The following is a 115,343-nucleotide window of genomic DNA, read 5'->3' as shown; positions in this document are numbered from 1 at the left end:
AACACACCATGCGCATTGGAATCGTTGGAGCCGGCTTCATCGGGCGCGCTGTCGCGCAAATCGCCCTCGCCGCCGGGCACGAAGTGCTGCTCAGTAACTCACGCGGCCCGCAGACCATGAGCAGCGTGCTCGCCGGCATCACCGGCTGCCAGATCGGCACGGCCGAACAGGCCACACAGTTTGCCAACGTGGTGTTGGTGGCCATTCCCTACGAACACATCCCGAGCCTGCCGCCGGCGTGGTTCGAAGGCAAAACCGTGCTCGACGCCAACAACTATTACCCGGATCGCGACGGCCACATCGCTGCGCTCGACACGTTCCAGAGCACCACCAGCCGCTTGCTCGCCGAGCATTTGCGCGGTGCCACGGTGGTCAAGGTGTTCAATGCGATCCTCGCCGCAGACTTGCTTACGGATGGCCGCCCGCATGATTCCACCGAGCGGCGCGCCCTGCCCATCGCAGCGGATGACGCGCAGGCCAAGGCGTTGGTCGCGGGTTTGCTGGATGACCTCGGTTTTGATGCGGTCGACGCCGGAGGCCTTGATGAGAGCTGGCGATTCGAACGGGCGAAACCGGCTTATTGCGCGCCGCTGGACAAGTCCGGGCTGGAAAGAGCCTTGGCTGCCGCCGAGCGCGAGGTCGAATTACCCTTGGGCAGTTGGCGCCGCTGATAACGCTCGCTCGTTCCGGCGCTCTGGCGTTGCGGCAGGTGGACAGAGATCAGCTAGCCTTGAATCCGATCGCACGTCATTCAAGGAGCCGTCATGTTCAAGTTCATCAAGACCACCGTGATCGGCGGGCTGCTGTTCATCCTGCCGTTGGTGCTGATTGTCGTGCTGATCGAAAAAGCCATCCACCTGCTGCGCGGGCCGGTGGAGAAGTTGTTGCCGATGTTCAAGGGCTATGACGTCGCGGGCGTGACACTGGTGAGTGTGGCGACGTTGTTGGGGTTGATCGTTTTGTGTTTCCTCGCCGGGTTGCTCGCGCGTACATCAGCGGCGGCACGGGCGATGGAAGCCACCGAGAACAAGCTGCTGAGCAACCTGCCGGGTTATCAGTTATTCAAGGACACCACGGCGCGGTTCGCCGGACTGGAAAACGAGGACGGTTCCAAGGTGGGGATCATTGCCGAGGGCGAAGGTTATCGGCTGTGCCTGATCGTTGAGAGCGTGGATGACTGGCTGACGATTTTCATGCCCGACGGAGGACCGGCCGGCGGCACCGCCGGTGAAGTGCGGCTGGTGCCCGCCGCCCATGTCATCGTTACCGATCTGTCGTGGCTGACCCTGGCCACCGGGTTGCGCCGTGGCGGCCGTGGCATGCTCGCGCAGATGCAACCCTGGGTGCCGAAAAGCTGATCAAGGCGCGTTGACCACCACATACGTGACATCACTGCCCTGATACTGCGGCTGATACCAGGTCGAGCCGCATTGCATGTAGGCGACGTTGTAGCGAATCACCTGCACGCAACTGCTGGGCATTTGCGCCGGGGTGAAGATCGCGCCTACCACCGCCGCTGTCACGGCGACCGTGGCCGTCACTGCCGCAGCGGTCGCCACCGGATGATAGTGATCGTCGTAGCCATAACGGCCATGGCCGTCGACATCAATGTCGACATCGCGACTGTTGTCGATGTTGACGTTGCGGTTGCCGTTGTTGACGTACTTGCGATTGCCGACGTTGTTGCCGGCATTCACCCGATTGCCCGAATTGACCCGATTACCGGCATTCACGTGATTGGTGCGCTGCGGCGCATTGATCCGCTGCGCCCGTTGCGCATTCGGTGCTGGCGCGCGGTTGACGTTGGCGCGGGCATGTCCCTGAGCGCGTTGTCCCCGGGCATCGGCTTCTGCGACATAACCGGCGGTCAGCAGCGTGGTGGCGGCCAGCGACAACAACAGAGTCCACGTCATCGACTTGTTCATGTCACTGCCCTCCCTGATCGCTTGCTTGTTTAAACGCAATCGCCACATCGCCCTTGCCCGGTTTGAAGGTGAATTGCGTGTCCGGGATGGTCGGCTTGAGGTTCCACTGATATACCGCACTGTACTCGGGGAAGCTCTTATCGTCGGTGGTGGTGATCACCAGTTTGCACGGCAAGGGTTTGTCGGAGCGGGTCAGCCACAATTGCCAGTCGATACCCTCCTGGCGAAATGCCAAATGGTCGCAGAGCTGGCCCTTGATGACCGACGGGCCGACGTACAGTGCGGCTTTCAAGGCGTCGATCTGCGCTTGGTCACTGCCGAACAGAAACAGATCCTCCATCGGTACCTGCACACCGTAGAAGTTCTCGACCTTGTGCAGGGTTTCCGCGACGGTGGCCGGGGCATCGACGGTGGTGTAGTACTTCAGGTACGGCGAATACTGGGTGAGCTTTTTGCCGTTATAGAAGAACTCGCGGGTGCGCACATCGCCTTCGCTTTTCGCATACAAACGATCATGGCCTACCACTTTCAGGGTGTTGGCGGACTCGGTCTTGATCTTCTGCCCGGACTCCAGAACCGTGTCGCGCGAGACTTGGGCATCGACCTGAAATTTCGGAAGGCTGCGCAGGTAGTTGCCCATGTCGATCAGCTTGTCGACCACTTGCGGGTTGATCAACGGCGCATCGTCCGTGGCCTCGGCAGCGGGCGCAGCCGGCGGGTCTTCAGCGCGGGCTCCCGGCGCGAGCACCAACGTGAACATCAGGCAGACAATACTGGCTGGGGCTTTCATCGGTTGCGCTCCTGTCCCTGCGTTGGGCGTTACGCCCCAAGGGCGACTGACTGACCAGCCTAGACCCCACTATTGCTGTGCGCCAATGCGCACAGCCACACCGCGCATTGATGGCCATAGGCTGTTATCGCGGCTCGTTGCAAGTCCCTGAAGTTCGCTGGAAAAGTGTAAGAAACGGCCTACGCTGAATTTGTCCGTCGCTTGGCGTCGGCGCTCAATGGAAGGATTCAGCAGGCAGTATGAGGGCCGGTCATGCAAGGTTCACGGGGTGGATTTTCCGGCGCGCACTTGCGCCCGCAACGTCAGGCATTGGCGCTGGAGCCAAGAATCCTGTTCGACGGCGCCGCCGCTTCGGCAGCTGCCGATCAACATCACAGCGATCCCGCTGCCCCGCCGGCCGCTGTGGATGCCCAAGTCCCGCACGCCACGCCAACCGAAGGCCGCGCCGCCACCGAGCAAGCACCGTCGGCTGCGCGCAGCCTGCTGGTCATCGACAGTCGCATCGAAAACCGCGATCAGCTCGTCGCGCAGTTGCCGGGCAATGTCACCGCGATTGTGGTGAATGTCGGCGAAGATGGCCTTGCGGCAATCTCGGCAGCGTTGGCGCAACTGGGCAAGGTCGATTCGATTCAGATCATGTCCCATGGTGCCGCCGGGCAGTTCACTCTGGGCAACCGCACGGTCACCTCAGACAACATCGACTCGTTGGGCAAGACCCTCGAACAATGGCGCAACAATCTGACCCAAGGCGCCGATATTCAGCTGTACGGCTGCGATGTCGGCGCCGGCGCGGCCGGGCAAACCCTGGTCAGCGAACTGGCACGCTGGACCGGTGCCGATGTCGGCGCCTCCAGCAATGACACCGGCAGCAGCAAGGCTGGCGGCGACTGGACGCTGGAAACCCGCGTCGGCGACATCGATAAAAGCATCGCCATCAGCGGCCTCGCCATGGCGCATTTCGACGGCTTGCTCGCCGATGCCGCACCGACCGCGACGGTGGCCACCGGCGGCAGCGATGTGTTGCTCGGCGACCGCTTCACCTTTACCGTGAATTTCAGCAATACCTCGACCCAAGTGGGTTATGCGCCGTTCATCAACCTGGCAATGCCGGCGACCGGCAAGGATGGCGACGACGGCGTCAATTTCATCTCGGCCACGTATCTGGGGCAGAACCTGATCAGCCATGTCGTCACGTTCGACGCCAACGGCAACGCCACTCACCCGCTGGCCAAAGACGCCAACGGCAACTTTCTGATCATCAACGCCGCCACTTATGGCATGCGCGCCGGCGACAAACTGGTGGTCATCGAGTTGCCCTTCGCCAGCGTCACCAACCAGCAACCGGTGATTGGCGTGCAGATCACCGCCAGCCTGAGCAATCTCGCCGACACGGCGTTTTCCAACGGCACACCCGACCTGACCATTCGCGCCAGTGGCGGTTTCGAATTCGGCAACGATGCACTGGACAACCCGACCAATGATCCGAGCCTGATTCAGGCTGGCACCGCAGCATTCGTCGTGCACCCGACGGTGATTACCGTCAGCGAAACCATCAATACTCCGGAAGGCGAAACCGCCACCGGCCCCAACTACGTGCGCACGCTGACGCTGTCGGCGACGCCGGCACCGGGGCAAACGCTGACTAACGTCGTCGTTACCCAACCGCTGCCAGACAATATTCAAGTCAATTCAATCACCCCCGGCGCCGGCGGGCGGCTGACCTCGATCACCCTGCACGACGGCACCGTGGTGACCAATCCTGCGCAAATCGCCGTGCTGATTGCGGCCAATGACGTTTACATCAATTCGTTCACCGTCGCCTACGACAGCCTCACCGGCAAGACCGATACCGTGGTGGCCTTCTATGTGCCGGAAGTCGATGCCAACGGCCAACCGGTGATTAACCCGGTGACCGGCGATGCGGTCACCGTGACCCTTGGCCCGCCGACCGCTTCGGGGCAATGGGTGCCGCTGGATCCGCGCGACCTCACCGCGCCGAACACCACCATCGATTTCAGTGGCACCGGCCAGGGCACGCAATTCATCGCCAAGTCGATCACGCTGCTGAAAACCGCGACGATGCAGAACGACATCGGCCACACCGGCATCAGCCCCGGTGACACCCTGCAGTACACCCTCAATCTGGCGATTTCCGACTACTTTGCCTTCGGCAAGGATTTTTTCAACGAAGGCCAACTGGTCATTCGCGATCAGCTCAGCGACGGTCAGACCCTCAGCGGCACGCCGACCCTGACGGTGACCATCAACGGCGTCGCGCAGACCATCACGCTGGTCACCAGCGTGGTGAACAACGCCGATGGCACGACGTCGATGGTGTTCGACATCGCGCAGTCGTTGCGCGATGCGTTTAACAACGTTCGCGGCTGGCTCAACGGTGACCTGGCGTTCGACGATACCTTGCAGGGCGCCGTGGTTGCGGTACTGAGCTATTCGGCCATTGTCGGCCAGACCTACAAACCGCCTTCAGGCAACCCGCACCCGGACATCAACGAAGGTGACGAACTGGGCAACACCGCCACGGTGGACGGCACGCTGTTGGTCGATCGCTTCAACCTGACGGGCGAGAGCGAAACCGACGGTTCGACCACCACCAGCGTCATCCCGACCAGCAATGTCGATATCAATCTGGTCGAGGTCAATAACGGCGCACCGCCGGGCAACGGTGAACTGCGCCCCGGCGATGAAGTGACCTTCGAGCTGAGCTACGACCTGGTCACCGGTGATTACGAGCAATTCAAACTCACTGCCTACCTGCCGTTGCCGTTGTTCAACGTCAGCGGGATTACCTGGGGCTCGGGTAATGATGTCGGCCAGTGGGCGCTGGGTGCGGGCAATACCAATGCCGGCGGCGTGGTCAGCGTCACCAGCGCCGATGGCAACTCGGTGGTGTTCGATTTCGGCAGTTTTGCCACCAACACCACCACCGGCAGCCGTATCGTCATTCGCTTCACGGTCCGGGTCGGCGATCAGCCGTTTGCCGACCAGCGCTCGCTGGACGTCCTCGCACAATCGAGCCAGCAGACCACCCTCACCGACCGAACGCTGATTTCTTCTGACGTGGTGGCGATCGTTTCCGTCGCCGAACCGGTACTCAACATCAAACATGGCGTGGTCTCCGGCTCGAACGGCACGGTCACCGGCACCAGCGGTAGCTGGAACCCACCGGGCAGCACCGGTGTGCCGTTCAATGGCAGTGTCACCGATCTTTCGGCGGTCGACGGCAACATCAGCAATATCGACGGCGCCGACCGTTTGCGCCTGGTCACGGCCATTGAAAACAGCGGTGGTGGCGGCGCGTTTGACGTCAGCACCAGCATCACCCTGCCCTCCGGCTTGAGTTTTGTCGGCGGAAGTCTGGCGGCGGCCAATCTGCAGATTTATCGCGGCGACGGCACCTTGCTGGTGTTGGGCACCGACTACAGCGTCAGCGGCAACCAGATCAACTTCCTTGATGCGGGCGGTCAGGCCAGTCTGTTGGCCGGACGCAGCGGCACGGCCGCCGATAACAGCGGCGCCAACGTCGTGGTGATCAGCTATGACGTCGTGGTCAGTGCGACCATCGAGGCCAGCCGCAGCCTGCAGTCCACCGCGACCCTGAGCAATTACGCCAGCGTCAATGGCGGTACCGATTTCACCCCGACCGACCTCACCGATCTGGCCAGCCAGCAGATTGCCGCGCCGGTCATCAGCAAAGTCTTTGCCGACGGCACACTGGACAATGGCGACTCCAGCGCCAGCCACACCAATGGCAGCGATCTGGTGGTCGGCGAAAGCATGCGCTACGACATCGTCATCACACTGCCCGAAGGCACCACGCAAAACCTGCGCATCGAAGACCTGATTCCACCGGGCATGCGCCTGGACACCAGTTTCAACGGTGGCCTCGGCTATCAGATCATTACCACCCGCGTTGGCAGTGGCGCGCTCGGCGCCGATTTTGCCGGCAGCGTGCTGGTCAGCGGTTTTGCCGGGATCGGCGGCGCGTTGGGCGGCGACGGTGTCGATGGGCGTTGGACCTTCAGCGTCTCCAGCGTGTCGGCGGACAACCAGACCGGCAACAACACCTTCGTGATTCGTCTGCAACTGGTGGCCAACAACGTGATAGCCAACCAGGCCAACGTCTCACTGCAAAACAATGCGCAGTTGGTTTACAGCGACCCCGATGGCGACACGCCGAACGGCGCGGTGGCGCTGGATCGCAACGTGGCCCTGAGCGGTGGCCAGCCGACGGTGAGCGTGCGCGAGCCGACCCTGCAAATCAATCAGGTGATCACCTCCACCTCCGGCCTTGGCGGTTATGACCAGGGCGACACCGTGACTTTCAATATCACCCTCACTAACGGCAATGGCAGCACCGATTTCAGTGCATTCGACATCAGTTTCCTCGACACCCTGCCGACCCAGCTCAGCAACGTCACGCTGGTGGGTGTGCTGTATCAGAACGGTGCGACCAATAACGGTGGCGTGGCGTTTGAAATCGTCGGCGGCCAGTTGCGCACCGCCAGTGGCGCCAATATCGACATTGCCAAGGGCGGCAGCATCGTTTTGCAGCTCAGCGGTATCGTCAACGCCAGCGCTGCAGCGTTATCTAACATCGCCAACGTCGCCAGCGTGCAATGGACCAGCCTCGACGGTGGCAATGCCGGCGAACGCACCGGTATCGACGGCGTGCTCAATGGCGGCACGCTCAATGATTACCGCAACCTGTCGACGTTGCTGATTCCTGTGGCTCAGGCCATCGAAATCTCCCGTGTCGGTGGCCTACCGGACACGGCGGCGCCCAACCCGACCACCGCCGCCGTCGAACAAGTCACCGTCGGCGAAGTGATTCGCTACCGCGTGGTGGTGCTGGTGCCCGAGGGTAACAACCCCAACTATCAGGTGCAGATCACCCTGGCCAACGGCTTGCAGTTCATTTCCCCGGATGCGCTGGTCAATGCCCTGCGCATCGCCTTCATTTCCAATGGCGGGCTGAGCAGTGATGCCAACCTGATCGTTGGCGGCACGCTGAATATCAACGGCAACGAAAACAGCCCTGAAGCCCTGCCGATCACCTCGGACCTTTCGGGTCTGGCGCCGCAAGGCATCTTCGACCCGAGCCGGCTGACCGTCATCACCAACCCCGATGGCAGCCAAGTGGTGACGTTCAACCTCGGTAACGTGGTCAACGGCAATGGCGATGACGACGATCTGGAAGGCATCTCGATCGAGTTCAACGTTCGCGTGACCAACATCGCCGCCAATATTGCCGGCGCACAACTGGCGGTGACCGCGCAGGAAATCGTCAACGGTGCCGGGCGTGCGGTCAGCGATACCGTGTTTGAACGCGTGGTCGAGCCGAGCTTCAGTGGCCTCGACAAGCAGATCGTCACCTTCAACCCGAACCCGAGCGGCAGCACCGGCAACGCCACGGTGCAACTGAGCTTCACCCAGAACGGCGGTTTGCCGGCGTTCGATGCGCGCGTCAGCGACGGCTTTGCCGGCGGCAGTAATTACACGTTGCTCAGTGTCAGCATCAACGGCGTGAGTTACGGCCCGGGCAATCTGCCGGCGGGCATCAGCTTCAGCACCAGCGGCGGTTTGAGCGTCAATTTCGATCAACTGGATGTCGGCGCGCAGATTCAGGTGCGCTACTCGGTCGACCTGCCGAACTCGAGCATTGTCGCCAGCAGCAACGCGACACTGACCTGGAGCAGCCTGCCGGAAGACTTCACCAATTGGGGCGGCAACAGCGTCGGCGTCGATGGCAGCACAACCGGCGAGCGCGATGGCAGCGCCGTCGGCCCGAACCAGTACATCTTGCGCGACACCGCCGGGCTCGGCGTGATCACCGGCACCTTGTGGAACGACACCGCCACCCCGACTGCCAGCGCTACGCCGGATGGCGCCGGTCTGGCCGGGCAAACCGTGACCCTGACCTGGGCCGGTGCCGACGGACGCCTCGATACCACGGCCGACAACCTGCAATTCAGCACAACGACCGATGCCAACGGCCAGTACCGCTTCGGCGTCTTGCCACTGGGCGTGTTCCGTATCGATGTGCCGGCGGGATTGGTCAGCTATCCGCAACCGGTGGGCGATTTGCGCGTGCGCGTCGACAGCGACGCCGGCACCCTCGGCCAGATCACCATTACCCTGGGCGATGCCGACACGCAAAGCGCCAACGCCGGTTACGTCGAACAGAATGACGCCCCGGTCAACACCCTCCCCGGCGCACAAAACGGCCTGGAAGACGTGGTGCTGAATATCGGCGGAATCAGCGTCGCCGATGTCGATGCCGACCGCGATCCGAACGTCAACAACCGGGCGATCAGCGTCATTCTTACGGTCACTCACGGCACGCTGTTCCTCGGCACAACCGTGCCCGGCGTCACCGTCAGCGGGGCCAATACCGCGAGCCTGACCCTGACCGGCAACCTCGCCGATATCAACACCGCGCTGGCCAGCCTGCAATATCTGGGCAATGCCAACTTCAATGGCACCGACACCCTGACCGTGCTCAGCAATGACCGAGGCAACTACGGCGATGCCGACGGCGATGGCATTCCCGGCACGGCCGCCGATGCGCTGACCGACACCGACACCCTGCAAATCATTCTCGCTGCCGTGAATGACAACCCGGTCGGCGTCAACGACAGTGCCACGGCACTGGAGGCTGGCGGCAGCAACAACGCTTCCGCTGGTATCGACCCGCGCGGCAATGTGCTGAGCAACGACACCGACGTCGACATCGCCACCAACGCCGATCAGTTGCACGTGGTCTCCGTCGGCCCCGGCGCCGGCATTCAAACGCCAGTGCTCGGCGTCACCGTGATCAATGGCCTGTACGGTCAGTTGGTGATTGGCAGCAACGGTTCCTATCAATACGTCGTCGATAACAACAACGCCGCCGTGCAGGCGCTGCGCGTGTCGGGCCAGACCTTGCAGGACAACTTCAATTACGTCCTCGCGGACCTTGCCGGTGAAACCTCGACGGCCACATTGAGCGTGACCATTCAGGGCGCCAACGACACGCCGCAAGGCGTCGATGACGACGGTGTGGCCATCGAGGCCGGCGGCGTCAACAACGGCACACCGGGCAGTGACGCCACGGGCAACGTGTTGAGCAATGATCTGGACGTCGACAGCGTCGCCAATGGGGAAACCCGCACCGTAACCGGTATTCGCCCGGTAGCCGAGGCCGGCGCCGGCAACTTCACCGCCGTCAGCGGCGCTACGGCGATTGCCGGGCTCTACGGCACCTTGACCATCAATCCCGACGGCACTTACAGCTACGTGGTCAACAACACTAACGCCACGGTTCAGCGCCTGAGTGCCGGGCAACAGCTGGTGGAGTTCTTCAGCTATCGGCTGACCGATACCGGCGGACTGGATGATGTCGCGCAACTGCGCATCGTCATCCAAGGTGCCAACGACAACCCGGTGGCCAGCGATGACGCCGCCTCGGCACAAGCCGCGTCCACCAACGGCACCGCCTCGGAAAGCAATCCGAGCGGCAACGTGATTCAGTTTCCCAGCCGTCCCGGGCCGATCACCCAACCGGGTGGCAATGGCGTCGATCAGGACGTCGATGCCAATGACCAGCCGAGCAGCCAGTTGCTGGTCAATGGCGTGATCAACAAAAGCGAGGCCACCTACAACCCGGCCGTCGACGTGCTCAGTGGCGTGGCCACCGGCACCACTTCCGCCAACGGCACCGTGGTAGCCGGTCTTTACGGCACCTTGCGCATCGGCGCCGATGGCTCGTTTTTCTATGACGTCGACAGCACCAATGCGCTGGTACAGGCGCTGGCGCCGGGTCATACCCTGACCGAGTTCTTCACCTACCGCGTCACCGACACCACTGGCCTGACTGACACCGCGCAACTGGTCATCACCGTGCATGGCGTCAACGATCCACCGGTTGCGCAAAACGTCATTGCCGTCGCCACCGAAGCCGGCGGGATCAACAACCTGACGCCGGGCAACAACCCTTCGGGCGACGTCACGGTCAACGACACCGATCCCGATGGCGACCCACTGACGGTCACGCTGATCAAGTCCGGCGCGAGCGGCGATCCGGGCACGCCTATCGCGGTCAATCTCGGCGGCACGGTGATTGCCGGACTGTACGGCACGCTGACGATTTTCCCCGACGGCAGCTACGTCTATGAAGTCGACAACAGCAACCCTGACGTGCAGGCCCTGCGCCGTAGCGCCGATCTGCTCTCGGAACGTTTCACCTACACCGTCAGCGATGGCGTCGGTGCGACCCCGCAAACCGACACGGCGGAAATCATCGTGTTGATTCGCGGGCAGAACGACAACCCGATTGCCAATGATGATGCCGGCGTGGCCATCGAGGCCGGCGGCTTGAACAACAGCCAGCCCGGTCAGGATCCCACCGGCAACGTGCTGGATAACGACAGCGATGTCGACGGCGGCGAAGTCCCCGGCGACCTGCCCAACTACAACTACGGCGAAACCCGCGCAGTGTCCTCGGTGCGCACCGGCAGCGAAGCCGCAACCGGCACGGCCGGCGCCCTTGGCACCGAGTTGCGCGGCACCTATGGCTGGCTGACCCTAAACGCCGACGGCAGTTATAGCTATCGTCTGGACAACAGCATGGCGGCGGTTCAAGCCTTGCGCGCTGGCAACAGCCTGCTCGATGCCTTCAGTTACGAAGTGATCGATGCGGCCGGCGCCACTGATCGCGCCACGTTGAATATCAGCATTCAAGGACGCAACGACACACCGGTCGCACAGAACGACAGCAACACCGCTGTCGAGGCCGGTGGAGCGAACAACGCCACGCCGGGCATCAATCCGAGCGGTAACGTATTGGCCAACGACACTGACGTTGATGGCAACGGCGAAGTGCTCAGCGTGATCGGCGTCAATCAGGGCTCGTCTGTCGGCCTGATCGGCAGCGCTTTCAATGGCACCTATGGCCGGTTGACCCTGAACGCCGACGGTAGCTACAGCTATCTGCTCGATAACCTCAACCCGCAGGTCCAGGCACTGCGCAGCAATGCCGACACGCTGACGGAAACCTTCACCTACCAGATCCGCGACCTTGCCGGCGCCACCAGCAGCGCGACCCTGACCATCACCATTCGCGGCGCCAACGACAACCCGGTCGCCAGCGACGACAGTACCGTGGCGGTCGAGGCCGGCGGCACGTTCAACGGCACGCCGGGGGTCAATCCGAGCGGCAATGTGCTGACCAATGACAACGACGTCGATGCCAACGACGCGAAACTGGTGACCGGGATTCGCACGGGCAACGAAGCGGCCGGCGGCACTTTCACCAACGTTGTCGGCGCGCAGACCTTCAACGGTTTGTACGGCACGCTGACCCTCAACACCGACGGCACTTACAGCTACGTGATCAATAACAGCCTCGCCGCCGTGCAGGCGCTGAAAGTCGGCGATTCGCTGGTGGAAACCTTTACCTACCGCCTGCGCGATATCGCCGGGGCCACCGACACCGCACAATTGAGCATCCGCATTGACGGCGCCTGGGATGCGCCGGTCGCCGCCAATGACACCGCGCTCGCCGTGGCCGATAACGGCAACGGTAACGGCGTCAACCCGAGCGGCAACGTGCTGCCCAATGACACTGACGTCGACCAGGGTGACAGCAAAACCGTCACTGGCATCCGTTTCGGCACCGAAGACGCCGGCGGCAGTCTGGCCGGGGTCACCGCAGGCACCGACAACAGCAATGGCACGCTGATCAACGGCCTCTACGGGCAATTGATCATCGGCGCCGATGGCAGCTTCACCTACAACCTCGACTCGAACAATCCGGCGGTTCTGGCCTTGGGGCCGCTGCAATTTCTCAATGAGCGCTTTACTTATCAGGTCAGCGACCGTGGCGGGCAGAACGATCTGGCGGAAATCCACATCATCATTCGCGGGCGCAACATTGCGCCGGTGGCCAACACCGACACAGCGACGGCGATCGAGGCCGGTGGCAGCAATAACGATCAACCCGGTCTCAACCCCGGCGGCAATGTGCTGGACAACGACACCGACGCCGAAAGCGATCCGCTGTCGGTGATCGGCATTCACACCGGCACCGTCGACGCGATCGGTACGGTCGGCAGCGTCGGCACTTCACTGCGCGGGTTGTACGGTGACCTGCTGATCAACGCCGATGGCAGCTACAGCTACACCGTCGATAATAATCTCGCTGCCGTCCAGGCCTTGCGCCAGAGCGGTCAGACGCTCAACGAAGTGTTCACCTACACCATCGTCGATCGCTGGGGCGACACCAGCACTGCCGAGTTGCGTATCACCGTCGATGGCCGCAACGACACCCCGGTCGCCGTCGATGACAGCGCCACGGCGGTCGAGGCTGGCGGCGTTAACAACGGCACGCCGGGCAGCAATCCCACCGGCAACGTGCTGGACAACGACACGGACGTCGACAGCGTCGCCAATGGCGAAAGCAAACAGGTGCAGAGCGTCAGCAATCAGGCCGGTCAGTCCACCGGCGCCGGGCAAGTGTTGATCGGTCTCTACGGGCAACTGACGTTGAACGCCGATGGCAGCTACACCTACGTCATCGACAACAATAATCCCGTGGTCCAGGCCCTGCGCACGGCGGGTGAAACCCTCAGCGAAACCTTCACCTATCGCATGGTCGACACGGCGGGCGCGACCTCGGATGCGCGCCTGACCGTGGTGATTCAGGGCGCCAACGACGCACCGCTCGCCCAGAACGATAGCGGCTTTGCCAGCGACCAGTCCCCTGCCCCGCAAACCACCGGCAACGTGCTGCCCAACGATGGCGACGTCGATAACAACGACGGCCTCGTCGTGGTCGGCGTGCGCACCGGGGCCGAAGCGGATGGCAGCACGTCCGGCGTCATCGGCCAGCCGATCATCGGTCTGTACGGCACGCTGGTGTTGAACGCCGACGGCAGTTACACCTACACCATCGACCAGAACAACCCCGCCGTCCTCGCTGCCGCCGGTCTCGGGCAGATTCTGCGCGACGTGTTCACCTACACCATCAACGACCGTGCCGGCGCCAGTGATCAGGCCGAACTGGTGATCACCCTCGACATCGCTACTCCATTCATACCGGCGCCGGGCGGCAACAACTTTGAGCGTGATCCCAACACCCTCAACCGCAACTTCCTGATTCCTGACCCGCAACCGGCGATCTTCGTCACGCCAGTGGTCGAGCGCGCCGCTGAGATCTCCGAGCTGTCGGCCTGGGGCGTCGATGGCAGCAACCTGCGCCTCGCGGCGGTCGGTGAATTCAGCAGTGATTCGCTGGGCAATGGTCTGGGCTTGGTGCCGGGGCAATTCGTTCAGCAAGCAGTGCGCACCAGTCGTCTCGAAAGCGAACTCGACCTGCTGTGGGTTCAGGGGCGTCAGGGCCGTACCGGGCTGAGCGCCGATGGTTTGTTGAGCGATCCGTCGCTGTTCACCTTGAACCCGGCCGACCTGACACACAGTCCGGCTCACGCAGAGAAACAACAGGAAAAACCCCGGGCCAAGGGCTTCAGCGCGCAATTGCGCGATGCAGCGCAACGCCGCGCACCACGATAAAGCGGTCGACCTGAAGAAAAATTCGAAGAATGCAAAGGAATGAACATGCGCCTACACGCGACCCGGCTTCTCAGTACCGCCATCGCTTCTGCACTGTTGCTCAGTGCTTGCTCATCAACGGAGCCGAAACCCTCCACCGATGAAGAAAACCGCCAACGGATCATTGCCGACCAGTCACGCATGTATTCCGGTCAGGAGCCGGTCAGCGCGCCGATTACCTTTTATGAGGCCGCCGCACGGGCGCTGAAATACAACCTCGACTACCGCCTCAAACTGATGGAAAGCGCGCTGGCCTCCGACCTGCGCGACGTCTCCAGCCATGAAATGCTGCCACGTCTGGTCGCCTCGGCCGGTTATGCCGGGCGTAACAATGATTCCGGTGGCACCTCGATCGGCATCGAAGACCGTCAGGTCAGCTTGCGCCCCTCGACCTCGGAAGAACGCTATCGCGAAGTCTACGGCCTCGGTTTGAGCTGGAGCCTGCTGGATTTCGGCGTCGCCTATTACCGCACGCAACAGAAATCCGACCAGATTCTCATGGCCGAAGAACGCCGGCGCAAAGTCGCGCAGAACGTCCTGCAAGACGTGCGCAACGCTTACTGGCGCGCACTCGGTGCCCAGCGACTGATGCCGGAAGTCGACAAACTGCTGATGCGCACCCACACCGCGCTGACCTCGGCCCGCGAAGCCGAAACCCGTGGCTTGCTGCCGCGTCAGGAAATCCTCGCTTATCAGCGTGCGCTGCTCGACTCGATCTACCTGCTGACCGTACGCCGTCAGGATCTGGAATTCGCCCAGGCCGAACTGTCGGCACTGATGTCGCTGCCGCCGGGCTCGAAAATGATCCTCGCCGACATGCCCGATCCGCCGCTGCCGGAAGTCCGTCAGAGCATGGCGCGGCTGGAACAGTTGTCGCTGGAGAACCGCCCGGAAATCATGGAAGAGTGGTACCGCAAACGCGTCAACCAAAAGGACCTGGAGATCGCCAAGGCGCAGTTGTGGCCGAACGTCAGCGTTGATTTCGGCTACAAGTACGACTCCAACAAATACCTCTACAACAACGACTGGATGAGCACCGGCCTGCAAGTGTCGATGAACCTGATCCGTCTGCTGCAATTGCCGTCGCTGAACGCCGCAGAGAAATCCCAGGGCGAAACCGACGACACCCGCCGCGTGGCGCTGTCGATGGCGATTCTCACGCAAGTGCGGGTCGGCACCCTGCGCTATCAACTGGCGCGGCAGGAAGTGGAGTTCGCCGAAGACAGCCTGCGCGTCGACCGCAGCCTGCTCGATTACGCGCAAGCGGCGAAAACCGGCGCGCTGGGCTCGGAGCTGGAAGTGATCCGCTCCGAAGGCCGTTATCTGCTGTCGCGTTATCAGCGTGAAGCGGCGTTCTCCAGCGCTCAGGCTGCGTGGGGGCGGATGTACAACTCGGTGGGTCTCGACGTATTGCCGAAAGAAATCTCGCAACACGACATCAAGACCCTGGCCCGGGAAATCCAGCGCACCTTGAACGAACAAGAACAACAACGCCTGCTCGCTGCCACTTCGCAAGGAACGCCGAATGCGCAAAATCGCCCTTGAGTCCCGTATCGGGGCCCTGTTGTTGGCCAGTCTGATCCTGCCCGTCCACGCCGAAGACAGTGCTTCGGCCCCCGCTCTGGAAAGTGCCAGTGCGATTCGTGTGTTGCTCGCCGCCGAACTGGAAACCACCCTCTCCAGCCAGATGGCCGGCACCCTCGGTGAACTGAAAGCCGGCTTCGGCGAGCAGGTCGCCAAGTCCGAATTGCTCGCCCGTTTCAACTGCAATGAAGCCGAAGCGCGCTCGAAAGTCGCCGCAGCGGAACTGGCCATGGCCAAACAGAACCTGCAAGCGAAACAGCAATTGCGGCAGCTCAACGCGGTCGGCGATATCGAAGTGTCGATGGCCAACACCGAAGTGCAAAAGGCTGACGGCGCGCGGGCCATGGGCGCAGCGCAAAGCAGCTACTGCCAGGTGCTGGCACCGTTTTCCGGGCGGGTGGCCAAGGTTTACGTCAAGCCTTACCAAACCGTATCGGCCGGCACGCCACTGTTCGACCTGGTCAGCGACGGTGCGTTGAAAGTGCGCCTGAACGTGCCCTCCAATCTGCTCAAAGACCTCAAACCCGGCTTGCCGCTGCAAGTCAGCATCCACGAAACCGGCAAGACCTACCCGGCCCATGTCAGCGCCATCAACTCGCGGGTCGATGCGGTGGCACAGACCGTTGAACTGGAAGCCCAACTCAACAACAAATACCCCGACCTGATGGCTGGCATGAGCGGCACGGCGCAGTTCGAACAAGTCGCTCGCCCATGACCATGAACGAATCGCTGCCCCACCCTCACCTGCTGCTCGAACTCGATGCATTGCGGGATAAAGCCATGGCCGCCGACTCGCTGAACAGTCTGGCGTTCAGCATGGCCAACGACTTGTACCCGTTGCTGCCATTTCATCAGGCGCTGGTGTTTGCCCAGCGTGAATCGACGCTGGAACTGCTCAACGTTTCGGGCCTGTCGCGGCCCAGCGAGGATTCGCCGTATCTGGTCTGGCTGCGCCGTGCCAGTCGCTGGGTCGCAGCGCAAGTGCCCGACGCAGAGCCGGTGTGGATCGCTATGGAAAGCGCCGCGCCGCCAGCGGACATTGCCGAAGGCTGGAACGAATGGTGGCCGTCGGGGCTGTGGTGCATACCGCTGCAGGATCGCGACAATCAGCGCTTGGGCCTGTTGATCCTGTTGCTGGAGCAGAAACCACCGGCTGTGTTGTGGCAACACCTCAAAGGTTTGGTCGCGACCTGGGCGTATTGCTGGTCGGCGCTGACTCGACGCAAGCGTTTCAGTCGCTGGCGACCCAATCGCAAGCAGTTGTTGCTCGTGGCGATTGTGCTTGGCGCCCTGCTGTTATTGCCGGTACGTCAAAGCGCTCTGGCGCCGACAGAAATCGTCTCGCGCCAGGCGCAGATCATCAGTTCGCCGATCGATGGCGTGATCGAGAAGATTCAGGTTCGGCCCAATCAACCGGTCGAGGCCGGCACAGCGCTGTTTTCGCTGGATGAAACCACCCTGCGCAGCCGCGCCGAAGTGCTCGGCAAGGAAGTTGCGGTCGCCGATGCCGAATTGCAGGCGGCCAGCCAGCGCGCCTTCGACAATCCGCAAAGCAAAAGCGAACTGACCCTGCTCGCCGGCCGCGCACAGCAACGCCGGGCCGAACTGGCAGCGGTGCAGGCGCAACTCAAACGCACACAAGTGCTGTCACCACGGGGCGGCGTCGCGGTGTTCAGCGATCCCAACGACTGGCTGGGCAAACCGGTGGTAACGGGCGAGCGCATCATGCAGGTGGCCGACCCGACGCAACCGGCGATGCTCATTCAACTCGCCGTGGCCGATGCCATTGCGCTGGAACCGGGCGCTGAAGTGACGCTGTTCCTCACCGCGTATCCACTGACCCCGCTCAAGGGCCAGATTCTGGAAACCAGTTATCAGGCGCGACCCAGCGATGAAGGCGTGGTCGCCTACCGCTTGCTCGCCAGCATTGAGGGCGCCCCGGAGCACGCGCGCCTCGGCCTGCACGGCACGGCGAAGATTTACGGCGGGCGGGTGATGCTCGGTTATTACCTGCTGCGCCGCCCCTTGGCGACACTGCGTGCGTGGAGTGGCTGGTAATGCTCGACCCGGCCGACCTGCCCGTCCCGCCGTTGCGCGAAGACTTGCGCCTGAGCGAAGCGGCCCACGGCAGCAACGGCGAACCGGCGTGGGTGATTCAAGACACGGTGATCAACCGGTTCTACCGTATCGGCTGGCTGGAATTCGAGTGCCTGCTGCGCTGGGGTCAGTCGCCACGCGTTATCAGCGAGCAAATTGCCGACGACACCGCGCTGAAACCGGATGTCGAGCAAGTCCTCGATTTCCGCCAGTTTCTCGAACAGCATCAATTGCTGCGCGCCGGCCCCGCCGCGCTGGAACGCTTGAAGGATAAAAGCGAGCAAGGCAGTTGGCTGACCTGGCGCTGGTGGCTGCACCATTACCTGTTTTTCCGCATTCCGTTGCTGCGCCCGCAACAACCGTTGCAGGTGTTGGCGCGAGCGCTGGGCTGGGTGTTTCATCCACTCACCGGGATTGTCGTGCTGTGCCTGAGCCTGCTCGGGATCATTCTGGTGTTGCAGCAGTGGGACGTGTTCACCAGCGCCGTGGTCGAGTCGTTTTCCACCGAAGGCCTGTTCAGCTTCGCCCTGGCGCTGATCGTCGCGAAAACCCTGCATGAACTCGGGCACGCCTTGGTCGCCACGCGCCTGGGGTTGCGCGTCGGGCACATGGGCATCGCGTTTGTGGTGATGTGGCCGATGCTCTACACCGACACCGGCGAGAGCTGGAAACTCAGTCGTTCGCGACAACGACTGGCCATTGCCTCGGCAGGCATCGTCACCGAACTGTCGCTGGCCGGGCTGTCGACGCTGGGTTGGGCGTTGTGCGATCCGGGCGCGTTGCGCAATGCGTTGCTGTATCTGGCGACCACCAGTTGGTTGCTGTCACTGGCACTGAATGCCAGTCCGTTCATGCGTTTCGATGGCTACTTCATTCTTTCCGACCTGCTGGACTTTCCCAACCTGCACGAACGCGCCTCGGCGTTGGCGCGCGTCACCCTGCGGCGCAATCTGTTGGGCTTGCAGGAAGACTGGCCGGAAACCTTTCCGACCGGCCAACGGCGTTTGCTGGTGACCTTCGCGATCATCACTTGGATTTATCGGCTGGTGCTGTTTCTGGGGATCGCGCTCGCGGTCTATCTGTTTTTCTTCAAGGTTCTGGGGATCTTCCTGTTCATGGTCGAACTGTCGTGGTTTATCGCCTTGCCCGTGATGCGTGAACTGGGCCACTGGTGGAAAAGTCGGGCGGCGATTCCCGGTCGCCGCAAACTGGCGTTTTACGCGGTGTTACTAGCGGTTCTCGTCGGGCTGGCGATGCCTTGGCGCACGCAGATCGATGCAGTCGGCGTGGCTCGCGCCGAGCATCAATTGCGCGTGTACGCGCCCTACCCGGCGCGCCTGCAATCGATTCACCCGGGCGGCGCGGTCAAGGCCGGCGAGACCCTGATCACCCTCGATGAACCGGACATCGCCTCACGCCTGCAATCCAGCGAAGCCAATGCGCGCAGCTATGAGGCAAGATTATCGGGGCTGATCGCCGACCCCGGCGGCTTGGCTGAAGACGCCGTGACCCGCCAGCGCCTCAACGTGCAGTTCGAAGAAGCCCGCGCCGCGCGCTCGGAAATCGCCCGGCTGAACCTGCAAACACCGTTTGCCGGAGTGTGGCTGGACGTCAATCCCGACTGGAAACCGGGGCAATGGGTCGGTCGCCAGGAATCGCTGGGCATGCTGATTGATCCGCGCAGCTGGCAGGTCGACGCGTATGTTGCGCAGGATCAGGTGCATCGCATGGCCACCGGTGATCGCGTGCGCTTTTATCCGGATGGCCAGACCACGCCACTCAGCGGTCGCGTGGTGCAGGTCGGCAGCACCCGCGCCAGTCAGTTGTCGCACCGCATGCTGTCATCGCGCTTCGGTGGGCCTGTGCCGACCACGAATGCCGAACATTCATTGATTCCGAGCAGTGCGTTGTTTCAGGTGCTGATTCAGCTGGACGAGCCATTGCCGAGCCTGCGCGAAACCCGTGGGCATCTGAAAATCGACGGCGAGCGGCGCAGCCTGCTCGCCGACGGCGCGACCCATGTGCTCGCGGTATTGATGCGCGAGAGCGGCTTCTGACAAGCAAGCCTAGCCAGCGACGACAAACACAATGATCGGCCCGCACACCGCGAGCAAGACGTTGGAAATTGCATAGCACACCGTAAAACCGATCACCGGAGTGTTACTCCCCGACTGCTCGATGATCTTGTTCATCGACGCCGCTTCCGTCTGCGCACCGGCCAAGGCGCCAAACAGAATCATCGGGTGCAGGCGCAACACATAGCGGCCGAAGTACAACGCCACCAGTGGCGGCAGAATCGTCACCACCGCGCCGGACAGCAACAGCGCCAGGCCTTGCTCCTTCATCGCGGCAAACGCTGCTGGCCCGGCGAGCAAACCGACCACCGCGCCAAACGCAGTCAAGCCGAACTCGGAAAACGCCCATTGCGCCGCTGGCGGCAACGCGCCGATTTCCGGGTGGCGCGAGTTGTACCAGCCAATTACCAGCGCCGCGACCAGCACCCCGCCGCCGATCCCCAACTCCACCGGAATCATGCCAATGTGGGTCGACAACAACCCCAACAACGAACCGAGCACCATGCCCAAGGTGTGCATGGCGATATCGCTTTTGTAGTTGTTCTTGCGGATGCGCCCAAGGCGTTTGGCCATGGCTTCGACACTGGCAGTGCGCCCGGTCAGCGAGATCACATCGCCGCGCCGCAGTACGGTGTTGGGCAGCAACGGCAAGTCATAGCCCTGACGGCTGATGTTGTTGACGAAGCAGCCCAGGCGCCGGTCGCTGGCCAAACGCGATTTGGCTTGATGGATGGTTTTGCCGGCGAACTCAGCCGAGGTCAGGACGATGTCTACCTGACGGGTCGGAAACGACAGGGCTTCGGGATGATCGATCTCCGGGCCGACCCAGTGACTGAGGTTGCCCACTGCATCGCGCAAGGCGTAGACGCCAATGACGTCGCCGGCCATCAGCACGAACTCTTCATCGCGCTCGATGACTTTGCCGGCGCGCATCACCCGCTCGACGGTCAGCGATTCGTGGGGTTTTTCCAGATCGATGATGCGCAACCCGGCCGCCTGGCCGTTTTCCGCGACCTGATGCGCGCGCACCACCATGCGCGTATAGGGCACGGTGATCGCCTCCTCTTCCTTGGCGATACCCAGTTCCAGCTCCAGTTCCCGCGCCGACTCGCGCAGGTTCACGCCGAGCAGTTTCGGCGCGATGCTGCCGACAAACACGATCAAGCCGATGGTGCCGAACAAGTAGGTAATGGCGTAAGCAATCGCCATGTGGCTGTTAAGTTGCGCCTTGGCCGCGGCATCGATTGTCAGTTGATTGATCGCGCTGGTCGCGGTGCCCATGATCGCCGTGTCGGTCAGCGCGCCGGCACCGAGGCCAGCGGTGAACCCGGCATCGAAATCGAACACCGAGTACATCAGCAGAATCGCCCCCAACGCCGTGGCGCAGAGCACCACCGAGAGCACCACCAGTTTCAGCGTGCCGCGATTGAGGCTGCCGAAAAACTCCGGCCCGCTCTTGAAGCCGACGGCGTAGATGAACATCACGAAAAACACCGACTTCAGGCCCGCCGGTACTTCCAGACCGATCTGACCGATCAGCAAACCCATCAGCAGCGCGCCGGCCACCGAGCCGAGGTGAAAACTGCCGATGCGAATCCGGCCAATAAACACGCCGAGGGCAATCGCCAGAAACACGGCGATTTCCGGGTCGGTGCGCAAGGCGTGAAGGATAAATTCGAGCATGGGGCGAACTCCCTTTGAGCGGCGGTCACTGATCCTTCGGTTCTTGCGCAGGCGCGGTGTACCACTTGTCCCTTGGCACCCACTTGTCTTGTTGCGGATCGCCCAGATAGTGCGGCGACATGATCTGCACGCCGTACTCGTTGAACACGTCCTGAATATTGGCGTGGAGCATGCTCAGCAACACCGCGCGCGGGCGCGGCTGGCTCGGGATGGCCTGCGCGACCAGTCGGTATTCAGGATAGAAATCCGACAGTGCGGTCTGGAACACTTGCGCTGGTGGATCCTCCAGCACACCCGGCGTGCGCTTGGCAGCTTCCAGCAACATCGCCTCGACCTGACGCCATGGCGTGTCGTAGCCGATGGTCACCACCGTATCGACGACATAACCGGGGCCTTGCACGGTGCGCGAATAGTTCTTGGTGACGGTGCCGGTGATCATCGAATTGGGCAGCGTCAGCACTTCCCCCAGACCGGTGCGAATCCGTGTGGTGAACATGCCCAGTTCGGTGACGGTGCCTTCGTACTCGCCGATTTTCACAAACTCGCCGGGGCGCAAGGTGCGCGTGTAGGTGAGGATCAATCCGGCGGCAGCCTGCCCGACCACACTGGTCGCGCCGAGGGAAATCATCAGGCCGATCAACACCGACAAGCCCTTGAAAGCATCGGTGCCGGCACCCGGCAGATACGGATAGGCCATCGCCAGGGCAAACAGCCAGATCGCCAGCGCCGTCAGACGCTGGGTCGGTTGCAGGGTTTCGTGATTGAGCCAGCTGAATGTCCCCGGCGTGGCCATGCGCCGCAAGATGCGTCGGGTAAACGCGGTCACGCCACGGGCGATAAAGAAAATCGCCAGGGCCACGCCCAGTCCCGGAATCGCATCGACAATGCCTTGCAGCAAATACCCGGCCAGTTCGAACAGGTAGTTATTGAGGCTTTCGCCCCACGGCCGCGTATAGGGAAAGCGCGACAGGACAAAGCCCAGCCATTCATAGGTCAGCAGCAAAATCACCAGCCAGCGCAGCAACAACAGCAAACGGCTGACCAGCGGATAGAGGAAGTTGGAATCGATCAGCTGTACCCGCCCGACCTTCAGCGCCTGGGTGTGGCGATCCATCAGCGCGGGGAGTTTGGCCAGCAATTTTCGACGCAGATACGCCAGGCACCAGAGCAGCGCGACGTAAATCAGCGTGGCCACAGCGGCCAGTCCCAGTGAGCGCAGGATCATCTGCAGGTTGCGCGCCTCACGGGTTTCGGTGACCACCTGGCGCAGTTTTTCCGCTGCGCCTTCGGCGGCCTGTTGCACCGAAGAGTATTCGAGGCTGTCGATGTCCTTGGGCGCGACGATGAAAGCGCGCTTGTCGCCGATCAGCACCATGTAGCTGTTCTGGATCGAATCCGTGGTGATGTTCAGCGCCGCGTCTTCATCCAGCGCCTCGCTGATGACCATTTTCGCGCGCTTGACTCGCGAGGCCGGTGCTTCCCCCAGAATGGTCGCGCGAAACAGCATGATGCTGCGGTTGGCGACCTTCAGTTCTACCGCTTCATCCGCCGGTTTTACCGCGTCATCGGCCGCCCAGCCGAGCCCACTCCAGAGCGCCGCAAACACCACTATCCAAACCGCCAGCAGCCTGCTTCGCATGCGCCTGTTTCCTTACGCCCAAGTGTCAGTGAGGGATACGTAAGCCAGCGTAGTTGAGCGATGAACGGTTGTCAGATTCCCGCGAAGCGATAAGTGTCACGGCAAATTTTCTTGGCGCTGGCTCTCCAGAAGCTCGGTGACATCGGCCGGTTGATACACCCAACCGATGAACAATTCATAGCCAACCGCGAGGATCACCGGCCCGGTGAACAAACCGATGATGCCGCTGGTGACCATGCCGCCAAGTGCGCCAATCAGCACCACCGGCATTGGCACCGCGACACCGCGTCCCAGCAACATGGGTTTGAGCACGTTGTCGGAGAGCCCGGCGATAATGATCCACACGGTGAAAATGACGGTGCTGGCACTGACGCCATCGTTGGCAAAGACATAGATCACCACGGGTACGGTAATCAGCAGCACCGGCAATTGCATGATGCCCAGCAGCAACACCATCAAAGCCAGAATGCCCGCGGCCGGTATGCCCATGATCACCAGCGCGACCCCGATCAGCAGCATCTGGATAAAAGCGATCCCGACCACACCTTGTGCCACCGCACGGATGGTCGAAGTGCACAGTTCGGCAATCTGCGGGCCGCGCACCGGCCCGGAGATGCGTGTGGTAATCGCCACGGCGGTACGGTGACCGCGTTCACCGTTTTTCATGATCAGCCCGGCGACAATCAAAGCAACAACGAACACCACGATCCCGGCACCGACTCCGGCGGCTTGGTGCAGCAGCACTTTGCCCCAACTGCTCAGGTGCGGCGCCAGTTCCTTGAACGCCCAGCTCAAATCCTGCGAAGCATGCTGCCAGATGCCAAACAGCGGCGCGCCAATCAATGGCCAGCTCTCGACACTGGCCGGTGGTGGCGGGATTTCAAATGAACCCGCCTCCAGCGTGTGCATCCCGACTTTCACCGAGTCAGCCACCGAAGCGCCGAGCAGGCTCAGCGGCACCATCAGAATCAACAGCCCGAGCAGCACCAGCACGATCGCGGCCCAGCCATAGCGATTGCCGAGTCTGGCCCCGAGCTTTTGGTTCAGCGGATACAAGGTGATGGCCAGAATCAGCGCCCACAGCATCACATTGAGAAACGGATGGAAGATGTCGAAACAGAACAACACCAGCACGGTAATCAGACCGGCACGTATGAGCACGTCCAGCAGTGCTCTGGAACTGTGAAACGTGATCAGCGGTTTGTCTTCCATGGCGGCGCTCCTGATTGGGCCATCGATGAACCGCTCTGAGCCTAGTTCACATCCGGTACATCGTCGCGACTGGTGCGCACGCCAATTCGCGACTAAACCTGAAGGCTGATCTTCGTTGATAAGGAATTCGGGATGAAAACCACGCACTCACTGATCATTCTCGCGCTCGCAGGCACTGGCGGTCAGGCACTGGCGGGCGGTATCGATCTGTATGAAGCGGGTCAGGAAGGCGCAGGACTGGCCAATGCCGGCTCGGCAGCGCTGGCCACTGACCCGAGCGTGTTGATGAGTAACCCGGCCGGCATTGCAGCCCTCAAAGGCACGCAAATCAGCCTGACCGGTCAGGCCATCTTCGGTGGGTTGGGCTTTGATCGCGACAGCGACAATGACTTTTCCGGTAACGAGGGCGGCAATCCTTTACCGATCCTGCCGGGCACCAGCCTGTTTATCAGTCATGAGCTCAATGATCGCGCCAGTGTCGGCTTCGGTATGTACGGCAACTTCGGCCTGAGCGTGAAATACGATGACGACTGGGCCGGTCGCTACTTCAGCCAGGAGTCGACGCTGATCGGCATTTCGATGCAGCCGACCTTTGCCTACAAGATCACCGATGATCTTTCGATGGGCATTGGCCCGCGTCTGGTCTATGGCTACTACTACACAAAAATGGCCATCGACAATAACGCCTTCCTGCCGGGCACGCCGTTTCAGGAAGATGGAAAGTTGCAGTACAAGGACACCGACATCGGCACCGGGATCAATCTCGGCCTGCGCTATCAGGTGAATGAGCGCACCACCGTCGGTCTGGCCTACACCAGCAAGGTCAAACTGGAGTTCAAGGATTCGCCATCAGTCCACGGTATTCGCAATCCACTGCTCAATCTGGCGCTGTCGCGGCTGGATGTCGACGAGCTGGAAATCGACATGAACATCCCGCAGACCGCGACCTTGAGCATTGCCCATCAGCTGAACGAACATTGGACGCTGCTGAGTTCGGTGAACTGGCAGGACTGGAGCGACTTTGCCGACATCGGCGTGTCGGTGGACAGCGCCGCCGGCGACGTGTCCCGCTCGGTCGACCGCAAGTATCAAGACACCTGGCACCTGTCGATCGGGGCACAAAATCAGCTCAGCCCGAAACTGCGCTGGAACATGGGCGTGGGCTACGACAGCTCCGCCGTCAAAGACAAGGACCGCACCGTCGACAACCCGATGAACGAGACGTGGCGACTGGCGACCGGGCTGAGCTACAAACTGGCCGAAGACACCGACCTCAACCTCAATTACACGCTGGTCTGGCTGGGTGACATGGACGTGCAGCAGACAAAGCGCAATGGGCAGACGCTGTCGGGAAGTTATCCCAATAGCGCGCTGCACATTGTTGGCGGTGGCGTGACCTGGCGGTTTTGATCGGGCCGATCAGCGCTCCAGCATGCCGTGACACAACAGGCTCAGAACCCCGCGCATGTGCAACGCATGCGCGGCTCGGTCCGGGACTTCCTGCGTCGCCAAGCGGATAAACGCCATGTTCGCGTACTGATTGAACAGCGTCGCCACGACATCGAGATCGATCGATTCGCGCACCTTGCCCGCCTGCTGGAAATGCAAAAGCAACGCCTTGGTTTCCTCAATCACCGCCGCATTCCACGGACTCATCGCTTCAGCGAGGTCGCCCGTCAGCAGAAACGGCGCCAATTCCCGCCACAACGAAGCCGGCATCGCTGCTAGCTGGTAATCGGTCATCAGCCCTTCAAATTCGCACAACGCCTCCAGCGGATCGCTGTCTGCGTCCAGATTCGCCCGCGCCTCGCGCATGGCCTGCTCGTCGGGTTGCTTGAGCAAGGCCAGCAGAATTTCCTGTTTGCCGCCGAAGTAATTGACCACCGTCGGCGCGGAAACGCCGGCCTGTACGGCGATCTGCTCCAGCGTGGTCGCCGCGAAACCATTGCTTTTGAACAGCTCAAGCGCCGCTGCGGCGATGACTTCCCTGCGCTGTTCCTTCTGCCGTTCTCTGAGTCCGCTCATGTTGCCTCTGATGATCCTTGCGTGTCGGGCTCAGCCTACGGCGATATTTTTTCACCGACAAATATTTTCTTTACAAAAATATTTTTAAGTGACAAAACTTTACTCGCACAACGCAGGAATGAACGCACTCACTTATCCCGTTTATCTGGAGATCAGCCATGTCCGCCGAATTCGACCGCACCACCCGTGATTACCAAGCCGCCGACGCTGCCCACCACATCCATGCGTTCGTTGATCAAAAGGCCCTCAACGAGGAAGGTCCACGGGTGATGGTCAGCGGTGATCGTCTGGCGTTGTGGGACAACGACGGCAATCGCTATCTGGACGGCATGTCGGGTCTGTGGTGCACCAACCTCGGTTACGGGCGCAAGGATCTCGCCGCCGCCGCGACCGCACAGCTGGAACAACTGCCCTACTACAACATGTTCTTCCACACCACTCACCCGGCAGTGATCGAGCTGTCCGAACTGCTCTTCAGTCTGCTGCCCAAGCACTACAGCCACGCGATCTACACCAACTCCGGCTCCGAAGCCAACGAAGTGCTGATCCGCACCGTGCGCAAGTTCTGGCAGGTGATGGGCAAACCCGAGAAGAAAATCATGATCGGCCGCTGGAACGGCTACCACGGCTCGACCCTGGCCGCGACGGCGCTGGGCGGGATGAAGTTCATGCACGAGATGGGCGGCACCATTCCCGATGTGGCGCACATTGATGAGCCGTACTGGTTCGCCCACGAAGGCAACCTCAGCCCGGAAGAATTCGGCCTGCGTGCGGCGCGACAACTGGAAGACAAGATTCTCGAACTGGGCGCCGACAAGGTTGCTGCGTTCGTCGCCGAACCGTTCCAGGGCGCGGGTGGCATGATTATTCCACCGGCCACTTACTGGCCCGAGATTCAGCGTATCTGCCGTCAATATGACGTGCTGCTGTGTGCGGACGAAGTGATCGGCGGGTTCGGTCGCACCGGCGAATGGTTCGCGCATCAGGCCTTTGGTTTTGAGCCTGACACGCTGTCGATCGCCAAGGGCCTGACCTCCGGTTACATCCCCATGGGCGGTTTGATTCTGTCGCGGCGCATGGCCGAGGCGCTGGTGGAAAAAGGCGGCGTGTTTGCCCACGGCCTGACCTATTCCGGCCACCCGGTGGCCGCCGCTGTGGCGATTGCCAACCTCAAGGCCTTGCGCGATGAGGGCGTAGTCACTCAGGTGAAAACCGACACCGGCCCGTACCTGCAAAACTGCCTGCGCGAGGTGTTCGGCAATCACCCGTTGGTGGGTGAGATTCAGGGGGTTGGGCTGGTGGCGGCGTTGCAGTTTGCTGAGGACAAGGCTAGCCGCAAGCGCTTTGCCAATGAAAACGACATTGCCTGGCGTTGCCGCACGATTGGCTTTGAGGAAGGGTTGATCATTCGTTCGACATTGGGGCGGATGATCATGGCGCCGGCGCTGGTGGCCACGCGTGCGGAGCTGGATGAGCTGATCGACAAGACGCGGATTGCGGTGGATCGGACGGCGCGGGAGTACGGGGTGCTGTGATCTACTGAAGTGATGGGTTGGCAGAAGCTCCGCTTTCGCGAGCAGGCTCGCTCCCACATTTGGAATGCATTCCACTTTGGCAGCCTGGATGCCTGTTTGGAATGCGATCCCTGTGGGAGCGAGCCTGCTCGCGAAGGGGCCAGCCGGAGAGAAAATCGGTGAGAGACCAATGCCGTCGATTACTCCGCACGCCGCTTGGTGTTAAATAGGCGCCAGTCTTAACCTTGTCGCGTAAAGCCGTGCAACGAGAACCGCTATGAACACCCATTCCAAGAAAAACACCCAAATTCAAACGGCGGTGACCGCATGATCGAAGTCACCGAAGTTTCCATTGCCCAACTGCGCGCCGCACTCGAATCCGGCCAGACCACCTCGGTCGAATTGGTGCAGGCCTATCTGGCGCGTATCGATGCCTATGACGGTGCCGACACACCGACGGCGCTGAACGCCGTAGTCGTGCGCAACCCTGAAGCATTGAACGAAGCACAGGCGTCCGATGCGCGCCGTGCCAAAGGCGAAACCCTCAGCCCGCTCGACGGCATTCCTTACACCGCCAAGGACAGCTATCTGGTCAAGGGCCTGACCGCCGCGTCCGGCAGCCCGGCCTTCGCCGATCTGGTCGCCCATCGTGATGCCTTCACCATCGAACGCCTGCGCGCCGCCGGGGCGATTTGCCTGGGCAAGACCAACATGCCGCCGATGGCCAATGGCGGCATGCAGCGCGGCGTCTACGGTCGCGCCGAAAGCCCTTACAATGCCGCTTATCTCACCGCACCGTTTGCCTCCGGATCGTCGAACGGTGCCGGCACCGCCACTGCTGCGAGTTTTGCCGCGTTCGGTCTGGCTGAAGAAACCTGGTCGAGCGGACGTGGCCCGGCGTCGAACAATGGTTTGTGCGCCTACACGCCGTCGCGCGGGGTGATCTCGGTGCGCGGCAACTGGCCGTTGACGCCGACCATGGACGTGGTCGTGCCTTACGCACGGACCATGGCTGACCTGCTCGAAGTCCTCGACATCGTCGTCGCCGAAGACCCGGACACCCGTGGCGACCTCTGGCGCCTGCAACCGTGGGTGCCGATCCCGAGCGTCAACGAGGTGCGCCCCGCCGCTTACGCCAATCTGGCCGCCGACGCCAAAGCGCTGGCCGGCAAGCGTTTCGCCGTGCCGCGCATGTTCATCAATGCCGACCCTGAAGCCGGCACCAGCGAAGCCCCGGGCATCGGTGGCCCGACCGGCCAGCGCATCAACACCCGTGAGTCGGTGATCGATCTGTGGCAGCAGGCACGGCAGGCGCTCGAAGCCGCCGGTGCCGAAGTCATCGAAACCGATTTCCCGCTGGTGTCCAACTGCGAAGGCGATCGTCCCGGCGCGCCGACTGTGTTCACCCGTGGTCTGGTCTCGAAAGAGTTCCTCCACCACGAGCTGTGGGACCTGACTGCCTGGGCGTTCGACGACTTCCTGCAAGCCAACGGCGACCCGAAACTCAATCGTCTGGTCGACGTCGACGGCGCGAAGATCTTCCCGCACGAACCGGGCACCCTGCCCAACCGTGAAGGTGATCTGGTCGCGGGCATGGATGAATACGTGCGCATGGCCGAGCGCGGCATTACGCCGTGGAATGAAATCAGCACCGTGCCCGATGGCCTGCGTGGTCTGGAGCAGACCCGACGTATCGATCTTGAGGACTGGATGGACAAGCTGGGCCTCGACGCCGTGCTGTTCCCGACGGTCGCTGACGTCGGCCCGGCGGATGCGGACGTCAATCCGGAGTCGGCCGACATCGCCTGGAGCAACGGCATCTGGGTGGCCAACGGCAACCTCGCGATCCGCCACCTCGGCGTACCGACCGTCACCGTGCCGATGGGTGTGATGGCCGACATCGGCATGCCGGTCGGCCTGACCTTCGCCGGCCGCGCCTACGACGACTCGAACCTGCTGCGCCTGGCGGCCGCGTTTGAATCGACCGGCAGCAAACGGCAGATCCCTCCGCGTACGCCGCCATTGTCGTAACGCGATCAAACCTGTGGGAATGTGCTGTGTCAGCTAGCAGAAATGTTGCTTGACACACCGCCATCGCTGGCAAGCCAGCTCCCACAGGTTTCAGCTCCAGTCACAAAATCCTCATTCAACCCAAATCCCTGTAGGAGCGAGCCTGCTCGCGAAAGCGGTGTGTCAGCTGATAGACATGTTGCCTGATGTACCGCATTCGCGAGCAGGCTCGCTTCCACAGTTTTTTGTGTGATGCCAAGATCGGTGGGTACACCATAGATCCCTGTGGGAGCTGGCTTGCCAGCGATGGCGTCAGCACTATCACAACCTCTTGACCTGCCAGCCACAGCAATTCAGCACATCCGCTCAATCCCCTGCACTGCATTCCCGCGATCATCCAGGCCACCTTAATTGCCGCTGGCCACCGACCATGATCGACCGCGCCCCTTCGCGTCTCACCCTGCTCGCACTGCTCTGCGGTCTGAACCCAACCGCCCACGCCAGCGGTTTTTTCGACGACGCCAAAAGCGAAATCCTCAGCCGTAACTTCTTCCTCAGCAACGACTACCGCTCGCCCTCACCCTCCGGAAAAAACTATAAACAGGAATGGGCTCAGGGCTTTATCGGCACCTTCTCATCCGGTTTCACCACCGGAACCGTTGGTTTCGGCATCGATGCCCACGCGTTCGCCGGGCTGAAACTCGACGGTGGCCGGGGCCACTCCGGCACCGGTTTGCTGCCAGTGGACAGCGCCGGTCGCAGCGAAAACGATTACTCCAGCGCCGGCGGCGCGCTGAAGTTGAAAGCCTCGCGCACCACCCTCGCCTTCGGTGAAATGACCGTCGAAACACCGGTATTCGACACCTCCGACAAACGCCTGCAACCGGAATACGCCACAGGCTTTCTGCTCAACAGCGCCGAGTTCGACCACATCAATCTGGTCGCCGGGCATTTCACCGCGTTCAAGAATCAGGACAGCTCATCCGGCAAAGGCGACTTTTACGGTTACGGCGCCAATACCGAGGCCGGCGGCATCAGTTTTCTCGGCGCCGACCTGTTCGCTGACACCCCGATTGGCGGCGCGTTGTACGCGTCTGAACTCAGTGACACCTGGCATCAGTACTACGGCAATCTGCACTTCAAACAGTCCGGCGTGCTGCTCGACGCCAACCTCTACCACACCCGCGACACCGGCCGAGCGCTGGCCGGCGCCATCGACAACACCGCGTTCAGCCTATCCGGCAAATACGCCTTCGGCCCCCACGCGGTGATGCTCGGCTGGCAAAAAATCAATGGTGACACGCCGTTCGATTTCGTCGGCGGCGATTCGATCTACCTCGCCAACTCGATCAAATACGCCGATTTCAACGGCGCCAACGAGCGTTCCTGGCAAGCACGCTACGACCTAGACCTCGGCGCCTTGGGCATCCCCGGCCTGAGCTTCATGACCCGCTACGTCTCCGGTAGCCACATCGACGGCACCCACGCGCCCAAGGGCGGCGCCTACAACCCGTTCGATCCTGACAGCGGCAGTTACCAGCCGCAGCAAGGCGATGGCGGCAAGCATTGGGAGCGGGATATCGATCTGAAGTACGTCGTGCAATCGGGCGCGGCGAAGGATTTGTCGGTGCAGGTGTCGCACGTATCGCACCGCGCCAATGAGGCGCAGGCCGGGGATGACATTGACCGGATTTATGTGGTGATCCAGTACCCGTTGGGTTTCTGACGCAACAGGGTCAACTTTAGGCCTTTGCCTGCCGACGATAGCGCCACGTTAGTCATTTCAAATTTTTATTAGCCTATCAGCGACCAGTTATTAATAGCTTTAGTCTAAAATGAAACATACTCAATAGAAATTGCAAACAACCAACTGGTTGTATCGCCAGTATTGTTGTTTTAGCATCCCCCAAAATTTAATTCTTTTGGCGGTCTACATCTACAGTCTTGGCAATCCCCACTTCCAATTTTTGAAGAACAACCCTATGCAATGTATTGGATTCACAAAAAACAAGAAACGCTGCAAAAATTCAACCCACACTGTTTTTTGCAAAAAACACATGTGGCAGCCCCTTACCTCATTAGTTTCATTGGTGATGGCAATGGGTTTCATGGCAGGTTTTTTTCAGGATCTGATTAAGCCATTAGCTGAAGACTACGTAAAAAGCAACGCAATAAAGAAGCCTATTGCAGTTGAACTTAAGAGTAACCGACTCACAGTAGGTGCATGGGAAAACAATACTGATCCTACTAATGGAAGGTCGGATGTAGTCACAATTCTTTCGGATCGGCAGCCTGTCAAGTCCATTGAGATTTATCACACCGCTAAAGATCAACGATTCAAAAATTATCCGCCGACTTCTCCTTTAGCTGACTCTTTCATCCCCACCACTGCGGAATATCAAATAACAGATCTGGATGGAGACGGGGTCAATGAAATCGTGGTGACGCTAAAAAACCAACTGTATAGCCTGCATTATGACAAACAAGTGAATATTCTAATTTACGGCCCCACAGGGGAACTACTCACCAAAACCCCTTACCCTCAAACCATACAGAACCTGGAAATCCGGACGCTTAATCCGTATAGCGCCTACAAAACTACCGCTGCGATGAAGGATAAAATTTCTGAAAAAATAGAAAGCTCCACTTTTGCGAACGATTTCACTTTGATTACAACCGGCGACCGAAAGACACTTAGATTCTCTTGGGTCATTGATAGCGCTAGTTACACAGCTCCTCACTTACACCAAGTAGAGGAGTTCGAGTATTCCGAAGGAAAATTAATTTCAGTCGGAGCTCCCAAACTTTTTGTAAGCCCCTTCTGGGACGACGCCACATCCGGCGAGTTAGTTCGATCTACTCAACAAGCAGCTGAATTTCTTCGAGAGAACAATCTCCCGGATTTTGTTGATATGTATAAACAAATGAAAGAAGACAGTCAGGAGCAAGCTCCGGAACTACCTAAAGAAGGATAATTGGCGGAAGGCAGCCGGAGTGAAATCCGCCCGGGAATAAATGCCGTCCCCAACCGGGTTTAAAACCGCACCGCGCCACCGGGAGCGATTGCCTTCCTTTAAACCATTGCCCGTCGGCGTTGGCCAGTTCGTTGTCGGGTCGATCTGGCGGGATTCGCCAAGGCGTCGGAGCAGGCCCACGCGGTCGAAATAATTCAGATACTGATTACAGCATTTGCGTCCCATGCCAACGGTCGCGGCACGTTGGCTGGTGGACCATCAATTGGTGACGCCTCATGATTTTGTCGCCGTGGGCTCTGCGATATTCAGCCTCATTGGGAGCTCATCAATCGCCACCGCGAGTAGTCTTTCTCCTACAAGAAAGCCCGGCAAACTCCGGAAGAATACGGCGGTTGACTGACCTGTCCTCACTCCCTATCCTCGCGCCTGTCACGACTCATTCGTGATCGGGTTTGACGGCTCGGCGGTTTTAAGGTGTGCATTGTTCTCCAATTTTGCTAGCGCGCTCGCGTGCTCGAAACAAAGCTAAATGGTGACTGTGTGCGGGGCACTTTCGAGTGCGCCGGGTACCTTAGACCGGTCCGTCAACCTGCGCACAGTTGCCACCCATTCGTTTGACGGCGATCTGGTGGCAGCTCTTGATGACTAAGGAGTTTCACCGATGACCGATCCAACCACAAAGTCCGTCCCCCGCGACCAGGTCGCTCACCACCCTTTCAACGTCCGCCCCGACATCTCGCTCCTCGACGCCCTCGAACACGCGGCCGTCTACCTCAACTGCGCCGAAACCCTCGCCCACCAAGCCCCTAGCGTCGCTCGCCCGGAACACAGCAGCTCGATGCGCTGGGCCAGCCAGCAAATGCTTGCCAATGCCCGCGCGCTGATGCTGGTCGCCATCGCTCGTGTGCACGCCGCGCAAGCGCGGGGTGACGTATGAACTCGCACATTTCGATGACGCACAACGAGGACAGCATTCCGGTCCTACTCGTTTCCACTCAAGCGCCGCTAGACGTATTGCACAGCAGCGCCGCCAGCCGCTTTCTCGCGGTGACGCAAATGATGGAAAGCCTCGCCAGCCTGGATATTTCCTCGGCCAAAGGCGCCGACGTGCAGCAACTGGCGCACGCGGCGGCGATGTTGCTGCGTGATGGTTGTGATGTTGGGGCGGCAGATTCGTTTGCGCGTCTGATAGCAGCAAGATCAAAAGATCGCAGCCTTCGGCAGCTCCTACACCGATCTCTGTAAGAGCTGCCGAAGGCTGCGATCTTTTGCTTTTAACGTATCGGGGACTATCGTTTGTGCAACGAGCTCAATGCTCGTTAGCGCACCAATAGTGTGATAATTTGCGCACACTCGACCATCCGCTGGAGGCCACTCATGGCAACCGTACGAAAAACCATCACCGTGACTGACCAGCAAGACCACTGGATCAAAGCCCAGATCGAAGCCGGTCATTACACCAACGACAGCGAATACATCCGTGATCTGATCCGTCGTGAGCAGGAACGAAACGCCGAGCTGGAAACCATCCGCGCGGCACTTCGGGAAGGTGAGTCCAGTGGAAAACCTCGCCCCTTCGATCCCGAGGCATTCAAATTGAGAATGTCGAGCGCGCATGGCTGAATATCGTCTTACCCCCGCCGCCGAGGGTGACCTTGAGGCGATCTGGAGTTATACGGCTCAACAATGGGGCTTGGATCAGGCCAATCGCTACATCGACATCATTACCGCAGCCTTCGAGCAATTAGCCGAGCGCCCAAAAACCGCAGCGGCCTGTGACGCAATCCGCCCCGGTTATCGCCGCTGCAGTGTGGAACGCCACATGATTTATTTTCGGATCACCGCGTATGGCATCGCAATCGTCAGAGTGCTGCATGATCGGATGGAAGCGCAGCGTAATCTCTGAGAACGTCTCGGATGTCGGTCTGCGACCCGCGTATAGCTACCACCCACATTCGTCTCGCAGCAAACGCTGGCAGCTCCATTGCGCAATTGATCATGCTCGGCGAGCTGGGTGAATCGCGCACTGGATAATCTGGAATTGCCGTAGTAGCAGGGATCTGTGACAAGCCTTGAGTGAGGTGGTGTGGCTGCCGACGCCTTCGCGAGCAGGCTCGCTCCCACAGGGGATTTCTGTCGCTGACGCGGGTGCGGTTCCACCGCCGAATTTGTGGGAGCGAGCCTGCTCGCGAAGGCGGTGGGTCAGTCAGTGAGATGTCGACTGGAAAACGGCATTCGCGAGCAGGCTCGCTCCCACACTGGATCGGGGAGGTCCAGAGGAAAAACTGGCGGAAGGCAGCCGGAGTCGAACCTGCCCGGGAACGGATGCCGTCCCCAACCGGGTTTGAAGCCCGGCCGCGCCACCGGGCGCGATTGCCTTCCTTGAACTCATTGGGCGTCGGCGTGGGCCAGCGCATTGTCGGGGCGGATCTGCCGGGATTCGCCGATGCGCCGGGTCAGGCCGACGCGGTCGAAATATTCCAGATACTGAATGCAGCGTTTGCGTCCCAAGCCTAGCGCATCGCGGAAGGTTGTCACCTGGATCTGCGGATTTACTTTGGCGAGTTCGAGCAGCACGTCGGCCATTCGACGCAGTTGTGCATCACTCAAAAACAGGTCACGCACCACTTGATGCATCGAGCCCAGCCGCGCCAGTTTGCGCAGCAGCAGACGGACCACGGCGTCGTCCTGGCTGAGCATTTTGGCGGCATCGCGCACCCATGGCGGGTCGAATCCGGCGTTTTCGAACAACGGTTGCAATGCCTGCCAGAGGCTTTCGTCCTCGGCATTCAGGCGCACCTGATGCTCAGGCAGGTGCAGCCACGGGCCGCTCGCCTGGATCGATCCGGCCGTGAGCAATTCATCCAGCAAGCTGACAAACGTCGAACGCTCCAGCGCCAGACCACTGAAGCGGCGCAGGCGATCACGGTCGGGGCCCATCTGGTCGGGCTCCTGTTCATGAAACTGTGCGAGTTGCTCCAACAGGGTGAATTTCAACTGCGCCCAGCGTTGCACGTTGAACAGCACCGGGCCTTGGCGGGTGTCGATCAAGCGGACGTTTTCCGCTAACGACCAGGACGCGCGCGGGCGATTGAACTGGCGCTCCAGCCGTTGCGGATCGAGGCCGCCGGCGCTGTAGTTGAGCAGCACGGGCAAGACGTGTTCGAGTTCATCGCCGGAAGCCAAGATTCGCAGTTGCTCCAGACGCTCAGGGCTGCGCCGTTGTCGCGCCGGGGCGAACGGGTCGAGGACCTGGCCGCCGCCCAAGGTGCGTTGCGCGCTCTGGTCGCGCAAGATCAGACGATCACCCTTCACCGCGTGCACCGGTGCATTGATCAGCAGTTGCGCGAACATGCGCTCGCCGGAACTCAGGCGCGGGCCTTCGAGCAAGGCGACCCGTGCGAGGACATCCTGCGTGCCGAGATGCACGTGCACCGGGTGAAAGTGTTCGAAGGTGCGTTCGCCGGGCAGCAGTTGAAATTCAATATCGATACGTTGTGTCGGCGCATGCAGCCAATCGCTGAGCAGCCACTGGCCGCGATGTATCTGCGCCAGTTCGAGACGTTCGCCGGTCAGGTTCAACGCCACCCGCTGGCCGGCGAAGGCCTGTTCGGCGGGTTGATTCTGCGCATGCAGACCGCGCACTCGTACCGATTTGCCGGAGGGCCCGAGGGTGAGTTTGTCGCCGATGGCCACCGAGCCCGACAACGCCGTTCCGGTCACCACAATGCCGGCGCCGGCGACGCTGAACGCGCGGTCGATGGCCAAGCGAAAACCACCGTCACGACTGCGCTCGTGCACTTCACTTTGCGTCTGCAGCAACACCTCGCGTAACCCATCAATGCCCTGCCCGCTCAGGCTCGATACGGTCAGGATCGGCGCCTCGGCAAACGGCCCCTGGGCGAGCAAATCGAGCACTTGGCGCTGCACCTCTTCCACCCTGCCGGCTTCAACGCGGTCGCATTTGGTGATCGCCACCAAGGCGCGCGGAATACCGAGCAATTCGACAATCGCCAGATGCTCGCGGGTCTGCGGCATCACGCCGTCGTCCGCCGCAACCACCAGCAACACCAGATCAATGCCCTGCGCGCCAGCGAGCATGTTGTGGGTGAATTTCTCGTGGCCGGGCACGTCGATAAACCCGGTCAACCCGGCGCCCGGTTCAAGTTCGGCGTAGAGATAACCCAGGTCGATGGTCATGCCGCGTTCGCGTTCTTGCGGGCGGCGGTCGCCGGTTTGTCCGGTCAGGGCTTGCAGCAGCGACGTCTTGCCGTGGTCGATGTGCCCCGCCGTGCCGACAATCATGAATCGACCTGCAATTGCGGCAATTGCGCGAGCCACGCTGGCTCATCGTCGAGCTGGCGCAGATCCAGCCACAGCGCATCGTCGTCAATACGACCAAGCACGGGGATTGGCAAGGCCCGCAACGCGGCTTCCAGATTCAACAGGCAGCGCCCGCGCAAACGCCTGGAGACTTGTGGGCGCATGCACAACGCCGCGCTCGGCAAACGCGCCACCGGTTGGCTACCGCTGCCGATCATGCCCAAGGCCTCGACTGCACTGACCTGCCAGCTTTCGCCCAACAGGTCAGCCATCAAGGGCTGCAAACGTAAGGCCTGGACGAAGATGTCAGCTTGCGGGCGAGTCAACAGGCGCAGACTCGGCAGACGTTCAGCGAGGCGATCCGGATCGCGGTACAGACCGAGCACCGCCTCCAGCGCCGCCAAGGTCAATTTATCGACCCGCAATGCGCGTTTCAGCGGGTTTTTCTTGATCTTCGCGATCAGCTCTTTGCGCCCAACGATCAACCCGGCCTGCGGGCCGCCGAGCAATTTATCGCCGCTGAACGTGACGATATCCGCGCCATCCTGTAGCGCCTGCCGCACCGTCGGTTCCGCCGGCAAACCCCAGCGCGTCAGATCGAGCAGACTGCCGCTGCCCAGATCCTCGAGCAACGGCAAACCATGCCGATGCGCCAACTCGGCCAGCTCAGCGGTCGGCACCCGCGCGGTAAAACCCTCGATGCTGTAGTTGCTCGCGTGCACGCGCATGATCAAACCGCTGCGCGGGCTGATCGCCGCTTCGTAGTCGCGAGCATGGGTACGATTGGTCGTGCCGACTTCGTGCAGACGCACGCCGGCGCGGGCCATGATGTCGGGGATGCGGAAGGCGCCGCCGATTTCGATCAGCTCGCCACGGGAAATGATCCCTTCCTTGCGCGCGCCAAGACTGTTGAGCGTCAGCAGTACGGCAGCGGCATTGTTGTTGACCACGGTGACGGCTTCGGCGCCGGTCAGTTCGCGGATCAGGCCTTCAATGAGGTCGTCACGGTCACCGCGTTTGCCGCTGGCCAGATCGAATTCCAGATTGAGCGGATAACGCGCGGCCATTTGCACGGCGTCGATGGCTTCGTCCGGCAACAAGGCGCGGCCGAGGTTGGTGTGCAGCACGGTGCCGGTGAGGTTGAACACCCGGCGCACATGGCTGCGTTGTTGCTGGGCCAGGCGTTCACCGACGCGGCCGGCGAGCACTTCGGGGCTAATTTCAACGGCTGACAATTGCCCGCTCAAGACGCTGGAACGCAGCTCATCGAGCAACTGACGCAAACTCGCCAGCAACGACTCACGGCCGTGACGCTCAAGTAACGGCGCACACGCCGGGTGCCGCAACAAACCATCAATGGAAGGTAACCGCAGGGACATCAGCCACTCCTGGAAACAGATCACTGCGCCAGAGTGTAGACCCTTCGTTCACTCGTCTCCGGGTGCTAGTAACAAGTTCGGCGCCAAGCGCTGATAACCGTCCTGCGCCAGTCGCATATCCAGCAGCAGGCTGCTCAAGTCAGCCGACAACGCCTCGGCATCGGCATCGTTTTCCAGATACACCAGTTTCAGATAGCTGCTACAACCCGGACAGACTTCCGCTCGCAACGGCGCTTGATTAGCGGCATGTCGATCATCCTCAAGGCTCAGATAATCCAGCCCCTTGCTCGACTCGCAATACACGCATTTGACCCGTACCACATGCCATTCGCAGGCACACAGCGAACACACCAGATAACGCAAGCCGTTGTGTTTGCCGCGATGGCGGATCACCCCGGCCATCGCCGGTGAACCGCACGCCGGGCATTGGCTGAGGCTGTCGCCGGGTTTGAGTTTCAGATCCGGGGCGCTGAGCAACCAATGACTCCACGTCACTTGCAGCGCCGCACCGAGAAACGGCACCAGTTGCGCCGGCACCATTGAATATTGACCACTGACCAACGCCACGGCCCACGAACGTAATTGGCCGGTACTGGCGACCCGCAACGTCGTCACTGCATCAATAACAGCGGGATTCTCAGAAGGATCATAACGCTGTAGCAAAGCCTCAAGATAAGCCTGCCAGCCCTCTTCACGCACCAACGTGTCGGCAGCAAATGGCGGCAAACCATGCTGCTGGCAAGCCTCGATCCGTTGCTGATCGAACGGTGCCGTCAACGGCGGATCGTCGAATACCTGTTGCTGAACCCGGCACAACCCGGCGATCAAGCGCAAGTACTCGGCCAACGGGTGCCCTTGCGCCAAAAACTCTAGACGATCAGCCCGCAGCGCAAACAGGTTCGAAGGTGGCAGATGCAGAAACGGCGGCGAACTCGCCGCCGCTTCGATTTCCCCAGGTTCCAGAATGGTTGGCAAAGGTCAGCCCTTTTTGGTGATCGGTCGCTCCGGCACGTCGGGATGACGCTCATCGCGGGTGACGTCGCGATACCAGAGTTCATGGTGTTTCTTCGCCCAGGCGCGGCTTACCCAGCCGTGCATCATCGCGTCGACCGATCCCTTGATCCACAGCCCGGCGTAGATGTGAATGATGATGCTCAGCACCAGAATGAACCCGGCCAGCGCATGCAGGAGCATCGCCCAGCGAATCACGGTGATGCCGAAGTACGCACTGAACCAGGCGCGCCAGATCACCAGCCCGGTAAACAGCAAACCGAGCATGCACAGCAGTAAAGTCCAGAACAGCAGCTTTTGCCCGGCGTTGTATTTGCCCACTGGCGGTACGCTTTCTTCGTCGTTGACCAACACCCGGTCGATGCGGCGCATCCACTTGCCGTCGTTGCTGATGAAGAAGTTGGCGCGCCAGAAACTCAGCACCAGACCGATGAAAAACACGAACATGGCGATGCCCATGTACGGATGCAGAATCCGCGTCCACGGCCCGCCGCCGAACAGGTTGCTCAGCCAGAACAGCGACGGGTGAAACAACGCCAGCCCGGACAGCCCGGCCATGAAAAACAGGATCGCCACCAGCCAGTGATTGGTGCGCTGGTTGGCGGTGTAACGAAGGATCGTTTTGTTGCTCATGGCCGGTCCTCCCCGCGTGGATCGAAGGTGTGCACCGCCGGATCGACGACATGCACCGAGGTGTCAGGTGGCGTTGGATGCTCATCTTCTTCGACCCGGTTCGGGCCGATGCGCACGTAATGGAAGAACCCGGCCAGCACCGCCGCGCCCATGGCCAACAGGCCCAGCGGTTTGCTGATGCCTTTCCACAGGCCCACCAACGGACTGATCGCCGGATCCTGCGGCAGGTTGGCGTAGATGGTTGGCGTGTCAGCGTGGTGCAATACATACATCACATGCGTGCCGCCAACACCGGCCGGGTCATACAGACCGGCATTCTCGAAGCCACGGCTTTTCAGGTCGACGATGCGTTCGGCAGCGTGTTCTTTCATGTCTTCCTTGGTGCCGAAAACAATGGCGCCGGTCGGGCAGGTTTTCACGCAGGCCGGTTCCAGCCCTACCGCCACGCGATCCGAACACAAGGTGCATTTGTAGGCCTTGTGATCCTTTTGCGAGATGCGCGGAATGTTGAACGGGCAACCGGTGATGCAGTAGCCGCAACCGATGCAGTGATCTTGATCGAAATCGACGATGCCATTGGCATGCTTGATGATCGCGCCGGGGCTCGGGCACGCCGCCAGACAACCGGGCTCGGCGCAGTGCATGCAGCCATCCTTGCGGATCAGCCATTCGAGGTTGCCGGCGTCGGTTTCGTGTTCGGTGAAGCGCATCAACGTCCAGGTTTCCGCGCTCAAGTCTTGTGGGTTGTCGTAGGTGCCGTGGTTGTGGCCGACCTCGTCGCGCAGCTCGTTCCATTCCGAGCAGGCGACCTGACAGGCTTTGCAGCCGATGCATTTGGTGGTGTCGATCAGCTTGGCCACCGCCTCCTGATTTCTCACCGATGGCGGCAGGGTCGTGGTGGCCGAGCGGGCAATGATGTCTTGGCTGGCCATTTACAGTTTCTCCACGTTGACCAGGAATGACTTGGATTCCGGGGTCTGGGTGTTGCCATCGCCGAGGAACGGCACCAGGGTGTTGGTCAGGTAACCGTGACGCGTCAGGCCGGTGAACCCCCAGTGCAACGGGATGCCGATCTGATGCACGACCTGGCCATTGACCTGCAGCGGCCGGATCCTTTTTGTCACCACCGCCACCGCTTCGATAAAGCCGCGCTTGCAACTGACCCGCACTCGATCACCGGCAGCGATGCCCTTCTCTTTCGCCAGCACTTCGCCGATTTCCACGAACTGCTCAGGCTGGGCAATCGCGTTCAACTTGCAGTGCTTGCTCCAGAAGTGGAAATGCTCGGTGAGCCGGTAACTGGTGCCGGCGTACGGGAAGTCCTTGGCCTCGCCGAGGGTTTCCCAGACCGAATCGAAGATCCGCGCCGCCGGGTTGCTGGTGGCTTTCTTGTTCTGCGGGTGCAACGGGTTGATGCCGATCGGCGTTTCGAACGGCTCGTAGTGCTCGGGGAATGGGCCCTCGTTCATCTTGTCGACGGCGAAGAACCGCGCGACGCCTTCGGGGTTCATGATGAACGGGTTCATCCCGGCTTCCGGCGGCACATCGGCCTTGTAGTCCGGCACATCGGTGCCGCCCCAGGCTTTGCCGTTCCACCAGACCAGACGTTTTTTCGGATCCCACGGTTTGCCGGACACGTCTGCCGAAGCGCGGTTATAGAGAATCCGCCGATTGGCCGGCCAGGCCCACGCCCAGCCGAGATGCTGATGCATGCCGAACGGGTCGCTGTTGTCGCGCCGCGCCATCTGGTTACCGGCCTCGGTCCAGCTGCCGGCGAAGATCCAGCAACCGGACGCGGTGCTGCCGTCATCCTTGAGCAAGCCGAACCCGGCCAGTTGCGAACCCGCTTTCACTGCAACCCCGGTGGCGTCAGTGAAATCAGCCATAGCGCTGCCGTTAATTTCCTTGGCCAACTCTTCCGGCGAAGGCTCGTCCGCGATCTTGTACGGCCACGTCAGTTTCAACAGCGGATCGGGGAATTTGCCGCCCTCGGCCTGATAGCGCTTGCGCAGGCGCAGGAACAATTCGCTCATGATGCGGATGTCGGTCTGCGCCTCGCCCGGGCCATCGGCACCTTTCCAGTGCCATTGCAGCCAGCGGCTGCTGTTGACCAGTGAGCCGTCCTCTTCGGCAAAACAAGTGGTCGGCAGGCGAATGACTTCGGTCTGGATTTCGTCGGTTTTCACATCGTTGTAAGGCCCGACGTTGTGCCAGAACTCCGAGGTTTCGGTGGCCAGCGGGTCCATCACCACCAGCCATTTCAGCTTGGCCAGTGCGCCCATCACGCGGTTCTTGTCCGGCAGCGCGGCGATCGGGTTGAAGCCTTGGCAGAAGTACCCGTTGACCTTGCCCTGGCTCATTAGGTCGAACATTTTCAGAACGTCGTAGTTGGGAATGTCGAGTTTCGGCAAATGGTCGTAGCACCAATTGTTCTCGACGGTAGCGTTGGCGCCGTACCACGACTTCATCAGGCTGACGTGGAATTTGCTGTAGTTCTGCCAGTAGGACAGTTGCCCCGGACGCAACGGGACTTGCGTGCGTTTGTGGATGAAGGCGTTGTAATCCTGCTCGCTGTCCTGGCCCAGGGTCAGATAGCCCGGCAGTGCATTGGAGAGCAAGCCAAGGTCGGTCAGGCCCTGAATATTCGAGTGACCGCGCAAGGCGTTGACGCCGCCACCGGGCATGCCGACGTTGCCCAGCAGCAGTTGCACCATCGCCGCACTGCGAATGATCTGCGCGCCGATCGAGTGCTGGGTCCAGCCGAGGGCGTAGAGAATCGTCATGGTCTTGCCCGGGATCGAGCAGGTAGCGATCTCTTCCCAGATTTTCTGCATGGCATCGACTGGCATGCCGCAGATCTGGCTGGCGAGGTCAATGTTGTAGCGGCTGTAATGCACCTTCATCAACTGATAGACGCAGCGCGGGTGTTGCAACGTCGGGTCGACTTTGGCAAAGCCATCGTCGCCCATCTCGTAGCCCCAACCGGACTTGTCGGTGTAGCTGCGTTTAGCGACGTCGTAGCCGCTGAAAATCCCGTCTTCGAAGCCGTAGCCTTCTTTGACGATGAACGAGACATCGGTGTAATTGCGCACGTATTCGTGCTGGATCTTGTCCTCGGTCAGCAGGTAATTGATCAGCCCGCCCATGAAGGCGATGTCGGTGCCGGTGCGGATCGGCGCGTAGTAGTCGGCCACCGAAGCGGTCCGGGTAAAACGCGGATCAACCACGATCAGCCGCGCAGCGTTGTGCGCTTTGGCCTCGGTCACCCATTTGAAGCCGCACGGATGCGCTTCTGCTGCGTTGCCGCCCATCACCAGGATCAGATTCGCGTTGGCGATATCGGTCCAGGTATTGGTCATGGCACCACGGCCGTACGTCGGGGCAAGACTTGCCACCGTCGGGCCGTGTCAGACACGCGCCTGGTTATCGAACCCCAGCATGCCGAGACTGCGAATCACCTTCTGGGTGATGTAACCGGCTTCGTTGGACGCTGCCGACGCGGCGAGGAACCCGGTGCTCAGCCAGCGATTCACCGTTTGCCCGTTGGCATTTTTCTCGATGAAGTTGGCGTCGCGGTCGGTTTTCATCAGGTCGGCGATGCGGTCGAGCGCTTCGTCCCAACTGATCCGCGTCCATTCGCTGCTGCCCGGCTTGCGCGTTTGTGGATAGAGCAAACGCCCGGGGCTGTGAATGAAGTCGAGCAGGCCTGCGCCTTTCGGGCAAAGGGTGCCGCGATTGACCGGATGGTCGGCGTCGCCCTCGATGTGAATGATGCTTTGCGCGACGTTCTTCGCGGTATCGCCCTGGCTGTACATGATCAAACCGCAGCCGACCGAGCAATACGGACAGGTGTTGCGGGTTTCATGGGTGTGGGCAAGCTTGAAGTGGCGCACCTGCTCGGCGAAGGCTTGCGTCGGGGCCATGCCCAACGCGCCCAGGCTCGAGCCTGCAAGGCCGATACCGGCGACCTTGAAGAACTGACGACGGCTGAGATCCATCGTGCACTCCTGATCAGGTGGAACCCGGTACTTGAGCCGGGTTTTATCTGGACAATCACGGTTGCGGCAAACGTCTGCCGACCTTTTCACTGTAGACAAAGACCTTACGTTCTGTGTGAAAACCGACCGTCGGCCGTTTGTCAGGCAATACACAAATCTGTGTAGGAGCTGCCGAAGGCTGCGATCTTTTGATGTTGCTCTTTAAAAACAAAATCAAAAGATCGCAGCCTTCGGCAGCTCCTACAGGGGTTGTAGGTTTATCATGCCCGCAGGACCAATCCCGCCTTCACGAGACCGCGCATGACTTTCGATTTTGATCAGCTATTCGACCGCCACAACACCGGCAGCACCAAGTGGAGCCGCTATTCGGCCGACGTCTTGCCGATGTGGGTCGCTGACATGGATTTCGCCGCGCCGCCGGTAATCATCGAGGCTTTGCAACAGCGCCTGCTGCATCCGCTGGTGGGCTACAGCGTGGCACAGGACAACCTGCGTGAAGCCATCGTCGCCGACCTCTGGGCCAAGTTTGCCTGGAAGGTCAAACCGCAAGAGCTGATCTTTCTGCCGGGCGTCGAGTCAGGTTTCAACATGGCTTTGAAAGCGCTGGTACAGCCGCAGCAGAATGTCGTGGTGCAAGTGCCAAACTACCCGCCACTGCGCCACGCGCCGGGGCATTGGGGGTTGAACAAGGTTGAGCTGGAGTTCGTTGCGCAGGCTGATGGCACTTACCTGACGCCGCTGGACGTGCTGCGTGAATCGCTGAACGGTGGCGGCGCGCTGTTGCTGAGCAACCCGCACAATCCGCTGGGCAAAGTGTTTGGCCGTGAAGAGCTGCAAGCCGTGGCCGACATTTGCGTGGCGCAGGACGCCTGGATCATCTCCGACGAAATCCACGCCGAGCTGTGCTTCGACGGTCGCGTGCACATTCCGACCGCCTCGTTGAGCGCGCAAATCGCCCAACGCACCATCACCCTGATGTCGGCGAGCAAGGCTTACAACATCGCCGGTCTGAAGACCTCGTTCATGATCATTCAGGACGCCGCCCTGCGCGAGCGCGTCAACCACGCCCGCTGCGGCATGGTCGACAGCGTCAATCCGTTGGGCATGGAAGCCACCCGCGTTGCCTACAGCGAAGGTGCGCCGTGGCTCGCCGAGTTGAAAACCTATCTGCAGGCCAACCGCGACTGGCTGGTTGACGCCGTACGCAGCCGCTTGCCGGGCGTGACCATCAATGTGCCGCAGGGCACATATCTGGCCTGGCTGGATTGTTCGGCGCTGGATCTGGACAACCCGCAGCAGTTCTTCCTCGAGCAGGGCAAGGTGGGCCTCAGCGCCGGTCTGGACTTCGGCGATCAGCACCAACAGTTCGTACGCCTGAACTTCGGTTGCCCACGCGCACTGCTCGAAGAAGGCATCGCCCGCATGGAGCGTGCCCTGACACAACGCAACACCTGAAAACACCACATCCCCTGTAGGAGTGAGCCTGCTCGCGATAGCGTCCTGACATTCAACATCAATGTTGACTGAAATATCGCTATCGCGAGCAGGCTCACTCCTACAGGGGATGTGTGTTCACGCAAAATCTTCGGCGTAAATCCGATCGAACTCACGGCAAACACACCGGGTCAACCGCCCATACCTGCCCTGAGACCTCGGAGACCCGCGATGACCGACTATCCAAAACCACCCTTCCCCAAACAGGCCCAAGCCGTTCCCGGTTCGCAACGCAAGATGGAGCCCTATCCCGATTGCGGTGAGCAAAGCTATGTCGGCTCCGGGCGACTGGCCGGCAAAATTGCCCTGATCACCGGCGCCGACAGCGGCATCGGCCGCGCCGTGGCGATTGCATTCGCCCGTGAAGGCGCAGACGTCGCTGTGGCCTATTTGAATGAACACGAAGACGCCAAGGAAACCGCGCGCTGGGTCGAACAGGCCGGACGTCAGTGCCTGTTGCTGCCCGGCGATATCGCGCAGAAATCCCACTGCCAGGCTTTGGTCGACAAAACTGTCGAACGCTTCGGACGCATCGATGTGCTGGTCAACAACGCCGCGTTCCAGATGACCCACGAAACCTTTGAAGAAATCCCCGACGACGAATGGGTGATGACCTTCGACGTCAACATCACCGCGATCTTCCGGCTGTGTCAGGCGGCGATCAAACACATGCGCGCCGGGTCGTCGATCATCAATACCAGCTCGATCAACTCGGATTTGCCCAAACCGACCCTGCTCGCCTACGCCACCACCAAAGGTGCGATTGCCAACTTCACCGGCGGTCTGGCGCAAATGCTCGGGCCAAAAGAGATCCGCGTGAACTGCGTGGCTCCGGGGCCGATCTGGACGCCGCTGATCGTCTCGACCATGCCCGACGAAGAAGTACAGAACTTCGGCGGCAACACCCCGCTCGGCCGCCCCGGCCAACCGGTGGAAGTGGCGCCGATCTACGTGCTGCTGGCCTCGGACGAAGCGAGTTACATCACCGGCCAGCGCTATGGCGTGACCGGCGGCAAGCCGATGCTTTGAGTCGGCGCACGGTAGGAGCTGCCGCAGGCTGCGATCTTTTGATTTCGATGTTAAAAACAAGGTCAAAGGATCGCAGCCTGCGGCAGCTCCTACAGTGGCGGCGTCAGCAGCGAATGGGTCTCGGCAGGCGGCCGTCATTAATCACTGAAGGCGGCAAATCATGAGTTTTACTGTGTGGGTTGCCGTTCTCGGTGCCGTGCTGCTGACGTTGGCACTGACTTCTTCGTATCTGCGCTGGATGCCGGTAACCACGTCAGCCGTCTGTTTGCTGCTGGGGATCGGCATCGGCCCCAGCGGCCTCGATCTGCTGAAACTGTCGTTGGAAAACGCCTCGCTGTGGATGGAGCACCTGACGGAAGTCGCGGTGCTGTTTTCCCTGTTTGTCTGCGGTTTGAAATTGCGTTTGCCCCTGCGCGACAAGCGTTGGCGGATCGCCTTTGGCCTGGCCGGGCCGGTGATGGTGCTGACCATCATCGGAGTTTGTCTGCTGCTGCACTTTGGCTTGCGCTTGCCGTGGGGGCCGTCACTGTTGATTGGCGCGATTCTGGCGCCGACCGACCCGGTGCTGGCAGCGCTGGTGCAGGTCAACGACGCCCGGGATGTCGACAGCGTGCGTTTCGGGCTCTCGGGCGAAGCGGGATTGAATGACGGCATCGCCTTCCCCTTCGTGATTCTCGGCCTGTTGTTACTACACGGTGATGGCAGCGCCGGCGAATGGCAGGGCTGGGTCTTGCGCAGTGTGTTGTGGGCGGTGCCGGCCGGGTTACTCACCGGTTACTGGATGGGCCGTGGCATTGGGCGCGTGACGCTTTCGCTACGTATCCACAATGACGACAGCACGCTCAGCCCTAATGATTATCTGGCGTTGTCGCTGATTGCCCTGGCGTATGTCGTTGCCGAGGCGATTGGCGGCTATGGCTTTCTGTCGGTGTTCGCTGCCGGGTTGGGATTGCGTCAGGTCGAAGTCAAATCCACCGGCGCCGGCCAGCCACCCGCCGAGCATCTGGTGCAACCGGTGGTCGGCCATCAGAACGTCGAACCGCAACACGCGGTGCACGGCGACACCGAACGGCTGGAAAGCAGCCAGGTTGCCGCCGGGATCATGATGGGCGACATGTTGTCGTTCGGCAGCCTTGTCGAGCGCGCCATGGAGGTGTTTCTGGTGACCCTGCTCGGCGTGGTGCTGGTGGCGCATTGGGATTGGCGGGCGTTGCTGGTGGGCGGCGTGTTGTTCTGCCTGATCCGCCCGGCCTGCGTCGCGCTGATGCCATGGGGCACGCTGCTGGAGGGACGGCAACGGCTGTTGATCGGCTGGTTTGGCATTCGCGGGATCGGTAGCCTGTTTTATCTGTTTTATGCCTTTAATCACGGGCTGACCGACACGGTGGCCACGCAATGCACCGACCTGACCTTGTCGGTGGTGGCGCTGAGCATCCTGATTCACGGGATCAGCACCCAACCGATCCTCGCTCGCTATGAACAGCACAAGAAACAAAAAACCTGATTTTTAATCCCGGTTTTTATCAACGAATTGATCGAATTTTTTTCTGTAAAAAAATGGATCTCTGCTTAATCGCCGACAGTCACAAGCATAACCCCTCGCCAGATGTGTCCGGCGGGGCCCGGCAGGTTCGGTTCCCCTGCGGCGATACGCCTATGAAACGGAATCCTTGAGGAATAAGGTCACGGTCATGAAAGAATGCTCGACTCCTGCGCAAATCAAGGCTTGCAGAGCACTGGCTCTGGAGCGCAATCGTCAATTGTTCGATAACGCCCACACCCTCAATCGAGCGGCCAATGCGCTGCTTGACGTTAAGGATCTGGACATCGAACAGTTCGAGCGTTACCGCGCACTGCGCAAGAAAGCCGATTCGATGTTTGAAGATGCGATCGACCATTTGTGCGTATTGAACGAGGATTTCCCGCCAATCCCGATGTCGTCGCAGAACTCGGTGGCGTTGCGTCGACAGCTTGAGACCGTGGAGTGAGCCAGAACAGCCCCTCACCCTAGCCCTCTCCCAGAGGGAGAGGGAACTGACCGAGGTGAATGGTTGAGGTACGCCGACTTGAAATACCGAGTCGATCGCAGATGTTGACCACGACAGCGATCGGCTCCCTTCCCCCTCTCCCCCATTGGGGGAGAGGGCTGGGGTGAGGGGGATCGATCTGAATGGCAACACAAAATCCAAGCGAATGAAAAAGCCCGGCTACCTGCGCCGGGCTTTTGCGTGAAGACCAATCATCCCCCCGGATTGGTCACCTGAATAAACACCGCATAACTCCCCAGCAACACCCAAAACGTCGCAAAGATCCAAGGCGTACGCACCGAAAACAGCAGCGACTTGCGATAGCCCTTGTGGCTTGACTCCATCTCGCTGAACAGCGGCGATTCGTCATACGCCAAGCCCATCAGCGGCTCGCTGTGCAGCAAATGGCTCTGCTTGAAATGCCAGTGATCAATGATGTCATACGCCGCACGAATGCCCGGCCAGGCATTCAGCGAGCTGAGCAACCCAAGCAGCGCCAGAAACGGCGGCACCACCAGCGTGAACAACTTGCCCCACTCCGGATTGAGGTTGGCCATGCACGAAGCAAAGGCAATCACCAGAAACGACTGCGCCGCCAGATAGGCGTCGGTGCGGTTGGCGAGGATGCTGGTTTCGTACTGGATCTCCCGCCGATAGAAATCCAGCCGTTCCTTCGGTGAGCCGAACATCTTGGCGTCGTGTTCGGTCAGGGTTTCTTCAGCAGTTGGCTCAGTCAGTATGCGAGACAAAAGACGCACGCTCCGGGGTGGGGAAAACATTTAGAAGTCCCCGTTGGCGCGCAAGTTCAGCCGGATTGACCACCGCCTCACTTCATCGATTGCGCAATGATCGCCACCAGATTCATTTGTGTGAACGGCTTGGGCAAACGTGGCAGTTGCGCGGCAAAACCTTCCAGACGCTCGGCGTAACCGGTGGCGAGGATGATCGGCAGATCCGGTTTGAGCAGACGCACCGCGTGGGCCAGTTGCGCCCCGCTCATCTGCGGCATGGCCATGTCGGTGATCATCAGGTCGATGACTTCACCCTGATCGAACAACGACAGTGCCTGCGCCCCGGACGTCGCGCTGACCACCCGATGGCCGAGGTCTTCGAGTAACAGACTGGTACTGGTCAACACCAGCGAGTCGTCATCCACCACCAGTACGCTGAGTCTTGGTACCACCACCGGTTCGGCGTGTGACAGCAGCGGCTTGCTGGTCATGCCCTCGACGGCCACCGGAATCCACAGTTCAGCCGTGGTGCCTCGAGCCTTTTCGCTCTTGAGAATGAAACGGCCTCCGAGCTGTTCAATGAAGCCATGGACCATCGACAACCCCAGTCCGGTGCCCTTGCCCAAGCCTTTGGTGGTGAAAAACGGATCTCTGGCCGACGCCAGCGTGTGCTCATCCATGCCCTCGCCGCTGTCGATCACGCTGAGGCAAACGTAACGACCTGCCGGCAGATCCGAATGACTGAGTTCAAGCACCACCTGCGGTTCAGCACTGATGCTTACCGAACCGCCGTCGGGCATGGCGTCGCGGGCGTTGGTCGCCAGGTTGAGCAAGGCCAGTTCCAACTGATTGGAGTCCGCCAGCACCGGCTCGAGATCGTCGGGAAACCGCGTGTCGATACGGATGCCCGGCCCAAGGGAGCTGCGTAGCAAGCCGGTGATGCCCTGAACCAATTGCGCGATATCCACCGATTCGGTCTTCAATTCCTGACGGCGAGCGAATGCCAGCATGCGCTGGGTCAGCGACACGCCGCGCAACGCGCCTTGGGTGGCGTTTTCCAGCAGGCGGCTGATTTTCGCATCGTCGCCGACACGTTTGTGCACGATCTCGAGGTTGCCGAGAATCACCGTCAGCAGATTATTGAAGTCATGGGCGATGCCGCCGCTGAGTTGCCCGATCGCCTGCATTTTCTGCGCCTGGAACAGCGCTTCCCGGGTTTTCTCCAGCGCCTGCTGAGCCTGATGGGCTTCGGTGATGTCGCGGGTGATCTTGGCGAAACCGAGCAACGTTCCGGTATCGCCACGAATCGCATCGACCACCACATGAGCCAGAAACCGCGTGCCGTCCTTGCGCATGCGCCAGCTCTTGTTTTCAAAGCGGCCCTCGCGGGTGGCGATTTCCAGCGCCCGTTGCGGCTCGCCGAGTTCGCGGTCTTCGGGGGTATAGAAGATCGAAAAGTGCTGACCGATGATTTCTTCCGGCAGATAGCCCTTGATCCGCTGGGCGCCCTGGTTCCAGTTGCTGACCCGGCCTTCGGGGCTGAGCATGTAGATCGCGTAATCGGTAACGCCCTGCACCAGCAAGCGGAACTGCTGTTCGCTTTGCTTGAGGGTTTCCTCGGCCATTTTGCGGTCGGTCAGGTCGCGGGTGATCTTGGCAAAGCCGAGCAATTTACCGTTTGGATCAATGATCGGATCGATCACCACGTGCGACCAGAAATTGGTGCCGTCCTTGCGCACCCGCCAGCCCTCGCCTTCGAAACGCCCTTCACGGATCGCCGTATCGAGCGCGCGTTGCGGCAGGCCGGCGGCGCGATCATCGGCGGTATAGAAGCGGGAGAAATGTTCGCCGAGGATTTCCGCTTCTTCGTAACCCTTGAAGCGTTTGGCGCCGGAGTTCCAGCTGGTGATGATGCCGTCGGGATCGATCATGTAGATCGCATAGTCGACCACCGCATCGATCAGCAGACGAAAACGCATCTCTTCGATCGCCGCGGTCTTGTTGTTTTCGCTCATCACACTCACCAGCCATTGTCATGATCGGAAGTATGCGGCAATCCGGCGAATTGGGAAGCAGCCGACTCATGATTGATTGCCCACCAACGCGGCAGCAGCTGTTTGATCCGGCTCTCGGCAAAGCGATCGTCAATCAGCATCACCACGCCACGATCCTCGCGGGTACGGATGACGCGCCCGGCGGCCTGCACCACTTTCTGCACGCCGGGGTACAGGTAGGTGTAGTCATAACCGGCGCCGAAGATGGCGGCCATGCGGTATTTGAGCTGTTCGTTGACCGGATTGAACTGCGCCAGCCCCAGTGTCGCGATGAACGCGCCAATCAGCCGCGCACCGGGCAAATCGATGCCTTCACCGAACGCACCGCCCAATACGGCAAAGCCGACGCCCTGGCTGTGTGCGGTGAACTGGTCGAGAAATGCCTGCCGCGCGCCTTCGAGCATCCCTCGCGATTGCTGCCAGAGGGTGATGTGCGGATAACGCTCAGCCAGTAACGACGCCACTTGTTGCAGATAATCGAAGCTGCTGAAAAACGCCAGGTAGTTGCCGGGGCGCTCACTGAACTGCCGCGCGATCAGTTCAACGATTGGCTCCAGCGAGGCCTGACGATGGTTGAAGCGCGTCGAGATGCGGCTGACGATCTGCACCTGCAACTGCTCGGCGCAAAACGGCGATTCGACGTCGATCCACACGGTGTCGGCGGGCGTGCCGAGCAAATCGGCGTAATAGTGGCGCGGGCTGAGCGTGGCAGAAAACAACACACTGCTGCGCGCCGCTTTCAGGCGTGGGCCAATGAACGCGGCCGGCACCACGTTGCGCAGGCACAATTGCGACAGCGGCTTTTTGCGGTCGAGGTCACGCTTGCTGATGTCGAACAGGTAATGCTCGTCGTAAAGCTCCGCGACCCGGGCGAATTGCAGCAGGTCGAAATAGAAGTTCTGCAAGGCGCTGTCGAGACCCTGCGGATGGTCATTGAGGTAATCGCCAATGGCGGCGCAACACAGCGAGATCGCTTGCAGGAGTTTTTCCGGCGCCTTGTCGTACGCCTGATACGCCGCCAATTGCGGCGCATGCAGCGCGTTCCATTCACGGTTGATCCGTTGCAGGGATTTTTTCAACGGCGCCGGTGCCGTTTTGCGCACACTGCCGAGGGTGAACTGATCAAGACTGGCGCTGTACATCTGCCGGCCACGCTCGACGAGGTTGTGCGCCTCGTCCGCCAGCACCGCGACTTTCCATTGGTTGAGCTGGGCCAGACCGAAGAGCATGGCGCTGAAGTCGAAGTAGTAGTTGTAGTCGGCGATCACCACGTCTACCCAACGGGCCATCTCCTGACTCAGGTAATACGGGCACACCGCGTGTTGCGCGGCGACCTCGCGCATGGCTGCTTGGTCGAGCAGGCGGATTCGGCTGGCCGCTTCCCGCGCGGCCGGAAGGCGATCATAAAAGCCTTGGGCCAACGGGCAGGATTCGCCGTGGCAGGCTTTGTCCGGGTGTTCGCAGGCCTTGTCGCGGGCGACCATTTCCAGCACCCGCAAGGGCAAGGCTGGCGACTGATCGAACAACACCTGACTGGCATCCAGCGCCAGTTTGCGCCCCGGTGTCTTGGCGGTGAGGAAGAACACCTTGTCCAGTTGCTGTGGCGCCAGGGCTTTGAGCATCGGGAACAGTGTGCCGAGGGTTTTGCCGATGCCGGTCGGCGCCTGGGCCATCAGACAGCGGCCGGTGCTGACGGCCTTGAACACCGACTCGGCCAGATGCCGCTGACCGGGGCGAAAATCCGCGTGGGGAAACGTCAGTTGTTGCGCGGCCAGATTGCGCGCCTCGCGATGGGCCATTTCCTGTTCGGCCCATTGCAGGAACAGCGTGCATTGCTGTTCGAAAAAAGCTTGCAACGCATCTGCACTGAACGCTTCGACCAGACAGGTCTCTTTTTCGCTGACGATATCGAAATACACCAGCGCCAGATTGATCTGCTCAAGGTCGAGTTTGCGACACATCAGCCAGCCATAGATCTTCGCCTGCGCCCAATGCAACTGGCGGTGATTGGCCGGTTGTTTGCTCAGGTCGCCCCGGTAGGTTTTGACCTCTTCCAGGCAGTTTTGCGCCGGGTCATAGCCATCCGCCCTGCCCTTGACCTTCAATTGCAGAAACTCGCCTTCCAGCGCCACTTCGCTTTGATATTTCTCGTTGCGCCGCGAGGCTACGGTGCGGTGGCCGGCGATACCCTCCAGCGCCGTGGGTGATGGGGTGAAGCGCAGGTCGAGGTCGCCAGTCTTGGCGGTGAACTCGCACAGTGCGCGCACGGCAATGCTGTAGCTCAAGCGATCTGCTCCGCCCATTGCACGTAACACACGGCCACTGGCATCTGGTGTTGATGGCAGAACTCCAGCCAGCGCAACTGGTTGTCCTGCAGGCGATCGCCGGGGCCTTTCACTTCAATCATTCGGTAGGTTTTGTGCTGCGGCCAGAACTGGATCAGGTCGGGCATGCCGGCTCGGTTGGCCTTGATGTCGAGCAGCAAGCGGTTGAACCAGTGTTTGAGGTGTTCGGCGGGGAGACAGGCCAGTGCCTGCTCCAGCAGCTCTTGATTCAATGCGCCCCAAAACACGAATGGCGACTGGATGCCCCACTTGTCGATGAAGCGCTGGCGAATGGTCGCGGCATAGCGTTCGTCATCGAGTTCACTCAGGCACGCCTGAAACAGCTCGGCGCGGCGGTGCTGGAAATCTTCGTTGAGCAGGTCCACCGGGCCACGCTGGAACGGGTGAAAGAACGCACCGGGCAACGGCGCGAAAATCGCCGGCCAGCACAACAGGCCGAACAGCGAGTTGATCAGGCTGTTTTCCACGTAATGCACCGGGCCATCGTCATCGTGCAGATGCGCCTGCACGTAAAACTCCACGGACAAGGCTGGGTCGGTGCGCGGCAATTGCAGATCCAGCCGCTCGACCGGTTTCGCCGATGTGCGCTTGAGCGGCGGGCCGCCGAGTTTGCGCCGCACCCTTGGCAGAATCCGTTGCAGACCTTGCTGCTCGGCGGCGCTTTCGGGTGCCTGTTCGGCGAGTGTGCCGAGTTCCAGTGCCAGTGCGTATTCACCGCTGCGCTCCAGCACGCGAATCATGCGCAAACGCGCGCCGGGATAGGCGCAGTCACGGTAAATGCTCAGGGCCAGGGCAAATTCGCTGATGCGCTCGCAGTACTGGCCGATCTGAAACAGCACTTTGCCGCGCCGACGTTGCAGCCACGGGTTGTCGAAGTGCAACGTACTGACCTGCTCGACGATGGTGTCCAGTGGTTCGCCGGCCTCGAAGCGCATTTGGCAGTGGTGCAGGAACAGACAGGCGTCGACGTCTTCACGGCTGCGCAGACCTCGCGAGTCCGCGCAGAATTCGACTTTTTCATAGGTAAAGATGCCCAGGTCGGCGAGGACGAATTCCGACCAGTCCTGATACAGGTTGCCGAAGAACATCAGCCGCAAGCGGTCGCACAGGTCCATGAGGGTCAGGCTGAACAACCGGTCTTGCAGCAGCGGTGCCCAATCGCGCAGGCTGCGCAACTCGTTGAACTGCTCGGCCAGCAGCGGCAGCCAGTCATCCTTGCGCCCCTTGGGCTGTTCGATGGCGGCGCCGAAGGCTTGCAGAAGCTCGGCCTTGAGCAGCACGTCGAACAACTCGGCGAGGGTCAGCGGCGCGTGTTCGTCGATCCAGCCACGTTCCAGCAAGGGCTGCGCGGCCTCGGCGATGTCGCCGATTTCAAGGTAGTTGAGTTTGCCGGCCCGAAAATGCACACCCTTGCGCATCACCATCCGCACCAGCAAACCCTGCGATGCACGGGGCAAGGCCTTGAAGTCATGGATAAAGGCGTGTTCCGTTTCGCTCATCACATCGGCATAGCGAAGCTCAAGCCAATCAAGCACTTGCCGGAAGTTGTTAAGGTAATAGAACGGATCGTCGAGGGGATTGGCAGTCACGGGAATTCAGGGCCATGGCGAACGAGTACTGGTTATGCGTACAGATACCAGCTGTGCCCTGCCCGGTGCAAACGGAAAATGATCAATGGCATTTTTTCGCCGGGCCATCGAACTTTTCTCACGGAGATAGCACCAACCGCGTTAGAAGGCCGACAATGCTCGGCATCACATCGAATGAGGATTTAGAGGTGGGTATGAAAATCAAATCACTGGGCATCCCTTTCGCCATCGCCGCCGCACTGGCGCTGGCCGGTTGCTCGACGCCGACAGTGGTCACCCTGCAGAACGGCACCCAGTATCTGACCAAGGACATGCCGAAGACCAAAACCAAGGACGGCTTCTATGAGTTCGAGGATATTTCCGGGGCCAAGGTGAAGGTCCGCGCTGATGAAGTGGCGACCGTTCGCGAAGAAGACTGACACCCCGCGATACGTGTAGGAGCTGCCGAAGGCTGCGATCTTTTGATCCGGATCTGAAAATCAAAAGCAGAAGATCGCAGCCTGCGGCAGCTCCTACAGGGATATTTGTATTATTCGAAAGTCGGCATGCCCGGGAGGCTGCCGTCGCACGGCATGTACGTGCCGCCCCGCTTGACCACTTCACCCTGCAAACGCCGGCAGCGTTCCAGATCCTGCTGCGTCATGCGATCGATGCTCAGATTGCCGGTGGTTTGCGGCTGTTTACCGTCACCCAGGCGCAAGGTCACGAACGGTTGTTCGGGCTGGATCTGAAAGCGGCTCTTCTCTTCTACCGGTTCGACCACCTCGGTTTTCGCCGGGCTCGGCAGTTGGTCGATGGTGATGCCATAACGGCTCAGAATCGAACTTTGAGGCAGATCGGCGCAGACATTGGCCGAACACAGCGCCAGTGCAACGAACCCGACATACCCCTTGAAACCTTTCACGTTTGAATCTCCTGTACTCAATGGCGGCTAGCTATAGAACGTGTGCGCACGTGCTGGCTTTAGGCCGCATTTCCTGTTTTGCAGGGGTTTGAGTCAGGTCGTGGCCATCGAGTCACTTTTGAAACCGAGTTATCGTTCTTCGCGAGCAAGCTCGCTCCCACACTGGATCTGTGTCGTTCACAAATCCCCTGTGGGAGCGAGCTTGCTCGCGAAAGGGCCCTTAAAGGCGCCGCATCAACATCAGGCGATCACCACACCATCAGCACTCAAGCTGTTCAGCGACACCCCGACCAACGTCACCGAATCGTTGCCAAACGTCAGCACCGTATCCTGCCCGACAGTCGCAGCATGGGCACGGAAATCCTCCGCCGGCAAAACACCCTGCACACCGAGAAACACCAGTTTGTCGTTGGCGGTAAAACCAACTACCCGATCCTGCCCAAACGCGCCGTTGAACAGAAACGTATCCGCCCCGCCCCCCGACTCCATCAGGTCGTTACCGGCACCGCCAACAAACACGTCATTGCCCGCGCCACCGATCAGGTGATCGTTGCCGTCCAGCCCGAACAACCAGTCGCCACCGGCATGCGCCTTCAGCGTGTCGGCGCCATTGGTGCCTTTGACGCTGGAGTCGTACGCCGTGACGTTGTTGCCGACCTTCAAACCGCTGGCCGTGACGCTGTGGGTCACATCATCCTTGAACAGGCCCCAGAGAAACCCCGGTTCCTTGGTGACGATACTGCCGATGTCGCGGGTGATGCTGATCCCGCCGTTGGCATCGCGCACGTACAAGTTGCCGGCGCCGTCATTGGCGAAGTCGAAGCTCTTCACTGCGCTTTGCAGATCGAGGGTGTTGCTGCCCTGCCCGCCAAGGATGACGTTGTAGCCGCCGCTATCGCGGAAGGTGTCGTTGCCGGCGCGCCCCTCCAGATAATCGTTGCCGCTGCCGCCCTGGATCAGATCGTTGGCGTCACTGCCGATGATGAACGTGCTGCCCTTGTGGGTTTCGGCGTTGCGGTTGAGGTCCTGCACCCAGGTGTTGGCCCGCGCCGGGTCCGAGAGGTTGGCGACGATGATCGTCGAGTCGCGACTGGTCAGGTCGTAGAATTTTGAGTCGATCACCCGGTTCATGCCGTCGCCATACGCGGTCGGCAAGTGCGAGATCCAGGTGGGAATGTTGAGGATCGAGTACGGCAGCAGATTCCACGCGGTCGAGGCGTAGTGATCGTTGAAGCTGACGATGTTGTCGGTGGCCGACTCTTTCGGCGCATCGTGCACACCGATGGAGGCGCCAGTGAAGGTCGAGCCGTCGAGGGCGCGGAACACCGGGTCGTTTTCATAGCCGACGTTGAGCACTTTGTCGGTGCTGCTCTGGGTCGGCGAGGCGTAGGCAATGTAATTGGAATCGGCAAAGAAACCGCCCCACTTGCCGCCACTCAAGTCCGCCATGCTGTTGACCGCCAGGCCGCCGAGGCTGTGCCCACTGACCAGTACGTCCTTGCCGCTGAGGCCGTTGGCCTGGGCAAACGCCACCACATCATTGAGCAGATTGCCGAAGGCTTCGCCGACGTAGTTCTTGGCGTAATCCTTGGGGCCGAAGGCCGCGAGCAGGTCATTGATCACGTCGCCAATGGAGTCGAGGATCAGGTTTTCCCGCGGGCCGCTGGTGCCGCGAAAGGCAATGCCGAGTTCCGTGAGATGGCCTTGGGCGTCGTACTTGCCAAGGATTTCCACTTGCGCGGTGGTGTAACCGGCCTTCTCGCCGAAGAAGGTTCCTCGCGCATCGGTCTTGCCGTCGTAGCCCAATTGCGAGGCGGTGATCGGCGTCCAACCGGCTTTTTTCACGGCGTCGAGGGCGAGTTTTTCCGAGTCGGGGTTCCACGGAATGCCGGGGATGACGCCTTGGGAGTCGGTGCCACCGAGCAGCGCCGTGACCAGCGTAGCGGGCAGGCCGAGGCCGAATCCGTTGTGCTGATAACCGGCGGCAAAGCCGTTATCGAGGTTGTGATAGGAATACAGCGTGATCGCCATGGCATCGCTGAACAACGCCTTGGAATCGGCTGTGCCGAAGTTCTTGTAGTCATACACACCCATTGCTATTGCCTCTCTCTTGTTGGAATTGTTAGAGATAGCTCACAGCCAGGGCGCCCCACGGGGACGCCCCGGAGCATTTCGATACAACACTTCTTTAACGCGACCTTTGTAGGAGCTGCCGAAGGCTGCGATCTTTTGACTTTGCTCTTAAAAGCAAGATCAAAAGATCGCAGCCTCGTTTCACTCGACAGCTCCTACAGGATTACTGTTTAGGCGAACACGAACGCCGAGTCCGACAGGTTAGCCACTCCCACCCCGATCAGGGTCACGGCATAGTCGCCAATCTTCAGCACGGTATCGTTGCCGGTCTGCGACGCGTGCTGCTTGTAGTCGTAGCCCTGCCCCGCGCCTTCGACGCCCATGAACACCAGTTTGTCGCTGCCCTGATAGCCGTTGATGGCATCGAAACCGAACGCGCCGCTGAACAGGAACGTGTTGTTGCCACCCACCGCCGTCATCACGTCGTTACCGGCGCCGCCGACGAAGGTCACATGGCCCTTGTCGCTGATCAGCTTGTCATCGCCACCGAGGCCGAATAGCCAGTCACCGTCAGCCGAGGCGTGCAGCGCATTGCCGTAGCCATCGCCGCTGAGCGAGTGGTTGTACTGGGTCAGCTCGCTGCCGTTGGTCAAACCCTTGGCGGTGACACCCCAAGTGATTTCCTTGCTGCCCCACCACGAACCCGATTCCTTGCTCACCAGCGCGCCGATGTCGCGGGTCATGCTGATGCCGCCGTAAGCGTCGCGCACGTACAGCGTGCCGTCACCGTCGTTGGCGAAGCTGAAGTTCTGCAGCGGTTTCTGCAGTTCGAAGGTGTTGTGGCCCTGGCCACCGAGCAGGATGTTGTAGCCGCCGTCATCACGGAAACGGTCATCGCCGCCCAGGCCTTCAAGGAAGTCATTGCCCGCGCCGCCCTTGAGCCAGTCGCTGCTCTGGGTGCCGATGATGAACGTGCTGCCGGTGTGCGGCTCGCCGCTGCGACCGAGATCCTCAACCCAGGTCTTGCCGCGAGACGCTTCTTCCAGATTGGAGACGATGATCGTCGAGTCTTTATGCGTCAGGTTGTAGAACCTGGAATCGATCACCCGATTCAAGCCATCGGCATACCCCAGCGAGCTGTGGGCCGACCAGTTCAGCGGATTGACGATGCTGAACGGCACCAGGTTCTGCGCGGTGGAAGCGTAGTTGTCGTTGAAGTTGACGATGTTGTCGGTGGTCGAATCGTGGGGCTTGTCGTGCTTGCCCATCGACGCGCTGCTGAACGTGGTGCCGTCGAGCACGCGGAACACCGGGTCGTTCTCGAAACCGATGTTCAGCACGTTATTGCCGGTGCTGCTCTGGGTTGGCGAGGCGAAGGTGATGTAGTTGGCGTCCTTGAAGAAGCCGCCCCAGTTGCTCGCGCTCAACTCGGCCACGCTGTTGACGCCGAGCCCGCCGAGGCTATGGCCGCTGAGCAGCACGTCCTTGGCACCGATGCCGTTGGCAATGGCGAACGCGGCGACAGCCTTGAGCAGATTGTCGAAAGCGTTTTTCGCGTAGTTGCTCGCGTAATCCGAAGGCCCGATGGCGGCCAGCAGGTTGTTTTTCAGGTCGCCGAAAGTATCGCTGTAACCCAGCCCGCCGGTGCCGCGAAAGGCCACGCCGATGCCAATCAACTTGCCGGCAGCGTCGTATTTGCCGAGCACTTCGGCTTCGGCGCTGGTGAAGCCGTCCTTCTCGCCAAAGAACGTGCCTTGTGGCCCGACCTTGCCCTGATAGCCCAACGCCGTCGCCGTGACCGGCGCCCAAGCGGTGGCCGGCAACGGTTTGCCGGTCGGCGTGTAGGCATACAGCGTCAGTGCGATGGCGTCGCTGTACAAGGATTTGCCATCGGCATTTTTATAATCGAACAGTCCCATGTTGTGCTCTCTCTTCCTTCAAAAACCGGCAGCTCTCCCAAGAGCTGCCGGTACACCTTAGAACTGCCAGTCGAGGGTCAGACCCACACCGTGGTCCTTCTCGTTCGAGCCGATCAGTCCGTTGTAATCCAGGTTCACCCGCACATCGCGGTTGAGCGCCAGACCCGCCCGCACGCCGACCACCGCAGCGTCGCGATCCATCGACACGCCCTGCACGGTGAACGCGCTGTTGCCGTTGGCGAAGGCCAGGTGGCTGTCGGCATCAACGTTGTTCAGGTTGTGCTGCCAGCCGAGGCTCGCGCCCAGCTCAAGCTGATGCTGATCCGACAGGGCGAACGAACGCTTGGCGCGCACACCGAGGGTCGACAGCACCACATCGCGATTGTCCTCACCGCCCTTCAGCGCTGCCGCATCACCTTTTTCGGTGAAGCTTTCAGTGTTGAGGTGCACGTAGGACAGATTGGCGAACGGCTCCAGATTCATCGGTTGCAGGCCCAGATCATAAGCGGCCTCGGTGAATACTTGAGTGGTTGCGGCATCATGCTTGGTCTTTTGTTTACCGCTGACGTCCCCAAACTGCAGGTCACGTTTGACGTCGACACGGTGCCAGCTGTACGCGCCACCGACGGTCAGACGCAGCGCATCGATCTGATGCCCCAGGTACGCACCCAAGTGGTAGCTGTCGACCGACGCCGACGAATGCGTGCCGCTGCCCATGCTCAACGAACTGTCGCTATAACCGGTAACGAAACCCAGACGGGTATCTTCAGCGATCAGGCCATCGACACCGGCCAGCAAGCCACCGATGGAGCTGTTGGAGTCGGCATTGTCATGCCCGCCATCGCTCTCGCCCCACGAACCCAACACCTTGACCCAGGCGTTGCTGCGGTCATCGGTTGGAGCGCCGGCATTGAACAGATCACGCTCGCGCAGACGCTCGCCCACCGCTTCACGCAGGTAACGGCTGTCGTTGATCAGCATTGTGCCAATGGCCGGGTGGATTTCGCCGGACAATTGCTGGAAGGCTTGCTGCGCCGACGCCGCATTCGGCGACAGCAACAGGGTTTCGAACAGCGCATTGCCAGCGCCCAGCCGTTCAGCCGCAGCGCCCACGGCGCGTTGATTCGGCGTCAGACCGACGCTGGCGAACGAGGCGTCGTTACGCCCGACCGCCAATTGGATGCCATTCGCCGAGTACGCCAGCGTGCCGCCGAGGAACGCGTAATCCGGCAACACCTGACCGAAACGCCCTTCAATGCCGCCCGCCGCTTGCAGGATGTTGTACTGAGTGCCGAGCAGGCTTTGCACTTCGTTGGTGGTCAGCAATGTCGGGCTGTTTTCCAGCGACATGCTCACAGTGGCGCCTTCAATCACGGCTTTGCCCGTGGCGATGATCTGATCGCTGCTGGGCGGCGACAGCTCTACCGCGTAGGTCGAACCCGGTGCAAACGTCACGTCACCGGCCACATTCAGGGTGCCGATGGAGTTACCTGGCGCGACCGTACCGCCGCTGTTCACCGACAGCGCGCCGATATGGCCATTGCCGCCGAGGATACCGCCGTCATTCACCGTCACCGCCGATTGCAGCGAGCCGTTGATGGCCAGCCGTCCCTGATTGACCAGGGTCGGGCCGCTGTAAGTGTTGTTGCCGGTCAGCACCAGGGTGCCGATACCTTGCTTGGTCAAACCGCCGTGACCGGAAATGTCGTTGCGCCAGGTATCGAGGCCGCAGGTGATGTCGGTGCACACGCGCTCGGTCGGTTTGCCCTGATCGATGATCGCGCCGATGCCCGGCAGATCCGCGACAAACTGGCCGGAACCGTAAGCGCCGTCGATGCGGAATTCCGCCGGAATGTCCTGCTCGGTGACGAACATCGACGGGCCGTCGATGCCCTTGCGCAGGTTGATCATGCCCCAGCCGTACAAGGCGTCGATGCCCGGTGCGCCGAGGTCGGTGGCCGTGGTGCGCAAGACCGTGGCGACTTGGTCGCCCGTCATGTACGGGAAGCGCTCCATCAGCACGGCCATGGAACCGGCGACGTGCGGCGCGGCCATCGAGGTGCCGTTGTAATTCTTGTAGCTGGTGGTGAGGTTGTCGGCGTTGGTGCCTTCAATGATCGCGCTGAAGATTTTCGTGCCCGGCGCCGAGACGCAGAAGCTCGCGGTGTAGCCGCAACGCGAAGAGAACGTACTCATGATGTACGGGTTGGCGCTGGCCAGGTCCGGGTTCTGCTGCAACGCGGCGACGGTGATCCAGTTCGGCGCGATGTCCGGAACGAAATAGCCGAGGCCGGCGATGGCGTCCGGGTTGTTGAGGTTGTAGTCGTTACCGGCGGCGAAGATCGTGACGATGCCGCTGCGCGCGGCGGCAATTGCGCCGTCATAGGCGCCGCCCGGTTTGGTGCCGAGCAGTGTGCGGATTTCGTTGAACTGCAACTGCGCGTCATTGACGGTGAAATGCGGGTACGCCGGATCGCGGCCGCCGAGGTCGAAGCGGTCAGTGATGCCGATGCCCCAACTGTTGTTGATGATCCGCGCGCCGCTGGCGATCAGTGCATCCCAACCGGCCTTGTACACCGCGCCGTCGTTGCCGCGAACAATGCCGTCCTCCGGGCCCGGGTCGCCGTTGTCGGCGCTGATGATCTGCGCACCGAACGCCACGCCGTGCATCGGCCCGCCGTCGCGACTGCCGGCGGCGATACCGCCGACGTGGGTGCCGTGGGCGCCGAGTTTGCCGTCGGAGCCGACCGAGGGCGAACCGTCATAGCGGAACGCATCGCCGGCTTTGACCGGGATGTACGGGTCGGTGTATTCGCGGATCCCGCTGGTGACCAGGGTGACGACTTTATTGCTGCCGGAAAACTCCGGGTGAGCGGCATACACCGGCTGATCAAAGATCCCCAGTTTCACGCCTTTGCCGGTGTAACCGGCGGCGTAAGCGTGATCGGCACCGATCGCGCCCAGACCCCAATCGGCCTGAAACTCGGTACTACGCCAACTCGATGGATCGCCCGTGCGACCGCTCTCCACATAGGGTGCCGCATGAGCTGTGCCGATGGCACAGAGCACGGCGAGCGTGAGGGTTTTCAGGGCAAAGCGGCCTCCCGTTTGCGCGGGGGTATTGTTGTTATTCATCCAGCGACCTTCCTTAGTGATGTTGCGAAAAATCCGTCTCTTCAGCTGTAAACACGCTGCACGCTGGTGTTCACATAACCTGTAGGAGCTGCCGCAGGCTGCGATCTTTGCCTTTGCTTTTTAAAGGCAAGATCAAAAGATCGCAGCCTGCGGCAGCTCCTACAGGGACCGGGTTATCTTGCTTAAAACTGCCAGTTCAGGCTCAAGCCAACGCCATGAAGCTTCTCGCGACTGGCCAGTTGTCCGTTGTAATCAAGGTTCACCCGTACGTCTTTGCTCAACGCCAGGCTGGCCTGCACGCCAACCAGCGCTGCATCGCGCACCAGCGCGGAACTCTCCACCGTGTACGGCGTGCCACCACTGGCAAAGCGCAGATGCTGCTCGGAATCGATGTCGCTCAGGCTGTGCTGCCAGCCGAGGTGGCCGCTGACGTCGAGTGATTGCGCAGGCGAAAGATTGAAGGTCTTGATCGCCCGCACGCCGAGGGTGCTCAGCACCGCGTCACGTTGATCGCCCGAGCTTTTCAGCGCGGCCGCGTCGCCCTTCTCGGTCAACCCTTCCGTGTCCAGATGCACGTAGGCCAGGTTGGCGAACGGCTCCAGCGCCAATGGTTGCAGGTGCAAGCGATAAGCCGCCTCGCCGAACGCTTGCGTGGTCGCCGCGTCGACCTTGGCTTTCTGCTTGGCGCTGACGTCACCGTATTGCAGATCGCGCTTCACGTCGGCGCGATGCCAGCTGTACGCCGCGCCCGTGCTCAAGCGCCACGCGCCGATTTCACGGCCGGCGTACGCGCCCAGGTGATAGCTGTCGACTTTGGCCGAGGAATGCGTCCCCGAACCCATGCTCAGCGAACTGTCGCTGTAACCGGTGACCAGACCGATGCGCGTCTGCTCATCCAGCGCGCCATCGACACCGGCCAGCAGACCGCCAATCGAAGTGCTGTAGCCTGCGGTGTCGTGGCTCGAATCGGTCGTGCCCCACGCGCCGAGGGCTTTGATCCAGCCATTGATTTGCGCAGCATTGGTATCGTGCAGACGCTCGCCCACTGCATCACGCAACTGGCGGCTGTCATTGATCAGCATCGAACTCAACGCCGGGTAGACTTCGCCGCTCAACTGCTGGAACGCTTGTTGCGCGGAAGCCGCGTCAGGTGAACGCAACAGGCTTTCGTACACCGAATTGCCCGCGCCCAGGCCTTCGACGGCGGCAGCCACCGAGCGTTGATTAGGCGTCTGGCCGACGCTGGCAAAAGTCGTCGCGTTGCGCTCGATATCCAGTTGAATGCCGTTGGCGGCGTAGTCGAGGCTGCCGCCGATAAACAGGTAATTCGGCAGCACAGCTGCGAACTGGCCCTGAATGCCGCCGACCGCTTGCAGGATGTCGTACTGGCGCCCGAGCAGGCTTTGCGCCTCGGTGGTGCTGAGCAGCGTCGGACTGTTTTCCAGCGACAGGCTGACGGTGGCGCCGCTGATGTTGGCGGTGCCGCCGGCAACGATGCGGTCGCTGCTGGTGGGTGACAGTTCAACGGCGTAGGTCGAGCCCGGCGCGAAGTTCACATCGCCAGCCACATTCAAGGTGCCGATGGAATTGCCCGGCGCCACGCGAGCGCCGCTGTTGGCGGTCAACGCGCCGATTCGCCCGGAACCGCCGAGGGTGCCGCCGTCGTTCACCGTGACAGCGGAAGTCAGCGAACCGTTGACCGTGAGCAAGCCGCCATTGACCGTCGTCGCACCGCGATAGGTGTTGTCGCCGGTGAGGATCAACTGGCCGCCGCCGGACTTGATCAGGCTGCCTTGGTAAAGCCGATTCGCCGCCGCTGCATCACGAGCAGTGCCGACCGCGTAATCGGTCTGATCCTGTTGGCTGGCGCCTGCGGCAACGCCGTTCTGCCAGCCCTTGTCTTGCAGGGTTTGCTGCCAGGCAGTGTGCTCGGCGAGGTCTTCGCTTTGGCGTTGAATCAGTGCCTTGTCGGAGATGTCATTGCTCCAGACATCGCGCTGCCCTGCCGCCAGAGTGGCATCAAACGCGCCGAGCAATTGCCCGGGCCCGCGCATCGCCCGGTCGAGATTGGCCACGCCCCAGCCGACACGTTCGGTCGGCGCATCGGTGACCGAGCCATCCAGTTGCGTGGCGGTGGTCAGCAGCACTTCGAGGGCCTGCTGATTGTTCATGTACGGGTAGCGTTCCATCACCAGTGCCAGTGCACCGGTCGCATGCGGTGCAGACATCGAGGTGCCGGACTTGATCGCGTAACCGCCACCGGGAATGGTGCTGTCGATCTTCGCCCCCGGCGTGGTGATGCACCAGTATTTGGCGAGGCCGCACTGGTTGTACTTTTGCTGATTGCTTTGATCGAGCCCCGAAACCGCCAGCCAGTTGCCTTCCAGATCCGGCTGAAAATAAGGCAGCGCCGAACGCACGCTGGCATTCGGATAACCGCTGTTGCCGGCGCTGAACACATTGATCACGCCGCGCCGGGAAACATCCGCTGCCGCGTCGAGCCACGTGCCTTTGTTCCAGTGCTGGGCGTAAGCGGCGTGCAGATCGGCCAGGGTGCGGTAGCTGACATCCGGCGGCTGGCTGCCCCAGCTGTTGTTGATCGCGCGTACGCCGGCATCGGCCAAGGCGTCATATACCGCTTTGAAATAGCGCGGGTCGGGGTTGGGGCCGAACAGAAAGCTGTCGTTCTTGTTGGTGTTGCCGACGTAGATCTGCGCGTTGTACGCCACGCCGTGCATGCCGCCGCCATCGCGCGAGGCGCCCATGGTGCCGACCACGTGAGTGCCGTGGGAGTCGTTGTTGGGATTGAGGGTGCCGTCGACGTTGAACGGCGAGCCGTCAATGTAGCTGCCGCTGGCCAGTACCGGGTGATAACGGTCGCTGGCAAATTCCGGGTGGGCGGCATCGAAACCGGAGTCGAGGGCGCCGATTTTCACGCCTTGGCCGGTGATGCCGGCGGCGTAGGCTTGCTCGGCCTGCATGCGGTTCAGGCCCCAGTCGCGGAGAAATTCAGCGCTGCGCCAACTGGCGGGATCGCCGGGTTGGCCGGCTTCGAGGTACTCGGCCTGAGCCTGGGTTGCAGAAATCACAAGCAGCAGGGTGCCGACCGAAATCGGCTTGATGCGTACGTCCATGTTCACCACTCACTTTTATTGTTTTATGCAGGTTCTTCTGCGGTGTTGCCTGTTCCCCTCACCCCAGCCCTCTCCCCGAGGAGAGGGAGCTGACCGCGGTGTCTTGCGTCATTCATCGACCTGAAAAAACGGGTCGATTATGGATTCGGTAAAGCATTGCCCCTCACCCCAGCCCTCTCCCTGAGGGAGAGGGGGCTGACCGAGGTGTTTTACGTCATACGTCGACCTGGAAAACCGGGTCGATCGTGGATTCGGTGCCGCTCGATCAGGTCGGCGTACTTCTCGAATATCCCCGGATCGGTCCCCTCTCCCCCTGGGAGAGGGTTAGGGTGAGGGCTGTTGAGCGACCACAAAAGCCTCATCCACCCGCGCCAGATCCTGCTCGTTCAACGTCCCGGCGTAGTAATGCAACTTGGTCCAGGCCATCAAATAGTCGTACCGCGCCTGCGCCAGATCGCGGCGGGTGGTGAACAGTTGCTGCTCGGCGTTCAACGCGTCGAGGTTGGTCCGCTCACCACCGAGAATGCTCTGCTTGGTCGACACCACCAGCGCTTCCGCCGAAGTCAGCGCTTTCTGATAAGCGCGTAATTTGCTCACGCCGGACAGGCAAGCACTGAACTGCCGGCGCAGTTCGATCAGCGTCTCGCGCGTCTTGCCATCAAGCTCGTATTCGGCCTGCTCCATGGTGCGGCTGGCCTGACGCGTCGACGCCGAAACACCACCACCGGCATACAACGGCACACTGACCTCAAAACCGATGGTGTTGGTTTCGTAACGCTGGTTGTAGGTGTTGCCGCTTTCCGACTCGTTCTGGCGCATCGAGGCATACGCGCTGACTTTCGGCAGGTGCCCGGCGCGATTGCGCTCAACTTCATACCGCGCGACTTCCACGGCCTGACGCTGCGAGGCCAGGTTCGGGTTATTGCTCACCGCCATCTCGTGCCAGGTATCGTAATTGGCCGGCATCAGGGCGAAGGTCTGGAAGTTTTGATCCAGCGGTGCCAGATCGCCGATATCCACCGCCGGCGTGCCCACCAGCGCACCCAGCTCGCGCAGCGCAGCATCCTGTTCGTTGCGCGCCTCGATCTCCTCGGCGGTCGCCAGTTCATAGCGCGACTCGGCCTCAAGAATATCGGTGCGGGTGCCCTCGCCCTGCTTGAACATGTGCTCGTTCTGCTGGAACTGCTGCTCGTAGGCCTTCTTCTTCGCCTGAGCGATGTCGATCTGATCCTGTGCGAACAGCGCTTTGGTGTAGTTATCCAGCACGCGAACCAGCAGTTCCTGACTCTTGCCGCGAAAATTTTCATCGGCAAACAACGACTGCGCGACACCTTTGCGATACGCGGCATAAGCCTCGTAGTCGAGCAGCGGTTGTTGCAGGGTCAGCGCCGAGCCGTAACTGCTGTAGTTGCGATCATCGGTACGGTTACGCGCGCGCTCATCGAGCGACGTGGCTTTCGACGAGTTGCGGCCCTTGTTGTAGGTGTAGCCGATGCGTGGCAGCAGGCCGGCGCGGCCAATGGCGCGGTTTTCCAGGCCCGCATCACGCTCCTTGATCGCCCCCAGGAACACCGGGTCATTGCGCAACGCCTGTTCGTAGATCTCGAACGGCCCCATGGCCGCCACTGCTGAGTGACTCGCGAGCAGCATCATTGCCGCCCCGAGCATGGAAAGCTTATTCATACAGCCGAACATCCTTATTCCTCGGTCAACGCGGAGCCGGCCCGGTCGAGCAGCGGTTTGAACAGATAGTTGAGGAGTGAACGTTCGCCGGTACGCACGAACATTTCTGCCGGCATGCCGGGTTTGATCACCAGACCGTTGAGTTTTTCCATGGCCTGATCGCTGACGCTGCTGCGCAGGACGTAGTACGGCACGCCGGTTTTCTCGTCGACCATCTGGTCGGCGGAAATCAGGCTGACTTCACCCGGTACACGCGGGGTTTTGCTCTGGTTGAACGCGGTAAACAGGATGTCCACTGGCAAATGCGCGCCGACCTTATCGATCAGGTTGATCGGCAAGTGCCCTTCCACCTCCAGCCGGGTGCCTTGCGGGACGATTTCCAGCAGGGTTTCACCCTGACGCACCACAGCGCCTTCGGTGTGCACGCCGAGGTTGACTGCCACACCGTCAGCGGTGGCAATGATTTCGCTGTGTTGCAGGTCGAAACCGGCGGAAGTCAGTTGCTCCGACAGGGTCACGCTTTTCAGCTGCGCGTCGGCCAGTTGCGTGCGGACTTCCTTCTGGTACTCCTCGCCGTGCTGTTGCAGTTTCAGGCGCGATTCAAGAATGCCCTGCTCGACCCGGCCGCTTTCGCCGGTGTTTTCCGCCAGTTGCTGTTGCACTTGCGACAGCTGCCGCTGGTACTCCATCAAACGGTTGCGCGGAATGTAGCCGTTGTCGGCCAGCGGTTGCAGGTTGCTCAGCTGTTGTTGCAGCGAATCGGCCTGGGCATTGAGGTCGGTACGGGCGCGGCGCATGCCGGCCAGTTGCGCGGTGGCGCCTTCGATGCTCGCGCGCAGCCCGGCCTGCTCACGGTAGTACGCCTCGCGGCGGCTGCTGAACAGTTGCCGCTGGCCTTCGAGTACCAATGCCAGACGCGGGTCCGGATCGTTGCTCAGCTCGGCCGGAAAGGTCACTTGCTTGAGATTGTCACGCTCAGCCTGCCAGCGGGCGAGGCTGGCCCAGGCCATGCGGTACTGCGCTTGCAGCGACTGCACATCGGCGGCGACTTGCGTCTGATCGAGACGGAACAGCGGCTGGCCCTGCTTCACGATTTCGCCTTCACGCACCAGAATCCGGCTGACTACACCGCTGCTCATCGACTGCACGGCTTTGCGTTTGCCCGAGACGACGACGGTGCCCTGCACCGGAATGCCTTGATCGAGCGGCGCCAGAGCGGCCCAAGTGAAGAAACTGCCGGCACCGACGATCGCCAGAATCCAGCCCATGCGCGCAAAGAATTTCGCATCACGTTCCGGGCGTTCGGTGATGTAAGCGTGTTCCATGCTCGCTTCGTTTTCAGTGTTCATGCTGGCGCTGCTCATACACCCGAATTCCTTGTCGAGGGCTGATACTGTCGGCTCATGCTGAGCCCGCCCGGTGCCTGTGCAGCTTTTTCCCGTTGTTGTTCCTGCTGGCCGGAAAGTGCCTTGAGCACGTCCTGACTTGGGCCAAACGCCTGCAAGCGACCGTCGTTGAGCACCAGCAATTTATCAGCCTGGGCCAGCACCGAAGAGCGATGCGTGACCAGTACCACCGTGGTGCCCTGGGCTTTCAGCGCGGCAATGGCGCTGGCCAGCGCTGCTTCGCCGACGGTGTCGAGGTTGGAATTCGGTTCGTCCAGCACCACCAGACTTGGCGTGCCGTACATGGAGCGCGCCAGGGCCACGCGCTGTTTCTGGCCACCGGACAAACCACTGCCGTCCTCGCCCAGCTGCGTGTCGTAGCCTTGCGGCAGGCGCAGGATCATTTCGTGCACGCCAGCCTGTTGCGCAGCGGCGACGACCTTCTGCGGGTCGGCCTCGCTGAAACGCGCGATGTTCTCGGCGATGCTGCCGCTGAACAGCTCGATGTCTTGCGGCAGGTAGCCGATGTACGGGCCGAGCTGGTCGCGGTTCCAGCGATGAATGTCCGCGCCATCGAGGCGCACAGTGCCGCCGAGGGTCGGCCAGACACCCACCAGCACACGGGCCAGCGTCGATTTGCCGGAACCGGATGCACCGAGCACACCGAGCACTTCGCCGGCATTCAGATTGAAATTGACCATTTGCAGGGTCGCCGCGCGTTGCCCCGGTGGGCCGGCGCTGACTTGTTCGAAGGTGATCTGGCCTTTCGGCGCTGGCAGCGCCATGGCGTCGTCACTCGGCGGGAAGGCTTGCAGCAGCGCATCGAGACGGCGGTAAGCCAGCTTCGCCCCGCTCCACTGTTTCCATACGGCAATCAACTGGTCGATCGGGCTGAGCACGCGGCCCATCAGGATCGAACCTGCGATCATCATCCCGGCGGTCATGTCACCCTTGATCACCAGCAATGCGCCCAGCCCCAACACCAGCGATTGCAGGCACAGGCGCAGGGTTTTGCTCAGGGAACTGATGACCGCACCGGTATCGCTGGCCTGGTTTTGCAGACCGAGGAAACGCGAGTGCACCTGAAACCAGCGCTTGCGCAGGGAACCGAGCATGCCCATCGCTTGAATGGTTTCGGCGTTGTGCAAATGGCTGGTGGCCAACTGGCTGGACTTCTGCGAATAACCGGCGGCTTCGCCCAGCGGCTTTTTGGTCATGTATTCGTTCAGGCAAGCCAGGGCGATCAGCAGCAGAGCGCCCGCAGTAGCGAGCACGCCGAGCCAGACGTTGAACAGATAGATCACAAACAGATAGACCGGGAACCACGGCGCATCGAAAAACGCGAACAGCGCCGGGCCGGTGACGAATTGGCGAATGTGCGTCAGATCGCCCAGCGACTGCCCGGCGTTGCCCTCGCCCTTGAACAGATTGCGTTCGAATGCCGCCTGGTAGACACGCAGGTTGAAGCGGCGCTCCAACTGGCTGCCGATGCGGATCACGATAAAGCTGCGCACCACTTCGAGCAGGCCGATAAAGGCGAAGAAACCGACGACCATCAGCGACAGCATCGCCAGGGTCGTTTCGTTCTGCGACGACAGCACTCGGTCATAGACCTGGAGCATATAGATGGAGGGCACCAGCATCAGCACGTTAATCAGCGCGGTAAAGCAGCCGACGCTGATCAGGATGCTTTTATAGTCACCCAAAGCCTTGAATAACGGAGCGGTGGCTGGGGCCTTCGCCATCTTCATTGATTCTTCCTGAAATGATCGGTCTCGCCACACTTGGACGAGGCTTCAATTAATGTTCCGCTTACCTGCGAAAGATGACTTGCAAGTACCCGCTTACACTTTCATAACAACTTGCGCAAATAACAGCGGTGCAGTTGTCGTTCGGCGTTTCTTATAACCAGCTTGTGGCGCTTTATATTAAAACTTTGTCGCAAACTGGATCATCATTACTATTGCGCTGCGCGCTCAAGTGTAATCACCAGGCCCGACTTCAAAGTAGTCAGGTAAAGCCCGTCACGTTGTCGGCTGAAGAACTGGATTCTTGAGCCTTCCTTGCCGGTGATGGACAGGCCGTCAGGGTCGGGAAACCAGCCGATCGGGGTTGCTTCTAGCCAGGCCCCGAGGCAGTCGGCGCCCTCTCCCAAGGTCTTGTTTACATTCAATTCCAGGGAGCAAGTGTTGGAAGGTTTGTCCTGCTGCTTTTGTGCTTCTCGATCATCATCCCGGGTAGACAACGTCGCTTGCCATTGCCCGGCAAATACGGAGGGTTCTTCGAGTCGAAGGCTGCTTGCCATACTGGTTTCTCCTGAAATCATAATGAGCGCCGCCGAGAGCCACGCTGCTACCGTGTAGGTAAAAGCTTTATAGATCATAGGAATATTCGCTCCGGCGTGTAGCCTTGCTTACCTGCCAATACGATGCAAGCAAAGAAAGCGGCGCATCACGCGCCGCTTCCACTTCTACATCACGCCACGATGTCGCTGGTCGCTGCCTGGCCAACGGTGCTGACCTGGAAATCAGCCACGCCGTGCCCGGAGAAGTCCACCGAGAGCAGGCTGTTGCCGCCAGACGACGTCAGGACTGCGTCACCGGCAGCACCGGTGAAGCTGCTGACGAAGTGCAGGCCTGCGCCGTTGGTGATGCCGGTCAGGTCGATTTTGTCGAGACCGCTGACGAAATCGAGGATCTGATCGATCGCACCCGGCTTGGAATCGGAACTGGCTGCGAACACAAAAGTGTCCGAACCCGCGCCGCCCCACAGTTTGTCAGCACCACCGCCACCCCAGAGGATGTCGTTGCCGGCACCGCCCTTGAGTTCGTTGGCGACGCTGTTGCCGATCAGCAGATCGTTGCCGGAACCGCCAATGGCGTTCTCGATAATCGCGCCCTTGGCGATGGACACATTACCTACCATGCCGCCAACGTCAGAGAACGAGGCGTCTTTGAGGTTGATCTTCTGGTTCTGGGTGAAACCCGAGAAGTCCAGAGTATCCTTGCCGCCGGCATCCCACACCGAGAACACCACTTTGTCACTCGACGACGAAGCGCTGAGGAAGTCGCGACCGGTGTTGGAGTTGAAACCGTAGGTGGTGTCACCGGTACGGGTGGTGGTGTTGGCACCGTAGAGTTTCTGGATGGCAGCGATATCGTCCATCAGCGGGCCGGACGAATACGCTTCGACACCGCCCTTGCTGAAATTCTGATTGGTATTGCTTTCGCTCCAGTAGCTCATGACGCTGTAGCCGCGGGTGTCTTGCCCGTAGGACGCGTCGTTGTAGGTCGGGTTGCCATTGCCGGCGTTGTAATCGCCAGGGTGAGCAAGGCCCAGGCTATGGCCGATCTCGTGAGTCAGGGTCTGACGACCGTAGTTGTTCAGATCCGGATTCTTGTTCTGCGTGTAGCCACTGTTGATCAGGTACCACGAAGTGCCGTCATAACCGGCGCCAGTGCCTGGCAGATAGGCGAACGCTGCAGCGCCATCCTGGCCGCCACTGTAGTTACCGAAGGTCATGTGGCCGTCACCGCCCGAGGCTTTCTCGGTGAAGGTCACGTTGGCCACGTCAGCCCAGGATTGCATGGCGAGCTTGGCCTGCGCTTGTTGTTGTGCACTGAACTGACTGAACCCGCTGATCCCGTGCTTGTTCATCGTGCTGGACGATGCCGAAGTCAGGAACGTGTAGGTGAGTTCGATCTTGCCGCTGCCATCCTTGTCCTGGTAGGCAGCGCCGTCGCGCAGCAACTGGGTTGCGGCCTGGTCGACGGAGAAGGAGGGTTTGCCATTGACCGTGAGGTTGCCGCCACGATCGTATTGATGGCTGAAGCTATTGATCTGGTTGTACGCCGAGCTGAAGGCAGACAGCTGAAAAGCCTGTTCGGCGGTATCAATAGCATTCGCTTTAACTTTCGACATAAACACACTTCCTTGTTTAGCAATGGAACAGTTTTTGTCCGACAGGACGATCTCTGGCGAGGTCGTCCTATCACTCGCCCAATGAAGGCGTAAGAAACCTGACACAATTTGAAATCTGTCGTAAAGGATTTTTTTGAGATCAAATCGGGCTGTTTCGCAAAACTGCCGTAAACAAAGCGTGCGGGGATGAAAGAATGTTTTAGTTGCGCGGCTTTTGCCTAATTGTCTGACGATTTTCTATTTAAATATTAAATATCGGTAAGTTGTTTTTTGTTAGGCGCGTCTCACTTTGCTGCACTTTATTAGTGCGCTGCCAGTGTATTGATATCACTCTCTAAAACACTGAAAACCTAATGTGGGAGCGAGCCTGCTCGCCCCCACAAGGGATTTGTGTATGCCTGAGTGATCAGCTACCAGTCCGGATCTTGTTCCACACCCGCGTGCGAATCCGGTCGATATTCAACGGCATCGCTTCCAGCGCAAACAGCTTGCCCATCATCTCCGGGCTCGGATACACCTTGGTGTCGTTCTTGATCGCCGGGTCGATCAGGCTGTCCGCCTGCTCATTGCCATTGGCGTAATGCACATAGTTACTGATGCCGGCCATCACGTCCGGGCGCAGCAGGTAGTTCATGAAGGCATAACCGGCCTTCTCGTCCGGGGCATCGGCCGGCATGGCGACCATGTCGAACCAGATGGCTGCGCCTTCCTTTGGAATCGCGTAGCCGATGTCGACACCGTTTTTGGCTTCCTTGGCGCGGTTCTCGGCTTGCAGGATGTCACCAGAGAAACCGACCGCCACGCAAATGTCACCATTGGCCAGGTCGCTGGTGTATTTCGAGGAGTGGAAGTAGCTGACGTACGGCCGCACTTTCATCAGTAGCGCTTCAGCTTTTTTATAGTCCTCGGGATTTTTGCTGTGGTGCGGCAGGCCCAGATAGTTGAGCGCCGCCGGCAGCAATTCCGGGCCGTTGTCGAGGATGGCCACGCCGCACTTCTGCAGTTTTTCCATGTACTCGGGTTTGAAGATCAAGTCCCAGGAATCCACCGGCGCGTTGTCGCCCAGCACGGCTTTGACCTTGGCGATGTTGTAGCCGATACCCGTGCTGCCCCACAGATACGGAAAGCCGTGTTCATTGTTCGGGTCGTTGGTCTGCAGCGCTTTGAGCAGCACCGGATTAAGGTTTTTCCAGTTCGGCAGCTGACTCTTGTCGAGCTTTTTCAGCGCCCCGCCCTGAATCTGCCGGGCCATGAAGTGGTTGGACGGGAACACCACGTCGTAACCGGATTTACCGGTCATCAACTTGCCGTCGAGGGTTTCGTTGCTGTCGTAGACGTCATAGGTGACGCCGACGCCGGTCTCTTTTTCGAAATTCTTGGTGGTGTCCGGCGCGATGTAGTCGGACCAGTTGTAAACCTTGACCGTTTCCGCTGCCTGAGCAAGGGAAACAGCGAGCATCAGCGGTGCCAGAGCGAGGGTCTTGCGGATCATGGATCGATTCCTGTGTGGGTTTTCTTTTTTGTTGGCAGGCAATCAAAGGATCAAACAATCAGAAAATCAGCACGTAGCTCTTGCGCACGGTTTCCTGGATATCCCAGATACCGAGCGTGTTGGCTGGCAACATCAGTGCGTCGCCGCCTTGTATGTGCAGGGTTTCGCCGCCACCGTCCGGGGTGAACGTGCAACGCCCGGAAATGAAATGGCAGAACTCCTGCGCGGTGATCTGCCGGCGCCAGCGCCCGGGCGTGCATTCCCAGACGCCGGTTTCGACGCCGTCGTCGCGCTCGACGCTGGTGGTCGAAGCAATGGCGACCGGTTCGCCGAGGGGCACGGCGACCGGGCTGGATTCGTCGAGTGGCAGGGTTGCGGTGTTTTTGAACTGGGTAATGCTCATGGTCTGACCTGTGTTGGGCTTTCTTCAAGTAAATCGGCGTTTAGTGCATGAAACCTTCCATGAAACCCGCAACCTGACTGGCGAGTTTGCGCCGCCATGGCGCGGTCGCCGGGTTGGCCAGGGTCTGGTCTTCGTGGACGAAGCTTTTGATGATCGCGTTGTAGCCGAGCCAGCGGCACGGTTCAGGCTCCCACGCGCGCAATGCATGAATGCCGCCGTCCGGCAGTACCCACGGCTGATGAACCAGCTCGGTGTCACGCTCAAGAATCAGATCGGCCAGCGTACGCCCGCCGAGATTGCTGGCGCCGACGCCCTCCCCGCCGTAACCGCCGGACAGCGCGATGCCGTTGGCGCGATCGCAGAGCATGTGCGGTTTGAAGTGCCGCGACATGCCGAGATTGCCGCCCCAGGCGTGGGTGATCTGCACGTTTTTCAGTTGCGGGAAAAGTTCGCCGAACAGGTAACGGCGCAGCTCGACTTCATCACGGGTCAGATCGAAGTCATGGCGCAGTTTGCCGGCGAACTGGTACCCGCCACGGGCGCCGAAGATCAAACGATTGTCGGCGCTGCGCTGACCGTAGGTGACTTGGCGGCTGAATTCGCTGAAGGCCTGACCGCGATTGAGGCCGATTTCATCCCACGTCGCGGCAGACAACGGTTCAGTGGCGACAATCAAGCTTTGCACCGGCAACTGATAGCGGCCGAGCGGTGGCAAGGTTACCGAATAGCCTTCGACGGCCGGCACGATCCAGCGACTGCGCACGCTGGCCTTGGCCGTGCGCAAACTGCCTGACTGCCAATGCGTGACCGGGCTGTTTTCGTAGATCTTCACACCCATGTTCTGCACGGTGCGCGCCAGACCGCGCACCAGTTTCGCCGGGTGGATGGTCGCCACGTGCGGCGCGTAAATCCCGCCATAAGGCTTGGCGACGCGGATCTGCTGGGCCAGCTGTTCGGGACTGAGCCAGCGGTAATCGTCGTCGGTCAGGCCTTGGGCGTGCAATTTGTTCAGGTATTCACGCAGAGAGGCTTCCTGCTCCGGATAGCGCGCCGCGCAATACAGCACGCCGCCCTTGCGGTAATCGCAGTTGAAACCTTCGCGTTCGAGGACGATCTCGACTTCATCAGGAATGCTGTGTAGCAGATCGAATGAAGCGCGGCGCTGCTGCGGCGACAGCCCGGCCAGCAGACGTTCCTCGCCAAGCAGATTGCCCATCAGCCAGCCGCCATTACGCCCAGAGGCGCCAAAACCAGCGGTTTGCGCCTCGACGATGGCAATGTCGAGTCCCGGCGCGAGTTTCTTCAGGTAATACGCGGTCCACAGCCCGGTGTAACCGGCGCCGATGATCGCCACGTCGACGTCCAGATCCCGCTCAAGCTCGGGCCGCGCAGTCAGCGGCTCGTCGAGTTGATCCATCCACAAACTGATAGTGCGCCACGCCGGCATGCAAGACTCCGCCACTGAAATGCTTCGATGGCGTCGATCCTAGTGCGCGGGCTCAGGAGAAGTCTTGCGCGCGTGTCCGCAAAGAAATTTGTTTAACGTAAGCCTTCGGTGACTGGCCGGTGTGCTGACGAAAACAGCTGTAGAACGCCGACAACGAGTTGAATCCGGCAGCGAAGGCCAGCTCATCGATGCGCACCGGCGGCGCGGCGTTATCCAGCGCGCGCAGCAAATGTTGCAGGCGCGCCTGATTGACGTAGCGATAGAAGCTTTGCCCGAGCACCTGATTAAGCAGGTAGGAAATCTGATTGCGGCTGTAACCGCACTCCTTCGCCACTCGCTGCAAGTCGAGTTCGGGATCGAGGTACGGCTGCTGCTTTTCGAAGTACTGTTGCAGATCTTCAGCCATGAAGCTCAATTGACGCGGCGACAGGCCCAGACGACTGACCGCCGGGCGCTGACCTGGCGAATTCGTGCCGTCGGTTTGTGTTCGCACCAGTGATGCGTACTCGTTGACGCGCCAGATCAACCCGTCCTTGACCGTGATCGCTTCGCTTGAGCGGAACGACACCAGACCGTCGCCGCCGCGCAACGTCACTTCGTATTGAATGAACGCCGTACTGCCGTCGACGCGAATGCGATCGCAATGCTCAAGCAGTTCGTCGGATTCACGCGGCATGCTGACACGCACGTACTCACGTAACTCGTCGAGACCGAGCACGCGGTTCTGAAAGAAATCGTTGTACTGAATGTCCCGGTGGTAAAGCGCCATGACGCTGTCGAGGTCACGGTGCTTCCAGCTCAGGTGATAACGCATGACCGTGGCCGCCGTGGCTTGGGTCTGTTCCGGGCCGTCGTCGTCGGCGTGCATAGGGAGCTCGGCGAAAAAGAATCGAGCTTGCCCAAGTTCACCACAGGCTTCAATGACTAATCCGTAGTGGCCTTTTGGCGACGATTGCGTAGGCCGTGACTTACATCAAAAAATGCGAAGCAATCGCAAAAAGAACTGAAAAATCTCACAGGAATTTCACACCGGGATGCTACTTTTAATGTCAGTCACCGGTTGAGCCAATGAAGGCTCTTCCCACCTAACATGAGCAAACGGAAGCGCTCGATGAAGAAGGCGGGCAACACATGAATAAAGGGTCAAGCAAAGTCACGTTTCCCAACGCATGCCAGTTGATGCGTTGGCATTTTCATCCGATGGGTTTCGAGGCAACGATGGACGCGCCGGGCAGCATGATCGCCCGATTGTTCGATCGTGCCAGTGGCGAAACCATGATTGCCATCGCTGGTATCCCGTGCGCGACGGTGATGAATGCAGCGGATGTCGAACGAATCATCGAGGCTGTGGAGGACGAGCTGGAAGCATTCGTGCCTCCGGAGTCTCTCAGGAGTTACGCATAACCTTATGATTTAAAACGAAAAAGCCCACAATGATGTGGGCTTTTTTGTGCTTATGCGGTTTGTTTGGCAATACGATGATCAACGAAGAACGGCTTGCCCTTGGCCACCCGGTCCGATGCCCGGGGCATGTTCACCGCTTGCGCGTCCTGCGGTTCGACGTACCAGTAGCAATGGCTGACCGCACGGGTGATGCCGACATAGGCCAGGCGCAGGATTTCGTCCTTTTGCGCCGTGTCATACGGCTCGCTGTCACCGGACTTGCCCAGTCCTGCCATGCGATAGACCTGATTCTTATACGGCGAACTGGTCAAATGCTGGCAGTCACCGAGCAGGAATACCGCGTCGGCCTGCAAGCCTTTGGCGCTGTGGTAGGTCAGTTGCTTCAGGCGTCGCGCTTCGTACGGCAAGCTCGAATCCACATTAACTACAGACTGAATATGCTCTTCAATCAATGACTTATCGCTACTTTTTCGATAAAGCATCAAGATTGAATGACCCTGACGATAATGTTCGGCGAGGCGCTGCCCCAATGCCTGATCATCGCGCTCCAGCACGTTGACCGGTTGCAATGGTTTGACTGCGCCGCTGGCTTTGGCCTTTTTGCCGGGGATCGCCGGGGCGGCGCGAACGATGTGCTCGGCCGCGTCGATAATGTGCTGATGGCTGCGGTAGTTGTCGCTGAGCATTACCCGTGTAGTGGCGGGTGACGGGAATTCCTTGTCGAACGCCATGAAATAGCTCGGCGAACTGCCACGCCAGCCATAAATCGACTGCCAGTCATCACCGACACACAACAGCGACGAGCGTTGTGCACCGCGCCCGACATGCATGGCCGGGCCTCGGCTGCGAATCTCCGTAAGGCTGGCACGAATCCACGAGACGATCTGCGGGGAAACGTCCTGAAATTCGTCAATCATCAGGTGCGCCAGCGGCCTGAGCAGCTCATCGCTCAACAGCTTGAGATTTTCCGGTGAGTGCTCGCTGAACAGCGCGAACATTCGGTTGTAGGTCATGACCGGCGGTTTCTGATCCAGCAGATGATCTTCAAAGGCGCGCCAGAACAGGCTAAGCGCCTCAAAGAAAAACCGGTCCGGGTCATCTTTGGCAAAGCTCATGCGGCCGACCGCGTCAGGAACATCCAGGCCAAGGTTCTCGATGAAACCTGCTGCCGCAACAAAACAGTCGAGCAATGGCGCTGATGCCAACTCGCCTTTGACCTTGTAATCGAAGCCCGGCCCGGCACTGGCATCGCCGGCCAGTGTCGCCAGAACGCGTCGTGACGAATCGTAACTATCCAGCCAAATCAAAGGCTTACGACAGAAAGCTTGAAACAGGGTGCGCTTCACCGCCCACTCTGCGCGCACGCTGAGTTTGGCGTTTGGCCGGCTGACCTGCGGATTTTCCCGTGGATCAAAACCAAGTACCACCCAGGCATCCAGGCTCGGAATGTAGCCATGGCAATGAAATTTCGCGCCGTTGATATCGAAACTCTGCCGGTTCGGCTCTATACCCTTGATCGGCCAGGCACCGGCGCGCAACCACAGGTCTTCAATGGCATCGCACAGTTCTTCATCGCGCTGGGCGGCCAACTGCGTCACCGCTACACGCTTTTGCACGTCCGGGTGATCACGTTCCAGCTCCTTGAGCTGTAGACCGGCGCGAGACAATGGCTGAATCAGCTGACGGAAACGCTCATCCTCGTTGAACAAGCGGTGATAGCAGGCGTTGAGTTGCTGGCGTTGCGCATCATTGATACGCAGGTCGAACGGATTGCTGTCAACCTCCTCGTCAGCACCTTGTGGCCGATTGCTGAGGTTCTCAAACGCCTGCAAGCGCTCGAAACCCGGCAGGCTGCGCACTATCGGCAGAATGCGCGAGTGGAAGGTACGCACCAGTTCGCGCGCCTGGCGCAGGTTCAGCGCCAAGCCCCAGAGTGCGAACAGCTCGATCAGTTTGTTGATGAAGTCCTTGCGCGACTCGCGGGTGAAGGTCACCACGGTCATCGAATCCAGCTCGAAACCCAGATAGTGGTTGAGCAACAGGATGCGCAGAACCAGCGTGGTGGACTTACCCGCGCCGGCGCCGGCAACCACTGAGGTGGACGGTGTTTCGCTGAAAATCATCTTCCATTGTGCGGTGCTCGGCTGCGCGTGCTCGGGCAACAAGCGGGCGACATCGGCTTTCATGCGTTTTTTCAGCTCGGCCGTCAGCGGCAGGCGCCAATCGTCGAACAGATGATTGTCGACGCCGGGCGGGCGATGCTCGGTGTTGCGGCTGTCACGAATCAGCAGCACCTGCCGGCCCTCTTCCAGCCCCTCAAGCTTGCCTTCCTTAAAGCCATATTCGACACCAGCGGTATGGCCACTGCGGAAGCCATCGGCCTGACCGTGCAACCACGATGCACGGTGCTGCGCGCGCAAGCGGGTCAATCCATGGCCGAAGAAGCGTGCTGCCAGGCGCTTGAACCAAGGCATCTCGGCCAAGGGGCGAAGTTCGGGAGGAAGATCGGGAGTGTGTTGCGCCACGCTGAGGGGCTCCAGTGTGTGAGGCTGTTGCGGCTATGGTGGCGGTATTTGCCGCTCAGTTCTAGCGAAATGCTTACAGGTCATTGGTTTAAGCGATGAACTGAAGGTGAGATGAGACGCTTTCGAGCCCTTTTCTTATCTGGAATTTCGATCATAACGCCGCACTTTTTACGCTTTTTATCGATTATTAACTGATAGATGATGGCCGTCATAAACCACCGGTCTCGCGTCGGGTGCAACCATCACGCCCCATGCCGAGCCTTTTGAGGAGACGATCATGCTTGAACTCAGACCTTTCAGCTCGCTGGGCGGCGCCCATCACGGCTGGCTGGATGCTCATCACCACTTTTCGTTCGCCGAATACTACGACCCGCAACGGATGAACTGGGGCAACCTGCGCGTCTGGAACGATGACGTGATCGCAGCAGGCACTGGTTTCCCTCAGCACCCGCATCGCGACATGGAAATCATCACCTATGTCCGTGAAGGTGCGATTACTCACCAGGACAACCTGGGCAACAAGGGCCGCACCGAGGCTGGCGACGTCCAGGTGATGAGTGCCGGCACCGGCATCGCGCACAGCGAATACAACCTGGAATCGAAAGACACCCGGATCTTCCAGATCTGGATTCTGCCGACGGAAACCGGCGCGCCACCCTCTTGGGGTGCCAAACCTTTCCCGAAAGGCCAGCGTGAAGGCTTTGTCACCCTGGCCAGCGGCAAGGATGGTGATGACCAGAGCCTGCGGATTCGCGCTGATGCACGATTGGTCGCGGCCAATCTCAAGGCAGGTGAAACGGCGGAATATCATCTGGATGAAGGCCGCCGTGCATATCTGGTACCAAGCACCGGTGTGATTGAAGTCAACGGCTTGCGCGCACAGGCTCGAGACGGTGTGGCCGTGGCGCAGGAGCGCGTGCTGACCGTCACGGCCATTGAGGACAGCGAGATTGTGCTGGTGGATCTGGCTTGACCACTTGAATGACGGGCAAAAAAAGGGGCAACCATAATGGTTGCCCCTTTTTTCATGCACTTGCGAACATCACTTGCTGGAGATGGCGCCATCCACCAGCGCCTGGGCTTCTACGACCAATTGTTTCAGGTGGTCGTCACCGATGAAGCTTTCGGCGTAAATCTTGTAGATGTCTTCGGTGCCCGACGGACGCGCAGCGAACCAGCCGTTTTCAGTCATTACTTTCAGACCGCCGATCGCCTGATCGTTGCCCGGCGCATGGCTGAGAATGCTCTGAATTTTCTCACCGGCCAGTTCGGTCGAGGTGACCTGCTCCGGTGACAATTTGCTCAGCAGTGCTTTCTGCTCGGGGTTGGCCTTGGCGTCGACGCGTACCGAGAATGGTTCGCCCAGCTCATCGGTCAATGCCTTGTAGGCCTGGCTCGGATCGCGACCGGTGCGTGCGGTCATTTCGGCGGCGAGCAATGCCGGGATCAGACCGTCCTTGTCGGTGCTCCACACGCCACCGTCCTTGCGCAGGAACGATGCGCCGGCGCTCTCTTCGCCGCCGAAACCCAGCGAGCCATCGAACAGGCCGTCAGCGAACCATTTGAAACCGACCGGGACTTCGTAAAGTCGACGCCCCAGACGCTTGGCAACACGATCGATCAGACCGCTGCTGACCACGGTTTTGCCCACGCCGGCATCCGCACGCCACTGCGGGCGGTTCTGGAACAGGTAATCGATCGACACCGCGAGGTAATTGTTCGGCGCCAGCAAGCCACCGGACGGCGTCACAATACCGTGGCGGTCGTGATCCGGGTCGCAGGCAAAAGCCACGTCGAATCGCTCTTTCAGGCCGATCAGGCCTTGCATCGCGTGGCTGGACGACGGGTCCATGCGAATCTGGCCATCCCAGTCGACGGTCATGAAACGGAACGTCGCGTCGACTGCCTTGTTGACCACTTGCAGATCGAGGCGGTAATGCTCGGCAATCGCCGACCAGTAGCGCACCCCTGCTCCTCCCAGCGGATCAACGCCCAGACGCAGTTTGGCGTCGCGAATGGCGTCGAAGTCGATGACGTTGATCAGGTCGGCTACGTAGGTGTTCAGGTAATCGTGGCGATGCGTCGTGCTGGCCTTGAGCGCCTGCTCGTAGCTGATGCGTTTCACACCGGCCAGTTTGGCGGCCAGCAGTTCATTGGCCTTGGCTTCGATCCACTTGGTGATGTGGGTGTCGGCCGGACCGCCATTGGTTGGGTTGTACTTGTAACCACCGCTTTGTGGCGGGTTGTGCGACGGCGTGATGACGATGCCGTCTGCCAGACCCGAAGTGCGACCACGGTTGTAGCAAAGAATGGCGTGGGAAATGGCTGGCGTTGGCGTGTATTCATCACCTTCGGCGATCATCACGGTGACACCGTTGGCCGCCAGCACTTCCAGCGCGCTGGCACCGGCCGGGGTCGACAGCGCGTGGGTGTCGATGCCGACAAACAGCGGCCCGGTAATCCCTTGTGCTTCGCGATACAGGCAGATCGCCTGGCTGATGGCCAGAACGTGCCATTCGTTGAAACTCAAGTCGAAAGAGCTGCCCCGGTGTCCGGACGTACCGAACGCCACACGCTGAGTGGAAATCGAGGCGTCGGGCTGTCCGGTGTAATAAGCCGTCACCAGTCGCGGGATATCGACCAACAATTCTGCCGGTGCCGGTTTGCCCGCAAAAGGACTGAGTGTCATGCAAAACCTCTGAAATAGAGTGGTTCAGGAATGGAGCGCAGTTTACTGGCAGTTTGACCGCAGTGCGATGGGATCTATCCGGGACTCTCCCGATGTTTTTTAACGTTAGTCAGTGGGTGCCAGCCGCAATGCGTCACCGATCAACCCGACCACACTGGCCAGGTCATGGTCGGCATGAGTCAGCGGGCTCAAACGCAGGTGGTGTGCATGCAGGCCTTGCAGGCTGAACAGCTCGCCCGGCGCAATAACGATCTGCTGCCTGAGCAGACGCTGAAAAACATACCCCATGTTCACCGGTCGCAGCGAACGCACCCAGACGGTTGCGCCGCCCTGGGGTTCGACAATCTGCAACGCATCACCGAGGCGCTCGCGCAACAGGTCGATCAGGTGCGTGCGCCGCTCCTTGAGCATCCGCCGCAATATGGCCAGATGCTGATCCAGCCGACCACCGCCAAGCAGCCTGGCGATAGCCTTCTGACGGATGGGCGACAAGCGAAACGCGCGCAACAGGAAATGCCTTTGCAATTCATTACGCCAATGACGCGACAGCAAAAAGCCGAAAGGCGCCTCGGCACCGATGAATCTCTCGAACGTGGAGAACACCAGCAAACGATCCGGGTCCAGGCAGTCGCGCAAGCGCTGGGCGTCACCGCCTTCATGAAGCTCGCTGTAACAATCGTTTTCCAGCACCCACGTGCCATGGTGGCGGAGCAAATGCGCGATTGCCTGCTGGTTGCCCAGTGGGCGCAAGGTGCCCCGGGGCATGCTCAACGCCGCTGACAAAAGAATCAGACGCACCGGCTCACTTTGCAGCAACGACTCCAGTCGCTGCGCATCGATCACGCCTCCGGCAAGCAACGGCAGCTCGATAACGCGCACTTCAGCGGCCTCCAGCAGACGCAAGATCACCCAGTCACAAGGCGATTCAACGATCACGGTGGCCCGACGCAACTCAAGCACCGAAATCAGTATTTCCAGGACACTGCGCAGGTCGGCGCCGATATAGACGTCATCCGCGCGCCAGTAATTGGCGGTAGACGAGGTGTAGCGCGCGGCCAAAACCATGCGCAGTTCCAGCTCTCCACAAGGTTGCACCAGCGCTTGCGGCTGACGAGGATACTGGCGCAGCAGTTCACGCTCCAGCATCAGCAATGGACTGTCCAGTGGTTGCAGCGAGGCGGGTTCATCACTGCTCAACACACACATGCCGGGTCGCCTGGCGTTGACGTAAACGGTTTCGAGCAAATCACTGCCGCTGTCGGGCGAATCCATCACGTGCAGCGGCTGCGCGTAGTAACCGGACTTGGCAATCGAATAGACCCGCCCTTCCTTCTCCAGCAGCGAATACGCGTACTGGACAGTCGAGATCGACACATTGAGCCGTTCAGCCAATTGTCGCAGTGACGGCAAGCGCACTGGCGGGCTACTCCCCGCCTCGTCTATCAACAACTTCAAATACCGATAAACCGCCTGGTAAACGAAGTCATTCTCTCTCGACGTTTTCACGAGCCCGCGTCCATGGGCATGGGCTCATCTGCGGACAAGCAGCACACGATCAACCTTCCGCCGTTCGATCGGCGGGAGGCTCAGCCAGCGTATCGTCCTCGTTGTCGTTCTGCGCTGCACCTTCGCTGGATTCAGGCATGCGCACAGGCGCCATTGCATACAAACGCACAATCATCCTGACTGGCAGCCCGCTGACATCCGTCATCCACTTCAGTACCTGCTCCGGAGCATGCAGCCCTTGCATTGCCCGATGCAGATCCGGCAACGCCACCAGCATCCCGGGATGACAATTGCGCAAGAAGCGCTCGAGCCCGGCGCCCCCATTGATAAAAGGCGCAAACAAAAGGCATGCCAGCTGGATTTCATTCAGCTCGAAACTGGCCTGCAAGGCGTTTGCCGCCTGCGAACGCAGATGCTCGGGCGCCTGCAAATCGCCGAAGCTTGCCAGCAATTGTTCGCACACAGGCTCGGGGACCTGCTTTTGCCGCATGGTTATCAGGAGACCGGTCAGGTAATCACTGACGCCGGCCTCATAGGTGCGCCCCTCTATGAATTGCGTCTGCAAACCTCGCAAGTGCGCGGCCACCACAGGCTCCACGTGTTCATCGTCTCCTTGATAGAGCGTCACGTCGTCAGCCTGAAAACCCAGAAAATCACTCAGCAAAGGCCAGCGTTCTTCGAGCTTGCCGACAATCATGTCGTTGATATTGATAAAACTGGTTCGCCGACAGGCCTCGAAATGACCTTCCGGGCGCCAGGTTACCCGCTCCTCTTCGGGGTAAAACTCGCGGTAATAATCGCCGCCCAGCCCGTCGAGCAGCGGGAACAGCATTTCAAAACCGACGGTGCTCATCTGCGGCGCGGCAATCGCGGCTTTGTGCGTGGCGCGTTCCAGTCCGTCGAGGAAGTGCCGCTGACGACGTGCGGACTCGCTGCCGATCATCGCGTCGACGCCATTGTTCCAGCGTGCAACCTGACCGTAGAACTCGGCGGTGGCCAGGTACGCGTCATCCCACAGTTCAAGCGGTTCATTCCAGGCTCGACGATGCCCGATCAACAGCAGGTTGACACGATTGCTCTCGCGACCGGCTTCGCCAATGGGTGTCTGATGATCAAACGGCAACACCTCGCGGTGATCGACCATCACCAGCTCTACCCGAGGATCGTCATACAGAAACAGTGCACTGTAGCTGCGGTGCAGGTTTTGCAGGGACGTTTCACTGTTGCCGTTCCAGCGCAAGGTCGCCACCCGTAGCTGAAAGGTCGCAGGCGCACGGCCGGCAATGCTCAATTGCGCGGCCCGCAGCAAGGCCAGGGTGTAACAACTGTCGCGCGACCCGGACTGGTTCACCAGCACCTTGAAATGACCGATGTTCTCCATGCCGCCCGCCGCCACTGCCAGTCGCTGGATCAGCAACTGCAGCGCCGTGCGCTCCGCGCGGGAAAAGAAACTCAGCAAACGTTGCAATACTTGCTGGTAGACATAGTTCATTGCCTGATCATGGATCGTGCTCATCGGTATTTACCCAGTATCGAAAGTTTCCTGCCGCACGCACTGAAATATCAGTCGGGCGACAATTCATCAATAAGTAATAGACGTTCGAATGCTAACACTTACAAGTTTGAAGTTATTTGAAACACTTGAGCTTAAAAAAACCCTTCAGCCGCCAAAAGACAACCTCAACCCCCTGTAATTGCTGGGATATTTTTTTCTGGACGCGATCCTAGGAAACTTCCCACAAGGTCCCACGACAAGTGAGTACAAGAAAAAGAGAAGCGGTTTCCGAATAGGCCTACAACAATTAAACAGAAATAGGCACGACCAACAGATTTGCTCGTTTTATATCGCGCAGGACAAATTGAAAGCACAGACATGGCTCATTCCTTGAGATGAAAGTAATCATTCAATTATCAGGGCTTACATTGTGATTAGAAGATACAGATCGCGAGCAAAAACCGGTTCAGTTGCTGATCGGTCGTGGCGCCATTGCCACGGTGCGCTGTTTTTCAGGAGGGGAAGCTAAACGCAGAAGAGTCCGTGGGGCCACGGACTCTGATGACAGGGCTTACGCCGGTTCGACTTGCAGGGCTACCCGTTCGCGGCACGGGCATTCGTCCATGTAGCGATGCGCTTCGACGAACTCGTTGAACGGAAATACACGCGTCTTCAGCGGCAGCAACACACGGTCAGCGGTCAACTGATTGATATCACGCAGGGCACGTTGCAGCGCGACGTGGTCCTGAGTGATGCCCAGTTCCGGCTTGCCGGTAAAGTTGCCGATGCAGTGCACGAAGAACTGGATGTTCTTCTGGAACGCTGCGCAGGCCGGGAACGGCGTCTGGTTGCCACCCTGCAGGCCGTACAGCACCAGGCTGCCACGCGGCGCCAGCACATCGCCAAGCAGCGACATCTGCGGACCGCCGAGGCCGTCGAACACCACGTCGACACCGCGGTTGTCAGTGATCTTGTTGATTCGCATCAACAGATCTTCCTCTTCGGTGACGATGACCTTTTCAGCGCCAAGGGACAGCAGGTACTCGCGCTCCTCTGCTTCCTTGGTCGCGGCGATCACCCGCACGCCCATCGCCTTGCCCAACTGGACAAACGAAGGACCGGCGCAATGACTGGCGTCAGTGACCAGGGCAAACTGCCCCGGCTTGACCCGCGCCAGATCGGCGTAGGCAAAGTAGGCGATCAACAGCGGTGTGTAATGCACACTGGCTTCAATCGGGCTGAGTACATCCGGATAACGGGTCAGCGCAGTACGCGGCAGCACGATCGATTCACCGTAGACCGGGTAGTCGTTCGCACTCTCGGCCGGAAAGCTGGCGACCTTGTCACCCACTGCCAGATCATCGACACCGTCGCCGACAGCGGTGATCACACCGGCCATCTCGTGACCAAGACCCGCAGGCAGTCGCGCCTGAGACGAGGCCAGATTCTGACGCCAGAGGGTGTCATACCAGCTGATGCCGATCGCCTCGACACGCACCTGCACTTCGCCAGGACCTGGCTGAGCGGCCGCATGCTCTTCGCATTTGAGCACCTCGGCCGGACCAAACTTGTGAAAACGGATCGTGCGGGACATCGCAAACCTCGTCAAAGTAACCTCTAATGCCATGAACTCTATCTGGGCTTTTGACCCAAGACTATCAGTGGCTATTAATAGTCGACATGCCTGTCATTGATTCCGCAACAGGGGCGGCAGTGGCAAAATCCATGAAAAAACTGCTGCCACCGTCTCAGTAAAGCTGAATTTTCCGGTGCAGAGTACCAGCCTTTCCCCGTAAGATTCATGCCGGCCATTGTTCTCATATGGCCGCTCTCGTCAAGCTTGATGACTCTGCCAGGACTCCAGATGAATCGTAATGACCTGCGTCGTGTCGACCTGAACCTGTTGATCGTATTCGAAACATTGATGCACGAACGCAGTGTGACCCGGGCGGCAGAAAAGCTGTTCCTCGGTCAACCGGCGATCAGTGCGGCGCTTTCGCGCCTGCGCAGCCTGTTCGATGACCCGTTATTCGTGCGCACCGGGCGCAGCATGGAACCGTCCGCCCGCGCGGTGGAAATCTTCGCCCTGCTCTCGCCCGCCCTCGATTCGATTTCGACCGCCGTCAGCCGTGCAGCCGAATTCGACCCGGCCACCAGCACTTCGGTATTTCGCATCGGTTTGTCCGACGACGTCGAATTCGCCCTGCTGCCGATGCTGCTCAAACGCCTGCGCGCCGAATCGCCGGGCATCGTGCTGGTGATCCGTCGCGTCAACTACATATTGATGCCGGGCCTGTTGGCCTCCGGCGAGATATCCATTGGCGTCAGCTACACCACGGACCTGCCGGCCAACGCCAAGCGCAAGGTCCTGCGTCGCAGCGCACCAAAATTGCTGCGCGCCGATACCGTGCCGGGGCCGTTGAGCCTGGACGACTACTGCGCACGTCCGCATGCGCTGGTGTCGTTTGCCGGCGACCTCAGTGGTTTCATTGATGAAGAGCTGGAAAAACTCGGGCGCAAACGGCATGTGGTGCTGGCCGTGCCGCAGTTCAATGGCTTGAGTACGTTGTTGGCGGGCACTGACATCGTGGCGACCGTGCCGGATTACACGGCGGATGCGCTGACGGCGGCTGGCGGCGTTCGCGCGGAAGATCCACCACTGCCGACGCGTACGTTTGAACTGCACATGGCTTGGCGTGGGTCGCAGGATAATGATCCGGGTGAGCGTTGGTTGCGGTCGCGGATTCAGATGTTTTTTGGCGATCCAGATAGCCTGTGAATCGCGCTGGCTGTTCTGAATATTATTGAACGCAAGCGTAGCTTGCGGCATTCTTCGCAACGAAATTTCCAGGGACGGTAAAATTTGATGCGTACTTCACGTATGCAAGCGCTTGTGCCCCTCGCCTCTTCAAACACCACCGATGTGATTGAAGGCGAACACTCGCATCCGTCCGGATGCACATGGGGTCAATGTCTCGCAGAGCTGACACCACATCCTCACCATTCCCGATTACTACGACCACCAAGGCTGTCGATCCAGCGAACAGCCCTGGCTGTTCTACGATACGGCTATTCATCACGGCTGCCCGATCTGACCTCTTGAAACGGAACTTCGCATGAGCGGAAAACCTGCTGCACGCCTCACGGACCCCACTAGCTGCCCTCTTCCGGGACATGGCACAAATCCAATTGCCAGTGGTTCACCCAATGTGAACTTTGACGGGCTTGCTGCCGCCCGGATGACCGACAAATCCGCTTGTGGCAGTCCGATCACGGGAGGCGTCAGCTCGACCGTTTTCATCAATGGTTTGAATGCTGCGACGATCGACAGCACGGGCGGACACGGCAACATCGTTGTGGGCGGTTCCGGAACAGTCATCATCGGCGACACCTTCGTCTCGGCACCTTTCAGCGGTCTGCTGCCGATGCCGGTGCACTTCAGCGACAAGATCAAATTGATCGACGAAAGCACCGGTGAGCCCATGCCTAATCATGCCTACGCGATTCAGCGCGCGGACGGCAGTTTCGAGTACGGCACCAGTGATTCGCTGGGGTTCACGCACGTCGTGAGTTCACACGTGGCAGAAACCTTCAAACTATTTCTGGAAGATTGAAAACATGCCGGCAGAGCAAATCCAGCTTCCCAATGGAAATACCGCGAGTCTGGCCGTCACGCCGACGTTAACACTCGTGAAGGACCAGTCGGTAAAGACGGCTCCCGTTCCCGTAAAGAAGGCGATCGTTTTTTTCATTGGTGGGGCTGCCGACCAAGAGAAATACTATTTTCAAGGCGCGTTCCACAATATCGACGACGCAAAAAAACAGCTCGACGGCAAAATTGCGGGCAGCGCCAAGCTGCCGGCGAAATACACGGGGTTCCCTAAAAGTTATAAGGATGCAAGGGGTTCCGGCGATATCCAGACTCACTTCATCGACAACATTCCCAGCAAATCCTGCCCGGTTTACATCGTCGGCCACAGCCTCGGCGGATGGAACGGCGCACATCTGTCACAGATCCTTTCCGAAGCCGGTTACACCATCAAATATCTGGTGACACTCGATCCAGTGGGTGAAGGATTCCTGGTATGGCTGGGTTCCGACATCTATTTTTCGGAGCCAACGCCTGTCGCTGAAACATGGATCAACATCCGGGCCAACGCCAGTACACCTGACCAATCTGACGGTGTCGCAGAATTCGGGGAGCGTTGGATGATCGAGTCTGGTCCGACCATCAACAAAACCATTGATAGGCACCATGCATCTGCTGACTGGATGTTTATAGAACCTGTGCAAGGGACGAAGTCCGCCTGCGATCTGATTTTTGACTCAATCAACGGTATTTTCGGCCAATGAACAGCTTCCGCGCGGTCATATACCTGGGCGTTCTACTCTGCACCGGCTGCGTAAAAACGGCCAGCATTCCGCCCGCCGACCTCACGCTATCGTCGTTTGAGCTCGGCCCCGCCAATCTGTTCACGGCCCACTTCAACTCCACTGTGGATTTGCAGAACGCTTTCAATGATTACGAAAACTCCAACCAGCTCAACCCTACCCTGATCTGCTCTCTCAATCGCGACATGGAGTTCTCATCCGAGCATTCAATCGCGGTAAAAGCCGAAGGGCGAGTGAACGCAAGCGGTCAAGCCAGGCCCAATTACAGGTTTTCCTCCGACCTGATCTTCTACTACACCAATCCGGATGGTACGCAACGCGACTTGAATGACTACGACGCCATCAAACCGTTGCTGACGTCGCAAACTTCAATCCCGTGCAAAGTTCGCATAACCGCCTATGGGTATGAGGCCTATTACACGAATACGTTATTCATCCCCTCCAGAATCATGATTGAACAGATCTTCAGATAGCCGCGCTTTGCTGAACCTGGCGCAAGGATTTGGAGAAGCGCTGGTCGTCAGGTGAGCCCCCATAAAAAAGCCCGGAAACCTTCCCCGGGCTTTTTCATTTGTGCGCCTCTTTTGCATTTTTGTGCGACACATCCCCTTTCAGGACTCCCGCAAGGCTCTGACACGGTGTTAGGTTGTAAGCGTATGTGTCTCAACCTTGAGACACGCCTAACTCACTGCCCTGCAAAGGAATGCCCTTCGTAATGAATGTCCCTTTCAAAAAACTGGCTGCCACCACGTTGATGCTGGCCGGTCTTGCCGTGTTCACGGCGCCCGCACAAGCCAATATCACCCCGCAGCAGAGCGCTGAAATTCTCAAGACTTACAGTGCAGACAAAGCCACAGACTTCCGTCAGTTCCTCGGCAGCCTGAGCAAGAGTGATCTGGCCAAGACCGCCGACATCGGTCCGGCGATTCGCGCCTATCTCGATAACAAGACTTTAAACGCCGATCAGCAGAACGAAATCTATCGTCTGCTGGGTCTCTACACGCGCGCGAAATACAGCGCTGCCGCCACTGAAACCCTGCGCGAACTGGTCGAGATCCCGACTTATCGCAAAGACGGCGTCGATCAGCATGACAACCCGGAATTCATCAAGATCGCCGCGAAGATCAAAAGTCTCGCCGAGTCCTTCAATCTGAAATTCCGCAACATCGACAATCGTGTCTACGAGATCTCTCTCGACGGCACGGGCGATGAAGTCGTCGGTATTCACGCGCATGCCGACGTGGTGCCGGTGACGCCGGAAAACTGGGTGCTCAAGGATGGTACCCGCCTCGACCCGTTCAAGATCACCCTGATCGGCGATCGCATGTATGGTCGCGGCACCGAGGATGACAAGAACGGCATCGTGGTCACGCTCTATGCCATGAAAGTCATCAAGGAAGAAAAACTGCCGCTGGTGCGCAACTTCAAGTTGCTGGTCGACACCACTGAAGAAACCACGGGCGACGCGATCCCTTACTACTTCGAACGCAATCCGACGCCGAACTACAACCTCGCGCTGGATGGTGGTTACCCGGTGGTGATTGCCGAGAAAGGCTACGGCACCGTCATGGCCAACTTCGCCAAGCGCAAAGGTGAAGGCAAAGGTGCGGAAATCATTTCGATGACCGGTGGCCTGGCGACCAACCAGATTCCTTCGGCGTCGGTCGCCACCCTGATTACCGACAAACCTGCTGAACTGGCTGCCAGCCTGCAAAAGGCCGGTGACGAGTTTGCCAAGCGCAATGGCGGCGATTTCCAGGTGAGCGCCAAGGTCGACGGCAAAGACGTCAAACTCACCGTGACTGGCGTATCTGCGCACTCCTCCGAGCCCGAATCCGGGGTCAACCCGGTCGCGCGGATGCTGGTCTTTATCAATAGCCTTGATGGCAAAGTCGCGCTCAAGCACAACCACATCACCGATGCCGCGCGTTACGCTGCCGACAATTGGGGTCTGGACTACCTGGGCAACAAGTTGAATGTCGGTTTCTCCGACGCCTTCATGGGGCCGCTGACGACCTCGCTGACCTACGTCGGCATGGACGAAAAAGCTTTCAAACTCGCGGTCAACCTGCGCGTTCCGAAAGGTAAGTCGCCGGAGAAGCTCAAAGCTGAAATCGCTGAGAAACTGGCGGCGTGGAGCAAGAAGAGCCATGTAGCCGTTGCCTTCGACTATTCGATCGCCGAGCCGATGTACCGCAACCCTGAAGGTGAGTGGGTCAAGGCGCTGCTGGCGGTATCGACTGAAAATCTGGGCATGAAACACGAGTTCGGCACTTCCGCTGGCGCCACCTCGGTGCATGAATTGCCGAACGGCGTGCAATTCGGTCTGGCCATGCCGGATGTGAAATACACCGGGCACACCGATGGCGAGTTCAAGACTGTGGAGCAATTCCAGCTGGATCTGCAGATCGTGACGGAAATGATCGGACGCATCGGCCAGTTGCCGAAACTCTGACCGCATTGTCGAGCCCGCCGCCATGGCGGGTTCGGCATTTTTAATCCCCGCGTAATCCCCGCCGCGCAGCCTCGCTCCTGACTTTTGCAGGTCAGGCAACAGAGAATTGCCACCAAGTAGATTGATAGCCACCTAACGAAAGGTGCATGCTAGAGGGCTCGTTCGGGTCTTATATCATTCCGAATGATAGTTACCTTTGCTTCATTCGATTCGTGCCATCACACCCCGCCGAGCATCATCCGCCCATCTTCAATACATTGGCGGATGCATCCATGGAACAGTCACTCAAACATTTGCGCTTCCCGTTGGCCATGTTGGCCGTACTGGTGATGAGCGCCTGCGGCAAGACTCCGGAGACTGCCGCCAGCATGCCCGCTGCGAAAGTCAGCGTGGCCAAGGTGCTGGAACAACCGGTCAACGAGTGGGACGAATTCACCGGGCGCCTCGAAGCGCCGGAAACCGTTGAAATCCGTCCACGGGTCTCCGGCCAGATCGACGAGGTGGCATTCACCGAAGGCGCGCTGGTCAAAAAAGGCGACCTGCTGTTCCAGATCGACCCACGTCCATTCCAGGCTGAGGTGCGCCGCCTCGAAGCCCTTGTAGCCCAATCCCGCGCCAACGCCACCCGCAGTGAAAACGAAGCCGGCCGTGGTGAACGTCTGCGCGCCAGCAACGCCATTTCCGCCGAACTGGCCGACTCGCGTACCAGCGCTGCACAAGAAGCTCGCGCCGCCGTCGGGGCGCTGCAAGCGCAACTGGACCTGGCCAAACTGAACCTGAGTTTCACCCGCGTCACCGCGCCAATCAGTGGCCGCGTCAGCCGTGCCGAAATCACCGCTGGCAACCTCGTCACCGCCGACACTACGCCGCTGACCAGCGTGGTTTCCACCGATCGCGTTTACGCCTACTTCGACGCCGACGAGCGTGTGTTCCTCAAATACACCCAACTGGCCCGCAACGGTCAGCGCGGCGCCACTACTCCGGTGTACATGGGCCTGTCCAATGAAGACGGCAACCCGCACCTCGGCCAGATGAACTTTGTCGACAACCAGGTCAACCCGAAAACCGGCACAATCCGTGGTCGCGCGGTGTTCGACAACAGCGACGGCACCTACACCCCGGGCCTCTACGCACGCCTGAAACTGGTCGGCAGCGGCACCTACAACGCCATGCTGATCAACGACGAAGCGGTCGGTACTGACCTTGGCAAGAAGTTCGTGCTGGTGATGGATGCGGACAACAAAACCGCGTACCGAGCCGTCGAACTGGGTCCGAAAATCGAAGGCCTGCGCATCGTCCGTACCGGCCTGAACAAGGACGACACGATCATCGTCAAGGGTCTGCAACGGGTTCGTCCTGGTTCACCGGTCACCCCTGAAGTGATCCCGATGGCCAGCGAACAGACCATCGCGGCACTCGCTCAACAACGTCAAGCGCTGGAAGCCAGCAACCTGCCCAAAGTCGCCCCTGCCAAAGGCGCGTCTGGTTCGGTTGTGAAGCTGGCTGCTACGACCCCACGCGGTTAAGGGACGACAACTCCGATGAATTTTTCCCAATTCTTCATTTCACGGCCGATCTTCGCAGCGGTGCTCTCGCTGCTGATCCTGATCGCCGGTGCGATCTCGCTGTTCCAGTTGCCGATCAGCGAGTACCCGGAAGTCGTTCCGCCAACCGTGGTGGTACGTGCCAACTTCCCGGGCGCCAACCCTAAAGTCATCGGTGAAACCGTGGCCGCTCCGCTGGAGCAGGCCATCACCGGCGTCGAGAACATGCTGTACATGTCCTCGCAGTCGACCGCCGACGGCAAGATCACCCTGACCATCACCTTCGCCCTGGGCACTGACCTGGACAACGCGCAGGTGCAGGTGCAAAACCGGGTGACCCGTACCGAACCGAAACTTCCCGAAGAAGTGACGCGCATCGGTATCACCGTCGACAAGGCATCGCCCGATCTGACCATGGTTGTGCACTTGACCTCGCCGGACAAGCGCTACGACATGCTCTACCTGTCCAACTACGCGATCCTCAACATCAAGGATGAGCTCGCTCGTCTCGGTGGTGTCGGTGACGTGCAGCTGTTCGGTATGGGCGACTACTCGCTGCGTGTCTGGCTGGATCCGAACAAGACCGCTTCGCGCAATCTGACCGCGACCGATGTAGTCACCGCGATCCGTGAGCAGAACCGTCAGGTGGCTGCCGGCCAACTCGGTGCGCCCCCTGCCCCGAATGCCCAGAGCTTCCAGCTGTCGGTCAACACTCAGGGCCGTCTGGTCTCCGAGGAAGAGTTCGAGAACATCATCATTCGCGCTGGCGACAATGGTGAGATCACTCGTCTCAAAGACATCGCTCGCGTTGAACTCGGTTCCAGTCAATATGCCCTGCGCTCGTTGCTGGACAACCAACCAGCGGTGGCCATCCCGATCTTCCAGCGTCCAGGCTCCAATGCCATCGACATCTCGAACGAAGTTCGCGGCAAGATGGACGAGCTGAAGAAAAACTTCCCGCAAGGCATGGATTACAGCATCGTCTATGACCCGACGATCTTCGTGCGCGGCTCGATCGAGGCGGTGGTTCACACCCTCTTTGAAGCGCTGATTCTCGTGGTCCTGGTGGTGATCCTGTTCCTGCAAACCTGGCGTGCCTCGATCATTCCGTTGGTGGCAGTGCCGGTGTCGTTGATCGGTACGTTTGCGGTGATGCACCTGTTCGGCTTCTCGCTCAACGCTTTGTCGCTGTTCGGACTGGTACTGGCGATCGGTATCGTAGTGGACGACGCCATCGTGGTGGTGGAGAACGTCGAGCGCAATATCGAGCTCGGATTGAATCCCGTCGAAGCCACTAAGCGCGCCATGCGTGAAGTGACCGGCCCGATCGTTGCCACGGCACTGGTGCTGTGTGCGGTGTTCATTCCGGCGGCCTTCATCTCTGGCCTAACCGGGCAGTTCTATAAGCAATTCGCACTGACCATCGCGATCTCGACCGTGATCTCGGCGTTCAACTCGCTGACCCTGTCGCCAGCACTGGCCGCTGTGTTGCTGAAAAGCCATGACGCGCCGAAAGACCGCTTCTCCAAGGCACTCGACAAGATCTTCGGTGGCTGGCTGTTCCGTCCGTTCAACCGTTTCTTCGATCGTGCCAGCCATGGCTACGTCGGCACGGTGCGCCGGGTTATCCGTAGCAGCGGCATCGCCCTGCTGCTGTACGCAGGCCTGATGGTGCTGACCTTCTTCGGTTTCTCCAGCACGCCGACCGGTTTCGTCCCCGGCCAGGACAAGCAGTACCTGGTAGCGTTCGCACAACTGCCGGACGCTTCGAGCCTGGATCGCACCGAAGAAGTGATCAAGCGCATGTCCGACATGGCGCTGAAACAACCAGGCGTGGAAAGCGCCGTGGCGTTCCCGGGCCTGTCGATCAACGGCTTCACCAACAGCCCGAACGCCGGCATCGTCTTCGTGACGCTGAAACCGTTCGACGAACGTAAAGATCCGAGCATGTCCGCCGGTGCAATTGCCGGTGCCTTGAACGGCCAATACGCGAACATTCAAGAGGCGTACATGGCGATCTTCCCGCCACCGCCGGTACAAGGTCTGGGCACCATTGGTGGTTTCCGTCTGCAAATCGAAGACCGGGGCAACCTGGGCTACGACGAGCTGTACAAGGAAACCATGAACATCATCAACAAGAGCCACAGCGTACCGGAACTGGCCGGCCTGTTCACCAGTTACACCGTGAACGTGCCACAGGTCGATGCCGCTATCGACCGTGAAAAAGCCAAGACCCACGGCGTGGCCGTCAGCGACATCTTCGATACCCTGCAGATCTACCTGGGTTCGTTGTATGCCAACGACTTCAACCGCTTCGGGCGCACCTATCAGGTCAACGTTCAGGCTGAGCAGCAGTTCCGCCTCGAGTCCGACCAGATCGGCCAGCTGAAAGTCCGTAACAACAAAGGCGAAATGATCCCGCTGGCGACCTTCATCAAGGTCAGCGACACCTCGGGTCCGGATCGCGTGATGCACTACAACGGCTTCATCACCGCAGAAATCAACGGTGCCGCAGCCCCGGGCTACAGCTCCGGTCAGGCCGAAAAAGCCATCGAGAAACTGCTGAAAGAGGAGCTGCCGAACGGCATGACCTACGAGTGGACCGACCTGACCTACCAGCAGATTCTGTCCGGCAACACCGCGCTGTTCGTGTTCCCGCTCTGCGTACTGCTGGCGTTCCTCGTGCTCGCCGCTCAATACGAAAGCTGGAGTCTGCCACTGGCGGTGATCCTGATCGTACCGATGACCCTGCTGTCGGCCATCACTGGTGTGATCATCTCGGGCGGTGACAACAACATCTTCACCCAGATCGGCCTGATCGTACTGGTGGGACTTGCCTGTAAGAACGCGATTCTGATCGTCGAATTCGCCAAGGACAAACAGGAAGAAGGCCTCGACCCGCTCGCTGCGGTACTCGAAGCTTGCCGTCTGCGTCTGCGACCGATCCTGATGACCTCCTTCGCGTTCATCATGGGTGTGGTGCCACTGGTGTTCTCCAGCGGTGCCGGTGCCGAAATGCGTCACGCCATGGGTGTGGCGGTGTTCTCCGGGATGCTCGGGGTGACCTTCTTCGGTCTGTTGCTGACGCCAGTGTTCTACGTACTGATCCGTAACTTTGTTGAACGCGGTGAGCAGCGCAAAGCAGCCAAGGCGCTCAATCTTCAAAAGCCACTGGAGGCGCAACAATGAGTCTGAAAGTCTTCCTGCCGAGTCTGCTGGTGCTGGCCCTCAGTGCCTGCGCCGTCGGCCCCGACTACAAGACCCCAGCCACGGAGGCGGCCAACATCACGGCCGTCACCGACGGCGCCGCCGGGCAAAAGAACTTCGACCGTTCGAAATTCGAAGGCATCTGGTGGCAGCAATTCGACGATCCGACCCTCAACCAGTTGGTGACCCAATCGCTGCAAGGCAACCGTGAACTGCGCGTGGCGTTCGCCCGCTGGAAAGCCGCCCGGGCAATCCGCGACGATGCCAGCAACGATGCGATGCCGACCATCACCAGCCGCGCCAGCAGTGACTTGGGCAAGGGCCAGATTCCCGGCCAGACCACCGACCGGGTCAATAGCGAACGCTATGATCTGGGCCTGGACATGGCCTGGGAACTCGATCTGTTCGGGCGCATCCAGCGCAATCTGGAAGCCAGCGACGCCGACCAGCAAGCGGCCGAAGCCGACCTGTATCAACTGCAAGTCACCATGATTGCCGAACTGGTGGACGCTTACGGTCAACTGCGTGGCGCTCAGCTGCGCGAGAAAATCGCCGTGGCCAACCTGAACAACCAGCAGGAGTCGCGCAAGATCACCATCAGCCTGCGTGATGCCGGCGTTGGCGATCAGCTCGATGTCGAACGTGCCGACGCCCGTCTGGCCTCGGTCGAAGCCAGCGTGCCGCAATTGCAGGCGGAACAGGTTCGGCAGAAAAACCGTATCGCTACCCTGCTCGGTGAGCGTCCGGACAAGTTGACCGTCGATCTGAGCCCGAAAGACTTGCCGGCGATTGCCAAGGCCTTGCCGATCGGTGATCCGGGCGAACTGCTGCAGCGTCGCCCGGACATTCTCAGCGCCGAACGCAAACTGGCTTCGGCCACGGCGCGCATCGGCGTGGCGAAAGCCGATCTGTTCCCACGAGTCAGCCTCAGTGGCTTCCTCGGCTGGACCGCCGGACGTGGTTCGCAGATCGGTTCCTCGGCGGCCAACGCCTGGGCACTCGGCCCAAGCATCACCTGGGCGGCGTTCGACCTTGGCAGCGTGCGTGCCCGTTTGCGCGGCGCCGATGCCGATGCCGAAGGCGCACTGGCGACTTACGAGCAACAAGTACTGCTGGCACTGGAAGAGTCGGAAAACGCCTTCAGCGATTACGGCAAACGTCAGCAGCGCCTGATCTCGCTGATCCGTCAAAGCGAATCGAGCCGCAAGGCTGCCGACCTCGCTGAAATCCGCTATCGCGAGGGTACGACTGACTTCCTCGTGCTGCTCGACGCCCAGCGTGAACGCCTGAACGCCGAAGACAGTCAGGCCCAGGCCGAAGTCGACCTGTATCGCGGCATCGTTGCGATCTACAAAGCCCTTGGCGGCGGCTGGCAACCGGAGACAGTCGCCAGCAAGTAATCGATTGTTAAAGAGCTCCTTTGGTTGGCCGCAACCAACCAATTTTTTTGCCCCGCGTATCATTCGGTCGCGGGGTTTTTTTATGCCTCGAAAATCACACCCTCTTCTGTAAGAGCTGCCGCAGGCTGCGATCTTTTGACTTTGCTTTAAAAGAGCAGATCAAAAGATCGCAGCCTGCGGCAGCTCCTACAGGGATCAGTTTTCCAGCACGGTGACGGTCGCTGTGGTGCCCGCACGCAGGCGGTTCTTGCCGGCGTAGTCACCATCAATCTCGATCCGCACCGGCACCCGCTGTGCCAGTTTTACCCACGTGTAACTCGGGTTGATGTTGGCCAGTAACCGGCTGCCCGGCGCGTTTTCCCGGTCGGCAATGGCGAAGGCAATGCTTTGCACGGTGCCGCCGAAGATTTCGCCGCTCATCAACTGAACGCGAACCCGATCACCCTCCACGATTCGTGGCAGCTTGGTTTCTTCGAAGTAACCACTGATGTAGAACGAATCGCTGTCAACCAGCGCCAATAAGGCGCCGCCACTTACTGCGTAGTCACCTTCGCGAGTCAGCAGGTTAGTGACATAGCCGCTGACCGGGGATTCGACACGGGTGCGCTGCAAATCCAGTTCGGCCTGGGTCAACGCGGCAATCGCCAGTTGCACGTTAGCCTCGGCCAGACCGAGATTGGCCTGATTGCGTAACAGGTCGGCCTGAGCCACCGCCACATCGGTACTGGATTTTTCCCATTCTTCCCCGGAAATCGCGAAACCCTGCTTGAGCGTGCGCCGCCGACGTTCTTCGCTTTGCCGCTGTTTGAGCAAGGCTTCACTGGCAACGATGGCCGCTTGCGATTGCCCCAGCGTTGCCTTGGCCACTTCCACCTCGCGGCGCGAATGCTCCACCGCCAGACGGTAACGCGCCGGGTCGATCTCCATCAGCAGCTGGCCCTTGTCGACATGCTGATTGTCCTGCACCGCGAGGCGGACAATGCGCCCGGAGACGTCAGCCGACAGCGTCACCACATCCGCTCTCACCCGGGCATCGCGAGTCCACGGCGCGCGGGTGTAATGCTCCCAGGCAAACCAGCCGAGCACGATCGCCAGCAACACCACTGCCAGCGTGATCAATCGCGTGAATAACACTTTCAAGGCATCAGGCTCCCATCAGCAAAATCAACGTGGCACAGACGCAGGCATACAAGGCTCCTTCGAACAGCGCTTCATGCCAGACCAGACGCAATACACCCAGGCGCCGCAACCCCCAGTCCAGCACCATGAATATCGGTATGGCCAACAATAACGCCTGGGCAATGGGCGGCAGGTAGACGCCGCCGATCTCGAAATCAATGGGCAAGGGCTGCTTCTCCTACCGGAACAGAACGCTGCAGGGTTTCACCGTGGCGCTGCAGAAATGACACGACGATCAACAAGGCCACGCGCATACGGAACAGCGACCACACATGCTCATGGCTGGCGACGTGCAGCTCATCCAGCTCGTCGCCCAATGCGTGCAGCGTGTCGAGCAAGGGCGCCAGTTGAACATCCTGGCGCCCGGCCACAAAACGCCCGGTCTTGCGCAATGCCGAAGACAGGCGCTGAGTGAAGGTGTCCGTCAGCAGCGCGTTGTGCTGTGCCTGTTGTCGCAACTGGTGTATCGCTACGCCCAGTGCTACGCAGGCCAGGCTGATCTCATACAGTTGCTGCATGGCGCGGCTGTTCACCGCCGGCAGCAGGCCAAGCATGCTGGTCAGGCGATCGACCATGCGGCTTTCGAAGGCAAATTGCTGTTCATCGGTGGCCGGCAACTTGCTCAAGGCATACACCTGTTCGCGTGCTTCGTTGTACAAACGGCGAATTCGCAGCGCCGGGCGGAACGGGAAAATCCACGCGTAGACGATCAACGCCAGCATCGCCGCGCTGACATAGGCGCCGGCAAACTCGAACCATTGAATGGCGGTGTTCTGCCCGGTACCGACATTCTGCGGGCCGATCATCAGGAAGCTCGACAAGCCCAGTCCCATGCCGATACCGGCTGTCGCAGGGCTCGCCAGTCCCACCGCGATGACATACAACAATGGCGCGATCATCAGCGCCAGCGGCTCGAAGTCACTGATCGAGGGCACCAGCATGAACTGATAGAGCGCCGACACCAGCAACGCCAGTCCCAACCCCCGTGCGTAGCTCTGCGCTGCCAGCAAGGGGCGCGGGAACGTCGCCATCAGCGAACAAAGGATGCCCACCAGAATCATCCCGCCACGGGCACCGTCCCACGCGGTTTCGATCCAGATCAGCCCCGCGACCAGCAACGCAGTGAAAGCGCGGATGGCATTCATCGACGCCAGCGTGAAGTCCAGATGCAGCGGGCTCGCCTGACCGCGATAGAGGCAACTGGCTTCCCTGCCTTCCTGAATGGCATCGCTCAACTCAAGGATCTGTTCGAGTTGTTGCAGCAGCCGCGCCTGCTCCCAGCGCAACGCCCAAGCGAGGGAACGCAGCGTGGCACTCATGTCCTCGGTCAATTGTTCGGCCTCATAGGCCAGGTCATCGAATTGCTTCTGCAATGTGATGAAACGATGACGCGCATCGGCCGATACCGAACGCCCCTGCTCCGCCAATTGATCAAGCACCGCGAGTTCTTCGGCGCGCAGTCGCTGGACTGCCAGTGGCAGATCGCCCTCCCAGCGCTCGGTGAGCAACTGCCGCTGATGCCGTAAAGCCGTCAGCCGCGAGGTGAGCAACATCAACTGATTGCCGAGCAACAGCACCAGATTGTTTGCGCTGCGCAAACGTGGCGCATCGAAATACAAGTGCCGCCGCAAGCCTTCAAGTGCGCTGATCTCGCCGAGCAACTGCATTTGCCGGCGCTGGAACTCGGCCTCGCTTTCTTCCGTACGCAGCACCGCCGCAGCGTGGCTGGCGGCGAGTTTGATCACCTGATCAACCTTGGCGAAATATCCCTTGGCCACGGCTTGCGGGCGAGCCGTCAGCAGACTGACCACACAGACGCATACCACGGCCAGCAAGGTCTCGGTGACGCGGGTAACCGCCAGCAGAAATGTACCGTCCTGATCCGGAATCGCCAGCAATGCCACCACCACTGCCGTGTAACCACTGAGCACGAACGCCTGCGAACTGGTGTAACGCAGCAACGTGCCGCCGGCCGTACACAGCGCCAGCCACAGGGCCAGGGTGGTGATGAATGGCAGCGGCGCCTGGGGGAAAATGGCCATGATCAACACCGCCACCGCCGCTCCGAGGGTCGTGCCGATCACCTGACCGAAACTGCGCGCCAGCGCCATACCGGCCAGCGGCTGGCTGACAATGACCACCGCCATGATCGACCACTTGGGCTGATCGAGGTCGAACAGAAACGCCAGATACAATGTCAGCAACCCCGCCGCAATGGTTCGCAGGGCAAACAGCAGAACGGCCTGACCGGGGTGGATCACTGCCTTGAAATAATTGAACAGGGCTTGCATGGGCACACTCATCGAAACGACTTCTGCAAGCGTAGACACTGCATCGAAAGCCTGACGGGTAACTGAGTCGACACAGCGTGTAGGGCGATTCGCATGCACAGGGTTTGACTCGTGGGCCGAGCTGACCGAAGCTTGCCGCTCTGCTCAAGTACGCCTGTTTCGGAAACCTGCATGCCTCAGTCTCGCCGCTACCTGCTTATCAGCCTGGGCCTTGTGCTTGTCATCAGCGTGGCCTGGTTGTCCGTGCGCAGCACCGCCCCGGTCATTCCCGACGCGATCAAGCATGGCTATAGCGAAGCGTTGAATGCCGCGCGCACGGGTGAGCCGGGCGCGGCGCGTCAGTTGTATCAACAGTTGGGCCGCCCGGACATCTCGGTCAAACGACGCGTGTGGCTGCACGGCGAGCTGCCCAACTACCCGAGCCCGCAAGCGCTGAAACTGGCCGATACGGACCTGCAGAACGAAGCCCCCGAAGTACGGCTGGCGGCGATAAAAAGCGTGGTGGGACTGGTGCCGGGCGGACAACGCAGCCTGTTGCTCGGGCCGATGCTCGAAGATGAAGATCAAACCGTGCGTTTTGCCGCGATCAACGCCCTGCTGGGCTTGACGCCGGATGAACTGGGTCTGTATTTCGCACCGCTGCAACAAGCGATTGATGGCTGGGAACAGACACTCAAGGCGCAGCCCGAAAGCGCCGCCAACTACGCGCAACTGGCTCGCCTGCATATCCACAACGCTGAACTCAAAGAGGCGCAGGTCGCACTCGACAACACATTGCGTCTGGAGCCCGGCAATCTGCCTGCGCTGGTGATGCAGATCGATGTCCTCGATCGCCAGGGCCAAACCGACGCCGCCCGGCAACTGCTGGGCCAGCAACTCAAGGCACAACCTGACTCGGCTTATCTGCAACATGCCTTGGGTCTTTGGCTGTTGCACCACGATCAGCGTGAATACGCCCTGCTCGGTTTGTCCAAAGCCGTCGAGCTTGAGCCCGACAACAAGGATTATCGCTACGACCTCGCCACCACCCTGCACAGCGCCGAAGAACTGGAAGCGGCGCAGAAGCAGTTGCAGGAAATCGTCCAGCGTCACCCTGCGGACCGCAAGGCGCGGGTCTTGCTGATCAATTACTGGAAAGAAAGCGGCCAACTGCAGAATGTGCAGATTCTGTTGGCACAGCTGGAGCAGCTCAATCCGGATGATCCGGCGCTGCAACAAGGTCTCTGAAGCACTTTCGACAGCTCGTTCGACACATCCCGCAAGGAATTTCGGAACTGCCATCACGCCAAAGGGTCAAGTTAATCAGGCCGTTCGATTCAGTCGACGGCCTCGCTTCCCCTAGTCATGAGAGGGCATTTTTTGTCTACTTCTAACGAGTTGATCAGTGCGAAAGCCGCTACCGGCATTGTGGGTCTGGATGACATCCTCGCCGGTGGTTTGTCTCGCGGTCATGTTTTCTTGCTGGAGGGTGAACCCGGAACCGGCAAAACCACGGTCGCTTTGCATTTTCTCCTGGCCGGCGCGAAAGCCGGCGAACGCTCGTTGTACATCACGCTCTCGGAAACCGAGCGCGAACTGCGGCAAGGGGCGTTGTCCCACGGCTGGACGCTGGATGACAACATCAAGATCTTCGAGCTGACGCCCCCGGAAAGCCTGCTCAATGCTGAACACCAGCAGAGTCTGCTGTACTCCTCCGACCTGGAGCTGGGCGAAGCCACCAAGCAGATTTTCGAGGCGGTCGAGCGCTTCAAACCGACGAGAGTCGTGCTCGACAGCCTGTCGGAGATCCGTTTGCTCGCACAAAGCTCGTTGCGCTATCGCCGGCAGATTCTGGCGATCAAGCATTACTTCGTGCGCTATAACGCCACCGTCGTGCTGCTTGACGACCTGACCACCGAGTCCCTCGACAAGACCGTGCACAGCGTTGCGCACGGGGTGATTCGTCTGGAGGAACTGACCCCTAACTATGGCGCCGAGCGGCGACGCGTGCGGGTGGTCAAGTACCGTGGGCAGAAGTATCGCGGTGGTTTTCACGACTTCACCATCATGGGCGATGGCGTGCATGTGTTCCCGCGGCTGGTGGCGGCTGAACACCGCGGCGACTATGCACGCTTGCAGTTGACCAGCGGCATCGCGGAAATGGACGCACTGCTCGGCGGCGGTATCGAGACCGGTTCCAGCACGCTGATTCTCGGCCCTGCCGGCACCGGCAAATCGTTGATCTCGATGATCTTCGCCGCCGCTGCCGTGGGTCGTGGCGAAAAAGCCGCGCTGTTTATCTTCGATGAAGAGCTCGGCCTGCTGTTCGAACGCATGAAGAACATCGGCATCGATCTCAAGGCGTTGCAGGCTACCGGCAATCTGTTGATCGAGCAGGTCGACGCCGCCGAGCTTTCGCCGGGCGAGTTCTCCCATCGCGTCCGGCGCTGTGTCGATGAGGGCGAGATCAAAACCGTGGTCATCGACAGCATCAATGGCTATCAGGCGGCGATGCCGGAAGAGAACGCGCTGGTCCTGCACATGCACGAATTGCTGCTGTACCTGAACCGCAAAGGCGCGGCGACGTTCATGACGGTCGCCCAGCATGGTTTGGTCGGCGACATGCAGGCGCCGGTCGACATTACTTATCTGGCTGACACGGTGATTCTGTTGCGCTACTTCGAAGCACTGGGCAAAGTCCGCCGGGCGATTTCCATCATCAAGAAACGTACCGGCAGCCACGAATCGACCATTCGTGAATACCGCATTTCCACGCAAGGCATGACCATCGGCGAACCGCTGGAAGCCTTTCAGGGCGTACTGCGCGGCGTACCGACTTACCTCGGCGCGAGCAATCCGTTGCTTCAGGAAGAGACCTTGTGACGGTTCAGGTGCCGCTGGCCGAACGGGCGCTGATTCTGGCGCCCGTGGGTCGCGACAGCCAGATTGCGCTGATGATCCTCAACGAGGTCGGCTACGCGGGAGTCGTCACGCCAACTCTGGGTGCGCTGTGCTCGGAGCTCGAACTGGGTGCCGGTCTGTTGCTGGTCGCCGCCGAAGCCTTGCGCGGGCCGGAACTGGAAGCGCTGTTCCTGCACCTTGAACAGCAACCGGCCTGGTCGGATCTGCCGATTGTGTTGCTGACCCATCACGGCGGTCAGGAACAAGGCCCCTCTTCGCGGCTGAGCGATCTGCTGGGCAACGTAAGCTTTCTTGAACGGCCGTTTCATCCCGCAACACTGGTCAGTATGGTGTCAGCCGCACTGCGTGGCCGACGACGACAATACGAGGCGCGCGACCGGCTGGTCGATCTGAGCGAAAGCGAGCGGCGTTTGCAGTCGACACTGGAAACCCTTGAGCAACAGGTCGAAGAGCGCACCGCACAACTGCGGCATAACGAAGAAGCGCTGCGCCAGTCGCAGAAAATGGAAGCGGTCGGCCAGCTCACTGGCGGTATCGCCCACGACTTCAACAACATGCTGACCGGCATCATCGGCAGCCTCGAGTTGCTGCGTCGGCGCCTGGCCCGTGGACGTCTGGATGACCTCGACAGCCTGATTGATCTGGGCGTGACTTCGGCCAATCGCGCTGCCAGTCTGACCCACCGTCTGCTGGCGTTCTCGCGCCGGCAATCGCTCGACTCAAAAGCCGTGCAGATGAACACCCTGGTGCTGTCGATGGGTGAGTTGCTGCAACGCAGCCTCAACGAAAGCATTCAACTGGACATGCGCCTCAACGACAAACTGTGGGTCGCCGAGGCCGACCCCAATCAACTCGAAAGTGCCCTGCTCAACCTGGTGATCAATGCCCGCGACGCCATGCCCGACGGCGGCAAACTGGTGATCGAGACCAGCAATCAGGTGCTCAAGCGTGAATTCACCGAGGCCTACAGCAATCTTGAACCCGGTGATTACGTAATGCTCAGTGTCACCGATAACGGCAGCGGTATGCCGCAAAGTGTCATCAACCGCGCGTTCGATCCCTTTTTCACCACCAAACCGATCGGCCAGGGCACCGGCCTCGGTCTGTCGATGATCTACGGTTTCAGCAAGCAGTCCCGAGGGCATGTCTCGATCGACAGCGAAATCGACGAAGGCACCACGGTCAGACTCTACCTGCCACGCTTTCGCGGCGAAGAACTGTCCAGTCCCGACTCCGCTGTTCAACAGGCCCCGGACGCGCTGGACGGCGAAACCGTGCTGATCGTCGAGGACGACCCAGCCGTGCGCGTGCTGGTTTGCGCGGTGCTCGGTGAATTGGGTTATGCCTTTGTCGAAGCCAGCGATGCCGACAGCGCCGTGCCGATTCTGAACTCGGCGCAGCGCATCGACCTGCTGATCAGCGACGTCGGCCTGCCGGGCATGAACGGCCGGCAACTGGCGGAGGTTGGCCGACAATATCGGCCAGGTTTGAAAGTCTTGTTTATCACCGGCTACGCCGAGCACGCAGCAGTGCGTGGCGGCTTCCTCGATTCGGGGATGCAGATGATCACCAAACCGTTCACCTTCGATCTGCTGACCGCCAAGGTGCGGGAGATGATCAAAAGCTGAAACGCTGAAACTGTAGGAGCTGCCGAAGGCTGCGATCTTTTGATCTTGTTTTTAACGATCAACATCAAAAGATCGCAGCCTGCGGCAGCTCCTACACAGATATCAGGCGAGCAATTCCTGAATCTTTTCCTGCAACACATCCAGATCGAACGGCTTTTCCAGAATCGGCGCCTTGCGCGTGATCGGGCTGCCGGTTTCGCGGATTTCCTGCGGATAACCGCTGATGAAAATCACCTTCAGGTCCGGGCGCAGCTTGACGGCCGGTTCGGCGATCTGCACGCCGGAGATACCGCCCGGCAAGCGGAAGTCGGTGATCAACATGTCCAGATGCGGCTTGCTCGCCAGTATCTCGAACGCCTGCTCGCCGTTTTCGGCCTGCAACACGCGATACCCCTGCCCTGACAAGTAATCCGTCAGGACCATCAAGATAACCGGTTCGTCCTCGACGACGAGTACTACATCTTGTGCATCTACGCTCATGGGAAGCCTTTGTTCGGTCAATAGCTGCTGATACGACCGTACGGTCAATCAGAGGTTGCGTCGGATGTGCCGTTTTCCTGGATTGGCAGACAAACGCGAAACTGGGCGCCTTCGTTGATTTCACTCTCGACGACGATGGAGCCGCCATGGGCGGCGACGATCTGCTCGGAAATGAACAGACCCAGCCCGAGCCCGGCCACTACCGTCTTGGCGGAAACCCGTTCGAACTGTTGGAAAATACGCTTCTGATTCTCCTGGCTGATGCCGATGCCACGGTCCTGCACCTCGACCCGTGCTTCATCGCCCTCACGGTAAACCCGCACCTGAATCGGGCTGCGACCGCCATAGCGCAGGGCATTGGTGAGCAAATTGGTCACCACCTGCTCGATACGGAATTCGTCCCAGTTGCCTTCCACTGGGGCTGGCGCGCTAAACGACACTTCTGTTTCGGCAGCTTCAATCTGTTGCGCAAAGTTTTGCAGCAGGTTGCTGACCAATTGCACCAGATCGAAACGACTCGGCCGGATCGAGAGTTTGCCCGTGCGAATGCGCGACACGTCGAGCATGTCTTCGATCAGCCGGATCAGGCTTTTGATCTGCCGTTCATCGCGGTCGACCATGGCGTGCATCTTGTCGAGGGTGAATGCCGCTGCGTTGTCCCGAGCCAGGTGCATCTTGCGCAACTGGGTTTCCAGGATCAGACCGTTGAGCGGCGTACGCACTTCGTGGGCAACGATCGACATGAAGTCATCGCGCATACGCACCGCTTGCTCCAGCTCCAGCTGCGTGCTTTGCAATTGCTGCAACAACGCTTCCTGCTCACGACGAGCCTGCTCCAGCGCTTCGACCTGCTGCTTCATCGCCTTGCTCTGGCGGTACAGGTCGACGAAGACGTTGACCTTGCTCTTCACCGCATGGATATCCAGCGGTTTGTGCAGAAAGTCCACCGCCCCGCTTTCGTAACCCTTGAACGCGTAATTGAGTTCACGGCCGGCGGCGCTGACGAAAATGATCGGGATGTTCTTGGTTTTCTCGGTGCCGCGCATCAACTCGGCGAGCTCGAAGCCGTTCATCCCCGGCATCTGCACGTCGAGGATGGCCATGGCGAACTCGTGCTGCAGCAGCAACGACAGCGCTTCATCCGCCGACAATGCTTTGTAGACGGTACGGTCTTCACGCTTGATCAGCGCTTCGAGTGCCAGCAGGTTCTCCGGCAGATCGTCGACGATCAGCAGTTTGGCTTGGATATTACTCAGCATGCGATTCGTTCCAGCTCGACAAGCAGACGGCCGATGCCGTGAATGGGTAGGACATGATCCGGCTGCTGAACCTTCAGTGCAGCCAAGGGCATGGTGGCGACTTGCGCCTCTTCGGGATCCTGGACGATGGTCAAGCCGCCGCAGCGTTTGACCTCGGCCAGCCCGCGCGCGCCATCGTGATTGGCGCCGGTCAGCAGTACAGCGGCCAGCGATGCACCGTACGCGTCGGCGGCCGATTCAAACAGGTAGTCAATCGAAGGCCGGGAATAATGCACGCGGTCCTCAAGACTCAGCGACAGGCTGCGATCCTGCTCCACCGACAGGTGATAACCCGGCGTCGCGAAATACACGTTGCCGGCAACGATGTCCTGTTTGTCGGCAGCCTCGTGCACCGGCATTTCTACACGCCGGGCGAATACCTCGGCCAACTGGCTGCGGCGCTCTTCGGGCAGGTGCAGGACCACAATAATCGGCAATTTATATCCGTGCCGCAGCGGCCCGAGCAGGCTTAACAGCGCCTCAACGCCACCGGCGGAAGCTCCGACCACAATCGCCTCGACGCGAGGTAAAGCCACGGCCTCGTTCATGTTTTGCGGTAGATCCGTTCTTGTTTCACCAGCGCTTCGAACTGGTTGGCATAACTGGAAAAATCCAGTGTCTCTTTGCTGCCGAGTACCAGAAAGCCGCGATGGCAAAGCGATTCATGGAACAACCCGAACGCGCGATCCTGCAGTTTCTTGTTGAAATAAATCAGCACGTTGCGGCAGGAAATCAATTGGGTTTCGGAGAACACGCTGTCCGTCGCCAGACTGTGGTCGGCAAAGGTCACGTTTTCGCACAGACTCTTGTCGAAAATCGCGTAACCGTACGCTGCAGTGTAGTAGTCGGCAAACGATCGCTGACCACCGGCCTGCTGATAGTTGGCCGTGTAGGCACGAACATTCTCCATCGAGAAAATCCCCTGCTTGGCCTTGTCCAGCGAGCGCGGGTTGATGTCCGTGGCATAAATGATCGTGCGATCGAGCAGGCCCTCTTCGCGCAACAGAATCGCCATCGAATAGACCTCCTCGCCCGTGCTGCACCCGGCGATCCAGATCTTGATCGACGGATAGGTACGCAGCAACGGCACCACTTCCCGGCGGATCGCGAGGAAGTGCGACGGATCGCGGAACATCTCGCTGACCGGAATCGTCAGCAATTGCAGCAACTGCATGAACGCTGTCGGGTCATGCAGAACCTTTTCCTGCAAGGCCGAAATCGTCGCGCACTCGAACTGGCTCAACGCGTGCTGCACCCGGCGCTTGATCGAAGCACCGGAGTAATCGCGAAAATCGTAGCTGTACTTGAGGTAGATCGCCTCAATCAACAAGCGCAGTTCGATTTCACTGTTTCGTTCGGCTGGCGTACTGCGTTCCACTAAATGCGTTCCATCTTCGGTAACCACACGCGAATCAGCGAGAACAGGCGATCCAGGTCGATGGGCTTGGCCAGGTAATCATTGGCGCCCGCCTGCAGGCAGCGCTCCTGATCGTCCTTCATGGCCTTGGCCGTCACCGCGATGATCGGCAGCTTGCGCCAGCGCGGATCCTTGCGGATTTCAATGGTGGCTTCAAAACCGTCCATTTCCGGCATCATCACGTCCATCAACACCAGATCGATGTCCTCGACTTCGTTAAGTCTCTCAATCGCCTCACGGCCGTTACGGCCGATGACCACGACTGCACCTTTGGTCTCCAAGGCGCTGGTGAGGGCGAAAATGTTGCGTACATCGTCGTCCACCAGCAGCACCTTGCGACCCTCGAAGACCTTGTCGCGGCTGCGCGCGGTCTTGAGCATCTTCTGCCGTTCATGGGACAACTGCGATTCGACTTTGTGCAGAAAGAGTGTGACCTCGTCCAGCAAGCGCTCCGGCGAGCGCGCGCCCTTGATGATGATCGAGCGCGAATACTTGCGCAGTTCGGCCTCTTCATCGCGGGTCAGGTTGCGCCCGGTGTAGACGATGACCGGCGGGAACGAGCAGATGTCTTCGGTCGACATGCGCTTGAGCAGATCATTGCCGAGCATGTCCGGCAACTTCAGGTCGATGATCATGCAATCGTAAATTGTCGTGCGCAGCAGCTCCAAAGCGTCCTGTGCAAGGCCAACGGCAGTAATTTCGATGTCTTCGTCGCCGATCAGCCGCGCGATGCTTTCGCGCTGCAAATCGTCATCCTCAACCAGCAGCACGCGTTTGACCTTCTGGGTCAGCTTGGCTTCGAGACGGGCGAACACGTCCTTGAGCTCTTCGCGGGTGGTCGGTTTGACCGCATAACCGATGGCGCCCATGTGCATGGCCGCTTCAACGCGATCTTCGACGGAAATCACGTGCACCGGGATGTGCCGGGTTTCGGCGTGCTCTTTCAGGCGTTGCAGTACGGTGAGGCCAGAGTGATCCGGCAGGCGCATATCGAGCAGGATCGCATCCGGAACGAACTCTTTGGCCAGGTCATAACCCTCGTCTGCGCCATGGGCCACCAGACACTGATAGCCGAGTTCATGCGCGAGATCGTAGAGGATGTGCGCAAAGTTCGGCTCATCTTCCACCACCAGAATGCAACGCGTGGCGAATGGCGCCTTGTTGCGGTCATCGGCGAAGCGCGGAATATGCACTGGCGCCAACGGCGAAACCACCGGTGCTACCGGTGCGCTGACCATTGTGGCGGGCGGCGTAAAGGTCAACGGCGCGAACGGCACTTCATGGGACTCGTTGAACTGCTGCGGCAACACCAAGGTGAAGACACTGCCCTGCCCCGGCGTGCTGCTGACGCTGATCGAGCCACCAAGCAAGGTCGCCAGATCCCGCGAAATCGACAAGCCCAGACCGGTGCCGCCGTATTTGCGGTTGGTGGTGCCGTCGGCCTGGCGGAACGCTTCGAAAATGCTCTCCTGCTGGTTGGCGGCAATGCCGATACCCGAATCGCGGACAATGAACGCAATCCGATCATCAGGCTGACCAGCGATGGTCAGGCTAACGGTGCCTTTCTCGGTGAACTTCACAGCGTTGGACAGCAGGTTCTTGATCACCTGCTCCAGACGCTGGCGGTCGGTGTAGAGCATGCCCGGAGCACCGGGCTGCAGATCGACGCTGAAGGTCAGTTGTTTGTCTGCCGCCAAAGGTTCGAACACGCTGCGCAAGCCATCGGCCAGACGCGCGACGCTGGTGTTCTCCGGAATCACTTCAAGCTTGCCCGCCTCGACCTTGGAGATATCCAGAATGTCGTTGATCAGGTTGAGCAGGTCGTTGCCAGCGGAGTAGATCGACTCGGCAAACTTGACCTGTTCGGCGCTGAGGTTGTCCTGCGGGTTTTCCGCCAGCAACTTGGCCAGAATCAGCGAACTGTTCAGCGGCGTGCGCAGTTCGTGGGACATGTTGGCGAGGAATTCGGACTTGTACTTGCTCGAACGCTGCAACTCTTCCGCGCGTTCTTCGAGCTGCACCTGGGCCTGATTGAGTTCGGTGTTCTTCAGGTCCATGGCGTCGCGTTGCTCGGCCAGGGTTTGCGCCTGTTCGGCGAGCTGCTCGTTGGTCTGTTCCAGTTCGACCTGCTGGGTTTCCAGATGCGCCTGGGACTCCTTGAGAATCCGCGACTGTTCTTCCAGCTCTTCGTTGGCGGTTTTCAGCTCTTCCTGCTGCACCTGCAACTCTTCGTTGAGCTGCTGGGTTTCGGCCAGCACTTCTTGCAGTCGCTGGCGATAGCGCGCGGCTTCGATGGAAGTGCCGATGTTGCCGGCGATCAGTTCCAGCAGTTCGATATCGCGATCATTGAGAGGACGCAGGAAACCCAGCTCGATCACGCCGTTGACGCGGTCGTCATCACTGGTCGGCACCACCATCACACTGTGCGGCAAGCCTTCACCCAGCCCTGAGCTGACTTTGAAGTAGTCCGCCGGCACCGAATCGAGACGAATCAGCCGCGCCTGTTGCGCCACCTGGCCAACGATGCCCTCGCCGCTGTAGATCGACTGGTCCTGCTCTTCCTGCTCGCGGGAGAAACCATAAGTCGCGACACGCTTGAGGCCGCCGTGCTCTTCGCGCACATACAGCGCAGCCACAGCGGTGCCGAGGTATTGCGCACAGAACTGCAGAATATTGCGTCCCAGCAGATTCAGCGTCAGTTGCCCCAGCACCTGCTCGGCCAGTTCGGTCTGACCATTGCGCAACCACGCCTGCTGTTCCAGGCGCTCGGCACTGGCTTCCTGTGCAGCCAGGGTCGCCCCGTAGCTCTGCGACAGATTGACCAGATCACGACGGCCAATATAGGCCAGCAAGCCGCTGATACCGGCGATGAACACCAGGTAAAGACTGATGCTCCAGATCGTCGTGCGACGTACGTCTTCATTACGCGTCGTGCGCAGTACCTGTTCGGTTTCGATAACGTCTTCGAATTGCTTGCGGATTTCATCAGTCAGACGCTTGCCGCGCCCGGCCTTGACCGCGCCCCGGTAATCGCCGCTGGAACGCTGCAGATCGATCATCGACTGTGCGTAATTGGCCCACTCGATCTGCAAGGCTTGCAAGCGGCGCAGACGATCGGTCTGCACCGGGTTATCGGCGGTCAGTTCGAGCAAGGTATTGAGTGCTACGGTAATACGCGGCTTGGCCGTTTCATACGGGTCGAGGAAGTGCTCGTCGCCGCTGAGCAGAAAACCGCGCATGCCGGTTTCCAGGTCCACGGTGAGCTTCACCGCTTCATTGGCGTTATTGATCACCCGGTCGGTGTGCTCCACCCACTGGATCACCGACAGCAGATAAGTGATCAGCGACACGAAGAACACGGCACTGAGTACACCGACGCCCAAGGGCAGACTGATGTTGCGACTCAGGAGTTTGCGAAACCGTTGCTCATCAACCGTAGACTGAGAGGACATGGGGCAGCCTTGTCGAACTGTTGAAAAACAGGGAGTTTGCCCCAAAACGGCGGTATGGATCCATTTTTCTCACACGTTTAGTCGCAAATTCCTACGCACACAGGCGTGTTTGCGGCCCCGAACAGTTATCCTTGCGACCCCATCCGCAGCTATGCTTTTTTTCTGTCGGGTGGGGAACTTGTGGCACTGCGCCACTTACTGATGAAGAAGCCCGGCACTTTTGATCGACCGGCGACCCTGAACTGACTTTTGAGAGCCTTATTATGTCTACCCCCACCTCCACCATCCTTGTCGTAGAAGACGACGACATCGTGCGCATGCTGATTGCCGATGTGCTGGAGGAGTTGGAGTTCAAGGTGCTTGAGGCGGAAGATGGCGACGCTGCGCTGGAGCTTCTCGAGGACATGAATAATCACATTGACCTGATGATGACCGATCACGGTCTGCCGGGCATGAACGGTCGCGAACTGGCAACCAAAGCTCGCGAATTGCGCCCCGCCTTGCCGATTCTGTTCGCCAGTGGATATGCCGAATCCATTGACGTGCCTAAAGACATGCATGTCATCGGCAAACCGTTTTCAATTGATCAACTGCGCGACAAGGTAAAAACAATACTGGGGTAGAGTCAAAAGCGTCTCAAGTGTATGGCGTGCGACAACATTCGACGCACGCTGTTATATCCCCGAATATCTTGCAATGCACTAGACCTGTAACTACGCAACGGACATTACTTATCCTGAGTTAACGCTTTGATCCTGCGCAACCAAAAAATGTGCGCCGGCATTAAAGACACTTCAAACTCATCAGACTCAGGATACAACTTATGCGGCCGGCG

79 protein-coding genes and 2 tRNA genes (1 of these 81 running past the window's edge) are annotated in these 115,343 nt (G+C 60.0%); 36 read left to right on the top strand and 45 right to left on the bottom strand.

What is annotated here, in order from left to right; genetic code table 11:
• Positions 1–8 precede the first annotated feature (8 nt).
• Entirely contained in the window at positions 9–671 is a 663-nt protein-coding gene (locus U6037_RS13865; RefSeq protein WP_322847169.1) for an NADPH-dependent F420 reductase, read from the top strand.
• A gap of 93 nt (positions 672–764) precedes the next feature.
• Positions 765–1,358, top strand: coding sequence for a hypothetical protein (locus tag U6037_RS13860; RefSeq protein ID WP_322847168.1), 594 nt, complete (start codon positions 765–767; stop codon positions 1,356–1,358).
• Here the strand turns inward: U6037_RS13860 and U6037_RS13855 are convergent, their stop codons facing one another.
• Together U6037_RS13855 and U6037_RS13850 are read right to left on the bottom strand one after the other, a co-directional pair.
• The gene (locus tag U6037_RS13855; protein ID WP_322847167.1) at positions 1,359–1,925 is read right to left on the bottom strand and encodes a hypothetical protein; all 567 of its coding nucleotides are present in this window, start codon (positions 1,923–1,925) and stop codon (positions 1,359–1,361) included. It lies immediately after the preceding gene.
• 1 nt (position 1,926) lies between these two features.
• Complete coding sequence (locus U6037_RS13850; protein ID WP_322847166.1) at positions 1,927–2,715, bottom strand: DUF2092 domain-containing protein; 789 nt, start codon at positions 2,713–2,715, stop codon at positions 1,927–1,929.
• Between the two features lie 252 nt (positions 2,716–2,967).
• Between U6037_RS13850 and U6037_RS13845 the strand changes: the two genes are divergently transcribed.
• From U6037_RS13845 to U6037_RS13825, 5 genes are read left to right on the top strand one after another with little or no spacing between them, the layout of a single operon-like run.
• Positions 2,968–14,283, top strand: a complete 11,316-nt coding sequence (locus U6037_RS13845; protein WP_322847165.1) for a VCBS domain-containing protein — start codon at positions 2,968–2,970, stop codon at positions 14,281–14,283.
• Between the two features lie 45 nt (positions 14,284–14,328).
• Positions 14,329–15,867, top strand: coding sequence for a TolC family protein (locus U6037_RS13840; RefSeq protein ID WP_322847164.1), 1,539 nt, complete (start codon positions 14,329–14,331; stop codon positions 15,865–15,867).
• Complete coding sequence (locus U6037_RS13835) at positions 15,848–16,621, top strand: efflux RND transporter periplasmic adaptor subunit (protein WP_322847163.1); 774 nt, start codon at positions 15,848–15,850, stop codon at positions 16,619–16,621. The genes U6037_RS13840 and U6037_RS13835 overlap by 20 nt, the downstream gene beginning before the upstream one ends.
• Positions 16,618–17,964: an efflux RND transporter periplasmic adaptor subunit gene (locus U6037_RS13830; RefSeq protein WP_322847162.1), complete on the top strand. Its 1,347-nt coding sequence runs from the start codon at positions 16,618–16,620 to the stop codon at positions 17,962–17,964. The genes U6037_RS13835 and U6037_RS13830 overlap by 4 nt, the downstream gene beginning before the upstream one ends.
• Positions 17,964–20,060: an HlyD family efflux transporter periplasmic adaptor subunit gene (locus U6037_RS13825; protein WP_322847161.1), complete on the top strand. Its 2,097-nt coding sequence runs from the start codon at positions 17,964–17,966 to the stop codon at positions 20,058–20,060. The genes U6037_RS13830 and U6037_RS13825 overlap by 1 nt, the downstream gene beginning before the upstream one ends.
• Positions 20,061–20,069: 9 nt before the next feature.
• Here U6037_RS13825 and aspT read toward each other — a convergent pair whose 3' ends face one another.
• From aspT to U6037_RS13810, 3 genes are all read right to left on the bottom strand, one after another.
• The gene (gene aspT / locus U6037_RS13820; protein WP_322847160.1) at positions 20,070–21,761 is read right to left on the bottom strand and encodes an aspartate-alanine antiporter; all 1,692 of its coding nucleotides are present in this window, start codon (positions 21,759–21,761) and stop codon (positions 20,070–20,072) included.
• Between the two features lie 25 nt (positions 21,762–21,786).
• Positions 21,787–23,400 carry a mechanosensitive ion channel family protein gene (locus U6037_RS13815; RefSeq protein WP_322847159.1) on the bottom strand — a complete coding sequence of 538 codons (1,614 nt, stop codon included), beginning with the start codon at positions 23,398–23,400 and terminating at the stop codon, positions 21,787–21,789.
• 96 nt (positions 23,401–23,496) lie between these two features.
• Complete coding sequence (locus U6037_RS13810) at positions 23,497–24,612, bottom strand: AI-2E family transporter (RefSeq protein ID WP_322847158.1); 1,116 nt, start codon at positions 24,610–24,612, stop codon at positions 23,497–23,499.
• A gap of 132 nt (positions 24,613–24,744) precedes the next feature.
• Between U6037_RS13810 and U6037_RS13805 the strand changes: the two genes are divergently transcribed.
• Positions 24,745–26,022, top strand: coding sequence for an OmpP1/FadL family transporter (locus tag U6037_RS13805; RefSeq protein WP_322847157.1), 1,278 nt, complete (start codon positions 24,745–24,747; stop codon positions 26,020–26,022).
• A 9-nt stretch (positions 26,023–26,031) separates the two neighbouring features.
• Here U6037_RS13805 and U6037_RS13800 read toward each other — a convergent pair whose 3' ends face one another.
• Positions 26,032–26,637, bottom strand: coding sequence for a TetR/AcrR family transcriptional regulator (locus U6037_RS13800; RefSeq protein WP_322847156.1), 606 nt, complete (start codon positions 26,635–26,637; stop codon positions 26,032–26,034).
• Positions 26,638–26,795: 158 nt separating this feature from the next.
• On the opposite strand from U6037_RS13800, the gene U6037_RS13795 reads away from it, so the two are divergent.
• The 4 genes from U6037_RS13795 (at position 26,796) to U6037_RS13780 (ending at position 33,136) form a co-directional block, all read left to right on the top strand.
• Positions 26,796–28,172, top strand: a complete 1,377-nt coding sequence (locus U6037_RS13795; protein WP_322847155.1) for an aspartate aminotransferase family protein — start codon at positions 26,796–26,798, stop codon at positions 28,170–28,172.
• Positions 28,173–28,478: 306 nt separating this feature from the next.
• Positions 28,479–30,182 (top strand): amidase, encoded by a 1,704-nt coding sequence (locus U6037_RS13790; protein ID WP_322847154.1) that lies wholly within the window; start codon positions 28,479–28,481, stop codon positions 30,180–30,182.
• A 409-nt stretch (positions 30,183–30,591) separates the two neighbouring features.
• Entirely contained in the window at positions 30,592–31,887 is a 1,296-nt protein-coding gene (locus U6037_RS13785; RefSeq protein ID WP_322847153.1) for an OprD family porin, read from the top strand.
• Positions 31,888–32,260: 373 nt separating this feature from the next.
• Complete coding sequence (locus tag U6037_RS13780) at positions 32,261–33,136, top strand: hypothetical protein (RefSeq protein ID WP_322847152.1); 876 nt, start codon at positions 32,261–32,263, stop codon at positions 33,134–33,136.
• A 1-nt stretch (position 33,137) separates the two neighbouring features.
• Here the strand turns inward: U6037_RS13780 and U6037_RS13775 are convergent.
• Positions 33,138–33,233: transfer RNA gene (locus U6037_RS13775), tRNA-OTHER, on the bottom strand.
• A 564-nt stretch (positions 33,234–33,797) separates the two neighbouring features.
• Here U6037_RS13775 and U6037_RS13770 point away from each other — a divergent pair.
• The 4 genes from U6037_RS13770 to U6037_RS13755 all read left to right on the top strand — a co-directional run bounded on the left by U6037_RS13770 (position 33,798) and on the right by U6037_RS13755 (position 35,042).
• The gene (locus U6037_RS13770) at positions 33,798–34,073 is read left to right on the top strand and encodes a hypothetical protein (RefSeq protein ID WP_322847151.1); all 276 of its coding nucleotides are present in this window, start codon (positions 33,798–33,800) and stop codon (positions 34,071–34,073) included.
• Positions 34,070–34,381 carry a short-chain dehydrogenase gene (locus U6037_RS13765; protein WP_322847150.1) on the top strand — a complete coding sequence of 104 codons (312 nt, stop codon included), beginning with the start codon at positions 34,070–34,072 and terminating at the stop codon, positions 34,379–34,381. The genes U6037_RS13770 and U6037_RS13765 overlap by 4 nt, the downstream gene beginning before the upstream one ends.
• Before the next feature lie 132 nt (positions 34,382–34,513).
• On the top strand, positions 34,514–34,759 hold the full coding sequence (locus tag U6037_RS13760; protein WP_322847149.1) for a type II toxin-antitoxin system ParD family antitoxin: 246 nt from the start codon (positions 34,514–34,516) through the stop codon (positions 34,757–34,759).
• Entirely contained in the window at positions 34,752–35,042 is a 291-nt protein-coding gene (locus U6037_RS13755; RefSeq protein ID WP_322847148.1) for a type II toxin-antitoxin system RelE/ParE family toxin, read from the top strand. Before U6037_RS13760 ends, U6037_RS13755 begins: the two co-directional genes overlap by 8 nt.
• 380 nt (positions 35,043–35,422) lie before the next feature.
• On the opposite strand, the gene U6037_RS13750 is transcribed toward U6037_RS13755, so the two are convergent.
• The 7 genes from U6037_RS13750 to fdnG form a co-directional block, all read right to left on the bottom strand.
• Positions 35,423–35,518: transfer RNA gene (locus tag U6037_RS13750), tRNA-Sec, on the bottom strand.
• A gap of 6 nt (positions 35,519–35,524) precedes the next feature.
• The gene (gene selB, locus U6037_RS13745) at positions 35,525–37,441 is read right to left on the bottom strand and encodes a selenocysteine-specific translation elongation factor (RefSeq protein WP_322847323.1); all 1,917 of its coding nucleotides are present in this window, start codon (positions 37,439–37,441) and stop codon (positions 35,525–35,527) included.
• Positions 37,438–38,841, bottom strand: a complete 1,404-nt coding sequence (selA, locus tag U6037_RS13740; protein ID WP_322847322.1) for an L-seryl-tRNA(Sec) selenium transferase — start codon at positions 38,839–38,841, stop codon at positions 37,438–37,440. Before selA ends, selB begins: the two co-directional genes overlap by 4 nt.
• Before the next feature lie 45 nt (positions 38,842–38,886).
• A complete protein-coding gene (gene fdhE, locus U6037_RS13735; RefSeq protein ID WP_322847147.1) occupies positions 38,887–39,813 on the bottom strand; it encodes a formate dehydrogenase accessory protein FdhE in 927 nt (308 codons plus the stop codon).
• 3 nt (positions 39,814–39,816) lie between these two features.
• Positions 39,817–40,482 (bottom strand): formate dehydrogenase subunit gamma, encoded by a 666-nt coding sequence (locus U6037_RS13730; protein ID WP_322847146.1) that lies wholly within the window; start codon positions 40,480–40,482, stop codon positions 39,817–39,819.
• On the bottom strand, positions 40,479–41,414 hold the full coding sequence (fdxH, locus tag U6037_RS13725; RefSeq protein ID WP_322847145.1) for a formate dehydrogenase subunit beta: 936 nt from the start codon (positions 41,412–41,414) through the stop codon (positions 40,479–40,481). Before fdxH ends, U6037_RS13730 begins: the two co-directional genes overlap by 4 nt.
• Positions 41,415–44,480: a formate dehydrogenase-N subunit alpha gene (fdnG, locus tag U6037_RS13720; RefSeq protein WP_322847144.1), complete on the bottom strand. Its 3,066-nt coding sequence runs from the start codon at positions 44,478–44,480 to the stop codon at positions 41,415–41,417.
• 300 nt (positions 44,481–44,780) lie between these two features.
• On the opposite strand from fdnG, the gene U6037_RS13715 reads away from it, so the two are divergent.
• From U6037_RS13715 to U6037_RS13700, 4 genes are all read left to right on the top strand, one after another.
• On the top strand, positions 44,781–45,935 hold the full coding sequence (locus tag U6037_RS13715) for a PatB family C-S lyase (protein WP_322847143.1): 1,155 nt from the start codon (positions 44,781–44,783) through the stop codon (positions 45,933–45,935).
• A gap of 210 nt (positions 45,936–46,145) precedes the next feature.
• Positions 46,146–47,003, top strand: a complete 858-nt coding sequence (locus tag U6037_RS13710; protein ID WP_322847142.1) for a glucose 1-dehydrogenase — start codon at positions 46,146–46,148, stop codon at positions 47,001–47,003.
• Positions 47,004–47,163: 160 nt separating this feature from the next.
• Positions 47,164–48,507, top strand: coding sequence for a cation:proton antiporter (locus U6037_RS13705; protein ID WP_322847141.1), 1,344 nt, complete (start codon positions 47,164–47,166; stop codon positions 48,505–48,507).
• Positions 48,508–48,694: 187 nt separating this feature from the next.
• On the top strand, positions 48,695–48,991 hold the full coding sequence (locus U6037_RS13700) for a hypothetical protein (RefSeq protein ID WP_322847140.1): 297 nt from the start codon (positions 48,695–48,697) through the stop codon (positions 48,989–48,991).
• 251 nt (positions 48,992–49,242) lie between these two features.
• Here U6037_RS13700 and U6037_RS13695 read toward each other — a convergent pair whose 3' ends face one another.
• The 4 genes from U6037_RS13695 to U6037_RS13680 form a co-directional block, all read right to left on the bottom strand.
• The gene (locus U6037_RS13695) at positions 49,243–49,779 is read right to left on the bottom strand and encodes a hypothetical protein (RefSeq protein ID WP_016983364.1); all 537 of its coding nucleotides are present in this window, start codon (positions 49,777–49,779) and stop codon (positions 49,243–49,245) included.
• A 77-nt stretch (positions 49,780–49,856) separates the two neighbouring features.
• Positions 49,857–51,776 carry a PAS domain S-box protein gene (locus U6037_RS13690; RefSeq protein ID WP_322847139.1) on the bottom strand — a complete coding sequence of 640 codons (1,920 nt, stop codon included), beginning with the start codon at positions 51,774–51,776 and terminating at the stop codon, positions 49,857–49,859.
• Positions 51,777–51,781: 5 nt separating this feature from the next.
• Positions 51,782–54,100: an ATP-dependent DNA helicase gene (locus U6037_RS13685; protein ID WP_322847138.1), complete on the bottom strand. Its 2,319-nt coding sequence runs from the start codon at positions 54,098–54,100 to the stop codon at positions 51,782–51,784.
• The gene (locus tag U6037_RS13680; protein ID WP_322847137.1) at positions 54,097–55,749 is read right to left on the bottom strand and encodes a VRR-NUC domain-containing protein; all 1,653 of its coding nucleotides are present in this window, start codon (positions 55,747–55,749) and stop codon (positions 54,097–54,099) included. The genes U6037_RS13685 and U6037_RS13680 overlap by 4 nt, the downstream gene beginning before the upstream one ends.
• 194 nt (positions 55,750–55,943) lie before the next feature.
• On the opposite strand from U6037_RS13680, the gene U6037_RS13675 reads away from it, so the two are divergent.
• Positions 55,944–56,168, top strand: coding sequence for a YgdI/YgdR family lipoprotein (locus U6037_RS13675; RefSeq protein ID WP_093431342.1), 225 nt, complete (start codon positions 55,944–55,946; stop codon positions 56,166–56,168).
• 110 nt (positions 56,169–56,278) lie between these two features.
• On the opposite strand, the gene U6037_RS13670 is transcribed toward U6037_RS13675, so the two are convergent.
• From U6037_RS13670 to U6037_RS13605, 14 genes are all read right to left on the bottom strand, one after another.
• Positions 56,279–56,653, bottom strand: a complete 375-nt coding sequence (locus tag U6037_RS13670) for a hypothetical protein (protein ID WP_322847136.1) — start codon at positions 56,651–56,653, stop codon at positions 56,279–56,281.
• A gap of 240 nt (positions 56,654–56,893) precedes the next feature.
• On the bottom strand, positions 56,894–58,747 hold the full coding sequence (locus tag U6037_RS13665) for a polyurethanase (protein WP_322847135.1): 1,854 nt from the start codon (positions 58,745–58,747) through the stop codon (positions 56,894–56,896).
• A 209-nt stretch (positions 58,748–58,956) separates the two neighbouring features.
• On the bottom strand, positions 58,957–60,645 hold the full coding sequence (locus U6037_RS13660) for a polyurethanase (protein WP_322847134.1): 1,689 nt from the start codon (positions 60,643–60,645) through the stop codon (positions 58,957–58,959).
• A 57-nt stretch (positions 60,646–60,702) separates the two neighbouring features.
• Positions 60,703–63,780, bottom strand: a complete 3,078-nt coding sequence (locus tag U6037_RS13655; protein ID WP_322847133.1) for an autotransporter domain-containing protein — start codon at positions 63,778–63,780, stop codon at positions 60,703–60,705.
• Between the two features lie 182 nt (positions 63,781–63,962).
• A complete protein-coding gene (locus U6037_RS13650) occupies positions 63,963–66,914 on the bottom strand; it encodes an autotransporter domain-containing protein (protein ID WP_322847132.1) in 2,952 nt (983 codons plus the stop codon).
• Positions 66,915–67,238: 324 nt separating this feature from the next.
• Entirely contained in the window at positions 67,239–68,609 is a 1,371-nt protein-coding gene (locus U6037_RS13645; RefSeq protein ID WP_322847131.1) for a TolC family outer membrane protein, read from the bottom strand.
• A 2-nt stretch (positions 68,610–68,611) separates the two neighbouring features.
• A complete protein-coding gene (locus U6037_RS13640) occupies positions 68,612–69,961 on the bottom strand; it encodes an HlyD family type I secretion periplasmic adaptor subunit (RefSeq protein WP_322847130.1) in 1,350 nt (449 codons plus the stop codon).
• Complete coding sequence (locus U6037_RS13635; RefSeq protein WP_322847129.1) at positions 69,958–71,733, bottom strand: type I secretion system permease/ATPase; 1,776 nt, start codon at positions 71,731–71,733, stop codon at positions 69,958–69,960. Before U6037_RS13635 ends, U6037_RS13640 begins: the two co-directional genes overlap by 4 nt.
• A 209-nt stretch (positions 71,734–71,942) precedes the next feature.
• On the bottom strand, positions 71,943–72,365 hold the full coding sequence (locus U6037_RS13630) for an AprI/Inh family metalloprotease inhibitor (protein WP_322847128.1): 423 nt from the start codon (positions 72,363–72,365) through the stop codon (positions 71,943–71,945).
• 92 nt (positions 72,366–72,457) lie between these two features.
• Positions 72,458–73,903, bottom strand: coding sequence for a serralysin family metalloprotease (locus U6037_RS13625; protein ID WP_322847127.1), 1,446 nt, complete (start codon positions 73,901–73,903; stop codon positions 72,458–72,460).
• A 406-nt stretch (positions 73,904–74,309) separates the two neighbouring features.
• The gene (locus U6037_RS13620; protein WP_007914896.1) at positions 74,310–75,395 is read right to left on the bottom strand and encodes a polyamine ABC transporter substrate-binding protein; all 1,086 of its coding nucleotides are present in this window, start codon (positions 75,393–75,395) and stop codon (positions 74,310–74,312) included.
• 58 nt (positions 75,396–75,453) lie between these two features.
• Positions 75,454–75,798: a cupin domain-containing protein gene (locus U6037_RS13615; protein ID WP_038367864.1), complete on the bottom strand. Its 345-nt coding sequence runs from the start codon at positions 75,796–75,798 to the stop codon at positions 75,454–75,456.
• A gap of 40 nt (positions 75,799–75,838) precedes the next feature.
• Entirely contained in the window at positions 75,839–77,245 is a 1,407-nt protein-coding gene (locus U6037_RS13610) for an FAD-dependent oxidoreductase (RefSeq protein WP_322847126.1), read from the bottom strand.
• 52 nt (positions 77,246–77,297) lie between these two features.
• Positions 77,298–78,113, bottom strand: coding sequence for a helix-turn-helix domain-containing protein (locus tag U6037_RS13605; RefSeq protein ID WP_322847125.1), 816 nt, complete (start codon positions 78,111–78,113; stop codon positions 77,298–77,300).
• Between the two features lie 263 nt (positions 78,114–78,376).
• On the opposite strand from U6037_RS13605, the gene U6037_RS13600 reads away from it, so the two are divergent.
• Positions 78,377–78,649 (top strand): DUF1652 domain-containing protein, encoded by a 273-nt coding sequence (locus tag U6037_RS13600; RefSeq protein ID WP_038367758.1) that lies wholly within the window; start codon positions 78,377–78,379, stop codon positions 78,647–78,649.
• A gap of 50 nt (positions 78,650–78,699) precedes the next feature.
• On the opposite strand, the gene U6037_RS13595 is transcribed toward U6037_RS13600, so the two are convergent.
• Complete coding sequence (locus U6037_RS13595; protein WP_322847124.1) at positions 78,700–81,174, bottom strand: UvrD-helicase domain-containing protein; 2,475 nt, start codon at positions 81,172–81,174, stop codon at positions 78,700–78,702.
• Positions 81,175–81,451: 277 nt separating this feature from the next.
• Here U6037_RS13595 and U6037_RS13590 point away from each other — a divergent pair, with 277 nt between their 5' ends.
• Positions 81,452–82,147 carry a pirin family protein gene (locus tag U6037_RS13590; RefSeq protein WP_322847123.1) on the top strand — a complete coding sequence of 232 codons (696 nt, stop codon included), beginning with the start codon at positions 81,452–81,454 and terminating at the stop codon, positions 82,145–82,147.
• Between the two features lie 69 nt (positions 82,148–82,216).
• Here U6037_RS13590 and pgm read toward each other — a convergent pair whose 3' ends face one another.
• The 4 genes from pgm to U6037_RS13570 form a co-directional block, all read right to left on the bottom strand.
• The gene (gene pgm, locus U6037_RS13585; protein ID WP_322847122.1) at positions 82,217–83,863 is read right to left on the bottom strand and encodes a phosphoglucomutase (alpha-D-glucose-1,6-bisphosphate-dependent); all 1,647 of its coding nucleotides are present in this window, start codon (positions 83,861–83,863) and stop codon (positions 82,217–82,219) included.
• A gap of 105 nt (positions 83,864–83,968) precedes the next feature.
• The gene (locus U6037_RS13580; protein ID WP_322847121.1) at positions 83,969–85,369 is read right to left on the bottom strand and encodes a PLP-dependent aminotransferase family protein; all 1,401 of its coding nucleotides are present in this window, start codon (positions 85,367–85,369) and stop codon (positions 83,969–83,971) included.
• A 49-nt stretch (positions 85,370–85,418) separates the two neighbouring features.
• On the bottom strand, positions 85,419–86,885 hold the full coding sequence (locus tag U6037_RS13575) for a hypothetical protein (RefSeq protein WP_322847120.1): 1,467 nt from the start codon (positions 86,883–86,885) through the stop codon (positions 85,419–85,421).
• A gap of 550 nt (positions 86,886–87,435) precedes the next feature.
• The gene (locus U6037_RS13570; RefSeq protein WP_016983050.1) at positions 87,436–88,458 is read right to left on the bottom strand and encodes a zinc-dependent alcohol dehydrogenase family protein; all 1,023 of its coding nucleotides are present in this window, start codon (positions 88,456–88,458) and stop codon (positions 87,436–87,438) included.
• Positions 88,459–88,728: 270 nt separating this feature from the next.
• Between U6037_RS13570 and U6037_RS13565 the strand changes: the two genes are divergently transcribed.
• The 8 genes from U6037_RS13565 to U6037_RS13530 all read left to right on the top strand — a co-directional run bounded on the left by U6037_RS13565 (position 88,729) and on the right by U6037_RS13530 (position 99,862).
• Positions 88,729–89,643 carry a LysR family transcriptional regulator gene (locus tag U6037_RS13565; RefSeq protein WP_034154182.1) on the top strand — a complete coding sequence of 305 codons (915 nt, stop codon included), beginning with the start codon at positions 88,729–88,731 and terminating at the stop codon, positions 89,641–89,643.
• Positions 89,644–89,980: 337 nt separating this feature from the next.
• Positions 89,981–90,478 (top strand): PAAR domain-containing protein, encoded by a 498-nt coding sequence (locus U6037_RS13560; RefSeq protein WP_007914923.1) that lies wholly within the window; start codon positions 89,981–89,983, stop codon positions 90,476–90,478.
• A gap of 4 nt (positions 90,479–90,482) precedes the next feature.
• Entirely contained in the window at positions 90,483–91,217 is a 735-nt protein-coding gene (locus U6037_RS13555) for a hypothetical protein (protein ID WP_007914925.1), read from the top strand.
• Positions 91,214–91,729, top strand: a complete 516-nt coding sequence (locus tag U6037_RS13550; protein ID WP_322847119.1) for a hypothetical protein — start codon at positions 91,214–91,216, stop codon at positions 91,727–91,729. Before U6037_RS13555 ends, U6037_RS13550 begins: the two co-directional genes overlap by 4 nt.
• 242 nt (positions 91,730–91,971) lie before the next feature.
• On the top strand, positions 91,972–93,711 hold the full coding sequence (locus U6037_RS13545; RefSeq protein WP_322847118.1) for a dipeptidase: 1,740 nt from the start codon (positions 91,972–91,974) through the stop codon (positions 93,709–93,711).
• Positions 93,712–93,983: 272 nt separating this feature from the next.
• Positions 93,984–95,237 (top strand): multidrug efflux RND transporter periplasmic adaptor subunit MexE, encoded by a 1,254-nt coding sequence (mexE, locus tag U6037_RS13540; protein WP_242207094.1) that lies wholly within the window; start codon positions 93,984–93,986, stop codon positions 95,235–95,237.
• Positions 95,238–95,252: 15 nt separating this feature from the next.
• The gene (locus U6037_RS13535; protein WP_322847117.1) at positions 95,253–98,444 is read left to right on the top strand and encodes an efflux RND transporter permease subunit; all 3,192 of its coding nucleotides are present in this window, start codon (positions 95,253–95,255) and stop codon (positions 98,442–98,444) included.
• Positions 98,441–99,862 carry a TolC family protein gene (locus U6037_RS13530; RefSeq protein ID WP_322847116.1) on the top strand — a complete coding sequence of 474 codons (1,422 nt, stop codon included), beginning with the start codon at positions 98,441–98,443 and terminating at the stop codon, positions 99,860–99,862. The genes U6037_RS13535 and U6037_RS13530 overlap by 4 nt, the downstream gene beginning before the upstream one ends.
• 195 nt (positions 99,863–100,057) lie before the next feature.
• On the opposite strand, the gene U6037_RS13525 is transcribed toward U6037_RS13530, so the two are convergent.
• The 3 genes from U6037_RS13525 to U6037_RS13515 are packed head-to-tail and all read right to left on the bottom strand — an operon-like array spanning position 100,058 to position 103,332.
• Positions 100,058–101,002, bottom strand: coding sequence for an HlyD family secretion protein (locus U6037_RS13525; RefSeq protein WP_322847115.1), 945 nt, complete (start codon positions 101,000–101,002; stop codon positions 100,058–100,060).
• A gap of 4 nt (positions 101,003–101,006) precedes the next feature.
• The gene (locus U6037_RS13520) at positions 101,007–101,207 is read right to left on the bottom strand and encodes a DUF1656 domain-containing protein (RefSeq protein WP_016987298.1); all 201 of its coding nucleotides are present in this window, start codon (positions 101,205–101,207) and stop codon (positions 101,007–101,009) included.
• Positions 101,197–103,332, bottom strand: a complete 2,136-nt coding sequence (locus U6037_RS13515) for an FUSC family protein (RefSeq protein ID WP_322847114.1) — start codon at positions 103,330–103,332, stop codon at positions 101,197–101,199. The genes U6037_RS13520 and U6037_RS13515 overlap by 11 nt, the downstream gene beginning before the upstream one ends.
• A 171-nt stretch (positions 103,333–103,503) precedes the next feature.
• Here U6037_RS13515 and U6037_RS13510 point away from each other — a divergent pair, with 171 nt between their 5' ends.
• The 3 genes from U6037_RS13510 (at position 103,504) to U6037_RS13500 (ending at position 107,861) form a co-directional block, all read left to right on the top strand.
• Complete coding sequence (locus U6037_RS13510; protein ID WP_322847113.1) at positions 103,504–104,559, top strand: tetratricopeptide repeat protein; 1,056 nt, start codon at positions 103,504–103,506, stop codon at positions 104,557–104,559.
• A 132-nt stretch (positions 104,560–104,691) separates the two neighbouring features.
• Positions 104,692–106,194 (top strand): ATPase domain-containing protein, encoded by a 1,503-nt coding sequence (locus U6037_RS13505; RefSeq protein WP_322847112.1) that lies wholly within the window; start codon positions 104,692–104,694, stop codon positions 106,192–106,194.
• On the top strand, positions 106,191–107,861 hold the full coding sequence (locus tag U6037_RS13500) for an ATP-binding protein (RefSeq protein ID WP_322847111.1): 1,671 nt from the start codon (positions 106,191–106,193) through the stop codon (positions 107,859–107,861). Before U6037_RS13505 ends, U6037_RS13500 begins: the two co-directional genes overlap by 4 nt.
• A gap of 102 nt (positions 107,862–107,963) precedes the next feature.
• Here the strand turns inward: U6037_RS13500 and U6037_RS13495 are convergent, their stop codons facing one another.
• Genes U6037_RS13495 through U6037_RS13475 form a run of 5 tightly spaced genes read right to left on the bottom strand, consistent with a single transcriptional unit; the run spans position 107,964 to position 114,508 of the window.
• Positions 107,964–108,341, bottom strand: a complete 378-nt coding sequence (locus U6037_RS13495) for a response regulator (protein WP_003225116.1) — start codon at positions 108,339–108,341, stop codon at positions 107,964–107,966.
• A 44-nt stretch (positions 108,342–108,385) separates the two neighbouring features.
• Positions 108,386–109,600, bottom strand: a complete 1,215-nt coding sequence (locus U6037_RS13490; RefSeq protein ID WP_322847110.1) for a hybrid sensor histidine kinase/response regulator — start codon at positions 109,598–109,600, stop codon at positions 108,386–108,388.
• On the bottom strand, positions 109,594–110,187 hold the full coding sequence (locus U6037_RS13485; RefSeq protein WP_322847109.1) for a chemotaxis protein CheB: 594 nt from the start codon (positions 110,185–110,187) through the stop codon (positions 109,594–109,596). The genes U6037_RS13490 and U6037_RS13485 overlap by 7 nt, the downstream gene beginning before the upstream one ends.
• Entirely contained in the window at positions 110,184–111,017 is an 834-nt protein-coding gene (locus U6037_RS13480; RefSeq protein WP_122600440.1) for a CheR family methyltransferase, read from the bottom strand. The genes U6037_RS13485 and U6037_RS13480 overlap by 4 nt, the downstream gene beginning before the upstream one ends.
• Complete coding sequence (locus U6037_RS13475) at positions 111,017–114,508, bottom strand: response regulator (RefSeq protein WP_322847108.1); 3,492 nt, start codon at positions 114,506–114,508, stop codon at positions 111,017–111,019. Before U6037_RS13475 ends, U6037_RS13480 begins: the two co-directional genes overlap by 1 nt.
• A gap of 263 nt (positions 114,509–114,771) precedes the next feature.
• On the opposite strand from U6037_RS13475, the gene U6037_RS13470 reads away from it, so the two are divergent.
• Both U6037_RS13470 and U6037_RS13465 read left to right on the top strand, forming a co-directional pair.
• The gene (locus U6037_RS13470; RefSeq protein ID WP_322847107.1) at positions 114,772–115,131 is read left to right on the top strand and encodes a response regulator; all 360 of its coding nucleotides are present in this window, start codon (positions 114,772–114,774) and stop codon (positions 115,129–115,131) included.
• A gap of 200 nt (positions 115,132–115,331) precedes the next feature.
• On the top strand, positions 115,332–115,343 hold the 5' portion of the coding sequence (locus tag U6037_RS13465) for a hypothetical protein (RefSeq protein WP_322847106.1). It continues 3,888 nt past the right edge of the window; only the first 12 of its 3,900 coding nucleotides appear in the window; it begins with the start codon at positions 115,332–115,334; its stop codon lies beyond the right edge, outside the window.

It is taken from the genome of Pseudomonas sp. B33.4, assembly GCF_034555375.1.
GTDB lineage: Bacteria > Pseudomonadota > Gammaproteobacteria > Pseudomonadales > Pseudomonadaceae > Aquipseudomonas.
Note: the sequence above shows the minus strand (reverse complement) of the source record. Positions and strands in the feature narration are given on the sequence as shown.

Excerpts from the sequence above, each read along its gene's own strand:
- U6037_RS13865 (WP_322847169.1), top strand. The coding sequence starts at position 9 with ATGCGCATTGGAATCGTTGGAGCCGGCTTCATCGGGCGCGCTGTCGCG.
- U6037_RS13860 (WP_322847168.1), top strand. The coding sequence starts at position 765 with ATGTTCAAGTTCATCAAGACCACCGTGATCGGCGGGCTGCTGTTCATC.
- U6037_RS13855 (WP_322847167.1), bottom strand. The coding sequence starts at position 1,925 with ATGAACAAGTCGATGACGTGGACTCTGTTGTTGTCGCTGGCCGCCACC.
- U6037_RS13850 (WP_322847166.1), bottom strand. The coding sequence starts at position 2,715 with ATGAAAGCCCCAGCCAGTATTGTCTGCCTGATGTTCACGTTGGTGCTC.
- U6037_RS13845 (WP_322847165.1), top strand. The coding sequence starts at position 2,968 with ATGCAAGGTTCACGGGGTGGATTTTCCGGCGCGCACTTGCGCCCGCAA.
- U6037_RS13840 (WP_322847164.1), top strand. The coding sequence starts at position 14,329 with ATGCGCCTACACGCGACCCGGCTTCTCAGTACCGCCATCGCTTCTGCA.
- U6037_RS13835 (WP_322847163.1), top strand. The coding sequence starts at position 15,848 with ATGCGCAAAATCGCCCTTGAGTCCCGTATCGGGGCCCTGTTGTTGGCC.
- U6037_RS13830 (WP_322847162.1), top strand. The coding sequence starts at position 16,618 with ATGACCATGAACGAATCGCTGCCCCACCCTCACCTGCTGCTCGAACTC.
- U6037_RS13825 (WP_322847161.1), top strand. The coding sequence starts at position 17,964 with ATGCTCGACCCGGCCGACCTGCCCGTCCCGCCGTTGCGCGAAGACTTG.
- aspT (WP_322847160.1), bottom strand. The coding sequence starts at position 21,761 with ATGCTCGAATTTATCCTTCACGCCTTGCGCACCGACCCGGAAATCGCC.
- U6037_RS13815 (WP_322847159.1), bottom strand. The coding sequence starts at position 23,400 with ATGCGAAGCAGGCTGCTGGCGGTTTGGATAGTGGTGTTTGCGGCGCTC.
- U6037_RS13810 (WP_322847158.1), bottom strand. The coding sequence starts at position 24,612 with ATGGAAGACAAACCGCTGATCACGTTTCACAGTTCCAGAGCACTGCTG.
- U6037_RS13805 (WP_322847157.1), top strand. The coding sequence starts at position 24,745 with ATGAAAACCACGCACTCACTGATCATTCTCGCGCTCGCAGGCACTGGC.
- U6037_RS13800 (WP_322847156.1), bottom strand. The coding sequence starts at position 26,637 with ATGAGCGGACTCAGAGAACGGCAGAAGGAACAGCGCAGGGAAGTCATC.
- U6037_RS13795 (WP_322847155.1), top strand. The coding sequence starts at position 26,796 with ATGTCCGCCGAATTCGACCGCACCACCCGTGATTACCAAGCCGCCGAC.
- U6037_RS13790 (WP_322847154.1), top strand. The coding sequence starts at position 28,479 with ATGATCGAAGTCACCGAAGTTTCCATTGCCCAACTGCGCGCCGCACTC.
- U6037_RS13785 (WP_322847153.1), top strand. The coding sequence starts at position 30,592 with ATGATCGACCGCGCCCCTTCGCGTCTCACCCTGCTCGCACTGCTCTGC.
- U6037_RS13780 (WP_322847152.1), top strand. The coding sequence starts at position 32,261 with ATGGGTTTCATGGCAGGTTTTTTTCAGGATCTGATTAAGCCATTAGCT.
- U6037_RS13770 (WP_322847151.1), top strand. The coding sequence starts at position 33,798 with ATGACCGATCCAACCACAAAGTCCGTCCCCCGCGACCAGGTCGCTCAC.
- U6037_RS13765 (WP_322847150.1), top strand. The coding sequence starts at position 34,070 with ATGAACTCGCACATTTCGATGACGCACAACGAGGACAGCATTCCGGTC.
- U6037_RS13760 (WP_322847149.1), top strand. The coding sequence starts at position 34,514 with ATGGCAACCGTACGAAAAACCATCACCGTGACTGACCAGCAAGACCAC.
- U6037_RS13755 (WP_322847148.1), top strand. The coding sequence starts at position 34,752 with ATGGCTGAATATCGTCTTACCCCCGCCGCCGAGGGTGACCTTGAGGCG.
- selB (WP_322847323.1), bottom strand. The coding sequence starts at position 37,441 with ATGATTGTCGGCACGGCGGGGCACATCGACCACGGCAAGACGTCGCTG.
- U6037_RS13730 (WP_322847146.1), bottom strand. The coding sequence starts at position 40,482 with ATGAGCAACAAAACGATCCTTCGTTACACCGCCAACCAGCGCACCAAT.
- fdxH (WP_322847145.1), bottom strand. The coding sequence starts at position 41,414 with ATGGCCAGCCAAGACATCATTGCCCGCTCGGCCACCACGACCCTGCCG.
- U6037_RS13715 (WP_322847143.1), top strand. The coding sequence starts at position 44,781 with ATGACTTTCGATTTTGATCAGCTATTCGACCGCCACAACACCGGCAGC.
- U6037_RS13710 (WP_322847142.1), top strand. The coding sequence starts at position 46,146 with ATGACCGACTATCCAAAACCACCCTTCCCCAAACAGGCCCAAGCCGTT.
- U6037_RS13705 (WP_322847141.1), top strand. The coding sequence starts at position 47,164 with ATGAGTTTTACTGTGTGGGTTGCCGTTCTCGGTGCCGTGCTGCTGACG.
- U6037_RS13700 (WP_322847140.1), top strand. The coding sequence starts at position 48,695 with ATGAAAGAATGCTCGACTCCTGCGCAAATCAAGGCTTGCAGAGCACTG.
- U6037_RS13690 (WP_322847139.1), bottom strand. The coding sequence starts at position 51,776 with ATGAGCGAAAACAACAAGACCGCGGCGATCGAAGAGATGCGTTTTCGT.
- U6037_RS13675 (WP_093431342.1), top strand. The coding sequence starts at position 55,944 with ATGAAAATCAAATCACTGGGCATCCCTTTCGCCATCGCCGCCGCACTG.
- U6037_RS13665 (WP_322847135.1), bottom strand. The coding sequence starts at position 58,747 with ATGGGTGTGTATGACTACAAGAACTTCGGCACAGCCGATTCCAAGGCG.
- U6037_RS13660 (WP_322847134.1), bottom strand. The coding sequence starts at position 60,645 with ATGGGACTGTTCGATTATAAAAATGCCGATGGCAAATCCTTGTACAGC.
- U6037_RS13655 (WP_322847133.1), bottom strand. The coding sequence starts at position 63,780 with ATGAATAACAACAATACCCCCGCGCAAACGGGAGGCCGCTTTGCCCTG.
- U6037_RS13650 (WP_322847132.1), bottom strand. The coding sequence starts at position 66,914 with ATGGACGTACGCATCAAGCCGATTTCGGTCGGCACCCTGCTGCTTGTG.
- U6037_RS13645 (WP_322847131.1), bottom strand. The coding sequence starts at position 68,609 with ATGTTCGGCTGTATGAATAAGCTTTCCATGCTCGGGGCGGCAATGATG.
- U6037_RS13640 (WP_322847130.1), bottom strand. The coding sequence starts at position 69,961 with ATGAGCAGCGCCAGCATGAACACTGAAAACGAAGCGAGCATGGAACAC.
- U6037_RS13635 (WP_322847129.1), bottom strand. The coding sequence starts at position 71,733 with ATGAAGATGGCGAAGGCCCCAGCCACCGCTCCGTTATTCAAGGCTTTG.
- U6037_RS13630 (WP_322847128.1), bottom strand. The coding sequence starts at position 72,365 with ATGATCTATAAAGCTTTTACCTACACGGTAGCAGCGTGGCTCTCGGCG.
- U6037_RS13625 (WP_322847127.1), bottom strand. The coding sequence starts at position 73,903 with ATGTCGAAAGTTAAAGCGAATGCTATTGATACCGCCGAACAGGCTTTT.
- U6037_RS13620 (WP_007914896.1), bottom strand. The coding sequence starts at position 75,395 with ATGATCCGCAAGACCCTCGCTCTGGCACCGCTGATGCTCGCTGTTTCC.
- U6037_RS13615 (WP_038367864.1), bottom strand. The coding sequence starts at position 75,798 with ATGAGCATTACCCAGTTCAAAAACACCGCAACCCTGCCACTCGACGAA.
- U6037_RS13610 (WP_322847126.1), bottom strand. The coding sequence starts at position 77,245 with ATGCCGGCGTGGCGCACTATCAGTTTGTGGATGGATCAACTCGACGAG.
- U6037_RS13605 (WP_322847125.1), bottom strand. The coding sequence starts at position 78,113 with ATGCACGCCGACGACGACGGCCCGGAACAGACCCAAGCCACGGCGGCC.
- U6037_RS13600 (WP_038367758.1), top strand. The coding sequence starts at position 78,377 with ATGAATAAAGGGTCAAGCAAAGTCACGTTTCCCAACGCATGCCAGTTG.
- U6037_RS13590 (WP_322847123.1), top strand. The coding sequence starts at position 81,452 with ATGCTTGAACTCAGACCTTTCAGCTCGCTGGGCGGCGCCCATCACGGC.
- pgm (WP_322847122.1), bottom strand. The coding sequence starts at position 83,863 with ATGACACTCAGTCCTTTTGCGGGCAAACCGGCACCGGCAGAATTGTTG.
- U6037_RS13575 (WP_322847120.1), bottom strand. The coding sequence starts at position 86,885 with ATGAGCACGATCCATGATCAGGCAATGAACTATGTCTACCAGCAAGTA.
- U6037_RS13570 (WP_016983050.1), bottom strand. The coding sequence starts at position 88,458 with ATGTCCCGCACGATCCGTTTTCACAAGTTTGGTCCGGCCGAGGTGCTC.
- U6037_RS13565 (WP_034154182.1), top strand. The coding sequence starts at position 88,729 with ATGAATCGTAATGACCTGCGTCGTGTCGACCTGAACCTGTTGATCGTA.
- U6037_RS13560 (WP_007914923.1), top strand. The coding sequence starts at position 89,981 with ATGAGCGGAAAACCTGCTGCACGCCTCACGGACCCCACTAGCTGCCCT.
- U6037_RS13555 (WP_007914925.1), top strand. The coding sequence starts at position 90,483 with ATGCCGGCAGAGCAAATCCAGCTTCCCAATGGAAATACCGCGAGTCTG.
- U6037_RS13550 (WP_322847119.1), top strand. The coding sequence starts at position 91,214 with ATGAACAGCTTCCGCGCGGTCATATACCTGGGCGTTCTACTCTGCACC.
- U6037_RS13545 (WP_322847118.1), top strand. The coding sequence starts at position 91,972 with ATGAATGTCCCTTTCAAAAAACTGGCTGCCACCACGTTGATGCTGGCC.
- mexE (WP_242207094.1), top strand. The coding sequence starts at position 93,984 with ATGGAACAGTCACTCAAACATTTGCGCTTCCCGTTGGCCATGTTGGCC.
- U6037_RS13535 (WP_322847117.1), top strand. The coding sequence starts at position 95,253 with ATGAATTTTTCCCAATTCTTCATTTCACGGCCGATCTTCGCAGCGGTG.
- U6037_RS13530 (WP_322847116.1), top strand. The coding sequence starts at position 98,441 with ATGAGTCTGAAAGTCTTCCTGCCGAGTCTGCTGGTGCTGGCCCTCAGT.
- U6037_RS13515 (WP_322847114.1), bottom strand. The coding sequence starts at position 103,332 with ATGCAAGCCCTGTTCAATTATTTCAAGGCAGTGATCCACCCCGGTCAG.
- U6037_RS13510 (WP_322847113.1), top strand. The coding sequence starts at position 103,504 with ATGCCTCAGTCTCGCCGCTACCTGCTTATCAGCCTGGGCCTTGTGCTT.
- U6037_RS13495 (WP_003225116.1), bottom strand. The coding sequence starts at position 108,341 with ATGAGCGTAGATGCACAAGATGTAGTACTCGTCGTCGAGGACGAACCG.
- U6037_RS13490 (WP_322847110.1), bottom strand. The coding sequence starts at position 109,600 with ATGCTGAGTAATATCCAAGCCAAACTGCTGATCGTCGACGATCTGCCG.
- U6037_RS13485 (WP_322847109.1), bottom strand. The coding sequence starts at position 110,187 with ATGAACGAGGCCGTGGCTTTACCTCGCGTCGAGGCGATTGTGGTCGGA.
- U6037_RS13475 (WP_322847108.1), bottom strand. The coding sequence starts at position 114,508 with ATGTCCTCTCAGTCTACGGTTGATGAGCAACGGTTTCGCAAACTCCTG.
- U6037_RS13470 (WP_322847107.1), top strand. The coding sequence starts at position 114,772 with ATGTCTACCCCCACCTCCACCATCCTTGTCGTAGAAGACGACGACATC.